Raw genomic sequence first — 113,581 nt, 5'->3', positions numbered from 1 at the left:
TCGCTCGGACATCCTCCCGCACCCGCCGCAACTCGAGAATCTCTTCCATTGATTTGGACACGTCGTCTTCCGCGGGTTCCACCACGCTGTTAACTTACACTGACCCTTCGCTACGATCGTGACTTGATGTCTTATCCCTCAGGATCCAGGTTCATTCTGGCGGGTGTTGTCTTGCTGCTGGCCGTCGGCTGGATCGGTCTCATCGAATGGGGAGTTTCGGCTGGACTCATTCATCACGGGGTGAAGATCGGCCGTGTTGATCTGTCCGGCCTCTCTTTTGACGAGGCCGCAGGGGTACTCGCGCAGGAGGGGCGGGTTATCAGAAACCAGTGGCTCCGTGTCCAGGTTCCGCCGGCGGAACCCGCCTGCTTCAAAGTAAAACACTTAGGGTGGGTGGCCCATCCAGCTCTCGCAGCGAAGGCCGCGATGGCTGTGGGACGCTCTGGATCCCCCATCAACCGAGTACAGCAACGACTGAAAGCATGGACTGGAGGCGTGCAGCTCGAGTGGCCGGGGTCCGTATCCATCACCAAACTTGCGCAGCGGCTACCTTCTGCCGCCGGGAACGTGGCGGGCGATCCCGAGGCACTTGCACAAGCCGTGGAGCGGTTCATCGAAGCAGGGACCGCTCCAGCGCCTCATGACGTGAGGGTAGTTGTGAGGGGAAACCCACGCGCTGCACGCGGCCTGTGCTAGACGCAGCTCAGTCGCCACCCTTCCGACCCGGCCGGTGGCGTCGTCGCGGGTAGAGTTCGTTCGCTGGCGGGCTTGCCGCTCAAGTAATCAGGCTGGCCAACCCTCCAGCGAATCATCGTTAACTAGGGCTGTGGGCACAGTTCGCTGTTATCGATTATCCGGTCAGTGCCGTCGAAGATGTTGTCGTCGCGGCGGACGTACCTCTCCGCATCGCCGTCCGGAAAGTTGTACCAGCGGTCATTGCCGTCGTTGTCCGCCATGTCGATACCGTCGTTGCCCGGGCCGTCGCAGAGGTAGTCCGTGTCGTAGAGCGTCGTGTCGGTCACCGTGTCGTCATTCTTGTTCCCGTCGATTTTGTCGTTGCCTGCCCCTCCGTACAGCTCGTCGAGACCTTCGTTCCCGACCACCGAGTCGCCCCCGCCCTCGCTGCGGAACCAGTCCGCTCCCATCAGGCCCTTCATCGCCTCGCCTCCGCTCTCGGTGCCAGTGCAGTCGTCGTCCCCGTTTGTGCCGGTGATGTCATTGCCAGAGTGGGTGCAATCTTGATGAGGATTGTGGCCTCGCGCGACACTGATCATGCCAACCACGACCACTGCGCCGGCGACCAGAAGAGCTAGATAGTTTTTCCTGAGGGTCACGTTTTACCTCCAGTCTCGAACCGCCACATGGTGGCGCCATAGGTTGAAGTGAGTTCTTCAGTGAGGTGCGATTGAGCCCGGAACGGGACTCAACGTTCTCAAGAATGTTGCGGCGCTTTACGTGCAGATCACGTCTGCGGTCGCCGCATCGGGGACAGGTTCAAGAATGCCGAAGTCCACGTGCGTACCAGCTCTCATCGCCTCGTGCTCAGGTACGGGGATCGTCACGTCCTGTCCGGTATAGACGCGCTCTCCCTTGCTGTTGAACACTTCGATATGACACGTCCGCGATTCGGCGCGTTGCGTCGCGAGAGGTCCCGTCCACACGTCACCCGTCATCACAGCAAGAGTGCCTGCTTCATAGGAAGGCTCACCGATCTCCATGAAGGGAAACACGAAGCGAGGCGGCTCGGGCTCCGGACGCTCTCGATAAGCGTAAACCTGGTCCTTCGCGCTTTCACTTGCTGGACCTTCAATGCGCGTTACAGCCAGCTGGTCGTTGCGCATCTCAACTTGAATATTTCCTCGATCGAAGGCGAGTGTCCAGCTGTCGCCTGTATGTTCGATTCCGAGGTAGTCGTAATGATCCGCCCCCTCGTCCATCAGCCCCGCGTAGCCAATGGCCCTCAGAGCGAAGGAAGCCACTCGGTGATTCGGTACCTGTTCCCCCACGGCGGCCTCAACATCCCACGTAGACCATGACAACGCCGCGGACGCAACGGATACGAGAATCGCGGCTCCGACCACAACGCGCAAGGTTCTCCCCATCGTGCTCGCCCCCTTCTCTCACTCGCGAGGTCGGGTTGACTCTACTAGAAGGTTAACTGGTGTTACAAGCGCCCGCTCCGAGCGTGACTTGGGCCGATCTACGACTCTGCGGATTGAGCTTCGTCTCCCTCTCCCCAGAACCGCAGTGAACGGCGTCGAGAGTCGAACACGTGACTGCCTCAGTCACATGTCGACTCCTGACGGAAGGCAGCCGGGATAGCGCAGGACAGGAACTGCTGGTTAAGGTATCGAGGATGCCACTGAATCGCGCTGCGCTCGGCTCCCGACTGCGAGCACTGCGGGTCGAAAAGGGGCTGACCCAGCAGGAGATCGCTCATCCGAAGTACACCCATGCCTACGTCAGCACGATCGAAGCCGGGCGCCGGAGACCATCCGATGCGGCTCTTCGGCACTTCGCCCAGAAGCTGGGCGTGCACCCCGAGGAGCTACAGACCGGCCGCCCCGCCACCCTATTGCCAGAGCTGGATGTGAAGTTGCAGAACGCGCGGGTGGCCGTATCGAAGAGCCGCCTCGACGAAGCCACCACTGCGTTCGAGGACATCAAGAGGAGAGCTCGGCGGTATGGCCTCAGGGACTATGAGGCGCGCGCGGAGCAAGGGCTGGCTCTGGTCGCGGAGCGGAGTAGCGATATCGATGACGCGCTCCAGAGGTACCAACGCGCTAAACAACTACTCGCCCGGGAGCCCTTGCACCTTCAAGCTGACGCAGTGGCAGGAGAAGCGCGCTGCTATCACATCCAGGGAGAGAAGACCCACGCGATCTACCTGCTTGAGACCTTCCTGCACAATCTGAAGAAGGAGGGGCTTGAGGATCCGGACGCTCTAATCCGCATCCGCACGACGCTGGTGATCACGTACCGGGAGGCGGGGTACCACCGGCAGGCGGCGGAAGTAGCCGAGTTGGCCCTTGCGCTGGAATCCCGCGTAAAGAACCCCGCCAGGCTTGGACAAATGCACAACATGGTGGCGCGCTCGCTGCTCGACACCGGACAAATCAGCCGCGCAGAGGAGTCACTGCGAAAGGCCGCACACTTCTACGAACTTGCCGACCTAGAGCTTGAGTTGGGCCGCGCCCGGTTGGCCCGAGGAATCCTCCTCAAAGAACGCGGTCGACTATCTCAGGCAAGGAAAGAGCTTTCGGCAGCGCTCAGCGTCTTCGTCGGAGTGAGCTCGATCGATGAGGCCAGAGCGAACAATGAGCTCTCGGCCGTAGAGCGGCAGAGCGGGAATCCGGATGCAGCACTACTGCTAGCTAGCGCGGCGATTTCCATTGGCCGCGACGCGAACGTGGCAGAGCTAGCTCGATCACACCGCGAGAGAGGGCTCGCTCTCGCCGGTAGAGACCTTCGCAGCGCACGAGCGTCACTTGAGGAAGCTATAGAACTCTTCACTCGAGCCGAGGAGCGCGTCGAAGCAGCGCTTACACATGCCTACCTAGGCGACCTACTTGCCCCGCGTAATCAGAAACAGGCGATGACCGCGTACCGTCGAGGGTTAGCGATCTTCGAAAGCCAACGCGCAAGCAGCTGACTTCACAAAGCGGTGATGACACCACTGGGCGAGTTGAGCTCTTCATCCATGGCTCGCCGCGCAGTTCGCTATGAAAAGAATGTCCCCGAACCACCGTGCTCTGTAGATAACGGGCATCGAGACCGGGTGGACGTCCAGCACGTCCCCTAGTCGGTCGCAGGTAACTGGCCCTACGTGATGGAGCGATGTTGATGATTCAGCGGATTCGCGCTGCTCGAACCTCGGAGGGACTTCGGCGTTGTTCAACCGGGTCAGTCGGTTTCGCACCTGACTTTGACCTCACCACCCCGGCAGCTATCCACACCTGTCCCCCCGTCTACACGGTCGGTCCCGCCGCTGCCCCTGAGGACATCGTCCCCCGCCATGCCGGAGAGGAGGTTCGATCCGCCATCTCCAATGATTTTGTCGGGGCCATCCGATGCCATCACGTTCTCAACTGATGAGATCGAATCATTGTCCGAAGCCCCCGACGACGTCCCCAGCTTGAGGTTGATGGTCTCCCCCAAATTGCTCCCGAAAAACGTCAGAGTGTCGCGACCGCGTCTTCCGGAAAACACGTCGTCGCCAGGCCCGTTATTGAGCAGATCGCTCCCACGGCCGCCACGATAGACATCCGTTCCTTCGTACCCTTCCAGGTCGTCATTCCCGAATCCTCCGTAGAGTTCGTCATCCCCACTATCCGTTGGCGGTCCCGGGCTCGATAACAAGCCCATCATCGACCAGCTCATCACCAGGCCGCCAAAGGAGCGGTCGCTTCCTGCGTTTCCTCCAAGTAGATCGTTACCTCCGTTGCCGCAGATCACGTCGTCGCCCCCCGCGCCTTCTATCACGTCGTCGCCTTCGAGCGCGACTATGACATCAGGAAGTGGCGTACCGAGCAGTTCATCATCCCCGTCAGTGCCGGCAATGGTGGCGGGAGCACCGGCGCAGTAATAAGGCGGACCCGGCTGACGCACGTAGAACGATGTTGTGTCCTCCCCCGACCTCCGCCGAAGCCTCCCCCCACCGGTGGAGCACGGACCGGCGAGGCTCCTTCTCAGCAATCGCCGCCTCCAGTCGCCGATCACGCGCTCTATAGCAGGGCCGGTGCCGACCGCAAGGGCGCTCCGTTCCTCCCTCCGGTCCGGTACTCGCGTCTCTGCGAGATGACCCAAGGGTCACCCTTGTCACTCGACCCCTAAGGCCCTGCTTCCGGCCGCTTAACGGCGACTGGAAGGAGACGGTGATGGCGGGAACGAAGAAGGATCTCGATCGGGACGCAGACCTTCTCAGGTCATCGTTCGACATCTCGTCACGGCTGCTCTCGACGGAAGAGGTCGCTCGGATCCTCGTGGTTCCGGTCAGCACCCTCTACGGTTGGCGCTACAAGGGTACGGGACCGACGGCCTATCGAGTCGGTAAGCACCTCCGCTACCGGCTGGCCGACATCCTCGACTGGCTCGAACACAAGGCGACGTAAGAGATCCCCTTCGCGCGGTCCAGCGAAGAACTCAAGTCAGGCCAGGGCCAGGTCGACGACAATCGCATGGCTGACGATGACTTCGTCTGGGCCGTCAAGGCTGAAGGACATCTCGTTAGTAATAAGGCTGGCGCCAGCGCCCGGCGACAGGCTGAAGAGCTACGTGAGGCGGAGCCTGTTCGAACGCGGCTTGCGCGAATCCTGAAGGTTCACACGTACGAACGCGCATACCGTCTGGGCGCTGTCGGTGAAGAAACGGTCGGCGCACGTCTTAGGAAGTTGGATCCTGCCAATTGGCTAGTACTGCACGACATCACCTGAATGAGCGCGGCACTAACCTCGATCATCTGGTCATTGGCCCTCCGGGTGTCTTTTCCTTAAACACCAAACATCATCCGAAAGCCAAGATTATCGTGACGGAGCGAAGCTTCCGGGTAAACGGACACAGGCAGAACTATCTGCCGGTGGCGGCCAGCGAAGCCGCGAAGGTAGGGCGTGTTCTCGAAGCAGCGACCGAGCAGCCTGTTCCTGTACACCCTGTGATCGTGGTGATGGGGGCGCAGCTCGAGATCCGCTCAGCTCCCTCCGACGTGCACGTCGTCCGACGCCGCGACCTCCCAAAATGGTTCCTGCGTCGCCCTCCTGAGCTTCCAGAGGACCGATTGCGGAACTTGATGCGCGTGGCGGGGCGTCCGTCCACCTGGAGGCCTTCGGCAAGCGTCAGCGAGCCGGCCCTGTCACTGAAGCCTTGGAGCCGACATCGACTTAAGCGCCTTTACGTGAACGACCGAGACGGCAAGTCACTTGGCTACCGCGACGAGGTCACCGGGGAAATCCATGCCAACGATCCATCGGACCTGGAAAGGCTGACTGCGGCACTAGCCGATCGGTCATTGAAGTAGTTGCTTCGAGCGGTCCGCAAAAAGTCCGCGAGACGACGAAAAACAACCATTGATAACAAGCAAGAACAGTCGACGAAATCGCAGGTCAACGCACGTTTTTCGACAAATGCCCTGGTCACGAGTTCATCGCCGGAGAGACTGACGATCTCTTGGATGAAAGCCTGGGCAACCGCTAGACGCTCATGCCTTATCGAGCCCCAACGCTCCTCGTGGGTGCCTGGGTGCAGCATCGGCCGGTCGAATCGCTGTGTCCGTTCTTGTCCACCTTCAATGTAGGTGACGATGATCTCGACGCTGTAGATCGGTGCTTCGTTACCGTTAGTGAAGGTCGTCTGAACGAACCCGCCGCCGATCCTGGCGGCTGGAAGCACCGACTTTCATGGCAGCGTCCTGGCGCCTCTGCTTGAACTCTCGCCTCAGAGCGAGAAGGGTCAGCCCGAAACCGCACAATGTGACGGCCGCCATCGCCCAGTCCGGGACCGTTCCCCACTGCAGCTCTGCCACGAGCAGGCCTAGAACTAGTCGCGGCCGGATCCAGTCACGACCCCTGGCTGAAAACACCGACGTAGAGGCGCCATGGCTGAGAACGCAGTCACGCGGATTTTGCGGTTGAGGAGAAAAACCCCCCTGTATAGGATCAAGGCACAGAAGCGGACATGGCGGACGAAGGGGGCGAGGCCACGTGGGAATCGAGTTTGTAAACAAGGTTCCGTTGGAAGCGTCACGTTCCTCGGGAGATGTCCAGTCGTACATCACGGTGACTAACAGCACCGATACAACGCTGGAGAGAGGACGGAGTATTTTCATCAACTCTCACGGAGGCCAAGTCCGCGTGAAACTAGACGAGGACTTCGATCCCGGAGATCAGATTGTTTATCGGCCGCAGCCGTTCGAGCCTTCGGGGGGCGGGTCCGTAGAGGCTTGGTACAACGAGTACCACCCGCTCGCCGACGATTTGGCTGAAGTTTTTGCAAAGAAGATGGGGGAGAGCAAGCGATTGCCAAAGCGACCGCCGCCGACCTAGCGAGGCACATCAGCCTGGTGGTCGCCGCGGCGCCGCAGGTGACTACGCTCGCGTCCGCGACTCGGTCGTCGTCACCGCAGACTCCAGCACCGGTCGTGGGAGGCGCAGGACGGCGCGAAACGCTCGGGTGTTGAGATCCGGGTCGACGAAGTAGGACCCTCTCTGAGGTGGGCGAGCGGGGCTCTACGCGGCGAAACCATCACAGAGCTAGCGTGGGCGAAGGGACATCCTGGTGACGAGCGGTGCGGCGTTCTTTCATGGCGCCGAGCGTGGCGTTGACTCCACTCATCGAGAGTCTCTTCAACGATCCTCCTCCGGTCGGGATCGGCGAACGAGCAAGTAACGGGGAACTCGCGGCCGTCGTGACGCGATTCTCGTGTGCCGACGCTGCCGGGAAGGCGGGAACCACTCCTATCCAGGGGCAGCTTTGCACTGCTCACGTCGTTGTCGAAAATCACGGCAACTTGGCCGTAAGAGCCGAACCGTATGCCGACCTGCGAGTAGCAGGCGGAGATGAGGTCTACCCCGTTATCGAGCACACGGGCAGAGCCTATTCCCTCATCATCTTTCCGGACGATGCTGCCCGGCCTACATCAGCACGATTTATCCGCCGTCTGCCAGGCGCTCGAGGTCCGCCGCTGACCCGGACGGACCTCTACTTCCTCGTCAGTGTCCACCCGACGCGTGCGCAGATTTCTCGTACTGCTGAGGTCGCTCTCTCGGGATCGAGTGGTGGATTAACCCACCACAACCACTCACCGTCAGCGGCTGTCACTAGAAGGTTCCGCGTCAGCGGCATCTCAGCTATCGAAACAGGCGTGGAACTTAGTGCATGAGCCAAATCAGAGATATATTCGGCGTCACCCGGTACGCCGCGGCTGATTCCGAGTAGCCCACGTTGAAATGCCTCGTCCGACGTGACGCGGTCGAGCAGGTCGACGCTGTAGCGCTCGACAAAGGCGACGGCATAGCGGCGACCATTCAGCTGATGCTGGCCCGCGGCTAGCTCTCGGCGAAGGAGTGACCAGCGTTGAGGCGCCTCCTCGACGAGAGTCACGTAGTCGGTGATGATCCGGATGCTGCGCTGCTTCAACTCGCACCTCCTTGCTCGGCGGCTTTCCGAGCCGGAGGCACAAGCGCCGTCTCACAGCGGACGCGTCAAGGGCACGCCGAAGGCGCGGCGAGGCTTCAGGAGCGAAGCGGTAACCGACCCGCCTTGACGCGGAAGCGTGCGGCGCTAGGAGGGAAGACAAAGCCGCCGAGCAGGGGAGAGAAAGAAGAGCGCGGCGTTGGTGTCCGGCGCAGCGTCCATAGGTCACGATCAGGCGACGCAGCCGCAGCCGGACGATTCGTCCGATGACATTGAAAGAGCAGAGCAATCGCGGGCTCCTCGATCATGGTCTGGACCCGCCGAAGGAAGATCATGAGGTCGGTTGGTTCCACAGCGGCGGCCCGCCCGCGGCCGCCGCTGTGAGTCGTACGTTCAGTGCCAGATGTCAGTGACGACTACCACAGAGGCTTGTCTTCCCGACAGTAGCTCTCACGGGTGTAAACACTCTCAACGTCGTGGATCTCGTTCACCTGGTGCGCATTGCTCTCGCAGCTGTACAGGACGTCGCTTCCGTCACCGCCCCAGATAACGTCGGAACCCGCGCCATCCCAAATCCAATCGGCACCCCAGCCTGCGTAAATCACGTCGCGAGCACCCTTGCCGGCTATGTAGTCGCCTCCCGCGTAGCCGTAGAGCGTGTCTTCGGCATCGCCTCCACAGATCCGGTTGTTCAGCTCGTTGCCCTTCAGCGTGTCGGCGCCATCAAGCCCGTGAACCTTGGTCGCGGTGTGGGGTAGCGAGCCATCCAGATTGGTTCGAGTCCTAGCCATCTGGCAAGGTGTGTGCATGCCTCACCCGCCCCGTCGTTCCTACGCCAAGATCTCCAAGCCAGCGGGGGCAGCCTATGAACTCCTCTTAACTCACGTCTCGGCCGAGGGTGCCTCCGCCGAGTCCCTTGAAGAGGCTCTCGACGAGCGCGGGCGACAAGAGGTAAAGGTGTTTGAAGCTCCGGCCCGCGGCTTCTGGGAACCTCCGGCCCTGGCGGACGCCAAGAACTGGATCAAGGGCCAACAATTTGGTCGGGACCTCTCAGCGAAGGCTCAGGTTGGCTACCGGTTAAAGGCGACACCGGGCCAGTGGGTGCGTTGGGCCAGTGCGTCGGCCGCGGCGACGTCGTCGCCGAAGGGAGGAGCCCTAGCGGGGGTCCTCCTGCTTCCTTTCCTGAATGGCTGAGCGGAACTGTCCGCGACGAGCTCCCCGCGATCAGCCACGGACTACTCTCCACACGCCTCGCGGGGTGAGCTGAAGGCTCAACATCTGACCCTGAATAAACGACAGCGACCCAAGGCCCTGAAACAGCTTCTCAGTTCATTTCGGCAGTGGCAGGTCCCGAGAGGTCCGATTCCGTCACAGCCTGCTGACGCGCACCGGATTGAGGGGCTTATCGCTGCCAAGTCTCTGTGCCACCCAAATCCCCACTTCCAGCAGGCCCTCGAGTAACAGATAGACGAGCAGAGTGGCCCCAACAGCGACGACGGAAGCAGGCAGCACGAGAAGGCTGTAGCCGGCGATAGCGGCGAACCAATAGAGGCGCCCCCACAGCACGGACGCGACCGAGGGAGCCACCGCCACGGCGATGATGGGCAGCGTAGCCACCAGAGGAACCCGCGGAAGGTCGACCGCCGCCGCGAACAGATCGTAACCAACCAATAGGTGGACGAGCAGCCACATGACCAGGAAGATGCGCACCAGGGGTCGCTGCAGATACGTCCCAAGTCCGACGGCGCACCACATCAGCCACCTGCGCACGAACGGGACCTGTGTCTGCTCCATCGTGTCCCGAAAGACGCTGTCCGCCGCTTCGCGCTCCTCCCAGCTCGTCCCCGGTTCGATCAAGTGGTCGTGTAGCAACGCGGGCAGCGAATGTCTGCCGTACCTGGGCACCAGCCAAGTCAACAGTGACGGGACGGAAGCGAGGTCCGTCACGTTCCCGCGCGGCACCTCGATGGGATCAGAGGCGGGCTTGACGAAACGGAAGGATTCCTCCAGAAAGAACGTCTCGGCGTCGGCCTGACGCAGGAGGACATCCGCGTCGCAGTCAGACCACTTCTTCTTGAACGGGAGGGTCTTGGGTGACTGGAGATCCCCGACGAGGCGTTGGTACAACCATCCCACCGCCTCGTCTAAAACCTCCGTCTTGGACCGATCCGCTCGGCGAGCGATCTCGGCCAGCTGAAGTCCTGCCTTATCTCCGATCTCAATAGAAGGCATGATGCTCCTCCCCCATCATCATTGAATCGCCCAACCGCTCCTAACTGGAGTCAACGGTGTCTTTTCGTGGGCCAAGTCAGCCATCCCCCATCGAGGCCCCCTGCCTTCAGAGGGACCGACAAGCTCTACGAGCACACACCTCGAGACCGGCAACCCTTGGACCCTCAATTCACGGTGTCTGTGGGCTCTCCACGAGGCTTAGGCGGGCACTTCTGAATCCTCGGTCCGAGCTCGCAGCAGCGGCCTCCAACCCGCCAGGTCCACAGCAGCCGGGATCAGCTCCACGGAGAATGCCGGCGCTCCCGGCGTGCACTGTCGGCAACGCCGCTCGATGCCAGACTGCACCAAGCGAACGCACTTGAAGTGTTCTTGGCCACGTGCGTCTATGGCACTGACACACACCTCGCACTCCACGTCTTGGCCCATCTCGGTCTCAATGCAGAGGCGGCGTCCGTCGAGCTGGTAGAGGAGCGGACCCGTGTTGGACTCGACGTCGCCCTCGCCTTCGGTAATGACCTCGCCGCAGAGGCACCACTGGTAGTCGACCGGGAAGGGAAGCAGGCTAGGGATCGCCTCGACCATCCCGCACCACCGTGCCGGATTGACCCGACAGTAGGAACAGTCGGGGGTGATGTACTCGTCGACCTCACCCCGCTCCAGAACCGACCAGTGGGTAGTCAGCTCCAGGCGAGGGACCGGGGTGTCGTAGGTCACCCACTCCAGCTGGAGATCTCCGGACAGCGACCTCCACGCACGCGCCTTGGCCAGGCGTCCCTCGTCGGTTCGCATGCCGACCACGAGCTGCGGTTGGTCGAACCAGCCGAAGACATCGGTCGAGAACGGAACCGCCGACGGGGGCAAGCTGCTCGTCGACAAGGCCATTCGAGAGATCCCTACCGGGGACAGACTCCCATAGGAGATCCCCGTCACCGTCATGCGAGCCGACATGCGCGTCGACAGGCCGCGCGCCGGATCCCACACGAGGTCGACGCCAGACTCAGACGCCGGATGGATCGACCCGTCGTCCAGGTCGACGGCGAAAGCGCCACCGGACGCGTGTGCGCCTTGGTGGTGGACCGGCACCGACAGCGAGCGGACTACGGAACCACGCAGCTCCATGTCGTCGAGCACGACGCTGGTCAGGGTAAGGGCTCCTCCGATGGGGCCCAGCGGCACCGGCGGGATCGCTCCAAGCGAGCCCCCGATGCCAGTACCGACGAGGTTGTTGGCGATCCCTTCGGCCACGGCCTCGACTATGGCCAGGACGATGGCCGCGACGATGACGCCGGCGATCCCGCCGAACACCGCTCCCAGTCCCAACGAAGCCAGCCACACCCACCACTCTAGGTCGACGTCGGTGTCAACGCTGGGAGTGGTTGCGGTCACCGTGATGGCGCCGCCTGCCAGCCCGATGTCGATGAAGAAGTTGAAGTTCGAAACCGCCGACCACCCCGTGCCGGAGTCAGTGGCTCGGCCGTCGACCCGGATGCGATTGCCCTCCACGCGCGCGTCCAGCTGCGTGAGCGTGCCTCGGCCCCCGGGTGCCGGCACAGAACGGTTCAGACGTAGAGGGGTATCGAAGTCACTCGTCGGGCGTCCGAGAGCGGTAGCGACCCGAGGCCGCATGACCCGTGCGAGCAGCCAGAAGTTGCTCATCATGACGACCGAGGGGGCCCCGGCGGAGATGAAGCTGGTGGTGATGCCGTTGATGTTGCCCCCCGAATCGTTAGCCATCCGGATCCCGAACGCGAGGCAATCACGATCTGCGGCGGTGGCGTCGTTGATGGTCGTGACGTCGATGTCGAAGATGGTGGTCGGGTCAGTGTCGTCGGTCACCGGGATGGGCGGAGTCAGGTCGATACGTCCCAGGCTCGCTTGGAGCTCGGTCAGCACCACCGAGGCCATCATGGCCTCGGCTTGAGCGATCGTCATGCCCGCGGCGGTAAGCGCAGGCTCGAGCATGGCCTCCGAGGCCGCGTCCAGGTCCACGGTTACATCCGGGGCCCCCGCGTTGAAGTCCATGGTGGCGACCTGGGCGCTGCCTTGGGTGACCATGTCGACGGTATCGACGATCATGATCGTCCCGCCGAGGGGAGCGAAGGAGGCGTTGGTGGGGGCGGTCACGTCGAGCTGCGAGTTCGTGAACGGAACGGTCAGTCCTAGTCGCGGCCGAGGACGGTCGATGTCCGCGACGGGTGTCGCGAAATTGAGCGACGCGGTCCCTCGCACGTTCCCGTTGTCTATCGGGAAGGTCAGCGAGGTCGGGAACATCCCCCCCGCCAGGAAGGCGGTCGCGATCTGGGCATTGAGCTCTGCCTCGGAGATCTGGACGAGCATGTCGAAGTTGGCGGTGCGGTCTTGTGCCATCTGGGCCCCCTAACCCTCGAAGTGAAGATCAGCAGCAACCGGCATCGCGAACCGTGCCGGGCCTAGTCGGTCGGCGGTCGCGGCCGACCCTGCCCTTGGGGGCAGCCTCGATGGAGACCTCGGTCACGTTCACACCGGGCGGGACGATGCGTCCGTCCGCGGCTTCAAGCTGCGCGCGCCACAGGGCCTTTTGCTCGGCGCGAGACAGCTCCACGCCGGACTGCTCGAGCGCTCCCACAGGGTCTTCGAGGAAGCGGCGGCCATTGGCCTCGTCTTTGCCCAGCCAATCGATCACCTTTTTGTCGGCTTCTCGCAGTTTCTCGGCAAGGCCCTCAGGAAACCGAATCTGTACTGCCACGGCGGGGTCAGACCCATGGCGGGGCTGACACCCCAGGGCCTCTGGAGACAGAGTGATGTCACGTGAAGGAACGAGCCGGATGTTGACCTTGGCCTCGACGGCTTGGTCGATCCTCGCGGTGACCTTCGAGTTGGACTCGGTTGACGACCGACGGGAGGCCTTACCCCGCGACCCCTCGTCCCTGTAGCGGTCTTCCAACGCAACGCTCCTTCCGTCTACGTGCGAACCGAATGTTCGCGACCGTTCGGAAGGCCCCTCCGCCAGCCCCCTAGCGATTTGTAACCATTGGCTATACTTTTTGTCAATATCTTGTTCAGTAACCACCGGATAGGGAGGCTCACGATGGCAAGACCGAACTACCGTCGCAGGAACGACAAGGATTCCTGGCACTTCTGCACGAACTGCACGAACTGGCCGACGATCGACTATGAGACCTCGAACACCAAGCCGACCAGCGGCGAGTTCTGCAACCAGTGCCTGAGCAAAGAGCGCAACGGGGAATGCAACTAGCCAGCGGCAGAGGGGGGCGACATGGCCACCGTAGGGATGGGCAAGCTCGCACCGGGGTACAACCTTCAGCCCGGCGAGGTTCTCCGATGGATCTGGAACAACGCTCCTTCTGATCGTGCTGGAGCTTCACAGTGCAGCCCTACGTGGTCAAGACTTCGTCGGGAAGCACCGCCTGGGCAGAGATCGTCCGCCTCTCGCAGTTCGTCCGCATGCATCCTGCGCCCGAACGAGAGCTCCATGTAGAGGTGAAGAACGTGGGAGGCCAGACGATCAACTACGACCTTCTGATGAGCAGCGTCAGGGAATAGGGGGATCGATGAGCTTCTTCGTGGTGCAACACGACGCGGGAGAGGTGCGCTCGGTCGGAATACCGTACGAATCCCTTCGAGAAACCGTGCGCCTCGAGGCTACGGAAGGATGGAATGTGGCGGCCCTCCCGGATGCCGAGCTAGATGAGATCGCACCGGAGCTCCGGCAGGGCGCGTCCGGTGCTCCCCCTCCGAGGCATGACGAAGCTGCTCGCTCGCTCCGGGGACCTCAGCCGGGCTCTCAGGGACCGCGAGCGGTACCAGGCACGCCGGCGGAGCGAGCGCTTCCCTGAATGAACCCCTACCCAGCGCGGGCCATCGTCGTCGTCCATGGCATCGGAGAGCAGCGGCGGGCAAATGCACTCGACGCGCTCGTTCGGGGCCTCAAGCGGTGCGGAGCTTCTGGCGGTGAGCTCGTCCAGGAACCGAAAGAGTTCGGTGAGCCCCTAGGCCAAGAGGCGATCCGGGTTCACCGCGATGGCGTGAGCGCGGATGTGTACGAGATCTTCTGGGCACCACACAGCGCGCGCAAAACCTCGGCGATGTCCGTGCTTTGGTGGCTTCTGCGCACCACCTTCATCCCCGCTAGCAAGTTCTGCAAGCCTTCGGCCAAGACGCTGTGGGATGCAACCTCGGCCGCGCTCTGGCTGATGATACTGGCCGTCGTGGCGGTTCTGGCGCTTACGAGCCTCGGCAACCTGTCAGCGCAGGTGAATTGCCAGGTAGACCCTGAGGTCGAATGCGAGGTGCCCGTCGATCAACGCAGCGTCACCGGACCGAAGGTTACCTGGGGAGGCTTCGGTCAGGTCTCCGCGATCTTCGAGGCCATCGCAACATCTCTGACGTCCAACGACGAGCCCCTCAAGAACCTGACGCCGGAGCACGCGGCAGAGGTCCTTAAGCTGGTCCCCTGGAGGTACTGGTTGCTGCTGCTGGCGATCGGATTCCTGGTGGCGCAAGCGGTCTTCCGAGTCACGCAGATCATCACCGCTCTGGTTCAGGGATCAGCTCGCTACGCCGCGAACCGACTCGGGTGGCAGCTTCTGCTCTTGCTCGCCCTCGTGGCGGGATTGGGCCTGCTCGTCCAGCTGATAGCCCCACTCATGACCGCCTTCCTGATCGTGTTCTTGACCGTCACAGGGTTGCTGCGCTCGGCGGCCCGATTCCTCGCCGAGTCACTGGGAGACGTCCAGATCTACTCCGAGCGCGACGAGAATAAGGAGCACTACACCGCGCGCGAAGCGATCCTTGCGGAGGCCGACAAGACCTTCCACCTGCTGGCACGACGGGGATACTCCAGCATCGTGGTCGTGGGGCATAGCCTCGGTTCCGTGATCGCGTTGACGGCGTTCGATCGACTCCGTTGGCGCATCCCGTCGCTGATCTCCCGGATCGAGGTGTTCGTCACTCTCGGAACAGCCCTGGAGAAGGTGCGCTACTTCCTAGAGCGGCGAAAGGAGGTCGACGAGGACGCCTCCCAGCGCCTGATCGAACCCACTCAGAAGCTAGCGGAGCAGATCGCGTGGCTGAACCTGTGGTACGCCAACGACGTCGTCGCGAACCCGATCACGACCTTCAACCCCCCGGAACAATCTGTGAAGAACTACAGGCACCATGAGATCCCACCGACCTCCCAGTTGCGACAGGAAGCCAAAGAAAATTTCGTGGTCAACATCGATCATGGGTATCCGGTCATGCCTGTGCCTTTGGTGTGGACGCACAGTCGCTACTGGGGCGACCACAAGGTGATGGAATTGATAACCGACTTGGCCTTGCCCACCACCGCCTCGTGAATAGCGCACACGCGGCCGGAGACGCAGGTTGGTGAGCGCTCCGAGGAACGGGTCGCGCTGCATGAAGCGGCCCACATCTGGGCTGAACCTGCGCGCCCCCATGTCGAGGCTGTCGGAGCCGGTGTCGTAACGCTTGGCCGTGTAGCGGAAGCTGTTGAGCGGATCCTTGTTGCCTGTGGCTCCGCTGCTCTCTTCGGAGTCGGTGGTCAGAGCCTTGTCTTCTTCGCCGTAGGCGTCGTAGCCGTAGGTCGCCTTGACCGACGGCGCGGAGGCTCCCCCGTCGTCGACCAACATGCTGACCGAGCCGTGCACGTCGTAGGCGTAGAGATAGTCCTGCGGCGTGGTGGTGCCCACCTTCTTGTCCTGCATGGCGATGCGGTTGCCGTAGACGTCGTAGGAGTAGGTCTTGGATGAGGATTGCGCGTCGCCCGTGATCTCCTCGCCGGCGACCAGCTTGGTGAGCCTATGTAGGAGAAGGTCGTGGTCTTGGCCTTGGGCGTCGCGTTGAGACCGTGCTTCTCGGTCTGCTCCCAGACCCGGTCGAGAGCGTCGTAGACGTAGCTCGCCTCGTCGGTCTTGACATTGTTGGAGGTGTCGTAGCCGGCGAACGTCCTCATCCGGTCGAGGTAGTCGTAGTCGTAGTCCTTGACCAGGTTGGTCGCACCCGCGGAGTCGCACGATCCCGAGTAGCCGCTCGTTTGGCGCGCGGGATCTTCCTCAAGGAGAGAGGCCGACTCACTCAAGCACGTAAAGAGCTGACGACCGCGCTCGACGTCTTCGGCTCGCTGAGTCCCATAGACGAGGCACGGGCCTGCAACGAGTTGGCAGCAGTCGAGAGGGCAGCAGGAAACATCGATGAGGCATTAGAGCTTGTCGAGCGAGGGATCAGCGCGGCGGGTGATAGCGATCTCGGAGAGTTCGCTCGTTCGAAGCGCGAGCAGGGATTAGCGCTGAGCCAACGGGACGCTCGTGGTGCCCGGAAGTCATTAGAGGAAGCGATCGACATCTTTACGCGCGCGGAGGAACGGGTTGAAGCAGCGTTAACACACGCGTACCTCGGTGACCTTCTCGCAGCGCGCAACCAGAAACAGGCGCTGACGGAGTACCGGAAAGGCTTGGCACTCTTCGAGGTGCGTGCTTAGAAGAGAGATTCCCCGGCCCTACAACCTCCGGGCTTCCCCACCACGACGTTCCTTCAGTAGCCACGCCCGCTCGGACCGGGGTTGTGCCGCGGCCGCACTGAAACTCCTGCCACGCCAGCTAGCCGAGACGCGTCAAGGTGGATTCCCCCAGATGGCGTCCCGAACCTCGTCCGTCGATTCGATCCACCAGTCCTCCAGGGAGCGCTCCGGTCGGGGATCTCGAGACAGAATCACGCGAAGAGCGTCACGAGCCGATGCTTCATCTACGATGCCATAGCCGCCCCTCAGGAAGCCGGCGATCGGCAATGCCGGGACCGCATTCGGATCGTCCGGATCCGGCATAGCTGTCTCGGCCGGAACAGCCGTCGCCTGAATAGCGTCTTCCAGCTCCTTTCGGTCCAACACCCCGTCTCTCAGGGGACCCCGATTCGTACGTTCGCCCACTGCAAGACCGCGTCCGTGAGGACCCTCCACATGATCCCCAAGACGGTCTCTCACGTCGGCCAAGGTCTTCGCGATGAGTCCACACACCGCTGGTGCGGCAGCACTGGTGCCACTAAACGTCACCGTCTTGGTCATCGACGAATTCGACGCGGCGGGTCTTCCAGAAAGACCGAGGACGTCATTTGGGTATGACGTGTAGTAGTGCTCCCCTCGAGTGGTTTCGGAAGCGGCTCCCACGTTCACATTCCATGAGGGACCCTGCGAGTCCTGATAGATGTACGGTGACGCGAAGTTCCCACTCGCGAAGCAGACGATCTTTCCCGAAGAAACCGCGGCTCGTGACGCATCCGCGGCCTCTCCACCTACGGGCCCAGGGGGGAAGAGAGTTCCCCAGGAATTGGTGATCACGTCGATCCACGGTTGCCGCGACGCCCACTTCAGCCCTTCGACGAGACCAGTAACGGAGACCAACAAGACATCCCCAGTACCGGGCCCGGAGAAGCGGCCCGCTGCTATAGAGGCCGATGCCGTGCCGTGGCCGTTGATATCGTATCCGCGTCGAGCAGAATCCTCTCCCGCGAAATCGATGAATCCGACGATGTTAGTTCCCGGGATCCAATAAAGCCGCCCCGACCGCACTTCACTCCAGCTCGAAGCATCCTTCTTCATAGCGACCTCGAAAGAAGGGGATCGCAAAGCGAGGTTCATAGCCGAAGCCTCGCCTGGGTAACCCTCGATGTAGGAGCCGGGATGAACGTCCAGCCCAGGGCGCCGGAAGTCCCTGTGATAGGGATTGATCCCACTGTCGACGACGGCAATGACCGTGTAGGAACGCTGGCGCTTAGCGACGACCGTACCCTCAGAAGCGGCAGCGGCCGTTGTCGACGCGCCCACTATCCATGCAATGAGAATCGTCAGTGTCAGATGCCTTAGCCCGACGTGGGTACGTGCCAATCTGAAACCCGTGTCCAGCCTGACGGAAGGTTTCGTCAAGCCTTCCGTGGTCGAGAGTGTTCGAAGGTAGCGGTTACCTCACCGGCCGTAGCAGCGGCTGGGGTCCCGTCTTCACAGGGACCCGCATAGATGAAGACGCGAACCTCGATAAAGGGTTTGATGCGCAAGGGCTTCTTCGTTGCTCCACAAACCGAATGACGCAGCGCGTCCTCTTCCTCAGTGCTGACGTTGCTGTCGCCGAGGAATTGCACTACATCTGCCGCCACCGGCTGCCCGGTCAGGTCCTTTATATCTATCGAAAGGAAGCGCTCGGGACCACCGTGGAAATCGACACTTCCGATCCGCGTACCCGACACAGAGCCACCTATCACTCCGGCTACCCCGCCTGGCGCGTCGTATCGTCCTGTCTCTACCCTCGGCCTCGCTCCTGCCGCGGCCCCGGAGGACAAGGAGCCAGAAAGCACGAGGAGCCCCAAAATCATTCCGATGGTCCTCTTCGGCATAGTAGCCACCTCCTCCTGATGCACCTGCGGGTGCCCGGGCCCACTTTGGCGATCCTTAACTACTCTTGTGACACATTCGCTCTTACTGGGTTATTTCCTTCCCGAGAATTCGAACCGGGTGCCGGCCAAGGGTTGGCCCGCACATGCCTGAGACATGAACCGAGGTCCCGCCCCCAGGTTGGGACGAGACCCCGGTTCCTTGATCAGCTAGTGCTCTCGGCTTTAGGGCTCGTCAGACGAGCGGGCAGTACACATACCCAGAGCCGAAGTAGGCGTAGGGGCCGTATTGGTTGAACCCGGCGCCAAAACCGGGGGTCGTGACGTAACACGAACTGCTTCCGACCTCTAGAGAGGGGACATCCACTCCGGGATCCTGGGGCTCCACTTCATTAGCTTGAGCCGTCCCCGGAACAACGAGTACTGCTGCCAATAGGCTCGCAGCCAACCCAATGCGAAGTCGCACGCCTTACCTCCCCGTCCGTTTCACCCGGTCTGGGTGAGCGTAAGGGATATATAACACATTATGTTGCACGTAGTCACACACAGAGTTTCAAACCGTCATTTACCCAGAGATACCGATCGGACAAGAGTGACGCACCTAGATGCCTTCATTCGCCTTCCACCAACAGCTCCTGCCGGTGTCCGACCGAACGTACGACTCCCGGCGTCGGTGCGAAACCGAGCTGATCGTCTGATCGCAGCAATGAAAGATGCGTTTCTGCCGTGCGTGGGCGGCCGGGGACAGTTCGAGGAACAGCCACTTCTGACCCGATTCTGAGGAACTTTCCACAGCGACCACCCATTGCGGTTTATGGAGCGCCCTCACCATGCAGGACCTCCCCCTGGTTGGGGGCGCGGTCGCGGCTGATTTCCTGCAGACCCTGAGAGGTGAATTCTAGGAGTTGGGCTTGCGCGCTCCACCGAAATGATCTTCTTCCACGCAATTCACGCGAAGACACTGACACTCGCAGTTGCTTGCCGGCCGCCACTGGCGGACTTTCTAGGCGCTGGCGTGACCCATCCTCTAATACCGCCGCCGCCCACCCAGAGGAAGATCCCTCTAACGCAATGACGACTCGCTCAGAACCATCAATTGTTGTCAGCGACAAACCAACTACAAGAAGACGGTCCTCTCGCTCGTTTTGAGGGATCCTCCCAGCGAAGACGGTCGTGATGTCGAGCTGTTCGCGCGCTTGATTCAGCTCTATCCGCACGATATCGCTATACGAGGGGCTCCTACCGGCGCCCTGCCGGTCGTTGGCGGCGTCGTCAGCTTCGGAGCGAAATTCCTGACCCGTTTCCTTGGCTGCTTCGTCGCCTCCCGTGGATCCCTTATCTCCAGACCCCTTTGGTTCCTCCGCTCTCACTGACTTGCGTTCCTCCGCTGCGATCGAGTCTCGAAGAGAGGGCGAACCGCGCTTCTCGGCCTCGGGCTCCGCCTGAGAGGGAGGTTGTTCCTTGCGCGCAGAATCGTTGGTAGCCAGCGACCCATTCGGTACGGAGCACGACGCTAAAACAGATAGGCAAACCGCGGCCGTACAGAACTTCACCATCCGGCACAGCCGCTTCTCCGTCAGCAACAGCCTCATGTGGAGCATATGGAATCCTGGATAGGCATTATCGTGTCCGCGCCTGTGTTGGTGAACATAGCTTCACGCTCTGGGCCGTCAACTGCATGGAGCGGTTCATGGCTGGTGCATCTCGCACCAGACACGCTGACGCCGGTCGGGGCCGATGAATGAGAGTAGCTCTTTTTCGACATCGTCCATGACACTCTGCAAAATAAATCTGGGCGAAGAACCACAATGACCGTGGAGGCCCGCGCACCGCCGGGGCCTCCACGACCTCACGCCGTTGTCAGCAGGCCTTCCAGCCGAGAACCTCGATGCTGCAGACGTCGCCGACCGGAGCAGCAACTGCGATCGCCGGAGACGCTCCCGCTAGGAGCAGCCCTGCCGCCAAAGAAACGAGTAATCTGCGGATCATTCCCTCACCCCCTTCCAATGAGCTACATGACACTTGGGTTACAGTTCGTAAAGAGAGACTTAACACCTGTCTGAAGGGACCTCTTTTTTGCGCGTGAACGAAAGCGAACGAAGCGGCGTGAGTGAAGTTGCGGTTGACTGGACCGACGTTGGCGGCCGGATCAAACGCCTGAGGCGCGAGCGACACCTGTCTCAGGCAGAACTCGGCGCACCTGTTATCTCGGCCTCATATCTGAGCCTCATCGAGTCCGGCACCCGGCGACCGACCCAGAAGGTGCTGGCCCACGTGGCGAACCGGCTCGGGGTTGAGCCAGACGAGCTCGTGACGGGGCGGTCGCGCAAGGATCAGATTGCGGCCGAGTTCGCCCTTCAAGAGGCGCGCGAGGCGATCCGGGTCGGTGACGACGCCAGAGCGGAGCTCCTGGCGAAGGATGCAGCGGAGAAGGCGAACCTCTTCGGCCTCACGAGAGTGCAGGCAAGGGCGTGCGAGATCTTGGGCGGCATCGAGGAAGGCCGCAACCGGATCGACACGGCGCTCCAGCTGTACGCGGAGGCCGAACGCCTATGGGGGAGCCACCCTCCGCACCTCGCCTTTCAGGCCATGGCGGGCGTCGCCCGGTGCCATCAGGGACTCGGAAATCCCCGCCTCGCGGTCCACATCTTGGAGACCTACCTGCTGGAACTAGATTGGCAGGGAGTGCCCGATCCCACCGCGACCATGCGCACCCAAGCCGCGCTCGTCAACTGTTATTCCGCCCTCGGGCTCAAAGATAAGGCGGCAAAGGCAGCCGAGGAAGCTCAAGCACTGGCACCACGGGTGAGCGACGCCGAGCAGCTCGCCTGCATGAACATGAATGTCGCGCGTTCGCTCTACGAACAGGGGCGGATGGACGACGCGTTGGACGCGCTGCGGCGCGCCGAGGAATCCTACCTGACCATCGGCTGGGAGCTCGACGCGGCCAGCGCGAAGCTCAACCGAGGCATCGTGCGAATCGACAAGGGCGATGCTCACGGAGCGCGAGCGGACCTCACCGACGCGCTCCTGGCGTTCAAGGCGGCCGATCACCCCGCCGATGTGGCTAGGACGCTCAACGAGCTCGGACGTCTGGAGCGGGTCTCCGGGAACAGCTCGCAGGCCGAGGACCTCCTGCGCGAGGCGCAGCCGTATCTGAAAGGCGGCGACTTCACCGAGCGAGCGCTCAATCTCAGGGAGCTCGGGTTATGCATCAAAGAGCGCGACCCCACCGAAGCGAAAGGCCATCTCAGGCGGGCCATCGACCTCTACGTGCTGGCCGGCGCGGGCACGGACGCCGCGTCGACGTACAAGCTGTTAGGCGATCTGCACGCGGCCGTGGGTGAGGTCCACGAGAGCGCGGCCGCCTATCGCGCGGGTATCGAGGCGATCGAGCAATGAAAAGGGGTCCTCGCGTGGCTAACCGGCGATCGGGCGGCAGAATCACGCCGCGGCGGCCTCGTCGGGGCCGGTAACCCTCGTAATACGTAGAGTCTGCCTCGTGCTGTAAGGAGAGCGAGATGCCGGTCGACGATCATCTGTACAGCACCGTCGACGAGTGCCCGACACCGGGCTGCTCTGGAACGGCAACGTTCGACTGGTACGAGGAATGTGCGGGATCTGATGTCGTGAAGCGACGGCTCACAGGGGTCGTTTGCGACGCTGATTGTTTCGCCGACAATCCCGGTCTGGCGAACGCGGCAGCTGAAGAACACGCGAGCCGGCGAAACATAGGGTGAGATCTGTGGTGGCTCCTACTGCGGGGTCAAGCGTTGGAGACCTTCTGCACGTATTCAGACGAACCTATCTGCAACGACCCGCAGCGCGACCGCAACGGACCTAGGGCAGCCTAGCGATGTAAGGCAACTACGTTCGCAAGGTCAGGGCAGATGGGCTACATGTCAAACATCAGGCGGACCAAGAGAGTCAACGATCAGGCGACGTTGACAGGGGGCACTTCGCGAGTAGAGCGGAGCGCCCAGGAACGCGATCGGCGATATCCGAGCGACGGCGTCGAGCCAGCACCTTGTCTGAGGTCGTCTTGACGGCCTCAGCATCTTCGTGCTCATCGTGTGGGGTCCTCGCTCGAGTGCGTGCCAGCGTGCTACTGGAGTTCGGGTCGAGCCGGCGCAACAGATTGCATCTCGACAGTTTAGCGGTGTCCGATCAGATGGAACCGCAACTACTGAATCGCGTCTCGAACCCACTCCCAGGCGGTAGCGCAGCCAGCCGGAGGATCTCGCTGCTCTACGGGCTTTTTTACCGCGACCAGACGCTCGAAAATTGCTCCCGGTCCAAACACTCTCGCTCCGCGACGCTGAACCGTGGGATTCTGCAGTTAACCCAGAAGGTCAGGTGAAAGAAGCGAGGCGGCGCACCAGGGCGGAGAGTATGCCCGTTCCGGCCCGGCCGTCGAACCCCAGGAACATCGGCGACGAGTTCAGCTCCAGGAAGCGCAGGGTGCCGCGTGCGTCCTCGCGCAGGTCCATGCCGGTCCACCTGAGGCCTAGGGCGTCAGCGGCCGTGAGACAGCCGGCAAGGACATGATCCGGGAGCGTCGTCTGTTCGACCACCTCTTCGTTCTGCCGAAAGTCCAAGGCGTCGGACGTGATTCGCAAAGACGCGATCACTTCACCATCGAGGCAGTAGACGCGGAAGTTGTCTCCTTCGAGGAGTTGTTGGAAAGTGACCGGGGCTCCTCGCAGCGTTCGCAGACGTTCGTCGGTCAGGTCTTCGGGGCGCAGCTCCTTCGTCGCCGCTCCTCCGGCGACCGGCTTGTAGGCGATCCGTCCGCCGTCCGCGAACCGCCGCACTTCGACGGGATCGTTGGTCCACAGGGTGCGCGGTACGGGAAGCCCCGCCTGCTCGAGCACCGCGAGCTGGAAAGGTTTCGCCAGCCGCCACTCCGGCGACGGCGGGTTGTACACCGGGACGCCCAGCTCCGCCCACCGAGCCAGCAACGAGAACAGCACCTGTGCCTTCTCGCGCAGAGCAACGAGAGTGCGCCGCCAGTGCTGCTCCATCTCGTCGGCGACATCGACGCCGGGTGACAGCGCGCTCGAATAGACGTCGCGGATGTAGACGGCGGCCGGGCGCGCTAGTGACCGACCCTCCACCTCGATCGCGTCGAGGCGATCGCGCAGCGATATCCGGTAGGCGCCCGGGAACTTCAGCGTGTCCACGACGACGACCTCGGCCCCCCTGTCCTCCAACGCGCTCGCGACCGCCGCGATGTGCGCGTCCTGAGGCGCCCCGATCAGCGCGATCGGCTGCGTCATGGCGACACGTCCGCTCTTCGGGTCAACGCGATCGGGTGCGTCATACCGACACCTCCGGATCGCGGCGACGCGGGAGCAGGTGGTCGTGCTGGTTCAACAACGTCACCAGGTGCGCGACAGGGCCGCGGAACGGCAGTGAATTGACGAACACGGCGGGCGTCCCCTCCACGTGGCGATCGGCGAAGGCCTCGGCTGCTCGCGTCATACGCGTCGCCTCCGCCGCGACCTCACTTAGCCGTTCGAGCGGAACCTGCAACCGCGAGGCGAGGCGGGCGACGGGATCGTCGGTCAGTAGATCGCGGAAACTCTCTTTCGCGGCGTCATACGCGGCAACCATCGCTTCGGGGCCACCCGCCAGTCCCGCCGCTATCACCGCCTCGCACATACGTCGTTCGCCGTCGGTTGGAGCTTTCGGCGGGACCGCTACGAACAGGCGGATCTGCCGGTTCGGCACCAGTGATCTGATCTCACGCACCACGGGCCCGCACTGCTTGCACGAGGGATGTATGAACACCACGAGTTCGTCGGAGGCCGACGACCGATCGAGGCGCACCCCTACATCGGCTCCCTCGAGGTCCGTTGGTTCTTCCGTCGCCAGCTGAGCTAACGACGCGAAGGGCGATCGCGACATGCGTCGGTACGTCTGCGAAAGGCGCGCTAGCGAGCGGGAGGTCTTCAGGTACGGGATCGCGAAGAACAGCAGGAGCAAGAAGAACATGGCCAGCAGCATCAGAGGGGCGAGCATGCGCGAGGGTGACGGTGGGCGTTGGGTCAGATACGACCAAGCCACGACAGCCGATGTGATGTTCACCGCATGCACGGCCACACAGAGAATGCATATCCGCCGCATCAACACCTGGGTCCCGATCAGCCCGACCGCCACCGGAATCGAGAAGATGAACACGACGCCTGCCGCGGCTACGGCGTCGGGCGCGCCGGGGACCGACGCCGCCATTAGCAGGAGGAGGATCGCGCCGTAAAAGGCGCTGCCGAGCTCGCTCAGCGGGAACCCCAGGAAGTTCGCGAAGCGCGACGTCAACACGCTTTCGCAATCCACGAAGCGGCCTCGGCGGCAGAGCCCGGGCGAGAAGGGACCGGCGTAGTCGGAGATCGCGACCGTCATCAACGCCGTGACGGCCAGACCTGCGGCAGACAAGACCGCGAGCGCGCCGGCGGTCACGCGCGCTGCTGGCGGCTGCGCCAGGATCGTGGCGGCAAGCAGCCCAACAGCAAGGGCGACGAAGAGACCTTGGACGAAGCGAGCCGCGGGGTCACCCACTACGGCCGGAGGACGCGGCCGGCCCGAGAGGCTGGCGGCGAGGTTTCGGCGCAGCCCGGGATTGCCGGACACCTCCGTCTCCTTCGGCTCGCCGACGATGACGATGACGCCGGACCAATGCGACAAGAAGACGTCTCGATGCATCCTCTGGCTGCCGTTGACGCTGTCCCACACCTGGAAGGAGTCACCCTCCGCGCGCTCGAGCACACCGAAACCGCCTCCCCACGAGCTGTTGAAGTGCACGACCGCCGGCAGTGGCACAGTCGCGAGTCCCGACTCGCCGGTCTTCGCCGGCGTCAGAATCATCCCGAGCATCCGGCCGACGTCAATCAACGCCAACAGAGAAGACGGCCGAGGGTGCGTGGCTATCGCGTGGCTGATCTGTGCGGAGGGATGCGACAACTTCAGGTGGCTCGCAACGCGAGATAGAGCCGCGTCCGGGCCGTCGGCCGGGATCGTGCGTGCGCTCACGTTGCAGGCAACCTACGCTTAAACGAACACGCCGCCCCGAAGGGCGGCGCGTTCAAGCATGGATGCTGCGGGCGTTTCCTACAGACAGCAGTCGTCCCAGATCAGCTCCTCGCAGCACGCCTGAGTGGTGTCCAGCGTGGCTTCTGCGGAGGCCTCCGGTGCGCCGCCTTGGACCTCGACGAGCTCTTCGATGAACAGCTCGCGGATGGAGTCCTCGTTCATTCGTCCCCTCTCTCGCTGCCGAGCTACGGGTGGCGGAGGTGCTAACAGTCGGGGCCCTCCTCACCACACGCGTAGGTCGTCTGGAGGTTGTCGTCGATGAACTCTTTGATCTTGTTGTTGCCGCCGGTGACCTCTTCGAGCTCCTCGATGAACAGCTCGCGGATCGGCTCTGTCTCGTTGCTCATTCCTTGCCTCCTGGAGTCGGCGTTAACCGTCGGCGCAGCAGCCGTCGGGGCCCTCTTCGCAGCAGGCATGCGTGGTGTTGCCGCCGAGCTTGTCGATCAGCTCCTCGACGGGGCCGCCACCGTGCACCTCGGCCAACTCCTCGATGAAGAGCTCACGGATCTGGGATGTTGCCTCGCTCATTCGTCCTCCTCGGTCTACCGCTAGCCACGGGATTGTGCCGCTTCGTCTGGTTCCTTGCAACCCGCAAGTACCCGGACGCTCGGCACTAGTTCGAGGTCGGTAGCCTGAACTCCTTCCCGAGGAGGTGACGTGGCGAAAGAGGACCGGGCGGACCGCGCTGAATCGACGATCTTCAGGCCGGAGGCGCTCCAGCACCGGGCCCGGCAGAGCGGGCCCGGTGCTGTCGTTCGCGTTGCGCCACCTTGGACGACCGCCGCCTTCTACGTGCTGGTCTTGGTGTTCCTCGCTGCGCTCGTCGCGGTCACCACGATCGAGATCGAGCGTTACGCAAGGGGGCCCGTCGGCAGCGATGAAGAGGGCAGAGTCGTCGTGCTGGTTCCGGCCGCCGCCGCCGGCGACGTCGCTGCCGGACAGCGAGTCGACCTGGGCGGGTCGTCGGCGCAGGTGGTCTCATCCGGCGAGTCCGCGATCCAACCGCCGCAGGTGAGAACGCGCTACGGCGTCGATGTCGCGACCGCCTCGGTCGCGGTCATCACATCGGCGGAAACATCCTCTACCACCAGTGGCAGCGGCCGCATCCTCGTCGAGCGCGAGCCGGTGATCGTCTCTCTCGTGCCGGGTCTCAGCTCCCTGTTCGGGGACGGCGATGCATAAGCGGATCCCTTACTACCAGCAGCTAGAGGTGAGTGACTGCGGCGCGGCGTGCCTCGCCATGACGCTTGCTTACCACGGACGCACTGTCACTCCCGAAGAGGTCAGGCGCGCCACGAGGACATCCCGAGGGGGAGTCAACGCGGCCGCGATCCTCGAAGCGGCTCGTTCGTACGGGATGGAAGCCCGCGGCGTGAGTGTCGATCTCGACGGGCTGTCATACCTACAGCGCGGAGCGATCCTGCACTGGGAGTTCAACCATTTCGTGGTGTTCGACCGCGTGACCAGGGGCGGTGTCGAGGTGCTGGACCCCGCCGTCGGCAGGATCCGCGTTCCCTTGGATCGATTCTCGAAGTCGTTCACCGGCGTCGCGATCGAGCTGCGGCCGGGAGACGCCTTCGATCCCGGACACGGCCGTGCCAGTGGAGCCTGGCGCTACGTCAAGCCACTGCTGAGTCAGTCGCGCGTGTTGTGGAAAGTCTTTGTGACATCGCTGCTGATCCAGCTGTTCGCGCTGGCTACGCCGATCCTGATGGGGGTCGTGGTGGATCGCGTAGTTCCATTCGGCGACAGAACGCTGCTCTTCGTTGTCGCCTCTGGACTGCTCGTCATGGTGTTGTTCCACATGTTCTCGACGTTCGTCCGCGGGCATCTGTTGCTGGCGGTGCGGGCGCATCTGGACACGGTCTTGTCGTCCAGCTTCATCGGCCATCTCGTGAAGCTGCCGTATCGCTTCTTCCTTCAGCGTTCGACCGGTGATCTAATGACGCGGCTCAACTCGAACGTGACGGTGCGAGAGATCTTGACGACCGGCACGATCTCATCGCTGCTCGACGGAATCCTCGTCACGGGATACCTCGTCCTGATATTCGCTCAGAGCCCGCCGATGGGTGCGGTCGTTCTGGTGCTGGGCGCGCTGCAGATGTCCATCCCGCTGCTCGCGCACCGGTCCATCCAGCGACTGATGGCGGAGAACCTCCAAGCGCAGGCGCGATCACAGGGTTACCTCGCCCAGTTGGTCGCCGGGATCGAAACGCTGAAGGCGGTGGGCGCCGAAGCGCGCGCGGTGTCGCAATGGTCGAACCTGTTCGTGGACGAGGTGAACGCATCGGTGGCACGGGGCCGAATGAACACGATCATCGAGACCCTCACCACCGCGCTGCGCGTTCTATCTCCGGTGGTGGTCTTGGTAGTCGGAACCCTCGGTGTCTTGAACGGGAACCTCAGCCTCGGAACGATGCTGGCTCTGACCGCGCTCGCGACTGGGTTCCTAACGCCGCTCTCGAACCTCGTGATCAATGGGTTGCAGATGCAGGTGCTCGGCAGCTACATGGAGCGCATCAACGACGTCCTCGATGCGGCACCAGAGCAGAACCCGGAGGATGTGGAGCCCGCCGGACAACTCACCGGCCGGATCACGCTCGAGAGCGTCTCCTTCAGGTATGGCGACGACGAGCCGGACGTCGTCAAGGACGTGTCGTTGGAGATACAGCCCGGGACGACGATCGGGATAGTCGGGAGGTCGGGGTCGGGCAAGTCCACGCTCGCGCACCTCGTGCTCGGCCTCTATCCGCCAACCTCGGGGGCCGTGCTCTACGACGGGCGGAACCTGAGAAAACTGGAAGCGGGATCCGTGCGGGGGCAGCTCGGTATCGTGCCTCAGACCTCTTTCTTGTTCGGGACCAGCATCCGCGCCAACATCGCGCTGACGAAGCCGGACGCGTCGCTCGACGAAATCGAGGCGGCGGCCCGGTTGGCCTGCATCCACGATGACATAGCCCTGATGCCTCTCGGATACGACACCATAGTCGCGGACGGCGGGTCGTCGCTTTCGGGAGGGCAGCGCCAAAGGATCGCCCTCGCCCGGGCGCTGGTTCACGAACCCGCGATCCTGTTGCTCGACGAAGCCACCAGCTCGTTGGACTCCGTCACGGAGGCGCAGATCTACGCGAACCTCGAGGACCTCCCGTCTACCCGGATCGTGATCGCGCATCGGATCAGCACGATCGCTCGCTCCGATGTGATCTTGGTCATGGACGACGGCCGCTTCGTCGAGCGCGGCTCCCACGAGGATCTGATGGCGCTCCGTGGCCGCTACTACGAGCTAGCGCGCTCGCAGAACAGGCAATCCGCCGCTACGTGACCGACGGCGACACGGGCGAGGTTGCGCTCTTCCTGCAATCTGGCTCGTCAGGGAGCAAACCCGCCCGAGGGAGGGTCTCTGATTCAGATCCTCGTTCCCATCGGAAAAAAGTCCGCAAAAAGTCCGCGAGCGAACCGAAAACAACCACAAGGAACCATGAATGACCATGAAAGAAAACGCAGGTCAGAGGCCGTTTTTAACCAAAGGAGCAGGTCGGGAGATCGATAGCTATCGCATTCCTAAACCTGGTGTCGCAGGTTCGAATCCTGCCGGGGGCACGAGCACGGGCGGTGAGACTTCACAGTGTCGTGCTCCGGGTGATGCTTGACACTCCGGCAACCACCTGAGCGCAGGCTCATCGGGAGTAACGCAAAACTCACCCAAGGCCGCTGAGTCATCACTCTTAGACCTGAGTGAAGCTCTCCAAGCTGGGCGCCCAGCCCTCGGCCGTCTCAAGTTCCCCGCGGAGGCGACGGATCATCTGCTCGTAAGCGTGAGCCTCGCTCAAGCCGAGGACTAGCTCACCCTCTCCCGCTGGCCCGGCGATCGACACCGCGAAGACCTTGATGTGCCCGTCGGGAAAGCGGAACTTCTCGCGATCGGTGAAGAAGACGCTCCAGTCGGAGGGGAGTTCTGCCTCCAGCGCAGAGCGCGCCGCAACGACCTCGGGGTTCTCCTCGTCCCAGACCATCCCGGTGGAGTTCTTCTCCTTTCTCTCGGGCGGACCCAACGGAACTGCCCAGCTCTCGGTCTTCTCCAACTCTCCGCGCATCAGACGCGTAAGTTGCCGATAGGCATTTACCTCGCCTACCGCGACGACAAGCGCTTTCTCTCCCGCGGGGCTGTAGGCGGAGATGCCGTAGGTCACGACCTTCCCGGCGGGCACCCAGAACGACTCGGGATCGACGACATGAATCTCCCAGCCGGGCGGCAGCGCGTTCTCGGCCTCCGTCTTCGCGACCTCTAGCTCGGGGTCGAGTTTCCGTTTCCAAAAGGGCATGGGACCTCCTAAATCCTCGCAAGGAGATCGAGACCGGCGGCGGTCCTCAACCCTCTGCATCCAGCAGCCCGCTTATTCATCCGCCCTCCCCGTAGGTCTCCCGCAGAGAGCCTACGGGGCTTTGAGTACCGACCTACATGGCTCACCTAGTCGTTTTCTCATAGCGCCTTCGTGCAGGCGAAGACTAGTGACAGTGGTCGTCTACCGGCTCGTCGCTTGCAGCGTGAGCATCAGGCTGTTCCTGCTCGTCGTGTTCGAGTCCATCTGCGGAATGCCCTCCAGCCTTGCCGTGGTTAACGAACGCGTCGATCAGCGCTTGGTTCGACTTTTCCTTCTCAGTTAACTGCTCCTCCGCGTGAGGCGCGATGTCGCAGGTCACCGGTTGGACCGCTACCGCCGTGGTGGCGAGCGTGGACATCAGAAGGGCGCCCACGATCACCGTGTGCGCTCGCCGTGGCACCCAAGACGTCCGCCGGGTGGATGTGCGGCTCAGCAGAGGGAGCATTGCGCCAAGCGTCAGCAACTCGAACATCGTCGCCAACGAGTCCGGCCGGTTCACCGGCTCAGGTGTTCCCGCGTCTGGTCCGAAAGGCATCCCGGCGGTGCGGGAGATCGCCCACACCCCGATCAAAGCCAGGGAGGTACCGATTACGCCGATGATCAGCTTCCTCGGAGGTGGCGTGCTGAAGGAGCGAACGAGACCGCGAACGTCTCGCGCCCCCCAATTCATGCCGCGGGTGAGCGCTACCGCGAGCCCAACCTGGGCGAGGGCGGATGCGATGAAGAACAACCCGGCCACGTTCCATTCGGCGAGGTGGATTCGTATCTGTGCCGTGTGGATCGCTCCGGCGGCACCAGGAAGGCGATCGCCGCTATCCGAGCAAGCGCGCGCCGAGCGAGCACCTTGTCTGACGCGGGGTCTTGAGGGCCTCGGCCTCGCATGTTCGTGCTCATCCTGTGGTCCTCGCTCAAGCTGTGTTGTGCACCCGGTTGTGGAGGGTTCGTGCTCAAGCGGGTCACCAGATTGGGCCCCTGCCCAGTCGTGGGGAACTAAACGCCGCCGGCTCGGACCTGCAGTGAAGGAGGACGCGGCAGGCTGCGCGAACAAGCAGATTGTTGGCGCCTCTAGGAATCTCTTACCGCAACTAGACGCTCGACAACTGCTCCCGGTCCAACACGCTCCCGTTGGGTGACGGTGAACCCGTGGGCCTTTACCTGCTCGAGTGGGCGCCGAGTCATGTGCTCGCCCTCGATCCTCATGGAGAAGAACTCGATGAGCTTCTGAAGCCACAGCACCGGCTTGACCGAGCTGCGGATGTGATCCACGAGAACCAGCTGGCCTCCCGGGCGGAGGACTCTTTTCATCTCGCCGACGGCTCGATGAGGATCGGGGATGTTGCATAGGGAATAGGTGCAAACGACGGTGTCGAAGGAGGCGTCGACAAAGGGAAGATGATGCGCGTCTGCCTCCCGGAGATCGACCACGCGCTCTATCTCATGCGCCCGCTGCTTGGCGATCTCCAGCATCTCAGGGCTCAGGTCGATCGCGGTCAAGCGGACATCCGCGTCATAGAGCCGGAGGTTCAGCCCGGTCCCGACAGCGACTTCGAGCGTCTCGCCTTTCGCTTGCGCGCACGCCCATGCCCGATGCTCGCTCCCGAATACACGTCGCTCGAAGAACCCGATCGATCGGTCGTACTTAGGGGCTCGCCTCGCCCACGCTCGGCGCCTCTTATCGTTCCGTCTGTCGAGGTCGGAAGCGTTTGCTTGCATCAGCGAGCCACCTCTTGTTCCGGTGGCCGCTGCAGTGTCCCTGCTGTGACGGTGAATACTCCCGCTGCGGCTGCAACGTTCGCAACCGCGAGACCGACGTGCGTCCAGTCAACCTCGTGGTGATTCAGATGTTGAACGAAATGGAGCACGGCGAGCACCAGATAGATAACGTTCGACCACAGAGTGACCCGATAACCGATGCGTTCGATACCGACTGGTCCCGCTGGTCGCAACGCGATTGCCGCGGTGGCGATGACGAGCAGCGTCCCGAGCCATACGAGCCAGTGTGCCGTGACCTGGTCCTGCGCTGTCTCGAACTCTGGATGCGCTCGATGCCACTGGAGGTCTAGGAGACGGCCACCGATCTGCACGCCGAAGGCTCCCCACAGCACTGCGAAAACCCGTCGTGGCGACGACATCTCTCCTCCCATGGCGCTCAACATAGACCTAGAGCGCTGCCGGTTAGCCAGGCCATCCGCTAGAGTGACCCCTACATGAAGAGGTTTTTGGTTGTAGCGCTCGTATTGCTTTTGCTCGTCGTCGGGCTTCCGCTGGCGATGGGCATGGGCATGGATATGAGTGGCGACTGTCCTGCGTGCGCTCCCGACGCGCCCATCTCTCTTGCGATGTGCCTGGCGATCCTCTCCCTGTTCGCCCTGGCGCTCGGCCTCAGCTCCAGCAAGATCTCTCTCCCCAGTGAGTCCGACATGCCGTCGGTGTCCCTGGCATCTCTGTTCCGACCTCCCCGCACCGTCTAGGCAGCCGCGCGCGCCCTAAATGGGCGCTACCTGACCTAGACCGAGGAGGTTCCACACGATGGAATGGCTTTGGCTCGCGCTACCTGGATTGGCCTGCGCAGCCATGATGCTCTTTGTATGTGTCCCGATGATGTTCGGGAAGAAGCACGGTTGCGACTCTGAGACCGCGACCAAACAAGAGGTAACCGCACTGCGCCAAGAGATCGCAGCTCTGCGGGCTGGCACCGGATCGGGAGTAGGCCGTACGACGGTATCGACGCCCGAGCAGCAGCCGTCAATCCTTGCGGAGTCGCGCAGGTGAGCCGGGCGGAGAAGGCTCGTGTCGCTAACGATGACATCCGCCGCGATGTGGGTGTCGGCGACGAGATAGAGCTGTCGGTCTCGGGCATGACCTGCGCATCCTGCGCAGCACGCGTCGAACGGACGCTGTCACGCCACCCAGGCGTGGAAGAAGCGCGCGTCAACTTCGCCGCGAACCGCGCCTATGTCACCTACCGACCCCAGTCGGTAAGCGTCGGCGAGCTCGAGGAGGCGGTCGCGAAGGTTGGCTACCACGTGGCTCCCGCGTCTGCCGAAGACGTCGAGGCCGAGGAGCTTCACGATCGCGACCAGAAGCTGTGGTGGCGATTGGTGCTCATCAGCTGGCCTCTCGGGCTGATCGTGTTCGCGCTCAGCTTGTTCGCGATGCATGAGCCGTGGGCACGCTGGACCTCTTTCGCGCTCACGGTGCCGGTTCAGTTCTACGCCGGCTGGCCGTTCATCCGCACAGCGTTGGAACGAGCGCGCACCTTCACGGCGAACATGGACACGCTGATCGCGATAGGAACCCTTGCCGCCTTCTTCTACTCGACGTATGAGCTCTTCGCCGGTGGTGATCTCTACTTCGACACGGCAGCTCTGATCGTCGCCTTCATCATCCTGGGCCGCTACTTCGAAGCCCGGGCCAAGGGTCGCGCCTCGAGCGCGATCAAGAAGCTGCTCGAGCTCGGCGCCAAGGAGGCGCGCGTTGTCGTCGATGGCGAGGAGCGGATGGTCCCCGTCGAGCAGGTGCAGGTCGGCGATGTCGTGCGCGTCCGGCCGGGCGAGAAGATCCCGGTCGACGGGGAGGTCATCACCGGCTACTCGGCTGTCGACGAGTCGATGCTGACGGGAGAGTCGGTGCCGGTCGAGAAGAAGGAGGGCGACCAGGTCGCCGCGGCGACGGTGAACTCCAACGGTGTTCTGACCGTCACTGCGACAGCCGTAGGGAGCGACACGGCGCTCTCACAGATCGTGCGTCTGGTCGAAGAAGCCCAGGGCAGTAAGGCGCCGGTTCAACGCCTCGCGGATCGCATCTCTGGGATCTTCGTCCCCGTCGTCCTTGTGATCGCAGTGTTGACGTTCGCAGCATGGATCGTTGCGACAGGTGATGCGCGTGCGGGGCTCGTCGCTGCGGTCGCGGTCTTGATCATCGCGTGTCCCTGCGCACTTGGTCTCGCCACCCCGACCGCGATCATGGTCGGGACGGGACGCGGCGCAGACATGGGTGTTCTCATCAAGGGCGGCGAGGTGCTGGAAGGCTCGCGCCGCATCCAAACGGTCGTGTTGGACAAGACCGGAACCCTCACCCAGGGCCGCATGACCCTCACCGACGTCGTGGCTGGCGACGCAGTCCAAGACGAGCTGCTTCTCGAGAGGACGGCAGCGGCCGAGTCGGGTTCAGAACACCCCATCGGTCAAGCGATCGTCGCGGGAGCTCGCGAGCGGGGTTTGAGCTGGAACGATCCCAGCGGCTTCTCGTCGGTTACGGGTCACGGTGTGCGGGCGGAGCTCGACGGCGACGTCGTCTTCGTCGGTCGTCGCAAGCTGATGTACGAGCAGGGACTCGAGCTCCCTGAGTTGCTGGAGCAAGCGGCGCTGGCGCTGGAGGAGAGTGGTCGCACCGCTGTGTTCGCCGGCTGGGCCGGATCGGTTCGCGGTGTGCTCGGCGTCGCCGACGTCCTCAAGGACAACGCCCGCGAGGTCGTGAGGCAGATGCACGACATGGGATTAGAGGTCGCCATGATCACCGGTGACAACGGCCGGACCGCAGAAGCGATCGCGACCGAGGTCGGGATCCAGCGCGTCCTGGCGGAGGTCCTCCCCGAGGACAAGGTCACGGAGATCAAGCGCCTGCAAGCCGAAGGCAAGGTCGTCGCCATGGTCGGCGACGGGATCAACGACGCGCCTGCGCTCGTGCAGGCTGACCTCGGCATCGCGATCGGGACCGGCACGGACGTGGCGATCGAGTCGTCGGACATCACGCTGATGTCGGGCGACCTGCAGGGGGTGGTGACCTCTATCCAGCTGGCGCGCCAGACGCTTCGCACCATCTACCAGAACCTCGGGTGGGCCTTCGGTTACAACACCGCTGCGATCCCGCTCGCCGCACTCGGACTTCTGAATCCGATCATCGCCGGCGCGGCGATGGCGTTCTCGTCGGTCAGCGTGGTGACGAACTCGCTGCGACTGCGCAGGTTCGGAAAGAACGGTCGCGGTCAACTTTCCCTCGACGCGGCACCGGTGAGCGCTCATGCCTAAGACCAGGCGCAGAGCGCCCAAACAGCGTTTCAAGGCTCAGTCGTCGCCAGAGCTGGACGCAGCACGGCGTGAGCGCCGCGCGCGGACAAAGCGGTTCGACGAGCTCGTGGCCGCGCGCGAGAAGAGGCAACGTCGTGTCGTCGCAGCTTCCCTGGTGGGCATCGCCGCGCTGGTCGTGCTCAGCGCGCTGTTCTCTCCGGGGGTGCCCTCGGATGCCGGAAGGGTCAACCTTGTTCTGGTGGCGGTGACCGGGATCACGGCCGGCGGATTGTCGTGTCTCGCCGTCCAAGGCGGGCTTCTCGCGACGGCAGTGACACAGCGCGAGGGCGATGATTTCGATGAGGTCCGACAGCGTTATGTGTCGGGCGAGAGCGACGAACCCGGGTTCCCACGCCACGACGGGAAACCGGTCCTGTGGTTCCTCGCCTCCAAGACGATCTCGTACACGCTGTTGGGAGCGGGTCTGGGGGCGCTTGGAACCTTGATCCAACCGAGCCCGGTGACGCGCGGGTTCTTCCAGATATTCACCGCTCTGTTCATGCTCGCTACCGCTCTTCACCTGTTAAGGGTGCATCCGATCTTCCGGCATGTTGTCTTGCAGCCACCAGCGTTCATAACGCGCAGGATCCGCAAGGAAGCAAAGAGCGGGAGCGCTTTCGCGCCCGCAACCCTTGGCGCGATGACGGTGTTGCTCCCGTGCGGGGTGACGCAAGCGATGATGGTCCTCGCGATCAACTCGGCCAACCCTGGACTAGGTGCGGCGATCCTTTTCACGTTCACGATGGCGACCGCGCCGCTGTTCTTCTTGCTTGGATACTTCGCGACGAAGCTTGGCGACATCATGCAGAGTCGCTTCACCAAGCTCGCCGCGGTCGCTATCGCCGCGATCGCTCTACTCACGCTGGAGAGTGGTCTTCGTTTGGCTGATTCGCCCGTCACCTTCGCGTCGGTGAAGGACTCGCTCTTCGCGCCGGACGAAGCCGTGGCGGCTGTCATGGGCAACAACGGCGTACAGGAAGTCCGGATCGAGGCGGGCGCCGGCGGTTACTCGCCAGGCCTCGTCAGCATCGCTGCCGGCAAGCCGGCGCGCCTCACGTTCGTGGATGCCGGAGGCGGGTGCACGTTGTCGCTGGTGTTCCAAGACCAGCTGTACCCGATCAGTGGCGAAGAGACGATCGAGCTTCCTCCCCAGGAACCTGGTGAGATCCGTTACAGCTGTGCGATGGGGATGTACGGCGGAACGATCGCAGTGGTCGATGACAAAGGAGGTACTGCTTGACCAAGCAACGACTCGCGATCAAAGGGATGCACTGCGGTAGCTGCGCGATGAACATCGACGAGGAGCTCGAGGAGCTCGACGGTGTCAATGAGGCGAAGACCTCCTATCGCAAACAAGCTACGGAGGTCGTGTTCGACGAGACCCGCACGAACCTAGATGTCATCCAGGACGCGATCCGACGTCTGGGTTACGAGCCGGTGCCGAGCTAGCGGCGGTCAACAAGCACACCAGAGACGACTACATGAAGGGGGAATGACTATGGAATGGCTCTGGGCTGCGGTCCCCGCGCTCGCATGCGGAGCGATGATGGTCGTGATGTTCGTACCGATGTTCATGAACCGAAAAGCCAACAACACTGGCGACGCAGTCTCGAAGGAGGATGTCGCGGCTTTGCGCGTAGAGGTCGCTCGCCTGCGCGCCGCACAGGTGCTGGAGTCGAAGCCGGAGGAGGCGACCCGTGGCTAAGACCGCCTCGCCGCCACGCCCGAGCGGATCGAAGGGCAAGTCCCGTCCGCAGACAAACCGCAGACGAGGTGCCCCACAGCCGTGGTACCAGCGCGTCGGCGCGACGGGTTGGTTCGTGATGGCCGCGTTGGTCGCGATCGCCGCCTTTGCGTTACTGCAGCGCGAACCCGCAGTCCCCGAGGGCCCGCAGTCGCTACCTGTCGTGGGTGCCGACCTTCACTCGCTAGTGGTCGATCCCGAGGACCCGAAGCGCCTCTTCATCGGCAGCCACCAAGGCGTGTCCGTATCGACCGACAGGGGCGAGACGTGGGAGGTGATCGAGAGCCTCAATGGTGCCGACGCCATGGGGTGGGCGTTCACCGACGACGCCATCTACGTCGGCGGCCATCCCGGGCTGTCGGTGTCGACCGACAACGGCAAGACGTTCGAGATGCGCAACGACGGCTTGCCAAACACCGACATCCATGCGCTCGGTGCGGGAGACGGTGTCGTCTACGCCGCGTCACCGGGCGCAGGGTTCATGGCGTCGACAGACGGTGGGAACACGTGGGAGGTCCGCAACGAGCAGGTCGGCGGAGCCTTCATGGGCAAGATCCTGGTCGACCCCGACGACCCAGACCACATAGTCGCCCCCGACATGCGGGCGGGCGCGGCCGAGAGCACCGACGGCGGCAAGACGTGGGATGCGCTCGGCGGACTCCAGGGAGCGGCGTGGGTGACGTGGGATCCGACCGATACCGCCGACATCATCGTCGTCTCGACCGGAGCGGCGCAGCGGTCCACCGACGGCGGCGCGACCTGGGATGCCGTCGAGATCCCCGCCGGTGCGTCGATGATCGAGTTCTCTCCAGACGACCCAGAGACGCTGTATGCGGCGGTCCACGAAGACCTGGAGGCGCGCGTCTGGATCAGCACTGACGATTCCCAGACGTGGGAGCAGCTATGAGTTCCGACGCACGCGGGCGCCAAACGACTAAACCCCAGTGGCAGACGCGTCTTGGCTGGACGGTCACAGCGATAGGCCGCTCGTGCTCTTCGTCGGCGGCAACCTCGGGGCGCGGATCGGCTTCGAGTTCCTGCCGTTTGACCCACACCATGTGTATGCGCAGCTCGGCGGCGCGCTTGTCGCCATCGTCGGCGTCATGTGGGCCATCAACGATGACAGGAGGTGACAGAGATGGAGTGTGCCTGTGACATGAGCGGCGGCATGTGGTGGATGATGGTTCTACCCGTCGTCGTGCTCGCGGTGTTGACGGTCGTTGGCGTCCTGGTGGTACGGGCGCTGTGGGATCGCTTCGGAGGCCGAAGCTCCGGGAGCAGCGGAGCGCTTTCGCTGCTGGAGGATCGCTACGCGCGCGGCGAGATCGATCAAGAGGAGTTCGCCTCCCGAAGACGCGATCTCGTAGAGACCGGCGGCTGACGACGCGAGTGGTCTAGTGGATGCCGTTTGGGAAGCATTGACAACCGGCGCGGGCCTGTTCTGGCGCGCCTTCTGGGCGCTCGCACTCGGTTATGCGGTGTCCGCTTCGATCCAGGTGTTCCTTTCGCGCGGTGAGGCTGCCAAATACCTAGGGGACGCGAAGCCTAAGAAGATCGGACTCGCGATGTTGCTCGGGTTCGCCTCGTCGTCGTGTTCGTTCGCGGCGCTGTCCGCTACGCGCAGCATCTGGGCGAAGGGCGCACACCTGATCGCCGCTCTGGCATTCATGTTTGCGTCCACGAACCTGGCGATCGAGGTTGCGGCTCTGGCGTTCATCTTCCTCGGATGGCAATTCGCGGTTTCTCTCTTTCTGGGCGCGCCGATCATCGTCGCGGTAATGGCAGCCCTCGTTCGCGTAACGAGACCCGATGCGCTCTCTCAGCAGGCACTGGAGCGCGCTCAAGAGATGACGGCAGACCAAGACGAGGCCTCTGATGATCTGCCGGACAACTGGCGCGAGCGGCTGACGACCGCGCCAGCATGGCAGCGGGTGGGACGCGCCTACGTGATGGAGTGGGGGATGGTGTGGAAGGAGCTATTGATCGGCTTCACGATCGCCGGAGTCATCGCGGCCCTGGTCCCTGCGTCCTTCTTCAAGGCGATCTTCCCGACGGATATGGCACCGTGGTTACTCGTGCCGCTCCATGCGCTCCTCGCGCCGCTCCTCGCGTTCCTCACCTTCATCGGTTCGATGGGCAACGGCCCCCTCGCCGCGATCCTGTTCCAGAACGGCGTCGTGTTCGGCGGCATCATGGCTTTCCTCTACTCCGACTTCCTGGTTCCGCCGTCGCTCAAGATCAACGCGAACTACTACGGGTGGCGCTTCGCCCTCTACCTGGGATTCGTTTTCGCTATTGCCGCCACTGCGACGGGTGTCGCGATCCACGCTCTGTTCGCACTGGTGGGTCTCCTTCCCGAATCGGCGAAAAATCTCAAGGAGCTAGCCGCGTTCGGCGTCGACTACACGTTGTTCCTAAATCTGTTCGCTGTAGCGATCTCGCTCGGCCTCGTCTCGGTGTCACGCCGGCACACACCCGAATCGCACGCATCATCACCAGCGACGGCGTGACGACGCAGCCGAATCAGTATGAAGTGCTCGTCGTCGGAGCGGGTCAGTCTGGCCTCGCCATCGGCTACCACCTCAAGCGTTTGGGAATCGATTTCGTGCTTCTCGATGCGGCACCTGACATCGGACACGTCTGGCGCCACCGCTGGGATTCGCTGAGGCTGTTTACCTCTGCCCGATACAGCTCGCTGCCGGGTTCGCCGTTTCTGGGCGATCCGGATCGCTATCCGACCAAGGATGAAGTCGCGGACTATCTGCGCGACTACGCGAGGCGCTATGAGCTACCGACCCGTCTGAACGAACGCGTCGAGCGGGTCGGGGCTAGTGGCGACGGTTACAGCGTCACTACCCGCCGGTGTAGCTATGACGCGAGAAGCGTCGTCATCGCTGTCGGCGGGCGGCACGTGCCCGTGGAGCCGCCGTTCGCGGCTGAACTCAGCCACGAGATGCTCCAGCTTCACAGTGGTCGTTATCAGCGTCCCGATCAGCTCCCGCAAGGCACAGTCGCCGTCATAGGTAGCGGTGATTCCGGCCGCCAGATCGCGCAAGAGCTCGCAGAATCGGGCCGCCGTGTAATTGTGTCGCGAGGAGCCTGGCGGCTGCGGTTGCCGCAACGCCTGCTTGGCCGAGACATCTTCTACTGGCTCGACAAGATGAGCGTACTCAGCGTTCCGGCCGAGGCTCCAAGGGTGCGTTGGGTACGTCGCCATGAACCTGTCGTCGCCGCGACATTCCGCTCGTTGCGACGCAAAGGCGTTCGGGTGGTCGGCAGGGCAATCGGCGCCGCTGGTGCCACGATTACGTTCGAGGGCGGTCATCAGGAGCGGCCGGCTGCGGTTGTCTGGTGTACCGGGTTCAGATCCGAATTCTCGTGGGTGGATCTGCCGGTTTTCGATCACGCGGGCCACCCTGCGCAGGAAGCCGGAATCACTGCGTTGCCCGGGCTTTACTTTCTGGGCGTGCCATGGCAGCGCGTCACAGGTTCTGCGCTCATTGGCTGGGTCGGCAAGGACGCGGCGATCCTCGCCGACCACATAGCTCTGAGGAAGCCGAAGGATTCTGGCGGCTGAACCTGGTCGGCGGCCTGCGATTCCCCAGCATCGTTGACAGAGTTCCGGCTGACCTTGCACGGTGGGTGCATGAGGGAGAACCATCACAGGGGGCCGATATGGCTGTAGCCGTGGAGCAGCGGCTCCATAAGAGAGCTCTTCGCCTGGAGTACTTCACCATCACCTGGAACGTCATCGAAGCCGTCGTAGCGATCGGCGCGGGCGTCGTCGCCGGCTCCATAGCGCTGGTGGGATTCGGCTTCGACTCCTCGATCGAGGGTGTCGCAGCATCAGTGGTGATCTGGCAGCTACGAGGTGCAGAGAACGAGGAGCGGGAGCAACGTGCCCTGAGCTTCATCGCCATCACCTTCTTCATCCTTGCGGCCTACGTGGTGTTCGAGTCGGTCCGTGATCTGGCTAGCCGCGCGCATCCGGAGACCTCTGTGATCGGCATCGTCGTCGCGACGGCTTCGATCATCGTCATGCCAACGCTCGGATTCGCGAAGAAGCGGGTGGCTGACAAGATGGGGAGCGCCGTACTCCGCGCCGACGCTGCGGAGACCTTCCTATGCTCATGGCTCTCGGTGATCCTGCTCGGCGGCCTGATCCTCAATGCCACCGTGGGGTGGTGGTGGGCCGACCCGGTCGCGGCGCTAGGGATCGCAGGCCTAGCGCTTCGAGAAGGACTCGAGGCATGGTCCGGCAACTACGACAAGGACTGAGGCGTCCGAAGGCGAGTCGAACTGGGCGTGAAGCAGCGCTGTCGGCTAACCAGCCGCTGTGTAGTCCCTGAAGCCGAAGGTCTGCTCCTTTGCGTCGGTAGCAGCGTCTCGCGCGCGTTGCAGATCCGACGCCACATCCAGCCCCTGCTCAGCCTCGTGTAGAACCTCATCGATGCTGACGTCCAGCGCCTCGTGGTGGTGAGGAGGTGCCAGCGACTTCAGCTCCCCGAGCGCACGCAACAGCCTCAGTACGACCATCACGTCGCCGCGGCCGTAGTGCCCCACCTGCTGAACCATGATCGCCAGGTACTCCCGGAGCGTCGCGTACGGGAGCATCACCCGGTCGACACCGTCATCGTCGGTCACGGTTCTAGAGCCCAGCCGGCGAGTCAAGAGCTCTCGGTAGACCACCGTGAGGTGGTGAATCGTGGAAACCGCGGTGTTCGGGTCGTTCACCCCGGGCGACAGAGCACGAACAGCGATGTCGACGAGCTGCCGGATCCCGAAGGCCACGTCTTGATCCATGCTGCGCTCGCGTCCGATCTGCACAGAATCGCGGACCGCATCGGCGACAGTCTCATCCCCCTCCGCGGAGCCGGAACGTTGCCACATCCACGCTACTGCGGCACCTTCCAGCACGTGATCGCCCACCGACGGACGAAACGCGACGACCAGATCGCGCTCCTCCAGCAGTCGCAAGAGGCTCTGCGGCCCAAAGCTTTGGACGAAGCCGCTCTTGGGTGACTTCACCTCGACCGCGCCGTCCGGAATCACATCCCGCGCCTTTTCCTCGTTCTCCGGGCCCGCCTGCTCACGATGAACCGTCCGGACGGTGGCGAGGTTCTCGTCCAGAACCTCATCCAGGATGAAGTCCACACGCACGGCCTGTGTCACATGGTGGATGAAGAACACGAACGCGATCAGGCTGGCCGATACGAACCCCGGGACCGCCAGGAACGCGAGCTGCGGCGCCCAATCAGCTCCACCACGTCCCGACGCAGACTGGATGTTCTGCAGCACGAGGTAGCTGTAAACAAAGGTCGCTAGGAAGGTGCCCAACACGATCTGCGTTCCCAGGTCGCGCAGGAAGCTCCTCAACGCGCGAGGCGAATAGTTACCAGCAGTGATCTGCAAGGCGACGACCGTCAGCGAGAACACGACCGATGTGACCGTGATTACCGAGGCACCTACTACCTGAAGAACGGGCACTGCCGCCTCCGCCGACACGGGAAGGAGCAAACCGCGCAGCGGAAGGTTCGGCGCCGGCGCCTCTTTTGTCGCCAGCAGAGCGGCGAGCCCCGCCGCAGCGGCCACCATCAATCCAGGGATCAGCCACAACGACTCACGCAAACGCTCGACGGCCGCGGCAGCCTTCAGCCTCGGCCTAGCCACGCCCGCCACCCCTGTCCGGTGTCATGTTCGCCTTCCTACCCCAACCGTTCGCCCCGGTTGGTGTCACCTACAACAACGAAGACATCGACGCTAGGACAGGAGCAGCAAAGACCTCAACAGAGGCAGCCTGAGGCTGGATGCGCTTGTGGACAAGCGCGGACGCCGACCGCTCCCGGGCCGCGGATCGCCTTGGCACGAGGAGCCCGAAGCAAGCGTGGTTCATCCTCGGTGCGGACGCCGAACCAGGCTGTCGCGGACTCCACTGCCGTCGCGTGGTTGGGCAGGTACGTCGTAGACGCCCGCCGCCGCGTCGTCAACAGCCGTAGCCGAGATGGGTGACGTCGGTGCAGGGGCGAAGTCGGCAGGCGAGATCCTCACCGGTCCAGCCACTCGTATGCGACCGAGGTCGCGATCGCGTACACCGCGTGGTGGAACCAGTCGATGCTGACCTCCTTGGAGCCCCACTTCGTCGCCGGAGGAGCAACATTCAGCGCGGGAAGCATGACCAGCTCCGTTCCCCACACTGCAGCGAGATGAGCGGCTGCTGCTGCTGGACCGGCAAGTCCCGCATAACCGATCACTCCGCGTGCCGCTCCCCAGCCGGTGCCATAACCGAAGTGCACCATCGTCGAGAACCGTTCCTTGGCGTCGTCGTCCGTTGGCTCCACGCCAAGCAGCTTTCCCGCCGCGTCCGCCGGAGCCGAGCTACCCTCGCGGCCCCTTAGTTTCATCTCGATCGTGCTCGACAGGGTCATGACTACGGTGCCGAACGCGCCGGCGAACAACCCTCTCCCGATCGAACCCGCGAGCGTTGCGATTCCGTTCACAAATCCTCCTTCGGATCCGTCACATCTAGTGACAGTGCTCGGGCTGCGACGCCGACCACGACGGCCAACAGCGACATACGGCAGCTCCCCCGTTCCGGTAGGACGCGCACCACTTCAGCCCCCTCCCGCTCGCGACGGAATGCATATCGGTGCACGATACGCTTACCCGAATATGCCGCCACTATGCCTGTCGCCCAACCGCAACGAAGCCTCGGCCTCTCTTGAAGCGGTTCGACATCGACCCGTACGGCCGGACGATACCCGTCATAGCTAATGGGCCTTCTGGTCTTCGCCCTGGTCCTCTTGGTGGCCGTGTTGGTGTCAGAGCTCGCGCACCGCAGCGTGCTCTCCACCGCAGTTGTCTTCTTGGTAGCAGGTTTTGTCGCAGGTACCGGAGTGACCGACCTCATCGATGTCACGCCCGACGCACCAGCCGTTCGCCAGCTGGCAGAGGTCGCTCTTTTCGCGGTTCTGTTCACAGACGGGATGCGGGTCGGGATTCGAGATCTCGCTTCTGCGTGGCGGCTTCCTGGTCGAGCTCTCTTCTTCGGGATGCCACTGACGCTCGTAGTCACGGCCTTGCTGGCGCATCTCATCGCCGGCCTCGGTTGGCTCGAGTCTTTCCTGATAGGAGCTGTTCTGAGCCCCACGGACCCCGTGTTCGCGGCGGCGATCGTTGGCCGCACCGGAGTCCCCAAACGCCTTCGCCACCTACTGAACGTCGAGAGCGGCTTGAACGACGGATTGGCGCTGCCGGTCGTGATCGTGCTGCTCGCACTGTTGGACAGAGAACCCGTGGACGCAATAGAGCTCGTTTTGGAGCTGGTCTACGGCATCGTGGTGGGCATCGCGGTCCCATGGATAGCTCTCCGGCTCGAGAAGACGCGATACCTCTCACCCGAGCCAGGACTCGCTGCACTGCTTCCGGTCGCTATAGGACTCGCCGTCTTCGCGATCAGTTCCATCACTCATGCAAACCTCTTCCTGGCGGCTTTCTTCGCCGGAATGACAGTCGAAACAGTGAATCCCGCCTTCACGAAAGCGTTCCAACAATTCGGACACCTGATCTCGGAGATCTTGAAGCTCGCAGCGATACTCGTGTTCGCAGCTCTTATCTCGCCCGCTTTCCTCGCAGAGATCAGTGTCGCCGGGTACGTCTTCGCAGTGCTGACTCTGCTGCTCGCAAGACCGGTATCTATCGGGATCGCGCTTTTGGGGGCGCGCATCCGGCCCAAGGAGTGGGCGGCGGCGGCCTGGTTCGGACCGAAAGGGTTTGCCTCTGTCGTGTACGGCTTACTGGTCGCCCGCTCAGGTGTGACCACCGCGGACGAGATGTTCCACCTCATCGCGATAGTCGTGGCGGGCTCCATCCTGCTGCACTCCTCGACGGATGTCGTGGTTGCCAGACAGTTCTCGGACCTGGAAGACGTGGCGCCACTGGAGAGTTGATCCCATCGGGGATGATGCCGTTTTGCGGTTGCGGCGAGGCGCAAAGGGTATATCGCCGTACGACTATCTGATGAGCGCCAGAGGCAGACGGAACCTCTCACTTATCCTGTGCTCGGGGGAGAATAGGTGGAGAAGATGCCGACAGCAGTGAAGCTCGATGACGACGATTACTGGCGTCTGCTCGAGTTCCGCACCGCGATCAGGAAGTTCCTCAAGTACAGCAAGACGCAAGCGGGGAAGGTAGGTCTTACGCCAACACAGCATCAACTCCTGCTGGCCATCCGTGGAAGCCGCAACAAGGGCGGCCCAAGCATCGGTGACATCGCCGACTGTCTTCTGATCAAGCATCACAGCGCGGTAGAGCTGATCGACCGGGCAGAGGCCGCCGGCCTGGTCGAACGTCGTGCAGACCCGGAGGACCAACGGGTGGTTCGTCTGAAGCTCACGCGTAAGGGGGTGTCAAAGCTCGAGCGGATCAGCGCAGCGAACCTGTCTGAGATTGGTCGTTTGGGGCCTGCGTTCCAAGATGTCTGGCAAGCCATCGAACGCGGAGCTCGTTGACCCGCTCAGGTTGCGCGACGGCTCGCCCACGCTAGAGCCGCGTAGTTTCCCGCCGAGTATTCATCCGCGCCTTCACCGGTGCGTGCCACTCCCCGTAAAGGCGCGAGATCAGCTGTCGGCTGAGGTTTCGCTCGCGAGCGATCTCAGAGATGCTCATTCCCTCGTCGTCGACCATGATTCCGATGCTGAAGCGGCTAACTCGTCGACTCGCCAGCACGTACTCGTGAAGTGTCGGCTTCCAGACATTCTGTTGTCGAGCCCGGGTTCGTGTGGGCACACTGCCACTGTCCGCTGTGTACAGGAGAAGGAGAGTTGATGCGTCCCGGGGCACGATCGTTCCTTACGCAACCCGCGCGAATCCGCGGCGGGGCCGCGGCAGCCGTAGCGGCCTTATCGCTACTCAGTGCGGCATGTGGTGACGGAGAGACCCGCTTCGATCCAGAGAAGGAGCGAGATTTCAAGCCCGGCACACTTGAGTCACCACGGGAAGAAGCGAACTGACGCCGATCTTGAACCGCCGCCTGAGATGACGGTAAGCCCCCCTCTCGCTGTTCTTAGGCTCCAGGTCTTTCTTCCAGTTCGATCCGCGTGACCGAACGCCCGTTCCGCGTCACGACCACCGCCGTCACCTCGTCCCCGGGTTCGCGTCTCCGCAGGAAGGAGACGAAGTCCTCAGGAGTCGCGATGGGGATGCCATCCAGCGACACGATCACGTCGCCCGGCTCGATATCCGCCTCATCTGCGGGACCGTTCGGAACCACGTCCAGAACGACTACGCCCTCGTCCGTCGGGACTTGTAGCTGCGCCGACATCTCCTCGGTCACCGCTGCGGGTGAGATACCGAAGAAGGGGTGCTCCGTCTCTCCGTCGGCAATCAGGTCCTCCACCACCTCTAGAACCGTTGCACTCGGGATAGCGAATCCGATGGATACCGCCGACGCCTGCGGTGGGATGTAGGCGACGTTGATCCCCACGACTTCGGCGTCGGCGTTGACGAGAGGTCCACCGGAGTTTCCTGGAGAGATCGCGGCATCGGTTTGGATCAAGTCGACCAGCGACTGTGTCTCCGCTGCGGATCCCGGAATCGCCCGTTGTAAGCCGGAGATGACGCCAGCCGTGACGGTGTTCTCGAACCCAAGCGGCGTCCCGATCGCCACCGCGAGTTCACCTACCTCTGGGAGATCTTCTTCAAAAACGGCCGCGGGAAGCTCGCTCCTTTCGGTCTTTACGACGGCGAGATCGACGACTTCATCCGCAGCGACGACATCAGCCTCCTGTCGGTGCCCGTCGGCGAAGGCAACCGTGACGGTCTCAGCGCTCCCGACCACATGCTCGTTCGTGACGATCGTTCCGTCTTCTCCCCAGATGACTCCGCTTCCCTGGCCGTCCTCGGTGAGGATCGCGACGACGGACGGGGAAACGGTGTCGACAAGGTCCGGGATGGTGGCAAATACACCGTCAGGTCCAGCCTCCGCGGCCCGCGCGACCGATTCAGGTTGGCTACCAGCGGTCCCGCTGGTGCAGCCACCGAGCGCCAGAAGCGCAGCCGCTAGGGCTGCGACAGGTGCGCGTAGCGAGCTCAATACCGATGCGCCCATGCGGCGCTGCTACCGCGCCGGAAGCTGGATCAGGTGAGCCCGCTCGAGGCGACGCTGTGCCTCATCTGCCACCCGCTCCTCTGCCACGACGTCGAAGCGAGCCGCCTTAACGCTGCTGGTAGACGAAAAGTCGCGATGCCCCCCGCTCAAGGCATACGTGAACAAACCTACGACCGCTCCCGAGATCGCTCCGAATACGGCGCCCCAGATGGCGACGACGATCGCGGAAGCTAGAGGATCTACGAGACTGAAGAACCCGAGAAGGAAGCCGATCGCGGCACCGACCAGAGCGCCGCTGGACAGCCCTTGCATCAACGAGCTGACGTAGCCGCGTCGTCCTGTCACCTGCTCTACGACTCGGACGTCGTGCGCCACGATCGACAGGTGCTCGACCGGGAACCGCTCGTCGGCGAGTGCGTCGACGGCGCGCTGGGCGCGGTCATAGCTTGGAAACGATGCAACAACGCGAGTATCGGACGAGCTCTGCTCGCGCTCTACCGTCGACCTGTTCCACATAGTGTCCTCCTCGTCTGGATCCGCTGCGATCGCGTTACCCACCCAGGTCCGACAGAGACTGCGAAGTGTCGACAAGCGCACGTTGTGCGACGTCCTGGGCGCCGACGGGACTCCGCCGAACGACGTTGGAGCCCTCCGCGAGGAGGCGGAGCCGGGGCAGATCGTGTAGCCGGACGCTGCCGTAGCCAATCGTGACCAGGCCGTCGCATGCCAAGCGTTTCAGCGTCTTGTTCAACGAGGTCCGCTGCACTCCCAGCATCTGCGCTGCCGTTTGTTGCGGCAGCCGGAGGACTCCGTCAACGCTCTCCTCGAGCAGTAATCGCGCTAGCCGCTGCTCGAGCGTCCCACCCAGGATCTCCAGGATCCGCGTGCGACTGTCACACAACCTCGACGCGAGACTGCAGAGCCAGGCCAGCGTCAGTGATGGACAGGTCGTCACCACTCGCCGGTAAGAATCCGCGGGTAAGAACCAAACCTCGGCTCTCTCTAAGCAGCGCGCCGTCAGCGGCGACTGGGTGTTCGTGAGGACATACAGATCACCGGCTATGTCTCCTTCACGCAACAGAGCAGCGACCCTGCGCCTTCCGCTGGTTCGATCAGAGATCTCGATACACCCTGAGCGGATCATCCAGATCCCGGTCGGCACTCTTCCTGCCTCGTACAGAACCGTCCCAGGTTCCAGCTCCACCGCGTGCATCGCCTGCGTCAGTTGCGCCACATCCACTGGTGATACAGCAAGCGAGCTATCTGCCGTCAGCGCACGCGCGACGGAGGCTGGGCCTGGGCGCGGGAGTCGGCGACCGGGCGGGATTCCGTATGTCGCCAACCTCCGAGCTCTACTGCCGTCTCTGACCTTGGTCTTCATGAGCAACATCCTATCGTGTTACGATACTCGTTGTTTCTTGCCCAAACCCGTGGCGGGCTACACCTGCGATCGGAGTGGATTCTGCGCAATGGAGGCCCAGATGGAATCTCTCAGCATCACGATCTGGCACCGGGGACCGACGTCGTACGTCATCATTGAGGGAGATCTCGATGCGGCAACCGCATCTAGGCTCCAGGATGCCGCTGAGATGGTGCTTGAGACGCGCCCCCGCACGCTTCACCTGGACTGCCGGAAGGTCGCGAAACTCACGGCGTCGGGAGTGAATGCACTTTTAACCGTTGCGGCTCAGGCGCGGCTCCGACGGGCGCAGATGAAGCTCCAGCTCAACGAGCGCTCCCGTCGCATCGCAGCAGCTTTGTGCGGCGACGAGCTGGTGCCCTGGACGGGCCCCCGCGGTCCGGCACGGCCGTCGCCGCACTCGTTCCTGACGGGTGCAGCCACTCCACGTTGATGATTCCCCAGAGCCGGTCGTAGCCACAGAAAACGTGTTTTCTCTATGTGTAAAGCTGCTTGTATCCGGATACGAAGATGGGTTTCGCGCTCAAGCCCTTGGGGGACAGTCGATTGATGGACATCGTCGGATCCGCGGGCAGCACCTGAACCACCGCGCTGATCTAAGCGTCGCCGCGAGGCGTCTTCGTTGGGTCTCGGTGCTCGAGACGGTCTCTTTCCTCGGGCTGTTGGTGATGATGATCACCGGCAACGAGATGGGTGTCTCCATCCTCGGGATGATCCATGGGCTGTTGTTCCTGGCCTACGCAGCCCTGGTCGTGACGGACAGGGAGGTATTCGATTGGTCATGGGGGTTCGTCGCGCTAGCGATCCTCACCGGGCCGGTCGGTGCCATCGTGGTTCTCGAGAGACTGCGCCACGTGAAAGCCACTCCTGCAGGAACGAATCCTGCAGGAACGAAAACGTCCTAACCCACCGCGCCTATTAACCGTCGACGGAGCCAGCACGTCGCAGGAGGGGCAGCGCGCTTCAGGCGGTGGGATGAATATCGGCCTCCCGGCTTCGGCTGCTATCAGTTACAGCGGCCTGCTCAACGAGCGAAGGAGTACCCGAAGGGTCATGGTCACCTCATCCACCCTCCGCTGGGATCCTCACTTCATCGCCGACAGAAGTGCCTCGCAGGCTTCCGCACAACGCCGGCATTCCTCGGCGCAGATCCGGCAGTGGTCGTGGTGATCCATGTGGCTCTCACACTCCTGAGCGCACGCTCGACAGATCTCCAGACACGCCTGCAGCTGCGTCTTCGAGGTGGGCGCGTCGTACTCCGTCTGGCGCGTCAGAACCCGTCCCGTCGCGTCGCAGATGTCGGCACAGTCGAGGTTGAGCCGGATGCACTTCCGGAGCTCCGCCACCATCTCTTCCGAGAGGCACGCATCGGCGCAACTAGTACACGTACGCGAGCAGCTGTAGCAAGCATCGATGCATCTCGCCAGCACGTCCCGATCGACGTGGCCCGGCCAGGGACGGGTTTGCAGCATGTCTGCCGCGGTGGTCGACATTCGCTTCCCCTTTCGGAGTCAGGTTCAGTCCGTCATACCCGCCTATCGTACCCCGATATAGTTGCTGAAGAAGACTCAGCACAAACCAGGAGCCAGAACTGAAGAGATCGATGACGACGGACCGCCCGCCTACCGCTCCTCCGAGGGCCGCGTCAACCGGGATGCGCCGCCTCCTCTGGATCAGGCTTCGATGAAGCCGTCGTACGCCGATATAACTACGTGATGCAGACTGGGTGCCGAATGTTCGATCGATGAGCGAGTTCATCGAGCTCCTCGTCGACAACGAGAGCGCCGCGGGACGTCTCGCGACGACCGCAGCGATCATCGGCGTCGCCGCTCTTCTATCGACAGTTGTTGGTCGGCTGCTGATACGTAACGAGGACGACTCCTACGCTCGTTACTACAAGCGGAAGATCAGCAGATACGTCTTCGCCTTCCTCGCAGTCGTCGCCATCGGCGTCACGTGGCGGGCGTTTGCGGGTCAGGCTGGGGTGGTTCTCGGTCTGATGGCAGCGGGGGTTGCCTTCGCGATGCAGGAGGTGATCGGCGCACTGGCGGGGTGGTTCAACATCATGTCTGGACGCATCTTCCGCGTGGGTGACCGGATCGACATGGGTGGCGTACGAGGCGACGTCATCGACATCACGCCGCTCCGCACGAAGATCCTCGAGATGGGCACGGCTTCGTCCTCTGCACTGAGCGGCCCCAGCGATCCCGGTGACTGGGTGAAGGGACGTCAGTACACAGGGCGCATCGTGTCGGTCTCCAACAAGAAGACCTTCACGGAGCCGGTGTTCAATTATTCCGCGGTCTTCGAGTTCATCTGGGAGGAGATCACGTTCCCGATCCCGTACCGGGATGACTGGCGACGAGCGGAAGAGGTCCTCCGCCGAGAGATTGAAGCGACCCACACGCCGGAGGCCGAGCAAGCGATGCGTCATATGGAGGAGCGGTACCCCGTGCCTCGAGCAGAGGTGGAGCCCCGGGTGTTCGTCCGCGCCACAGACAACTGGATGGAGATCTCGGGCCGCTTCGTCGTTCCGGTGCGCACCTCGCGGCGGGTCAAGGACGAGGTGACGCGGAAGGTGATGGACGCGCTGGACGAAGCGGGCATCACGATCGCCTCTCAGACGATCGACGCGACCATCAGACAGAGCGGCGGTTCCTCGACTAGTTAGCGCGGTCTGCCGCGCCGGCGCCGTCTGTCCGTGGCGACTGCAACCGTAAGCAGAGAAAGCGTGCGCGCGGCGTAGTCAAAAAACAGCGTCGGGGTAGGAGGAGCCGCGCGGACTTTCTCTAATGCTTCGGGTCATGGACGCAGCTCCGCGCAGGATCTCGGTTGACGACTCGCACGACCTGAGGGACGCGCTGGCGATCACGAAGGGATGGCTGGAGGTCCTATTCCGCCGCTGGCCCGACATGCCCGAGCAAGAGCGGTTCCAATGCGTCGCCGCGGCGCTCCACGGCGCGCATCAGATGTGTTTCCACCTCCAGCTGATGGACGGCATACAGATCGACCTCGCCGAGAAGCCGGAGCTGAAGATGGCCGAAGAGTTCTGGAGGCTGGCGGAGCAGCAAGGGAGCTAGACAAGCTCAGCCCGCGACGACGTAGCCCGATGACTCGATCGCCCGCACCACGCCCGTCCGGTCCACCACCGCGTCGTCGAACTCGACGTCCACCACTTTTCGGTCCACGTCGACGGCCGCGCCCAAAACCCCCGGCACCGATTCGAGCGCTTTCTCGATCGTGGCCCTGCAGTGACCACACGACACGTCGGGGACGTTGAACCTCTCTTTCACAGCACCAGGCTAACCTCTGGACCATGCGGATAGGGATGGTCGGCCTCGGCAAGATGGGCGCGAACATGACCCTCCGTCTCCTCCGCGGCGGACATGAAGTCGTCGCGTACGACGTCAACCCGCAAGCCGTGGAGGGCGCTGCCGCGCAGGGCGCCGTCGCGGCCTCCTCTATGGACCAGATGGTCTCCAAGCTCGAGTCGCCTCGAGTCGTGTGGGTGATGGTTCCCGCGGGTGCGACCACACAGGCGACGATCGACGGTCTGTCACGCATCCTCAGACCGGGCGACATCATCATCGACGGCGGTAACTCTCGCTACACCGACACGGTCACCCGCGCCTCGTCGCTGTTCGCCAAGGGCCTCTCGCTCGTCGATGCGGGCACCTCGGGTGGCATCTGGGGCCTCGAAGAGGGCTACTGCCTGATGGTCGGGGCGGACGCGGAGGAGTTCGCGCGGCTGGAGCCCCTATTCGAGACGCTGGCGCCCGACGGCGGCTACGCGCGTGTGGGGCCGCCGGGAGCCGGACACTTCGTGAAGATGGTTCACAACGGGATCGAGTACGGGCTCATGCAGGCTTACGGCGAAGGTTTCGAGTTGATGAAGGCGAGCCCTTTCGAGCTGGATCTGCCGGAGATAGCGGAGCTGTGGAGACACGGCAGCGTCGTCAGGTCGTGGCTCCTCGACCTCCTGGCTTCAGCGCTGGCCGACGATCCGCGGCTCGAAAGGCTGACCGACTACGTCGAGGACTCCGGAGAGGGGAGATGGGCTCTGGGCGAGGCGATCGACCGCGCAGTGCCGGCGCCTGCTCTCGCGACTGCGCTCTTCGCGCGGTTCGCATCACGCCAGGAGGAGTCGTTCTCGATGAAGGTGCTTGCTGCGCTTCGGAAGGAGTTCGGGGGCCACGCGGTCAGGCCACCGGAACAACAGTGACGCAAACGACGATCGCGCCCGAACGGGTCGATGAGCGCGACACAGAAGACGTCGTCGATCCAGACAGGCCCTGGCTCGTGATCGTCTGGAACGACCCGATAAACCTCATGTCATACGTGACATGGGTATTCCAGAAGTTGTTCGGTTACCCACTGGCGAAGGCGACCAAGCTCATGCTGGAAGTGCATCATGAGGGACGTTCGGTGGTTTCGAGCGGGCCGCGCGAGAAAGCGGAGCTGGATTGCTACCGGCTCCACGCGCACGGGCTGTGGGCAACGATGACGAGAAGCGACTGAGCGTGCCGGAACTAGAGAGACACGGAGACCGGCTGCATCTGCAACTGGACCAGCAAGAGACGGGGATCCTGCGGGAGTTGTTGAAGGAGCTGAGGATGCTCCTGGAGGCGGACATTCCCGCAGACGACGAGGTGCTGCAGCGTCTGTTCCCGCGTGCTCACCAGGACGATGCCGAAGAGGAGGCATATCGCGAACTGATGGGCAACGACCTGCGTACCGTGAAGCTAGAGGCACTGCATGTAGTGGAAGAAGGCGTTGGCGCGAAGGGTGCAGCCGATCTCACGCTGTCACAGGACGAAGTGGAGTCGTGGCTCAGGTTGCTCAACGACATCCGGCTGGCGATCGGCACACGACTCGAAGTAGACGACGAGAAGATGGGACGGGCGTACGACCCGGCCGACCCCGAGGCGCCGGCGTTGGCGGTGCTGCACTGGCTGGGGTGGCTGCAGGGATCGATGCTGGAAGAGATGAGTACTTGAGAAAGGAACAGAGATGCTGCAACCAGGAGACGAGGCTCCTTCGTTCGAGCTTCAGGACGGCGACGGCAAGACGTGGAAGCTGGCGGACTTGAAGGGCCGAAAGGTGATCCTCTACTTCTACCCGGCAGACGACACGCCCGGCTGCACGGCGGAATCGTGCGACTTCCGCGATGCATCTCCGGACCTCTCCGAAGCCGGCTACATGATCTTCGGCATCAGCCCGCAGGACGCCTCGTCGCATCAGAGGTTCGCTCGGAAGTACGACCTCAACTTTCCTCTTCTCATCGATGAGGACCTTTCCACCGCCCGCGCGTACGGCGCGTTCAAGGAGCTCGGGAACTACAAAGACATCCCCATACGCATCAAGCGGTCGACGTTCGTGATCGATGAAGACGGTCGCATCGCGGTCGCGGAATACGGCGTGAAGGCACAGGGACACGTAGACGCGCTGCGCGCGAGGCTCGCCGTCTAGAGGTTCTCTCTCAGGAAGGCGATGTCGTCTTCGATCCCGGGCCGCGGCGTCTCGCAGATCACGGGCACCTTTCCCGCGGCGCGTACCATCTCGAGCAGGACCTGAGTATCGATGTGACCGTCCGCGAAGTTCGTGTGCCGGTCGGCGCCGCTCCCGGCCTTGTCCCGAGAGCTATTTGCGTGAACGACGTCGATCCGTCCGGTCGCGTCCAGAACGCGCTTGACCACGTCATCGAGATCTTCGCCCGCAGCATGCGCATGACAGGTGTCGAAACAGAACCCCACGTCGAAGCCGTCCAGGTGCTCCCACAGAGCCGCGATCGTGTCGACGTGGCGGGTCATCGCATTCGTGCCACCGGCGGTGTTCTCGATCAACACGGGTACGTCGCTCTCCAGCCGCTCGAAGACAGTTCTCCACCGGATGAAGCCCTCTTCCACGCCATCTTCGGCATGTCCGCCGTGGACGATGACTCCCGCGGCCCCCACGAACCCCGCGGCATCCAACGTTTGATCGAGGATCTTCCGAGACGGGATCCGCACCCGGTTGTTGGGCGACGCAACGTTGATGAGATAAGGGGCGTGCACGTACACTGGGAACCCCGACGCTTTCAACACCTCTGCGTCCGGCCTCGGCGGCGGCTTCTTCCAAGATTGCGGCGGCCCGACGAACAGCTGAATGCATTCGGCGCCGACCGCCGCGGCCTCCGCGAGGGGATCGGCATCCGGTACGTGCGCTCCGATCATCACCCGGACAAGCTACCGAACCCGGGCGGTTGCCCTCACACCCGCTGTTGGAGCAAGATGCGCCGATGAAGCTACTGCGAGACGTCGCCGTACGGCACCTGCTCACCGTGGACCCACACGCGACCCTGCGGCGGGCGGCCAAGATGATGACGGAGCGCGGGGTCGGGTGCGCAGTTGTGATCGAGAACGAGAAGGTGGCTGGGATCGTCACCGAGCGCGACATCCTGAGAGCGATAGCGAGCGATCAACGTATGGACGAGACACAGGTAGCGGAGATCATGACGCGCGAGGTCGTCAGTGGGACCCCCGGCTGGGACATCGTCCGTGCCGCGAAAGCGATGACGGACGGCGGCTTCCGCCACCTCTTGGTGATGGAGATGGAAGACCCCGTCGGGATCGTGTCGCTTCGCGACCTGCTGGACAACATGGCCGCGATGGTTCAGCGAGACGCGCCCTCGGCCTGATCGCGCAACCGGTCCAACAAGCTCGTCTGCATCTTCTTGAGCCTCCATCGCAGGAGCGTTGACAGGAGCCTGCCGGCAACCCCGCCCGGAAGCTCCGCATCCATCCGCCGCGTGACGATAGATCCGCGGCCGCTGGGGGCGACCCGGTAGCTGATCCGCATCTGAACGCCTACGATCACGTCCTCTTCGAAGACGTCGTCGCGGACCGTGGAGGCGATGCTGCGTCCCGTCACGTCGAACCCGAGGAGCCGAGCTGCTCCGTCGACCACCGATCCCTCGGTGAGGCGCTCCGGCCCGTCGGTGGACAGGATCTCGGATTGCCAGTGGGGCCACGTCCCCGGGCTCAAGATCGTCTCCATCATCACGTCGGACGGCGCAGAGGAAGCGGCCGACGACTCCATCTCGAACCTCTTGATCCGGTGCGTTCGCGGCATCACCTCAAAGTAACCTGAAGGGCGGCCGCCGCTATCCTCGCTCCATGCGCTCCCCGAGACTCGCTATCGCCGCGGGCAACAAGCTCGGCACAGAGGCCGCGATCAACGTGGCGCGCGCCGGCGGCAACGGCATCGACGCGTGCTTGGCCGCCGCGATCATGGGCTGGGTGGCGGAGCCGTTCTTCACCTCGATCGGCGGGTCGGGCTTCATAACGATCCGTACGCCCGCAGACGAGGTGGAGGTGATCGACGGCAACAACGCGATGCCGCTCACGACCCCCTCCGAGCCCGGCCAAGGGATCAAGCGGATATTCCTGCCGGACTACGCCGACGGCATCTACATGGGCATCGGGGGAGGGTCTGTCGCGGTGCCGGGGGTGCTCGCGGCGATCCGGACCGCGTGGGAACGGCACGGGAAGATCGAGTGGGAGGCGCTGTTCGCCGACGCGATCCGCGCCGCCCGCGACGGGTTCCCCTTCCCCCGTACCTCCGACTACTACCTCTCCTGCACGTGGGAGACGATCTGGTCGAAGTATCCGGCCGCGCGCGCCATGTTCGGGCCCGACGATGAGCCGTTGCGTGAAGGTGACACCTTCGCGCAACCTGAGCTGGCGGAGTCCCTCGAATTGATAGCGACGAAGGGCCCCGACGTCTTCTACCAAGGCGACCTTGCGCGCGACATGGCCGAGGCGATGGCCGCGGACGGCGGATTCATGACCGTCGACGACCTGACCGCGTACGTCGCCGAGATCCGCAGCCCGATCTCGACCGAAGCTTTCGGGTGGACGGTGTCGTCGAACCCGCCGCCGGCGGTGGGTGGAGCGGTGCTGATCCACATGCTGGCGCTGTTGCAGAACGCGGACCTGTCGGATGAGGTCGAGCGCCTGCGGGCGATCGTCGAGGCGCAACGGGCGGCGGTCGGATATCGCAAGGAGCGGTATCAGGACCCCGACGGCGTAGCGGCCGCGTTCACCGAGGCGCTGAAGGAGCTGCAGCTCCGCTCGCAGCGCTCCGGCGATACCACCCACATGTCGGCAGCCGACAGTGATGGCTACGTCTGCTCGCTGACGGAATCGAACGGTTATGGCGCGGGCCTCATCGTCCGTGGCATGTTGCTCAACAACACGCTAGGCGAGGAGGAGCTGAACCCGCTCGGGGCGCACCGGCTGCCGCCGGGATCGCGGACGCACTCGAACATGACCCCGACGATCGCGCGCGGCGACGGGATCACCTTGGGGCTCGGTTCGCCTGGAGCCGACAGGATCGTCGGCTCCATCGCACAGACCTTCATCAGGATCGCCGTCGAGGGCGCCTCGATCCAGGAGGCGGTCACCGCGCCGCGTGCGCACCTGGATCCGCGGCCCGAGGGCGAGAAGCTGTGTTACGAGCCGGGGTTGCCGGGAGACCAGCTCGGCTACAGCCCCCGTCCCTACGACGAGTTGCATATGTACTTCGGCGCGGTCCAAACCGTCGCCGTGAGAGACGACGGAAGCCTGGAGGCGGCGCACGATCCCCGGAGGTCGGGAGGAAGCGCACTAGTCTGACGCGTCGTCACACGGCGAAGCGGATGTTCAACACATCGCCCTCTTGCACCACGTAGTCCTTACCTTCGACACGCAGCACGCCCTTCGCCTTCGCGTTGTCCCACCTCCCCGCCGCGACCAGGTCGTCGTACGAGACGACCTCTGCCCGGATGAAGCCGCGCTCCAGGTCGGAGTGGATGGCGCCGGCCGCCTCCGGAGCCTTTGCCCCCCGCCGCACCTCCCAGGCGCGGGTCTCGTCCTCTCCCGTCGTGAGGAACGTGATCAGGTCGAGCGCCCTGTAACAAGCGGCGATGACGCGATCCAGTCCCGGCTCCTCGATCCCGAAGCCGGTCAGCAGCTCCGCGGCCTCGGCGGGCTCCATGCCCGCGACCTCTGCCTCCAGCGCCGCACTGAGGGCGATCGCGTCGTCCGGGAACCCCGGCGGCAGCTCGGCGCCCTCTTCCACGTTCACCACCACGATCCACGGCTTCAGCGTCAAAGGCCCGTAGCCGCGCAGGATCTTGCGGTCGTCGCGGTCGAAGTCCCCGTCCCGCAGCGGCTTCTCCGCGTCGACGAGCGCGTGAGCCCGCTCGAGCACGTCCACCTCCGCCTGTGCCTCTCCCTTGCCCTTCGCCTTCTTGCGCGCCTTCTCGAGCCCGCTCTCGATACTGGCGAGGTCGGCGAGCACCAGCTCGGCCTCCAGCGACGAGAGCTCGCCTGGGGGATCGGCATCAGAACCGAAGGCGCGCACGACCATGCACAGCGCGTCGGTCTGGCGGAACTCGGCGATCCCCTGCGCGGTCAGCCCGCCCGGCACGTCGACGAAGCGAACCTTCGCGGGGACGACCTTCTTCGATGCCTCCTGGCCTGCCAGCACATCGAGACGTGTGTCCGGGACATCTACGACCGCCTGGTTCGACCGTCCCCCAGCCGCCCCCGACCGCGTGAGCGCGGTGAAGAGGGTGGACTTCCCGGAATAGGGCATCCCGACGATGCCGACGTCTTTCACGGCTGCGAGGGTAGCGGCCGCGGCAAGCGCGAGCAGATAGCTTGCTGCGCATGGACACGGGATTGCGCGGCCGCGGCGTGTTGGTCACCGGCGGAGCAGGTGGCATCGGGAGCGCCATCGTCCGCACGTTCGCGGCCGAGGGCGCCCGCGTCGGCGTCCACTACCGCTCCAGTGGCGACAGAGCCGACAGGCTCGCCGCCGAGACCGGCGGTGTCGCGCTGCGAGCAGACCTGACCGTCGAAGCCGAAGCCGACGAGCTGGTTCCCGCGGCGATCCGAGATCTAGGTCGTCTGGACGTTCTGGTGGCGAACGCCGGCGCGTGGCCGTCGGAGGACCAGCCCGTGTGGGACATGTCGCTCGAGCGCTGGCGCCGGACGATCGCGGCCAACCTCGACAGCGTCTTTCTGAGTTGCCGCGCCTTTCTCCGCCACGTCTCGGATACCGGCACGGGGAACATCGTCATCATCTCGTCGACCGCGGGGCTGATAGGCGAGGCAGGACACGCCGACTACGCGGCGGCGAAGGGTGCGCTGGCGAGCGGCTTCTTGAAGAGCCTGAAGAACGAGGTAACGCGCGTCGCGCCGCGCGGGCGCGCTAACGTCGTGTGCCCGGGGTGGACCGAGACCGAGATGGCGCGCGACGCGCTGCAGCAGGAGGGCTTCGTCGAGCGGATCACGCGCACGATGCCGCTGCGTAAGGTCGGCCGGGCGGAAGATGTCGCGCGGGTGGTGGTCGCGCTCGCCTCGGATGAGATCTCCGGTCACGTCACGGGCCAGGTGGTCACGGTCGCGGGAGGCATGGAGGGCCGCGTCCTCCACGAGGACTAGAGGCCTACAGGATGCTGGCGCCCAGCGCGCTCGCGACCAGCTCCACCGCGAGGATCCCGGTCTCGTCTGCATGGTCCAGAACGGGGTTCACCTCCACGACCTCGACCGACGTCAGCACTTTTGCCTCTGCGATCAGCTCCATCGCGAGGTGCGCCTCCCGATACGAGAAACCGCCGCGGACGGGGGTCCCAACGCCGGGCGCGATCTCGGGGTCGCAGACGTCGACGTCCAGCGAGAGGTGCACGAAGGAGTCTCCGGCGACGCTGTCGACCGCCTCATGCATGACGTCCGGCAGGCCACGCCGGTCGACATCGGACATCGTGAACACGTGAAGCCCCAGCTCGCTCACCAGCTGCTTCTCGCCGGGATCCAGGGCCCGCACCCCCACCAGCGCAACGCGGCGCGTGTCCACCCAGGGTGCGTCCCTCATGCCGTCAAGCGAAAAGCCGCACTTGCCGAGGGCCGCGGCAAGCGGCATCCCGTGGACGTTCCCCGATGGCGAATTCTCGGGCGTGTTCAGGTCGCCATGAGCGTCCACCCAGATCACGCCCCCCGGGCCCTTAACCGAATGCAAACCGGCGAGCGTTCCCATCGCGATGGAATGGTCGCCTCCCAGCACCACCGGAAGCTCTTCCTGCTGCGCCACCTCGGCCACCCGCCGAGCGATCTGCGAGCAGGACGCCAGGATCGCGGGGAGGAAGCGAGCGTGTTCGTCGCTCTCCGAGGCAACCTCCGGAAGCTCCGCGGTCACATTGCCGCGGTCGTTCACATCGAAGCCCAGCCTCTCCAGCCGTTCCTGCAGTCCGGAGTAGCGGATGGCGCTCGGCCCCATGTCCACGCCGCGGCGCGAGGAGCCGAGGTCCAGTGGAGCGCCGATGATCGCGACCCTGTTGTTATCCATGCCACGATGGTTGCATGGACGGAGAGATGGAGCGACCCGTCGCTATCGTCACCGGAGCATCTGCCGGCATCGGCGCTGCGACCGCGGAGCGTTTGGCCAGCGAGGGTTTCGAGGTCATCCTGGGGGCGCGGCGACTCGACAAGCTCGAAGAGGTGGCGGAGCGCAGCGGCGGGCGCGCCCTGCGCCTCGATGTCTCCGACGCCTCGTCGGTAGAGGCATTCGCCGCTGAGATCGAACGCGCGAACCTTCTCGTGAACAACGCGGGGCTAGCGGTGGGCGTGAACCGGCTCGCGGAGCTATCGGACGAAGCGGCGGAGACGATGTGGGGGACCAATGTCTTGGGACTGCTGCGCGTCACGCGCGCTCTGCTCCCTAAGCTCGAGGACTCCGGCAACGGCCACATCGTGAACGTCGGTTCCGTTGCCGGCCGCGAGGTGTATCCGGGCGGAGGCGGCTACACCGCGACCAAGCACGCGGTGCGCGCGATCACCCAAACGCTCCGCCTGGAGCTGGTCGGCAGGCCCGTCCGCATCACGGAGGTCGCTCCCGGGCTGGTGGAGACGGAGTTCTCCCTCGTCCGCTTCGCCAACGACCGCACCCAGGCGGCGAAGCCATACGAGGGGATAGAGGCGCTTACGGCGGAAGACGTCGCCGACTGCATCGCCTGGGCCGCCACCCGGCCCCCCCACGTGAACATCGACGAGATCGTCGTCAAACCGCGCGCTCAGGCGAGCGCGACGGTCGTCGCCAGAGAGCGCTAGGCGAGTCTCCGGTCCTGATCGTCGTGTTCGTAAGGCGGGTCGGGGTCGACCGGGGCCGGGTTCTTGAGCGACAGGTAGACCGTCACTCCGAGCGTGACCACGATGATCGCGAGCGACATCCAGATGGGCACCGAGAGATGGTGGTCGTGACAGAACGTCGTCTCGCCCTCACAGCTCACCGCGGTCCCCAACATCTTCAGCCCGACGAACCCGAGCACGATAGCCAGGCCGTACTTCAGGAGATGGAACCGGTCCATGAACCCTGCGAGCAAGAAGTAGAGCGCCCGCAGCCCGAGGATGGCGAAGACGTTCGACGTCAGGACGATGAAGGGGTCTGTGGTGATCCCGAATATCGCAGGGATCGAGTCGATGGCAAAGATGATGTCGGTCAACTCGATGAACAGGAGAACGATGAAGAGCGGGGTCGCTAGACGCTTGCCGTTCTCCACCGTGAAGAGCTTCTGACCGTCGAACTTCGTCGTCGTCGGGATCCGCTTCTGTGCGAACTTCAATACAGGGTTGTCTTCCGGATGGACCTCCTCGGTCCCCCGGGCGATCCTGATCGCGGTGTAGATCAGGAACGCGCCGAACACGTAGATGACCCATTCGAAGTTACTGATGAGCGCAACGCCGAGCGCGATGAAGATGCCTCGAAAGATCATCGCGCCCAAGATCCCGTAGAAGAGGACCTGGTGTTGGTACGCGAGCGGAACGCGGAAGTAACTGAAGATCAAGACGAAGACGAACATGTTGTCGACTGACAGCGAGTACTCGATCAGGTAGCCGGCGAAGTACTCCGCAGCGGTCCCACCGCCCTTCCAGAAGTAGACGATGATCCCGAAGACGATCGCGAGCCCGACCCAGACCCCGACCCAGATGCCCGACTCGCGCGTGGTCGGCTCGTGCTGCTCTGCGTGGAAGAACTTGAGGTCGATGACCAACATCGCGATCACGAATCCGATGAAGCCCGCGTACAAGTACCAGGGTTCCAAACTTTCCTCCTAGAGCTGCTCCCCCATCCCATAAGGTGCGCTTCCCGCGCCTAGAGGGGGCTAGATCAGATGCAGACCGTGAGGATAGTGCTAGTCGCGCTGCTGGCGGTCTTGACCGCTTGCTCGGACGATGGGCTCTCCAAGGAGGAGTTCATCGCTCAGGCGGACGCGATCTGTGAGGCCGCAGACGAGAAAACTCGCGAGCTGGAGCCGCCGAAGTCGCCGGACGCTCTAACGGAGTTCGTGGTCGAGGCCCAGGAGATCACGGCACAGTTGCTGAGCGATCTTCGGGAGTTGCAGCCGCCGGAGGAGGATCGCGCGGTCATCGACACGATGCTCTCGAAGATCGAAGAGGCGATGTCGTACCTGCCGCAGATCCGCGACGCCGCTCAGAAACGGGATCTGCAGGAGGTGAGCCGCCTGGGCGAGGAGCTTCAGGCCGCGGCGTCTGAGGCGAACGAGACGGCTCGGGAGTACGGGCTCGAGCGCTGTGGCCGGGCCCAACCCGCTGCCGCTCCTTGAGCGAACCCGCACCCACCGGATCGGGACGTTCCGATCTTGTCGGGATCGGTCTCGCGATCCTCGGAGCCGTCGCCTTCGGGACGCTGGCGATCTTCGCGAAGCAGGCGTACGCCGCCGGCGCCCAAGCGATCCCGCTGCTGGCGCTGCGCTTCACCGTCACCTCGGTGCTGTTGGTCGCCCTCCACGCGGTCACACGCAGGCCGATGTGGCTCGGAGGACGCCGGACCTCCCGGTTGCTCCTGCTCGGCGGCATCGGCTACGGCCTGGAGTCGGCGCTGTTCTTCCTGGCGCTCGAGCGCGCTCCCGCCTCGGTCGTCGGGCTCGTCTTCTACAGCTACCCGATCTGGACGACGCTGCTCGCGATCGCGCTGAGGCTCGAGAGGTTCGAGCGGAGGCTGGCTCTGGCCCTCGCGGTGGGGGCGACCGGCGTGGCATCGATCTTCTCCTTGACGTCGACCCCATTGGTCGGGCCTCTCCTCGCGCTGGGAGCCGCGGTCGTGGTCGCGATCTTCTACATCGGAGCACAGCTCCTCAGCAGCGGGACCCCGCCAGCGACGGCCGCTACCTGGACGGCGATCGGTGCCGCCTTGTCGCTGGCCGCGGTCACGTCTGCGCTGCGCGTGGGCCTGCCCTCCGAGGCGCTCGTCCCCGCAGTGGGTCTGGGCGTCGCCACCGCGATCGCCTTCATCAGCACCTACGCCGCGATCGCTCGCATCGGGTCTTCACGCACCTCGATCGCGAACATGATGGAGCTGGTCACCACGATCGCGCTCGCCACGATCCTGCTGGCTGAGGAACTAACTCTCAGGCTGGTGATCGGGGCAACGCTGGTCTTGCTCGCGATCCCGATCCTCGCCTCGAAGAAGCGAGAGGCGCTGCCGGCGGCCGACGCGGCGTAGCCCTCAGCTCCCCAGGATCGCCTCGATCTCGTCCAGGTCCTTCTCCGAGAGCTCGACGGAACCGGCGGCGGCGTTGTCCTTCACGTGATGCGGAGACCGCGATCCCGCGATCGCTCCCGTCACACCTTCCTGGTGGAAGACCCACGCCAGCGCGAGCTGCGCAAGCGTGATGCCGAGGCGGTCCGCGACGGGCTTCAACTCCTGGGTCTTCGCGATGTTGCGCTCGAACTTGCTCGGAGCGAACAGCTTGTCGTAGTAGCTGATGCCGTGACCGCCGCCGCGCCAGTCACTCTGGTCGAACGTCGTCTCCTCGGTGAAGGTCCCGGTGAGGAGGCCGTACGCGAGGGGGCCGTAGGCGATCACGCCGGTGCCGTTCTCCTTGCAGAACGGAAAGAGGTCGTTGCGTCCCTGCTGATGCAACATCGAGAAGTGCGGTTGCAGGGAGTCGACGTGACGGATCTGCTCGCACCTCTCGATCAGGGTTCGATCGAAGTTAGAGACACCGATGTAGCGGACGAGGCCGTCGTCGACCAACTGCGCCATCGCGCCCCAGGTCTCCTCGACGTCGAAGGAAGAGGCGGGCCAGTGGATCTGGTAGAGGTCGATCCAGTCGCGCCCCAGCCGGCGCAGACTGCCTTCGGCCCCCGCGCGCACCTCGTCCGCGCGGTAGCCGCTGCCCGCGTTCTTGGAGGCCACCTTCGTGAAGACCATCACGTCGTCGCGCCCCTTCAGCGCCTCGCCGACGAGTTGCTCGGAGCGGCCGCCGCCGTAGACCTCGGCGGTGTCGACCCAGTTGATGCCTGCGTCCACGCCGGTGCGGATCGCTTCGATCGTCCGCTCGTCGGGAACCTCCGGTCCCCACGCGTTCCCGCCGGCCTCCCAGGTGCCGAATCCGACGGCGGATATCTCCGGCCCCTGCGAGCCCAGCTTGGTCATCCTCATGCTCGTCCTCCGTCCGTGATCGTGTCTCTGCCCTTTGCGTGGTCCCACGACGCGAAACGAACCGCGGTCAGAACCAGGTTCACCCTCTTCAGCGCTTGACGCTCGATGTTGGCGAGCGGAGCGTCCTCCAGCGCTATCCCCGTCCGAGGCAAGAAGTAGCGCTCGTAGATCGCTTTACCAAGCTCCAGCACCCGCTCCGGCGCTCGCTCGATACGTGCCGTCCCGGAGATGAGCACACCGCGCAGGTCCGCGTACGGCTCGCCGTGCTCGACGAGCACCGACGCCTCGGCGCGCCGCTCGACGTTGCGCGCCTTCTGGCTCTTGCCGTAGACCCACATGTGCAGCTCCAGAGGTTCGCTCAGCTCCGGGATGTAGAAGATCCCCACCGAGTGCGGAAACCCCTGCGGGCCGATGGTGGAGAGGACGCCTGTGTGCGGCTCTCGGATGAAGGCCCTGATGTCCTGCATCGACATCGATAGCTCTGGCCGCGGTGACATCGAGCCCACCCTAAGTTGGCCGCGGCCGCTGCTAGCCTCCCGTCGTGTCCCGGAGACTCCCAGCCATCCTCCTCGTCGTCGCGGTGCTGGCCGGCACCGGGATCTTCTTCCTCAACCGACTCAACGCAGATCCCTCGCCGGCGCAAGACCTGAGCGCCGCGCCGCGCACCTTTGACTCCAACGACTGGCTGCAGCGCGCCTGTGCGCTGCCGAAGGACGAACTGGTGCGTCTATGGCGGGGGCACCACCCGGTGCACTCGGAAGACGTGACGATCGTGCCGCTCGCGCCGAACTACTCGGGGTCGTTCGGCGTCACGAGCCACTCTGGGCCGTGGGACTACCTGCAGAACGTGCCCCTCGTCCTGTATGGGCCCGGGAACATCCGGCCCGCCGGCGTGCTCGACGAGTACGCAGCCGTGATCGACATCTATCCGACGGTCGGCGCGCTCACCGGCATCGAGCTTCCCCGTCGCGAGGGGCGGGAGCTTCGGGTTGTCGAAGGAGGCGCTTCGCCCAAGCTGATCGTCACCCTGGTCTGGGACGGGGTCGGGCGAAACGTGCTGGCGCGGTGGCCGGACCGGTGGCCGCACCTGGCGCGGCTCGAGCAACAAGGCGCTTCTTTCCTGCGGGCATCCGTCGGGTCGTCGCCGTCGATCACCCCCGCGACGCACGCCAGCATGGGAACCGGTGTCTTCCCCGTCGACCATGGCGTCACCGCGATCGAGTTCCGCGACGAGGACGGAACCGTCCGCGGGGTGTTCGGCAACCGAGACCCGAGCGATCTGGAGGTTTCCACCTTCGGCGACGAGGTGGACCGGGCGCTGGGGAACGAGCCGATCGTCGGGATGCTCGCGTGGAAGTCATGGCACATGGGGATGCTCGGCCACGGCTCCGCGTTGCCGGGCGGGGACGCCGACCAGCTGGCCCTGATCGGCTCCGACCATCGCATCACCGGCAACCCCGACTTCTACAGCACCCCCGGTTACCTCGAGGAGTTCCCGGGCCTGGAGGACCGGGCCGAGGAGCTGGATCGGCTCGACGGCCAGGCGGACGGGAAGTGGCGAGGCCACGAGGTGCTCGAGCAACACGACAACCCGGCGTGGGTCGAATGGCAAACAGACGCGGTGATCGAGATGCTCGACCGCGAGGGCTACGGCACCGACGAGGCCGTCGACCTCTTCTTCATCAACTACAAGCCGACCGACATCGTGGCGCACCAGCACAACATGGACTCACCCGAGATGGGAGACACGCTGGAGGCACAAGACGCAGCGTTGGGGCGCCTGGTCGAGTTCTTGGATCGAAAGGTGAAGGACTACGTGATCGTCCTCACGTCCGACCACGGGAACACACCGCCGCCGACGCGGTCGGGAGCGTGGCCGGTGCTGCAAGGACAGCTCCAGGAAGACATCGACGCCCACTTCGAAGCGCCGGAAGGGAAGTCGTTGGTGCGAAAGACGAGTGCCGCCGGCCCGTTCCTGAACCACCAGGTAGCCCGACACTTGGGAGTGGACGCGGCCGATGTGGCCGAGTTCCTGAACTCCTACCGGCTGCGGGATAACTACGGCGAGCCGGAGCTACCGGAGGACTACCGTGACCGAGGCGACGAGAACATCCTCGCGGCCGCGTTCCCGAGTGACGGCGTCGAACGCGTGATGAAGTGCGCGTTCGGAACGCCGCGGCCACCCCAGGACGTCGAGGCTTAGACGCGGACGGCCTTGGATAAGGTGCGGCCATGAAGCTCGGGCTCGTCCTAGGCGGCGGTGGTCTCGTGGGCATGGGCTACCACGCTGGGGCTCTGCAGGCTCTGGACGACCTCGGTTTCGACGTGGGGGCCGCGGATCTGATGGTCGGCACCAGCGCAGGCTCGGTGATGGCCGCCTACATGGCCGCGGGCTGGAAGCCCACGGACTTCTTCGAGTACGCCCACGGCCGCCACCCCGACGTCCAGAAGGACCCAGAGGACCCGAAGGAGCAGATGCGCCGGGTGTTCACGCCGCTGTCCAAATCTCCTGCCGACAGGGTACGGAGAAGCATCGGCTCTGCGTACGCGGTCGCTTCTTCGCGCGGCTACGTCAAACGGCTCGGCGGGGGCCAGCCGGGGCGAAACCTGCAACGGGCGTTCCCTGCGGGCCTGTACTCGACCGAAGAGACGCGGCGACGGCTCCGCGAGGACCTGCCGTTGGAGTGGCCGGAGCGCAGCCTCTATCTGTGCGCGGTCGACCTCTATACCGGCGAACGCGTCGCGTTCGGTCATCCCGCCGCCCCCGAGGCAACCCTCCCCGACGCCGTCCTTGCCTCCACCTCGATACCCGGGGTCTTTCCGCCGGTGAAGATCGGCGACCGCCGTTACGTCGACGGCGGCGTCAGCAGCGCCACCTCGCTCGACCTCGCCACCGACCACGGCTGCGAACTCATCCTGTGTATCGCTCCGCTCGGATACAGGAGCGACGGGATGACCACCGCGCGCGACCCGAAGATGTGGGCGCCGATGTTCGTGCGGTCTCTGTTCGCGCGCTCGCTTCGGCGGGAGGTGCTGTCGGCGCGCGAACGCGGCTCCGAGGTCTTGGTGGTGCGGCCCTGGGTGAGCAACCTCAAGATGCACGGGACGAACTCGATGCGACAGTTCGACCGAGTCGCGCTGGCGGACAACGCGCGCGAGGGAACGATCCGGCTGCTGGAAGAGAACGCGGACCATCCCGTCGCACGCGGATGGAAGCGCAAGTCGTCGCGGAAGAAGGCGGGGTGATGAGCGCTCTCACCGATGGCTTGAACCAGCTAAAGGACATGGCGAACCCGCGCGTGATGAGAACGTTGCGCGAGGCCGGAGCCGTGAGCCCCAAGGCGCCACTTGCGATCGCCAAGGCGTTTCCGTGGCTCGTCGGGCGGGGTCCGTCGATGGGGATCGTGGCGCAGATGAATGCCGTGACGCTGGGGCACAAGATCGCGATCTTCGACAGGAACGGCTCGCTGACCTGGAAGGAGGTCGACCTCCGCGCGAACCAGGTGGCGAACGCGCTCACGGAGCTCGGCATCCGCGGCAACGACCGGATCGCCCTATTGCTGCGAAACGGAGGCGAGCTGGTAACGGTGACGTTGGGGGCGCAGAAGCTAGGCATCGTCGCTTGTCCACTCAACACGTGGGCGAAGCCGAAGGAGTTGAAGACGACGCTCGAACAATCGCGCGCCTCCGCGTTGATCTACGACACGGCTCACTCGGAGCAGGTGGCGAAGTGTGACCTCAGCGCGCTGACGCACCTGTTCATCGGTGACCCGGAGCGAGCGGCCGAAGGGTCCAGATCGCTGGAGGAGGTCCTGGCGGAAAGCTCGGATCGCCCGCCGTCTCCCTTCACCCGCGACCGCGGCTCCGCGAAGATCGTGATCCATACCTCCGGAACCACCGGCACACCCAAGGGCGCACAGCGCAACGCTTCCGCCGCCGGGATGGGAGCACTCGCGAACCTGATCGCGGTGGTGCCCTATCGCCGCGACGACATCGTGTTGTGCCCGGCCCCTATGTTCCATTCGTTCGGCCTCGCCACCTTCGCCGTCTCCTCTGCCCTGGGCGCGACGATGGTGCTTCCGGAGAGGTTCGATCCGGAGGAATCCCTGCAGCTGATCGAGCAGCACCGGGCCACCGCGGCCTCGTTCGTCCCGGTGATGATCAAGCGCATCGTCTCCCTGCCGGAAGAGGTCCGCGCGCGCTACGACCTCTCGACCTTGCGCGTCGTGCTCGCGAGCGGGTCCGCCATCTCGCCAGAGCTGCGTGCCGCGGCGCGAGAGACGTTCGGCGACCTGCTGTACGACCTGTACGGGTCAACCGAGATCGGGTGGGTGACGATCGCGACACCCGAGGACATGAAGGCGAAGCCGAACACGGTCGGGAAGCCCGTTCCGGGCATCGAGATCGCGGTCTTCTCCCCCCAAGGCGACAGGCTCCCCGCGGGGCAGACGGGGGAGCTCTTCATCAAGAGCGACATCTTGTTCGAGGGCTACACGTCCGGAGAGACGAAGGACGAGCGCGACGGATACATGTCGATCGGCGACGTGGGGCATCTTGACGACGACGGCCACCTCTTCATCGAGGGTCGCGCCGACGACATGGTGATCGTCGGTGGCGAGAACATCTACCCGATCGAGATCGAAGCGCTGATCGAGTCGATCGACGGTGTCGACGAGGCCGCGGTGCTGGGCGTCGCGGATGAGGAGTACGGCGAGGTCCTCGCGGCCTTCGTCGTTGGCTCGGCGTCGCCCGACGAGATCACGAAGGTCTGTAAGCAGGAGCTCGCATCGTTCAAGGTCCCGCGGCGGATAGAGAAGGTGCCCGAGCTGCCGCGCACCAGCACGGGCAAGGTCATCAAGCGCGAGCTCCTGAACAACCTCGGCGGCGCGGACCCGCTGGAGTAGGTGCTCCAGCGCGGACCCGCTGGAGTAGGTGCTCCAGCGCGGACCCGCTGGAGTAGCGGCTCGGGCGCAGGCACCGGAGTAAAGCGCGGCCGGCGCGGCCGTAAGGTAGCGCCCATGCCTACGTTCAACCTCGATGGCTTCAAGATCTCCTACGAGCAGCGCGGGCGTAAACAAGGGGCGGCCGAACGTCCGATCGTTCTGATCCACGGACTACTGCTTCCTAGGAACCACCACTACCCGCTTGCAGACGCCCTGGCCGAGCGCGGGAACCGCGTGATCCTGATCGACCTGTTGGGCCACGGCGCGAGCGACCGGCCTCCGCACTCCCGCTACTACTCGATGGAGATCTTCGCCCGGCAGGTTGTGGCGCTCCTCGACCGCCTCGGCCTCGAGGAGGCGGTCATCGGCGGCACCTCGTTGGGGGCGAACGTGACCCTAGAGGTGGCCGCGTACGCGCCGCAGCGCACCAGAGCGATGTTCATCGAGATGCCCGTGCTCGAGCGGGCCGCGCCTGCCGCCGCATCGATCTTCCTGCCGCTCACGATCGCGTTCGCGGAGGCCACCCAACCGATCCGGATCGCGGCTCGACTGTTCCGCGCTATCCCCCGCAACTTCGGCGTCTACGGGAACGTCTTGCTCGACGTTCTGAGCGCCGACCCTCTGGCTTCCGCGGCCGTGTTGCACGGACTTCTCACAGGCCGCCTGGCTCCACATCCGGATGAGCGCTCCAAGCTCGATCAACCGGCTTTGATCATCGCCCACGACCGGGACATCCTGCACCCGTTCTCCGACGCAAGAGCTCTCTCGCGCGAGCTACCGAATGCCGAGCTGGTGCACGCGAACTCCTTCTTCGAGCTCCGCTTCCCGCCGAACCGGCTGTCTGATCTCCTCGCGGATTTCCTCGACGGGGTGTGGCTGTGACGCGCCGGACAACGCCCGATCCCTGCGTCGTAGTCATCTTCGGGGCGTCTGGCGACCTGGCGAGCAAGAAGCTGCTACCTGCGCTCCACAACCTGCAGGTGGAAGGACTGATCCCGGATGCGACCGCGCTCCTCGGCACCGCACGCACCGAGTTCAGCGACGAGCAGTTCGCGGCCGACACCCGGAGAGACCTCGAGGAGAACTCGCGGATCAAACCAACAGACGAGTCGTGGGAGACCTTCGCGTCCGACATCTTCTATGTCCCGGGCGACATCGACGACCCCGGGCTTTACGCACAGCTCAAGACGAAGCTCGAGGAGATCGACGAGCACTGCGGAACCGGCGGGAACAGGGTCTGGTACCTGTCGACGTATCCGGGGATGTTCTCCACGATCGCCGACGGGCTCGGCAAGCACGGTTTGCTCGATACGCGCGGCTGGCACCGCCTCGTGGTGGAGAAGCCGTTCGGCGAGGACCTCCAGTCCGCGCGCGAGCTGAACGCGGACCTCCGGCGCTCGTTCTCCGAGGACCAGATCTTTCGCATCGACCACTACCTCGGGAAGGAGACGGTTCAGAACCTCCTCGTGTTCCGCTTCGCGAACGCGATCTTCGAGCCGATCTGGAACCGGCGCTACGTCGACAGCGTCCAGATCACGTTCGCGGAAGACTTCGGCGTCGGCACGAGAGGCAAGTTCTACGAGCAGACCGGAGCTCTTCGCGACGTCGCGCAGAACCACCTGATGCAGCTGTTCTCGCTGGTCGGGATGGAGCCTCCCGTCGCATGGGATGCAGACGCGATCCGCGACGAGAAGGTCCAGGTCCTGAAAGCGGTTCGAAGGTGGACGCCCGAGGAGTGCGGCGAGGTCGCGGTGCGAGGGCAGTACGCCGGCTACCGCGACGCCGACGGGGTAGACCAGCACTCGGCGACCGAGACCTACATCGCTATGAAGCTCAGGGTCGACAACTGGCGCTGGGAGGGCGTTCCCTTCTATCTCCGCACCGGCAAGTGCATGGCCGAAACGCTCACTGAGATCGCGATCCAGTTCCAGCGCGTGCCACACCTGTTGTTCGCGAAGACGGCGGTCGAAGAGCTCGAACCCAACGTCCTCGTGATCCGGATCAAACCGGACGAGGGGATCTCTCTCACCTTCGGGACGAAGGTTCCGGGCCCGGAGGTCGAGGTGCGCACGGTGGACATGGAGTTCGACTACGAGAGCGACTTCGGCTCCGGCAGCGCGGAGGCGTACGAGCGGCTGTTGCTGGAATGCATGCTCGGCGAGGCGACGTTGTTCACCCGCTCCGACGAGATCGAGCAAGCCTGGGAGATCGTCGATCCGATCCGGGAGCACTGGGCGCAGGGAGGCCGCCCCGCCACGTACCAGCCCGGGAGCTGGGGGCCGCGCTCCGCGGACGAGCTGCTGACGCGCGACGGCCGCTCCTGGAGAAGAGGGTGACGCAGCTCGGGGTCGAGGTCTTCCCCACCGCGTCCTATGCCGCGGATGCGGCCGAGGCGATCGCACGCGCGCTGCCGGGTGAGGGCTCGCTCGTCCTCACCGGCGGAACCACGGCGGCGCGGATCTACAGCCACCTTGCGCAGGTCGCTCCCGCTCACATAGCCAAGTTAGAGGTCCTGTTCTCAGACGAGCGCTCCGTTCCGCCGGAGCACGAGGAGAGCAACTTCAAGATGGCGAACGACCTCCTGCTGCAGCCGCGCGGTATCAGGACCGTCCACCGGATGCGCGGGGAGGACCCGCCCGCCAAGGCGGCGGCCGCGTACGGTCGGTCGATCGCGCCCGTGGTTCAGCGGGGGCTGGATCTCGTGCTCCTCGGCATGGGAGCGGACGCCCACATCGGCGCGATGTTCCCCGGCTCCCCCGCGCTGCACGAGTCCCAGCAGCTGTGCGCGGCGGTGGATCGCCCCGATGGGATGCAGGGCCTGACGCTCACTCCGCCGGCCATGCGCAGCGGACGCAAGGTCTTGCTGCTCGTCGCGGGAGAGGGCAAAGCCGCGACCGTGCGCCGGGTCATCCACGGTGACGAACCGGTAGAGCGCTGTCCGGCCCGCCTGCTGGCAGACCACTCGGACGCGACCTTCCTGCTGGACGAGGCCGCCGCCTCCGCCCTCTAGTCGCCGGAAGCTTGGCCGAGCGTCAGCGACGCGGCGACCACGTCAAGGATCCTCTTCTGGAACCGGACGACCTTCTTCGTTGCCGCAGGTGTTCGTGTACTCCTCCTCCGGCATCTGAACGACGTATTGCTGGAACGATCGAGACAGCGTCGCGAAAGTGTACTCGAGACCCTCGACGTCGAGGTTGCTGACGCAGTGCAGGTGCGTTCCCTTAGCGCCGACGGGGTCCGCGTAGAAGCCGTTCATCACGTCGTGCTCGGGATGTTTCCGCGATGAGGTGGGGTCTGCTCCCCCTTGGCTCCCGACATGCTGCAGGCCAAGGCAGTGCCCGTACTCCTGCGCGTTCACGTTGTACATGTCGGCGTAGGTGAAGCTCTGGATGAACATCTTCGAGTTGTTCACGACGCACGGCTCGGTGCGAAGGGCAAATCCCAGCACCGGTCCCTTGTTCTCATCGGTGACGACGAGGATGTCCGGCTTGGCTTGAGGTGGGATCTGATCGCGTCCGAGGACGTATACGTCGGCGCGAAAGGTTCTCTTGAGCCGCTTGGAGCCGAACATGCGGATACCGAGGTTCCATTCCTCGATCGAGTCCTCGACCGCTCGGAGGTAGCTGTTGAACGGCGTGGCCTCGTTGGGGTCTCCGCCGTTCAAGATCCCGTCTCCGTTCGCGATCTGGCCGTGGTTCGGAGGAACGATCACCACGGTGAGCCGCGACTTGGTCCACATGTCGAGGGCCGGCAGCTCGTAGAAGCCGTCTTCGTGGTCTGCCAGCGCCCCCTGCGCGAGCGGCGCCAACAGCACGAGGACCGACATCGCCGCCATCCAGAGCTTTCGCACGTGTCCCCCCAGGTCTGACGAACAGCATACGAGCCTCCGCCGGCGGCTCCGTTCCTCTATTCGTCCACATCGCCACCGCTCCTGCCGATGGGAGCAACCAACGTTGGCGTAGTCGATGGTCGGAAGGTAGCACTACGGGCGGGAGTGAGTCCGTAGAATCGCGTCGAAGTGTGTGAGCTGCGTAGGGCGACCCGTGGAGGCATCGCTGCGCTTGTCGCAGCGACCTTCGTCTTGTCAGCCGCGGGCACTGCTGTAGGCGAGACCGAGCGGTTGCCGTTCGCACGTAAGGACAGTCAACGGCGGGGACCCGCCGAGCGACCTTACGCCGCGATGGCCACGAGTCGTTCTGAGTTGCGGGACCTGTGGAACCACTTCAACCAGCGCGGAGACCTCCCGATCATTCGATTCAACCGCAACGTTGCGATCCTGGCGTCCCTAGGAGGTTCCGGGTCGTGCGGGGTGCGGTTGCACGACCTGCGTCTGAACCGCGTGAGGAAGGTAGTCGTTGCTCGGCTGTACGGGGTCGATCCAGGTGAAGGCGCTGGATGCACGGACGACTATGTCCTCTACACCTTTACCGTGGCCGTGAGCCGCGCTGATCTCGAGCCGCTAACGCCGGATGATCTGCGAGTGCGCAGACGGGAGATCGCAGACCCCGACCCCGGGTAGGCCCGGAGTTTCCGGAGAGTGACTGGGAGCGGTTGCTGCCGGCGCGATCGTGAGCAGCACCTTTCGTCCAGGCAACCGTCTCGGCGACGTGTTCGTCTGATGGCTGTGGAACGAGCGCTAGTGACCATGGTGGTCGTCATAGGTCTCGTCGCCGCCGGTTGCGCTTCTGGCCCCCCCAACCGTGACACGGCGCGTTCAGCGCCGACGTCCTCGCCCTCACCTTCTTCCGTCACCGACAGCCCAGACCCACGCGATCGGCCGCAACGGCCGCAGTCCCCGGCCTCGCCTGCGCCTCCTGTCCAGATCGGCCACTTGCCCCCCGCCGGCTTCGCGGTTGGTCACAGATCTAGCGTCATCCTCGTCGGGGTCCACGGCGACGAGCTCGAGCGCCTGCGCGGGTACCAGATCGCCGGCAATAGCGACAACAGTGGCGTGTGGTTGCAGCAGGCACGCCACTACTTCCGTCTCGATGCAGACCATGGAACGCTTGTGCCCGTGCGACGCTCCCTTGCACGAGAGCGCATCTACGGCGGGGGCTCGGAGCCGGACCTCCCGATCCCGCCGGGTGGCCGCTATCGCGGCATGACGGTCGGGAGATGGAACTACGTGATACCCGGACCCGCCGGCCGCACGCTCGCGCAGTGGTCGGGTGAGTGCGAGGTGCCCACCGCTTTCTGGGTGGAAGGCACGAAACCGGTGGTGTTGACGACGGGACAAGAGAAGCTCTCGGGACCCGCGTCGATCGCGCTGGGTTGGGGCAGTGACGGCAGCGCGTACGCGTACGTGGGAGAGGGGTACTGCGGGGGCCGAGGCAGCCCGCCCGGCATCTACGCCTTCACTGCACCGGCGCAGGCACGCTTGGTCTACAAGACTCCGCCCGGCGCATACGTGGACATGTGGTGACCTTCCTCCGTCGGGGACAACATTTACGGGTGGGAAATCGTCGTGAAACAACCCCGAAACACCCGCGTCGGATGGTCGCCCCAGACAGTCGACTTCCCTAACAGGTCGCAGGAAGGGGTGATCGGTGGACACGGGCGATACCGCTTGGGTTCTTGCGTCCACGGCGTTGGTGCTCTTCATGACGCCGGGGCTCGCGTTGTTCTACGGAGGCATGGTGAGGGCGAAGAACGTGCTGGGCACGCTGATGCACAGCGTCTTCGCGATGGGCCTGATGGCGATCCTGTGGGTGATAGTCGGCTACACGCTCGCGTTCGGCACCGACGTCGGCGGTTTGATCGGCGGGCTCGACTTCATCGGCTTCCGCGATGTCGGCGCGGAGGCTCATCCGGCGGGGCTTGGCGCGACCATCCCACACTCGTTGTTCGCGACCTTCCAGATGATGTTCGCGGTGATCACGCCCGCCCTCATCACGGGTGCGTTCGCGGAACGGATCAAGTTCTCCGGCTATGTCGCGTTCATGGCGGCGTGGCTTCTGCTCGTCTACGCGCCCGTCGCGCACTGGGTGTTCCACCCGGACGGCTGGCTGTTCAAGCTCGGCGCGCTGGACTTTGCGGGCGGCACGGTCGTCCACATCAACGCAGGTATAGCGGCGCTAGCCGTTGTGCTCGTCGTGGGGAAGCGGCGCGGGTTCGGCAAGGAGGCATTCGTCCCACACAACCTGACGATGACCGTCCTTGGCACCGGGATCCTGTGGTTCGGCTGGTTCGGGTTCAACGCAGGTAGCGCGCTGGGTGCGAACGGTCTCGCGGCTTCGGCATTCCTCGCCACGAACCTCGGAGCCGCGGCAGGTGCCCTGGGGTGGGCGCTGATGGAGTCCCGCAAGCAGCGCAAGGCGACGACGCTGGGCGTCGCGTCCGGCGCGGTCGCCGGGTTGGTCGCCATCACGCCGGCGGCAGGATTCGTGGAGCCGATGGGTGCGATCGCGATCGGGCTCGCCGGCGGGCTCGTGTGCTCATGGGCGGTCGGTCTGAAGTTCCGCCTCGGCTATGACGACTCGCTCGACGTCGTGGGCGTTCACCTGGTCGGCGGCATCGTCGGCTCCCTGTTGCTAGGGGTCTTCGGGACCGTGGCGGTCAACGAGCTCGGAGCCGACGGGGTCCTCGCCGGTGGCGGGCTCACGTTGATCGGCAAGCAGATCGTCGCGGTCTTAGCGACGCTCGCGTTCTCGTTCGTGGTCACCATGGGGATAGCCCGGGTGGTCGAGGCGACCGTCGGGCTGCGGGTCTCGGAGGAAGACGAGATCGCGGGCCTCGACCTCAGCCAGCACACGGAGGTCGGCTACGCGATCAACGAGACGGCGGGATCCTTCGCGCCTCGGGCCGATGCCGCTCCGGCTCATGCTCCGGCGGCCTCCCACGTGGCGGTGACGCAGGGAGGTGGCGCATGAAGCTGGTCGTCGCAGTCATCAAGCCCTTCAAGCTGGACGAGGTGAAGGACGCTCTGGAGTCGATCGGGATCCGCGGCATGACGGTCAGCGACGCCCGCGGGTTCGGGCGCCAGAAGGGCCACACCGAGATCTACCGGGGCGCGGAGTACCAGGTGGATTTCGTTCCCAAGACGCGCATCGAGATCGCGATCGACGACGACCAGGTCGACGATGCGGTCAAGGCGATCGTCACGAGTGCGCGCACCGACTCGATCGGCGACGGGAAGGTCTGGGTTCTGGGGGCCGAGCAGATCGTTCGCATCCGAACCGGCGAGAAGGGAACGGACGCGATCTAGGCGCCCGCTGAAGATGCTGGACACTCTTCGCGCCGTCCGCGGGCTACGGCTCGCGGACGGTGGCGCGCCGGCCCGGCACCGGGCATCACTACTAGACCAGGCGTTGGCCAGACTGACCGAGGATGTTCTAGGTCCGCATCCGACGATCGCGCTGGTGGCGACCGGCGGCTACGGCCGCGGGGACCTGTCACCGCATTCCGATGTGGATCTCCTGCTACTCGTGCGCAGCGCGCGCGAGGTCCCGGCCGCCACGGTACGAGGCCTTCTTTATCCGCTGTGGGACGCGGGGTTCGAGGTGGGGCACGCGGTGCGGACGCCCAAAGAGGGCGTTGAACGCGCTGGCTCCGATCTCGACGCGGCGACCGCGCTCCTCTCCAGCCGCTTCGTGGCGGGTGAACGGGATCTGTACGAAGAGCTCGTCGACCGGCGGCGGCGCTGGCTCGCTCATGACGCGAAGAGCCTGACCCGGCGCATCAACATCGCGACGCAACAGCGGCACGCGGCTGTGGAACGCGCGGGATGGGTGCTGGCGCCGCATCTCAAGGAGGACGCGGGCGGACTCAGGGACGTGCACCGTGCGTACTGGCTCAGCGCGCTCTCTGCCGAAGCCTCTCCGCCGGAGGCCTTGAAAGAGGCGGAAGATGTGCTGCTCGCGACGCGTGAAGCTCTCCACGCACACACGAACAGGCGGCAGGACCGCATCCACATCGACCTGCAGCCGGCGGTCGCGCGCGTCCTGGGGATCGAGGGTGACGATGCTCCGCGGATCTTGATGCACGAGCTTCACTCCGCTGCCCGTTTGGTCGAGCACCACAGCGCTCTGTTCGCACAAGAGCTCACGGCCCGGTTGCTCGGAGGGCCGAAGAGAAGCGGGTCGCGACGGGTGCTCGGCTCCTCGACCAGGCTCGACGACGGCACCCTGAAGCTGCACGACGCGACGCCGCCCTCGACCACGTCTGCGCTCGAGTTGCTCGCGCGCAGAGCTCACCTGAACAAGCCGGTCTCGCCACAGACGATCGGGGTACTTGCGACCACGTTCGCGGAAGCCCGTCCGCCGGAGTGGAAACCGGATACCCTCGCAGCCTTCCTCGACCTGCTGCGCGGCCCCCACGTCGTCGACGCGCTGGAGCTGATCGACCACACCGGCGGCTGGAGGGTGTTGATCCCGGAGTGGTTGCGCGTCAGAGCTCTTGCGCAACACGACCCGTATCACCGCTACACCGTGGACGCGCACCTGTTCGTCACCGTGGCCGAACTCGCGACCGTGGTCCGGGATGATCCCGTTGCGGCGCGCGCCGCCACCGAGGTGGGAGATCTGGACGACCTCCGGCTCGCCGCCCTGCTGCACGACATCGGCAAGGGCTCGGGCGAGGATCACTCCGTCGCAGGCGAGCGTCTCGCGCGAGCCGTCTGCGCGCGGATCGGCATGGATGCCGCGCGCACGGAGCGGGTCGCGCGGCTGGTGCGCCATCACCTGACGCTCGTCGACACCGCCACGCGCCGCGACCTGGACGACGGGGGCGTTATCGCTGCCGTGGCCGATGCGATCCCCAACCCCGACGACCTTCGTCTGCTCTACATCCTGACGGTGGCGGATGGCCGCGCCACCGGTCCCGACGGGTGGAGTGAGTGGAAAGCCGCCCTCGTCCGCGACCTCTACAAGAAGACGTTGATAGCCCTGGAAACGGGAGCTCTCCCGACCCGTAGCGACGTGCGCGCGAGGGCGGAGGAGGTAGAGGCGTTTGAGCCCGGACTCGCGGGACGGGCGCTGGACGTCCTGGAGACACTTCCACCGTCGTACGTCGCCTCGACACACCTCCTGGAGATGGTCGACGACCTTCGCCTGTTGCTGCAGCCACCCCGGCGTGGCGACATCCGCTACCGGGTGGACGAAGGGACCGAGCCCGGGCAATCCGCGCTGACGGTATGCATCACGGATCGTCCAGGCGCGCTCGCGCGCACCGCGGGGGTGCTGTCCCTACACCGGCTCTCGGTGCTTCGGGCGCAGGCGTTCTCCTCCACGCGAGGTCTCGCTCTGCAGAGGTTCGTCGTCGGCGGTGAGGTCGCCCGCGACTGGCGCGGCGTCGCGGCAGATCTCGAGGCCGCCTATTCCGGGCGACTCGCCCTGGAGGCGCGTCTGGAGCGGAAGATCCGCGAGTACGGCAGCGGCCCCGTGAAACCTCAGATACGGGTGTTGCAGGAGACGTCGGAACACTCGACCGTTATCGAGGTACGGAGCGGAGACGCGCTCGGGCTCCTGTACGGGATCGCGGCGGCGTTGGGGGACCTCGACCTCGACATCCATGTGGCGAAGATCGACACCTTGGGGAGCAGGGTGGTCGACGTCTTCTACGTCCGCGACGCCGCTGGTGCCAAGTTGGCGCCCGAGCAGGTCGCCGAAGTCAGACGTGCCGTCGCCCACAGGCTGGCTCGCCTTTACGGCGCCTGACCTGCTGCCAACCAGAGCAGGCGAATAAAGCAGCAGGTGAGGGGTAACAACCGACCCATGCCACATACAACCGAGCGGCAGGTCGCTGGTCGCTACGTCCTGCGCGACCAGTTGGGCAAGGGCGGGATGGGGACCGTGTGGCGCGCCACCGACAACGTCCTGAAACGCCAGGTCGCGATCAAAGAGGTGAAGCTTCCGCCGGCCCTCTCTGAGGACGACTCGAGCGCGATGAAGAACCGCGTCATGAGAGAGGCCCAGACCGCGGGGAGGCTCAGTCACCCGAACGCGGTGACGGTCTTCGACGTCGTAGAAGAAGGCGGCACCACGTTCATCGTGATGGAGCTCGTAGACGCGCCCAGCCTCGACGACCTCGTCAAGACACAAGGCGCGCTGGCGCCGGAGCGGGTGGCTTCGATCGGCCGGGACGTGCTGGACGCTCTCGAGGCGGCGCACGGGTACGGCATCACGCACCGCGACGTGAAGCCGGGCAACGTCATGATTACCCCAGAGGGACGAGCCAAGCTTGCGGACTTCGGCATCGCGTCTGTCAAAGGAGATCCGCGCCTCACCGCTACGGGGCTCCTACTGGGCTCTCCGTCGTTCATGGCTCCCGAGCAAGCGAGTCAGGACACCTCCGGCCCCGAGTCGGACCTCTGGGCGCTGGGCGCGACGCTGTATTACGCCGTCGAGGGGGAGGCGCCGTTCGATCGCGGCGCTGCGATCCCGACGCTGACCGCGGTGGTGCACGACGAGCCTCGTCCGATGACGAGAGCCGGAGCGCTCGCCCCCGTGATCGCGGCGCTGCTCTCGAAGAACCCAGCGGACCGTCCGGAGGCCGCGCGGCTGCGGACGCTGCTCCAACAGGTTGCCTCCGGGACCGAGACCGACACGGCACCCGACACAAGAGCCGCAACGGCGGTAGCCGCGGCCGCGGCGGCCACGATGGTCGACGAACGGAGCGGAGCGACCAGGCCGCGACCCCAACCGCAGCGCATCCATTCACGTCCCGCCCCTCGAACAGACCCTCGCAGCGATTCCCGCCCCTGGTTCGCCTGGCTCGCGGCTCTCGTGGTGCTGGGGCTGCTCGCCGCCTTTCTCATCCCGAAGCTGGGCGGTGGGGACGACGCCACCGAAGAACCAGCCGGTCAAGGCCGGCGCGGAGGCGCAGCGGCCGGTGCAAGGGAACCCGCCGAGGACACGGCCGAAGAGGTGGCCGCACCGGCAGACGAAGCCGACGACGCGGCCCCTGCGGACCCCCCGGCGGAGGCGACGACCACCTACGAGGACCCCGCGGTGGGTTATCAGATCTCGTATCCCAGCGGGTGGGATGTCGTCCCGCTCGATACGCGCACCGACTTCAAGGAAGCCGGCACCGGCAGGTACCTGAGGATCGACTACACCGAGACCCCCGGGCCCGACGCGTACGACCAGATAGAGCAGTCGGGAGAGCCGAGCTTCGCCTCGCGCCACCCGGACTACGAGCGGGTGCAGCTGACCGAGACCACCTTCGCCGGGACCGACAACGCCGCTCTGTGGGAGTACACGTACGAGGGCCAGCACGCCTACAACCTTCAGTTCGTCACGGCCGACGGCGAATACGGCTTCGCGCTGAACTTCCAGACACCCGAGGACCAGTGGGATGAGTCCCAGGACCTGTGGGAGAGCTTCAAAGCCTCATTCGTACTGCCATAGAGCGTAGAGCGACGAACTAGTCAGAAAGAGGCACCGGATCGCTCAAGCTATAGCCCGGTCCCGCCGAATACCTATGTAGCAACGAGAAGGTCCCGACGAAAAGGCAAACCTGTGGCAACGCAGGGGCGCAAAGCCAGGGGCCCCTCCCGGACGGAGGGGTAGCCCAGCTACCGAACTGGGAGGTTCGCTGTGTCTGTTTTCAAGCGGTGTCTCACCGCCTCGCTCGCCAGCCTCTTGCTGGCGACCCTGATCCCCGCCGGAACAGCCTCGGCTGCGTGCTACAGCCCCAACCGCGCCGAGCGGAAGTTCGCCAGCTTGATCAACATCGCCCGCACCAGCGTCGACAACCTGCGCCTCGACCCCGAGCTGTCCAAGGCGGCCAAGGTCCACACCCGCGAGATGGTGCGCGCGAACAGCCTGTACCACACGCCCTCTGACACGCTGCGCCGGCGGGTCACGAACTGGTCCACCCTTGGCGAGAACGTCGGCGTCGGCGGCGGAGTCGCCTCACTGCACGACGCGTTCATGAACTCGCCCGCCCACCGCGACAACGTCGTCTACCCCAGCTTCCGCCACGTCGGCGTCGGCGTCATCAAGAAAGACGGCCGGATGTGGGTGACCGTGATCTTCGAGGCCCGAAGCGACCCCGGCAGCCCCCTCTGCTAAGAGCGACCTAGAGGACCATCACACTCCCTGTCTCCCAGCAGGGCCATAGCAAGGCGAAAGACCCTCGACCTCCCAGCGGGGGTCTTTCGCGTAGCTCCCGCCGCCTCCCGCCCGGAACTACGGGTCGACGACGAAGCGCAGCTCTGGGCTCGGCGACCTCGGGTGATCGGCATCGCCGGGGAACCACGTAAGTGCGCGGTAGCTGCCGCCACTGGGTTGCGGCAAGACGTAGTCCACTCGGTACCCACTGGCGTCGTCGAGCGTCAGCTCCAGCTTGGACAGCAACGTGTAGGTGCCGTCTGGGTTCACCCGGCTGACCCGCAGAACCACAGGATGCCCGTCGTGCGACGGCCTGACGTTGCCGAACAGCGGCACAGACGTCGTTCCACTCGGGAACCGCGCCACACCGGTGACATCCGGCGTTCCGCCTTCCGTCTGCAGCGTCACCTCAGGCCGGACCTTGACGGCCGCGACGTCGCTGCTGGCGCCCCACGTCATGGTGTCTCCGTCGTAGATCGCCAACACCTTCGAGTTCTTCTTCGGGGTGATGGTCAGCGCGTACGAACCGTCTGCCGCCGTAACGGTGCTGGGTCCGGCCGTCCAGAGCCCGCCCGCCACCTTCACGTACGAACGGATCGCGCGCGCCGGCATCGGAGCGCCCGCTTCGTCCGTGAGCGCTCCTGTAAACGTGGCGCTCTCGCCGAAGCGGATCGCGGGCGCGGTCGGGGCCAGAGTCAGCTGCGTCGAAAGCTTCCCGGCCCCCATCGCGGCCTTCGTGTCTTTCCGGATGGCTGGCAACGCCGCGTACACGAAGTTGCCAGGACACTCGGTGTATCCGGCGTCGCGATGTCCAGCGATGTACGGGAGCTTCTTGCGGGTGCCCGTCTCGGGGTTGCTATAGGTATGCGTCCCCTGTGGATCGAGGTTGTGGCGGTCCGCCTCCCACGCGAGGAGCTCGGCAAGCGACCGGCGCGCCGCGGGCGGCAGCTCTACCTGCGAGTAGTTGCCCATGAGGCTGATACCGACGCTTCCGGAGTTGTAGCCGGAGACGTGCGCGCCGGTGACGACGCGGCCGTCGCGGCTCTCGGAATCGTGATGTTCGAAGGGTGCGTAGTTGCGCGCCCAGCGCCCTTCGAAGACCCTGCCGTCGGGCGAGATGACGAAGTTGTAGCCGATGTCACACCAGCCCTGGCGGACGGTGTGATACCAGTAGATCGCTCGCATCGTCGCCTTCGGGTGCGTGTCGAAGTTGCTGCCGGCGGTGTGATGGACGAAGAGCTGTTGGACCTTGTAGAAGGTCCTCGTACACCCACCGCTCGTGCTCTTCACGGACTCGTCGGCGCCCCATTCGGCTCGCGTGACGATGTCGGGCGTGCCCACACCCGCCTCTGCCAGCGCAGGAACCTGCTGGAGGTAGCGCTCGCCGTCGAGCGTGTTCAGGTAATCGAGGATCACCGGGCCCATCGACGCGCCTCCACGCTCGACGCCCTGCCACACGATCCCCAGCGCGCGATCGAGCGAGATCACCCCGCTGAAGTGCTGATCCCCGCGCTCTGCGTCGTGAGCCTGCGGAGCCCGCTGCCACTCGCCTCTGTGGCCACTCGCCGAGATCTCGCGGAAGCGCACGCCGGTCCCTTCATCTCCGACCCACGAAAAGCCGATGTGCGTGGCGGGGAAGTGGAAGGTCACCGCCTGGGGGGCTTGCGCCGGCAGACCGAGCGCCCGCGTGGCGGCCATCGTTCGAGGGATCGAGATCGTCCGCGCGGGGGCGGCGAGCGCGGGCACCAAGACCGCGGCGAACACCGCTATCACCACGACCACCTTCAACCACCGCTGCTCCGCCACCCGCATACAGCGACCTACGCTAGAACACTCCTCCACCACAAGGCACCCTTTCCCGCGCTTTTGTCCATTAGGTCGAACGAGCGCCCCCGTTCGTTGCTTGCGCCGCTTAAACACGTCCGGCCCCGGTCCCGGAGGCGAAACGTCGGGTCGAGGAGCGCTATTCCTCACCTGAACACTCCTATAGGAGTGCTATAAGGGTGACATGGATGAGACACGGTTGGCCCCGGCCGCCCCAGCCTCGCGCGCGGCCACCTACGCGGCACGGGTCACAGGCACCGCCTGGTGGTCCCTGCGGTTCCTCTCCGCCCTGTTCCTTTTCGTAGGGGCCCTGCAGGTGATGAAGATGGGTGCGGCGAGCCTGAGCGTCCTGAACAACGACGGTTTCCTCGTGAACAACGCCGCGTCCACGTTCGGCTTGGGCTGGGTCGGCGCGCTTTTCGTCCTCTCAGGTTCGCCCGTAGCTGCGTCGGCCCTCACGCTAGTCGCCGCTGGCTCCATATCCGATGCCGAGGGGTTCACGATGCTCACCGGCTCGCGCCTCGGAGCTGCCTTCGTCGTTCTCTTGGTGGCCGTGATCTACGCATTGCGAGGCGGTGAAGGAAAGCGCATGGCGCCCGTTTCGACCGCCGTAATCGCCCTCTCGGCGACCGCGCTCATCTACGTGCCCGGCGGCCTCCTCGGTTACACCCTGCTCCGTTGGCGTCCCTTCCGCAGCATCGATGTCCAGTTCCCGGCGCAGTTCACGGACCTGATCGACTTCATCTACGCCGATCTTCTGGCCAAGATCGAGAACCTCCCCGCCGCGCTCCTGTTCGTGGGTGGACTCGCCATTCTCCTCGTGGCATTCAAGCTGATCGACACCGTGGTGCCTGAGTTGAGCGACGAGACCATCGAAAGCTCCCGAATGTCCTGGCTGAAGAGCAAGTGGCCGATGTTCGGTCTGGGCAGCCTCGTCGCGCTCGTGGCGATGTCCGTTTCGGTGGCACTGGCGGTGCTGGTCCCGCTCGTCGCCAAGGGGTACGTCAAGAGGGAGAACATCCTTCCGTACATCATCGGGGCGAACATCACGACGCTCGGGGACACCCTTCTGGCCGCGTTCTTGTTGAACTCGCCCCCGTCCATCCGGATCGTCCTCGCGAGCATCCTCGGGACGACGATCGTCAGCTTGATCCTGCTCCAGTTCGCCTACCCGTCGGTGAAGTCTCAGGTATGGCGGTTCCAACGACAGGTCGTGGGCAGTAGAGCGCGTTTGGCGGCATTCACCGGAGCCCTCTTCCTGATCCCGGTCTCGATCATCGTCCTCGCAGGGATCACATGAGCAAGCGGGAAGGGACCGAGACGCAGGTCACCCTCAAGATCCCGAGGCCGCTGTACGAGCAGCTGAAGCAGGTGATCAGCGGCTCGGGCTTCCACTCCGTCACGGAGTTCGCGGTCTACGTGCTGCGAGACCTCGTCTCCCACCATGGCGGGACCGGCAAGGGCCCGATCGCGCCCCGCCAGGACGAGCCCGCCTCCGTCGACGTAGACCCTCTGTCGCCGGAGGAGATCGAGGCCATCCGGCAGCGTCTCCAGTCGCTGGGATATCTGTAGCCGCCTACTACTTGAGTAGTCGTCTTCAAGTACACTCCGGCCCCTATGGGGGGCAACTCAAACAGCGGGAACCTGGTCGAGTTCGACCACGTCAAGAAATCCTTCGGCTCGAACGTGGTGCTGGACGACATCAACCTGGACATCCGCCAGGGCGAAGCGATCGTGATCGCCGGGCCGTCTGGGTCGGGCAAGTCGACGATGCTGCGCTGCATCAACGGGCTGGAGACGGTGGATTCGGGCGACGTCCGATTCGACGGCCGGTCGGTCGCCAAAGCGGGCAAGTCGATATACGAGCTGCGCGCTGACATGGGGATGGTCTTCCAGTCGTTCAACCTGTTCCCTCACAAGACGGTGCTCCAGAACATCACCCTGGGTCCGACGGAGGTGAAGGGGGTCTCGGGCGAGGAGGCGAAGGAGCGTGGAGTAGCCCTGCTCGAGCGGGTCGGTATCCCCGAGAAAGCGGACGCGTATCCGGCGGATCTGTCCGGAGGACAACAGCAACGCGTAGCCATCGCGCGCGCCTTGGCGATGGAGCCGAAGCTGATGCTCTTCGACGAGCCGACCTCGGCGCTGGACCCTGAGATGATCCGGGAGGTCTTGGACGTCATGAGGGACCTGGCGAACTCCGGCATGACGATGGTCGTCGTCACGCACGAGATGGGGTTCGCGCGTGAGGTGTGCGACCGCATCATCTTCATCGACGAAGGAAAGATCGTCGAGGAAGGCCCGCCCGACGAGTTCTTCACCAACGCCCAGAGCCAGCGAGCGAAGGACTTCGTCGACAAGATCCTGCACCACTAAAGGGAGATAGAGAACCATGTTGAGTCACGGAGTCGTGGCTCAGAAAGGGGGAGGTTGAGTGCGCAGTATGGAGAGGTGGAAGTTGTTGATCGCGGTCCTCTCGTTGCTGGCGCTCGTCGGCGTCGCGTGTGGCGACGATGGCGGCACGGGCACCGGCGGTGACACGGGTGACACTGCAAGTCAGCCCGAGCACGAGGTAGAGGAGTTCCCGGCAGACACCACGATGGGCAAGATCCAGGAGAAGGGCGAGATCATCGTCGGAACGAAGTTCGACGTCCCGCTGTTCGGCTTCAAGAACCCGCAGACGGGTGACGTCGAAGGTTTCGACCCCGACATGGCGCAGATCATCGCGGACCACCTCGGCGTGGAGCTGAAGATCGAAGAAGCCATCTCGGACAACCGCATCCCGTTCCTGCAGGAAGGCACCGTCGACCTGGTGTTGTCGACGATGACGATCACCACGGACCGCGATGCAGAGATCGACTTCTCGCGTCCCTACTACATTGCCCACGGCCGGATCCTGACGGCGAAGGACTCGGGTATCGAGGGCGCCGAGGACACCGCGGGCAAGAAGGTGTGCACGGCGCTGGACTCGACGTACCAGACGGTGGTCCTGCCCGAGCAGATGCCGGACGCAGACCCGAAGATCGTCGACTCGTACTCCGAGTGCTTCGCGCTCCTGCAGAAGGGCCAGGTCGACGCGATGGTGACCGACGACGTGATCCTGGCCGGTTTCCTGCAGCAGGACCCCAGCCTCCACATCGTGGGCGAGGAGCTGACAACGGACCCGTACGGCGCCGGCGTTCAGGACAAGGACACCGAGTTCGCCGAGTTCGTTTCGGGTGTGATCGAGGGGACGTTCGAGGACGGCACGTGGCAGGAGCTCTACGACAAGTGGATCGGGAAGTACACGGGTCAAGAGGCCGAAGATCCCTCCACGCTAACGCTGGAGGACGCACTGGAGATCTACCCGTGCTCGGAGACCTGCTAGCCAGTTCCCAAGCCGCAACGACTGCATAAAGGAAGCTGAACGATGGGTGAATTCTGGGAGGTGTTCCAAAGGCACCTCCCAGAATTCCGCTCGGGCTTCTTCATCACGTGCCGGCTCGTCGCGATCTCGTTCGTGATCGCGATGGGTATGGGCACGATCATCGCTGCATTCCGGGTAGCGCCCGCCAAAGCGCTGCAGCGCATCGGGACCGTGTACGTGGAGTTCTTCCGGAACATCCCGCTGCTGGTTCTTATCTTCATCTTCTTCTTCGGGTTCCCGCAGGTCTTCAACATCGGTCCCTGGGTCGCGGGAACCCTCGCGCTGGGTCTCTACACCTCGGCCTACATCGCCGAGACGCTTCGGTCGGGGGTATTCGCCGTCGGCAAGGGGCAGATCGATGCGTCGTTGTCCTTAGGTCTCACCTACCGCCAGACCTTGCAGAAGGTCGTCCTCCCGCAGTCGTTCCGGACGGTGATCCCGCCGTTGGGGAACCTGATCATCGCCATGATCAAGAACTCCGCGATCCTGGGCGCGTCCGCACTCGCCATCCCCGACCTGCTGAAGACCGGGCGCATCACCGCAGCGCTGACCGCTAACGCCCACGCGTCCTTCTTCTGGGCCGCTCTGGGTTACCTGATCCTGACGGTGACCGCGACCTTCATAGTTCGCTACCTCGAGAAGCGTCTGGCGATCCGCCGGTGATGGACTACCTGTTCGCGCCCGACCGCTGGGAGTGGCTGTTCAGCGGCAACAGCTTCCGGTTCCTGCTGGACGGCCTCATCGTCAACATCGAGCTGGCGCTGATCGCGATGGCGCTGTCATTGACCATAGGGCTGCTGCTCGCGCTGGCGCGGATCGCCAAGAACCCAGTGATCAAGGGGCCGGCGGGGATCTGGATCGACGTCTGGCGCAACCTGCCTTTGATCTTCATCCTTCTCTACCTCGCGCTCAGCCTGCCGGCCTCGTGGAAGCAGGCATACCAAGACGTCGCTCCCACGTGGCTTCCCGAGGCGTTCCAGAACGGGCGCATCCTCGCTGCGATCATCGGGCTCACGCTCTACAACTCCGCCGTGATCGCCGAGATCATGCGCGCGGGCATCCAGTCGCTCGAGAGAGGGCAAGGTGAGGCGGCCTCTGCGTTGGGGCTCCCCTACTGGAAATCGATGCGCCTGATCATCCTTCCCCAAGGACTCCGTCGGATGGTCCCGGCGACGGTCTCGCAGCTGATCACGCTCAACAAAGACACGACGCTGATAAGCATCCTTTCGATCCAGGAGGTCATGCGCCACGGGCGGATCCTGGGAAGCTGCCTTCCCTTCACCTGCGGAGTCGAGGTCCCACTGCTTCAGGTGTTCCTCGTCGTGGGCACGATGTTCGCCATCTTGAACTACGGCCTGTCGAGGCTGTCCAAGCGGCTCGAGATCAAGCAGCGCCAGACGACCGGCATCGAGGTCGAAAGGGTGACGGGTCTGGAAGACCAGGTGGCGCTCGACACCGACACCAGGTAAGGCGTCGTCATGCCACCCCGCGTTTCATCGCTGTGCGTCCTCGTCATCCTGCTTACCGCGTGTGTGCCGCCCGAACCGGTGCTGGACCTCTCACGCCCCTATGACGAGGAGACCGTGATGGGCGAGATCCAAGCCCGCGGCCACCTCGTGATCGCGGTCGCAGACGACGCCTACCCGTTGGGCTATGTCGACCAGAACGACGAGGCGCAAGGCTTCACGGCCGAGCTCGGTCGCTACCTCGCCGACACCTTGGGGGTCGAGGCCCGCTTCATCACGGGATCGTCCACGCAGTTGTTGGAGCTGCCGGAAGAGGAACGGGCGGACGTGGCTTTCCCCGCGGTCCCGATCACGGAGGCGAGCGTCCGCAAACACCAGTTCACGGACCCCTACTACGTCTCCCACCAGCGACTTCTGACGCCGTTCGACGGAGCGCAGACGGTGGAGGAGCTATCGGGAAAGGTGTGCTCCTTCGCAGACGAGGAGACGCAGGTGAGCCTCGACGAACTGAACGAGGACCTCGATATCACTGCTGCCGACCCCTTGACGTGCCTGTCGATGTTGAAGAAGCGCCGTGTCGTGGCGGCCACAGGCTCGGACTTCCTGCTCGCCGGGTTGAGGCTGTCGTCTCCCCAGCGCTTCCAGGTTGTGGGAGACCAGCTGACGACGGAGGGCATCGGCGCCGTCATCGAGCGAGGGGCCGCGGCCTGGACGGACTACGTCAACGGCGTCTTCTTCCTTGCGGAGCAAGAGGGCGTGTGGCAGGACGCCTTCGACGACAGCATCGGCCTAGGGCTCGGCGTACAGGTAGACCCACCCGTCATCACCGCGGAGGAAGCGGCCGCTTTATATCCGTCGGACCTGTAGCCCGCTCGGCGGCCAAACCCGCTCTGGTCATAGAGCTTGGTGCATGAGATGGTCTTCCTATGACGGAAACAAGCGATCGCGCCAGGCGCGTTCTGATCGTGGACGACGACGAGGAGATACGCCACGTCTTGCGTCTGATGTGCGAGACCAACGACATGACGGTCGTAGGTGAAGCGGCGAACGGGGTCGAAGCGGTATCGATAGCACTCCGCGAGCAGCCTTCGATCGTGATCCTCGACTACATGATGCCGCGCCTCGACGGCGCCGGCACGGCGGAGCTGCTCAGGAGCATCTCGCCTGAATCCAAGATCGTCGCGTTCTCCGCGATGCTGGAGAAGCAACCGGAGTGGGCGGATGCCTATCTGAACAAGGAACGCGTAACGGAGCTCATGCCGTTGCTGCAAAGCTTCATCCGATAACCTCTCGCCCATGGCGAAAGACTCGAGCTTCGACGTCGTATCCGAGGTCGATCTGCAAGAGGTCCGCAACGCGGTGGACCAAGCGTCACGTGAGATCTCACAACGTTTCGACTTCAAGAACACGGGATCCGCTGTCGAGCTGACGGAGCAGGGAGATAAACCCACGATCGTCGTGCGGTCGAACACCGAGCAGAAGGTGAAGGACTGCGTGAAAGTGCTGGAAGAGAAGCTCGTGAAGCGGAAGATCGCGATCAAGGCGCTGGATCCCGGAAAGATCGAGCCGGCCGCGGGCGGAACATCGCGGCAGACGCTCACGATCAACCAAGGCATCTCAACCGAGAAGGCGAAGGAGATCGTGAAGTTCGTCAAGGACATGAAGACAAAGGCGCAGGCGTCGGTTCAAGGCGACCAGGTGCGAATCACCTCGAAGTCGCGCGACACTCTCCAGGAGATCATCGAGGCGCTGAAGTCGAACGACTTCGGCATCCCTCTGCAGTACACGAACTACCGGTAAACAGGCAGGACTTCCCGCCGACGCGGATAACCCCGCTGCAACTGGGTACCGCTGTCCCAGAGGCCGCGACACAAGGAGTCGACACATGCTCGCCGACAAATCCGTAGAAGACGTGTGCCCGGAGTGCGGCGAGACGATGGAGGTCGTCCGCGACTACGGGATGACGGGTCAGGCCCTCGAGTGCAACAGCTGTGGCTTCTCCAGGGAAGAGATCGAGCTACGCAAGACGACGCTCTCCAACCCCTAGCGCCGGTTTTGAGCGCGCGTGTGGTCGCTATACGACCATTCGAGCCCTCAGAACCTCGGCGCTAGCGGAGGTTCGAGAACACCGCGTCGATCGTGCCGGAGGAAGATGCCCCCGGGCATACACCGGATTCCGCCATGCCCGGACCCTCCCAGATGAAGACGAGTACCTCGACACCCGGCTTCACCTTGATCGGCTTATCGGTCTTTCCGCAGATGTCCACGGACTCGTCCGGCATGTTGTCGCCGTCGATGTCCTGGGTGATCGAGGCGAACACGAGGGCACCAGTGGAGTCGTTGATCGTCAGGCTGACGTACTTCTCACCCTGCGCCAACGGAAAGGGGATGCAGCCGATGGTGCCCCGTGCACAGAGGCCGGCTCCTGGGACACCGATCGCGGGCAGCTCGTAGGCGCCCGAGGCCTTGCGGGTGTTCTTCTTCGCCGGTCCCGCCCCTGCGTGAGGGAGCGCGACGGCGGCGATCAAAAGCACCACGCTCAACACAACCGTCATCGTCTTGCGCATGTCAGCCTTCCTTGAAGTCCTACGGAGGAGGATTAGGGGCCGGGCTCGCCGCTCCTGCCTGAGCTCATCAGCTCCAGCTGAAACAGCTCCTCCAGCTGGGCGATGGTCTCGGCCGGGTTTCGGTGCAGCACGGTGGTCATCCCAACCGTTTGGGCTGCGCGGAGATGACCCGGGTGGTCGTCGACGAACACGCACTCCTGCGGGCGGAGGTCCAGCTTCCCGGTTGTGAGCTCGAAGATGGCCGGGTCGGGCTTGCGCAGCCCTACCTCGCCGGAGATGACGACCACGTCGCAGACCTCCTCGAGGACCGCCCTCGGGTACAACTCGAGCCCCCAGGAGTTCGAGAGCAGGGCGGTCTTGACCCCCGCGGCTCTGGCTCTCCGCACCGCGTCGACCATCGCCTCTTCGATCTGGAGTCCACGGAAGAGGCGGCTCACCAGGCGCTCCGGGTCCACTTCTTTGCCGGTCGCCTGCGCCAGACGCTGCGCGAACGCCAACGCGAACTCCGCGTCTCCCATCTCGCCGCGCTCGAAACGAACCACCAGATCGTCGCCCTCCTCTGTATATGCGGCAAGCGCGACGCGGACCAGGTCCTGCAACTCGATCCCGTGCTCCTCGGAGAAACGCGCCATCGCGTCCTGCAGAGGCGTCGTCAGGACACCTCCGAAGTCGACGATCAGTGCCCGGTACGCGTTCATGCCGCCGCGACCTCGAGAGCCCGGCGGGCGAGCAACGGAACACCCTCCTCCATCTGGGCGAAAAAGGGGTCGTCGGTCATACCGCCTAGGTGGCGCGCATACGAGCCCTCCAACAGGATCGCAAGCTTCCAGATCGCCAGTACCTGATACCAGCTCAAGTTGTCGGTCGCGCGGCCCGTGGCGTCGCGATACCGCGTCACCAGGTCGCCGCGCCTCATGAAGCCCGGGAGCCGCGTGACGGCGGCGGTGCGGGCGAACAGGTCGTCGGTCGGATCCGATGGATCGATCCAGAACGAGGTCATCCACCCCAGATCCGCCAGCGGGTCACCGAGGGTGGACATCTCCCAGTCGAGGATCGCCAGCAATCGCGCCGGCGGAGTCGGGGCGAACATGACGTTGTCGAGCTTGTAATCGCCGTGAACGACGGTCGTCGGCGGCGACTCCGGCAGATTCTGCCGCAACCACTCCCCCACCTTCTCGAGTTCGGGCAAAGGTCTCGTGAACGGAAGGGTCAGCTCGAGTTGGCCCGTCCAGCGGCGCAGCTGGCGCTCGAGGTAGCCGGTCGGCTTCCCGAAGGAGTCGAGGCCGCAACTAGCGGGATCTACCGCGTGAAGCTCGACCAACGCGTCCACCAACTCCTCGCCGACGCGACGCCGATGTTCTTCGTCGAATCCCGCCGGAAGGCGATCGCGGATGACGATCCCCTGGACGCGCTCCATGAGATAGAAGGTCGCGCCGATGACGCTTTGGTCCTCACATAGACACAGCGGCTGCGGCACCCGCACCGGCGTCCCGTAGAGAGCCTGCATCACCCGGAACTCACGCGCCACGTCGTGCGCCGACGGCAAGAAAGCACCCAGTGGAGGACGTCTCAGCACCATCTCCTGAAGGCCACCCCTCAGGATGATGAAGGTCTCGTTGGAGTGGCCCGCTTGATGTCTCTGAACGACGAGGTCGGCCCTGCTGTGGAAGTGCTCGTTCAGATAGTCCGTGAGAGCTTGCTCGTCGACCAGCTGCGGAAGCTCAGGCACGTGATTTCTTCATGTAGGACCTCTGTGGGTTAAGTACGCTGCAGCGCAATGGCATCGCGGCGGACGACACTACTAAGCGGAGGTGTCGCCCTCGCCCTGCTCACGTCGTGCGCGCCCACGGCCGCCACCCCGCAAGGCCGCGAGATCAACGAGCTCTACGACATCTTCTTCTGGATAGCAGCGGCAGTCTTCGTCGTCACGGCGGGATTGATCGGCTGGAGCATCGTGCGCTACCGCGCGAAGCCGGGGGCCGAAGAGCTGCCCAAGCAACTCCAGCACAACCTCAAGCTCGAGATCACCTGGTTCGCGATCCCGCAGGCGATAGTGGTCGTGCTGTTCGCATTGTCGGCATTCACACTGGCCGACATCAACGAGCAGGTTCCGGAACCCGTTGCGGTGGTCGAGGTAGTCGGCTACCAGTGGGGGTGGCGGTTCACGTACGAGGGAACGAACGTGGAGGTGGTCGGGACGCCGCAGGAGCCGGCGGAGGTGGTCATGCCGACCGGCAACGTGGCCCTGCGTCTTACTTCGGCCGACGTGGTGCACGCTTTCTACATACCGAAGTTCCTGATGAAGAGAGACGCGATCCCGGGCCGGGTGACCCGGATGGACCTCGCACTGGAAGAGGGCACCTACGACGGAGCGTGCGCCGAGTTCTGCGGGCTGCTGCATCACCGGATGCCTTTTACGATCGAGGTCGTGACACCGGAGGAGTTCGAATCGTGGCTGAGCGACGCGAGCTCTGACATCTGATGGCTACGCTCGACCCCGCGCTGGCGCGGCCGACGGACCCTCCAACCGGCATCGTCGGTTGGCTGACGACCGTCGACCACAAGCGGATCGGGATCCTCTACCTGGTGACCGCGGTCGTCTTCTTCATCGCATCGGGGGTCCTCGCGCTTCTGATGCGCGCGGAGCTGGCACAACCCGGGCTGCAGATCATGGACGAGTCGACCTACAACCAGGCGTTCACCATCCACGGCACGGGAATGATGCTTCTCTTCGCGACGCCGCTCGTGGCGGGGTTCGCGAACTACTTCGTCCCTCTCCAGGTCGGGGCGCCCGACGTCGCATTCCCCCGGTTGAACGCGCTGACGTACTGGCTGTACGCGTTGGGGGGCCTCGTCGTCTTCTCCGGCTTCCTCACCGCGAGTGGCGCTGCGTCCTTCGGGTGGACCGGCTACGCGCCGCTGTCCGACTCGACCTACACTCCCGGCGCCGGCGTGGACCTCTGGATAATCGGCCTGATACTCGTCGGGACCTCGAGCATCCTGGGCGCCGTCAACCTCATGGCCACGATCTTCGGGATGCGCGCGCCGGGCATGACGATGTTCAGGCTCCCCATCTTCATCTGGAACATGATCGTGACGCTCGCGCTGATCATGTTCAGTTTCCCGGTGCTGACCGCGGCGCTCGCGGCTCTCTTCATCGACCGCAACTTCGGCGGCGGGTTCTTCGATCCGGCGCAAGGCGGCAACCCGATCCTGTGGCAGCACCTGTTCTGGTTCTTCGGGCACCCAGAGGTCTACGTCGTGATCTTGCCCTTCTTCGGGGTCGTGACGGAGATCATCCCGGTCTTCAGCCGGAAGCCGCTGTTCGGCTACCGCGGCTTCGTGTTCGCCACGCTGCTGATCGGTGCTTACAGCTTCACTGTGTGGGCGCACCACATGTTCACCACCGGCTCCGTGGACAACCCCTTCTTCAGCGCGATGACGATGCTCATCGCGGTCCCGACCGGCGTGAAGTTCTTCAGCTGGATCGCGACGATGTGGAGAGGACAGCTGAGGTTCCCGACGCCGATGCTGTTCACCATGGGATTCCTGTTCATGTTCTTGATCGGGGGGATCACCGGGATCTTCGTCGCATCGCCACCGATCGACTACGCCGTCCACGACACGTACTACGTCGTCGCGCACATGCACTACGTGCTGTTCGGAGGCACCGTCTTCGCGATGTTCGCCGCCCTCTATTACTGGATCCCGAAGATGAGCGGGCGCCTGATGGGCGAGAGGCTCGGGAAGCTCCACTTCTGGTTGATGTTGATCGGGTTCAACATCACGTTCTTCCCGATGCATCAGCTCGGCCTGGACGGTATGCAACGGCGGATCCCCGACTACGCCGCGGCCAGTGGGTTCGACACGATGAACCTGCTGTCGACGATCGGGTCCGCGATCCTGGCGCTGTCGATCCTGGTGTTCATCGCGAACTTCCTGGTCTCGATGAAGAGCGGCGATCCCGCAGGAGACGATCCCTGGCAGGGGAACACGCTGGAGTGGGCGACTAGCTCTCCCCCTCCGCACCACAACTTCAAGCGGCTTCCTCCGATCACCTCGGAGCGGCCCGTGTTCGACGCACGGCACGGGACCAACGATGGCTGAGGAGCTCCGGTTCTTCCTGCGGTCCGCCCTCTTCACGATCCTGATCGGAACGATCTACTGGTTCATCAGCTACGAAGAGGCGGGGTCGCTGCTGCTCGCGGGTGTTGTCGTGAGCTCGCTGTTCTTCTTCGGGATCGTCGCGGTGAGCGTACGCGCAACCCGTCGCGGCGGAAAGAACGTTCGGGCTCTGTTTGGCTTTGCCGACAGCCCGCACGACCGGCCACTGATGTTGGACGAGGACGTCTTCCCGACCGCTAGTGCGTGGCCCGTCGTCGCGTCCGTGGGGCTGGTACTGATCGGGCTCGGCCTGATCTACGGCGGTTGGCTCTGGATACCGGGAGCGGGTGTCGCGTTCGCCAGTGGATGGGGCTGGCTCAGCGAAACCGACTGAGGTTTCTCAGTCGAAGCCGCCTTCGGGGTTCCGCCTCACACGTACCTTTTCGCCGAGCGCCAGATGGGCCGAGGTCTGCAACTGAAGGCTCATGCGGTGCGCGATCAGGCCACCCAGCGCCGGCACGAGGAACACCGCTATGCGCAGCACGTTCGTCACGGCTTCCACCTGGACGTTGAACATGATCGCCATCACGTCATTACCGGCAGCGATCGTGAGTATCAAGAAGAACAGCAACGCGGCGGTGCCGATGCCGGTTCTGAAGGGCACGTCGCGGGGGCGGTTCAACAGGTGGTGCTCGTCGTGGTCGCCGGTGATGCGCGCCTCGATGAACGGCCACAGCGTCATGAGGCCGAACGCGATGCCGGGCACGACGACACCCGGTATGAACGGCGACGGGATCAATATGCCGAACAGGGTCAGGTCGAACGGCGGGAACAGACGCAGTGCCCCCTCCAGCCATCCGATGTACCAGTCGGGTTGAGCGGGGGCACTGACCACGGTTGGATCGAAAGGTCCGTAATCCCACACCGGGTTGATCTGGATCAGGCCGCCCATGAACGCGAGCACCGCGCCGGTCAGCAGCAAGAGACCCACCGACTTGAATGCCTGGCCCGGCCAAAAGGGCTTTCCCACGACGTTCTTCTCCGTCGCCTTGCCGCCGGCGAACTGCGCATGCTTCTGGCGCGCCAGGATCGCGAGGTGCACGCCGATCATCGCGATGATGATCCCCGGCAACAGCATGACGTGGAGCACGAAGAGCCTCGAGATGACTCCCTCCGCAGGGAACTCGCCGCCGAACGCGAGGAACGCGAGGTACGGCCCGACGAACGGGACGGAGATGAGAACGCTGTACGCGATGCGAAGACCCGTTCCCGAGAGAAGGTCGTCCGGCAGTGAATAACCGGTGAAGCCCATCGCCAGAGCCAGGATCAGCAGGACAACGCCGACGATCCAGTTCAGCTCGCGCGGCTTGCGGAAGGCGCCGGTGAAGAAGATCCGCATGGCGTGAACGATCACCGCCGCGACGAACACGAGCGCCGCCCAGTGATGGATCTGACGCATCACGAGGCCCGCCCGCACCTCGAAGCTGATGCGCATCACGGATTCGTAGGCCGCAGAGACTTCCTGTCCCTGCAGCGGTGCATATGGGCCTTCGTAGGTCACGGGAACCGAATCCGGGCGGTAGAACAGCGTGAGGAAGGTCCCCGTCGCTACCAGGATGACGAAGCAGAAGAGCGCGATCTCTCCCAGCAGGAACGACCAGTGGTCGGGGAACACCTTGCGCAGGCCCTTGCGGGCGAGCGCCGCCACGCCAAGCCGCTCGTCGAGCCACCGCAATACCTTCACGAGGCCCGGTCCTCGCCCTCGTCCTGTTGCAGGTTCCAGAACCCCGGTCCGACGGGCTCCGAGAAATCGCCGGTCGCGATCAGATAACCCTCCTCGTCGATGTCGATCGGGAGCTGAGGCAGCGGCCGGTCTGCGGGCCCGAAGTTCGGCACCGCGCCGATGAGGACGTCGAAGGTCGACTGGTGACACGGGCACAGGAGCTCGTGGCTCTCGGCCCGGTAGAGACCGACGGGGCAGCCGGCGTGGGTGCAGATCTTGGAGTAGCCGAGAACGCCCTCTGGCGCCCACTCCTGGCGCCCCTCGGGTAAACGAAGAGCCGCGGGGTCCACCTTGAGGAGAACGGTCTGCGCGTCGGCGGCCCCGACCCCTCCTTCCGGAAAAACGGTTTGCACCGTGCCCGGAAGGACCTCCTCTGCGCGCACCGGGTTGCCGTCAACGTCGACCAGTCGCTTCCCGGCCACCCACTGGGTTCTGAACAGGCTCTGGCCGGGACGAGGTCCTAGCGACAGCGCGGGGATGGCGAGCGCGGCCGCCAGCGTTCCCGAAGCCCCGATGAGCATCCGGACGAGCATGGAGCGCCGTGTGAGATCGGGGTCGTCCAGGACCTCGGCGGCGTCTTCCCGGGCCGCCGGAGACCCCAAGGGGCCGCGTTCCTCCGTCACGACGTCCTCGTGGAGGAGCCTCGTCGCCCACACCACGATCCCGGCGCCGAGTCCCCCGAGCGCGAGGCCGAGCAACACACCCTCCACCTGCGCGTCGCCCCCGGCGACGTAGACGGCTACGAGCCCGAGCGACGACAGGACGCTGAGGCCGAAGGCGATCGCCACGAGCCGCTCGGCCTTCATTGGGCGTCCTGGCGCGAAGCCCGCGCCTTGCTCCCGATGAGGTAGCAGAGGAGTCCTAGAGACAGCATCCCGAGGGCCCACCCCACGAACCCTTCGGGAACCGGACCGATACCGCCGATGTCTGCGCCTCCCGGAGCATCTCGCTCCTGCAGGTAAGCGATGTAGCGGGCGATCGCGTTCAGCTCGTGCTGGTCGAAGTCGAAGACGGGCATCTCGCCGGGTCCCGTGATGACGGCCTCCGCCACGTCGAGAGCGGCGGCCTGGTACAGACCCGGCGCGAGCGCGCCCACGCCCGCCGCGCCACCGTTGGCCGTCGCGCCGTGGCAGGCCGCGCAGTTGTCCACGAATAGCTGCTGGCCTGCGGCTACGTCTCCTGCCGCGGGGTCGACGAACGGGATATCGGGGCCGGACCCGAGGCTTCCCACGTACTCCACGAGAGCACCGATCTCCTCGGGTGAGAACGCCGGCGGTTTGCGCCTCGTCTGCTCGTTCACGTCGGCGAGCGGCATCCGTCCCGTACGCAGCTGGAAGTCCACCGCGGCTTCGCCGGAGCCTCGGATATCGGGGCCGTACTCCGAGCCGGAGCCGTCGACCGCGTGGCACGACGCGCAGGACTCGACGTAAAGCTGCTCGCCATCGGCTTCCTGAGCAAGAGCGGGCACCGAGCCGAGACACAAGACGGCCGCAACGGCAACAACACGCAGAGCAGCCACCACAGACGGACCCTACCCGCCCCCCTCGTTGTTGGGGGCTGTGGGCGCGCGTTAGGGGACTATCTTGCGCAGGCCGCGGTGGGCGAAGAGCCCCAGCACCACTGCCATTCCGGCCAGCGACACCAGGCCGGGCCACGTGCTCTCCCACCTCACGTCTCCGAGGAAGCCCTGGCGCGCCAGCTCGAGGACGTTCGTGATGGGGTTGAAGCGAGCCACGGCGTAGACCCAACCTGTCAACAGGTGCAGGGGCATCTGCGCGGTCGACAAGAAGAAGCCGAGGAACAGGGCCATCTGCATGAGCGGAGCGGCCTGTTGGCTCCGGGTGCGCAGCGCGAGCCCCACTGCCCACTGCCCCGCGATCAGCGCCATCCCGAGGCCGGCGACCGCGAGCGGCACGAGCGTCATAAACCCTCCCTTGAAGTGCGCGCCCGCGAGGAACCCCACGAGCGGCAATAGCACCAACGGGAAGAGCGCCCGGAGAACCGAGGCCACGAGTGGGCCGGCGAGCAACGCACCGCGCGGGGCGGGACTCATCACGAAACGATCGAAGAAGCCGTTCTCGAGGTCGCGCGCGACGGCCATCCCGGTCGTGACGCCCGCGAACGCGCAGCCCTGCAGCGTCGACATCGGAAGGATCCAGTCGATCATCTTCTCGGCCGGGAAACCGGGGACGGCGACAAGCCCGGAGAAGGCTCCGGCGAACGCGACCAGCAGGAAGACCGGCATCACCAGAGAGGGAACGAAGGTCGACGGGAACCGCGGGATCAACATCAAGCTACGTTGCGTGATCCCCCAGGTGACGTTCAGCGCTGACATGTCTGCCTCCTACGCCTTGTCCGCGAGCCGGACTCGCAGAGCACGGGCCGAGACCAGGATGCCGAGCACAAAGATGCCGCTCGCTATCGTGAGAGCCGTCGCGAACTCCGCTACGTCCCAGCCGCGGATCACGAGCGAACGCGCGCCCTCGATCATGTGGGACAACGGGTTGATGTCGGCCACGCTCTTGAACCACCCATCCATCAGCGAGCGGGGGAAGAACGCGCTCGACAGGAACAACGAGACGAAGATGAGCGGGAAGCTCCCCTGCACCACCTCGGTCGAGCCGCTCTTCAGTCCGATGGCAACCGAGATCGCACCGACGCCGGCGCCGGCGACGGCAGAGATGAGCGCGACCCCAAGCATGCCGGCGAAACCGCCCTCGACCTCCAGTCCGAAGGGTGTCGCGATCCCGAAGAACAAGAACGCCTGAACGAACGCGAGCAAGAAAGAGCCCGCCACGCGGCCAACGAGGATCGACATCCTCGAGACCGGAGTCGCGATCAGTCGATCGAAGAAGCCGCCCTCGATGTCCGTTGCCATGTCGGCGCCCGCCGCGATCGCCGCGAACAGCCCTCCTTGGATGATCGTGGTAGCGATCATGAATTGAAGGAAGGAATCCACCGTAGGGAAGCCCGGCAGCCGGATCGATTCCGCCAGAGCCGCAGAGTTCAACGCGAGGAAGATGAGCGGGAACGTGAGCGACGGGATGATCGCGATCGGCTGCCGAACCGTGTTCACGATCGAGCGTCGGCTGAAAGCCGCATAATGCGCCGCCGTTGCGCTCAAGCCGAGACCTCGGCCTGCTCTGCCACCGCCGCGGCTGTGTCGGCGCCCTCCAGACGACGCCCCGTCACCTGGTGGAACACGTCATCCAGCGTCGGGTTGTGGAGCTCCAGCCCGCTCACCTTGATCCCCGCCTCGTCCAGCGCCCGCACCACCGCGGGGACCTGCTCGGCCCCACCGGGCAGCCGCGTCGCGACGCTGCGCTCGGGAGCGGGCACGGCCTCACCGAACCTCAGCAGAACGGTCTCCGCGGCAAGCCCGTCGGCGGCCGAATCCAGCGCGACCTGCAACGTCGGATCGCCCACCTTCGCCTTCAGCTGCGCGGGAGTGCCCTCTGCCACGATCAACCCGTTGTCGATGATCGCGATACGCCCGGCGAGCTGATCTGCCTCCTCCATGTACTGCGTGGTCAGGAAGACGGTGGTTCCCTCGCGGTTCAAGGTGCGGACCTCGTCCCAGATCGCCTGCCGGCTGTTCGGGTCGAGCCCGGTCGTCGGCTCGTCCAGGAAAAGGACCTTGGGCTCGTGGATCAAAGACAGCGCGAGATCCAGGCGGCGGCGCATCCCGCCCGAGTAAGTGCCGACGCGGCGGTCGGCCGCGGCGGTGAGGCCGACGCGCTCCAGGAGCTGGTCACCCTTGCTCTTCGCGTCGGCCTTCGGGATCCCATGGAGCGTTGCCTGCAGGTTGATGAGCTCGCGTCCGGTCATCAACGGATCGATCGCTGCATCCTGGAGGGCAACGCCGATCGCCCGGCGGACGCGGTCGGCCTCCTTCACGACGTCGTGCCCGGCTACAGAAGCCGTCCCGTCGCTCGGCAGGAGGAGCGTGGTGAGCATCCTTACGGTGGTGGACTTACCGGCGCCGTTGGGGCCGAGGAAGCCGAAGATCTCTCCCTGTGCGATCCGTAGATCGATCCCGAAGACGGCGTCGATCTTCCCAAAACGACGCTTGAGACCGTGTGCCTGGATGGGGTGCTGGATGGTGCCGGCGCGCATTCTCCTCTTCCTAAGCTCCGGAGGGCTCGTGTGAGCCGAGGTATTCGCAGGTCGCCATGGTGGGCCGCGCCGACCATGGTTACGTCGTTAGTTGCGTCGTCAACCTTTGTATCGCACGGGTCTCGGGAGTGTCAACCGGGTACAAATCACCACATAGCGTCACCGAGCGGTGGCGGAGCGTTTCGACGCGTCCCCTCTGGGAAGGATGGCTGTAAGAGCTCGACCCGCCGCTGAAAGGGGGGGACGCAGATGGGACTCGTATGGACCGTGCTGGCCGTGATCGGCCTGATCGTCGTCCTGCAGATGATCTTCTAGATCTGCACGCTTTAAGGAGAACTCGGCCCCCGGAACACCCGGGGGCCGAACCTTTTTCCGCCCGGTATCGATCCCGCTCCTCCTCCAGTTCCCCCCCGATGCAGCGTTCGCGCGCGCTGCGACGTCTCTGTGGTCACCAGGGGTTACGCACCTCTAAGGTGTGGCCCTTCCAGTGAGGCAAGGAGTGGAACGTGGCGAAGACGTTCGCGGGGATCGTCGTCTGCTTCACCTTGCTCGCCCAGCTCCTTGTCGGTGCGTCGGGCGTGTCGAAGGCGCGCCCACCGGTGCCGCCCGCAGACGAGGAGCGCCCGAACATCCTCTTGTTCGTGACGGATGACCAGCGTGCGCAGGGGACGATGGCCGTCCTGCCCGCCGTGCGCAGGTGGTTCGGCGAGCAAGGCACCGAGTTCACCAACACGTATGCCACCACTCCGCTCTGCTGCCCCTCCCGCGCGTCCATCCTGACGGGGCGCTACCCGCACAATCACGGGGTTCGTCAGAACGGCCTCGATGCCGTCAAGCATCTGAACTTCGCCGGCACTCTTCCCGCGTACCTGCAGCGCGCCGGTTACCGCACCGCGATGTTCGGCAAGTACTTCAACAAGTGGCCGCGCGATCGCGCGCCACGACACTTCGATCGCTGGGCGATCAGCTCACACGCATATGAGAACGCCCGATTCGGCATCGGCGGCCGCGAGAAGGTCGTCCCTGGTTACGCCACGCACTTCATCTCGGACAGGGCGACGAACTTCGTCGAAGACGCGTCACGAGAGCGCGAGCCGTGGTTCCTCTACGTCGCGCCGCTCGCACCTCATGCACCGTTCACCCCGGAGCGCGCGTACAAGGACGCGCCGCTACCGGAACGGATACCTGATCCTTCAGAGGGCGAGGAGGACCTCAGCGACAAACCGCCTTGGGTCGCGAACCACCGCCTCGTCCCTCTCAAGAGGACCGAGTGGCGCTACCGGGGGCAGATGCGCACGTTGATGTCGGTGAACGACATGGTCGACCGGGTCATGACGAAGCTGGACGCCGTCGGCGAGGCGGAGAACACCCTCGCCATATTCATGTCCGACAACGGCTTTCTCTGGGGGGAGCATGGCCTTGGTAACAAGAGGCAGCCGTACCTCCCGTCTATCGAGGTGCCTCTTTTCGTGCGGTGGCCGCAACATTTCGCTGCCGGCGCGACGGACACGCGCCTCGCCGCCAACGTAGACATCACGCCGACGGTTCTCGAGGCCGCGGGAGTCTCGCGGAAGAAGCCGCTGGATGGGCTCTCTCTGCTGGCGGACGAGCAGAGACGCATGCTTTTCCTCGAGTACGAGAGCGACTTCGGGAGGCCGGGCCGGCTTCCGAGCTGGGCCGCCGTTCTCACGCATACCGAGCAGTACATCGAGTACTACTCGGAGTCGGGCGTCGAGGTGTTCCGCGAGTACTACGACCTGCTACGGGACCCTGCCCAACTCGTGAACCTGCTAGCTGACGCGGATGGGCTGAACGATCCACCCGCTCCCCTCCTGGATCTGTTCGAGCGGGCGGTGGAACGCGGGAAGCGTTGCCGCGGCCGATCCTGCACGATGTCGGGCGCACCCCTCTCACAGTGAGTCCGCCCGCAGGTCAAGGTGAAGTGCGGAACACCTCCGTGCACATGAGGCCATACGGGCCGTCGTAGATCCCGATCCCCACCTCGTCGAACTCCGAGCGCAAGATGTTGGCGCGGTGGTCCGGCGACGCGAGCAGACCTTCGTGCGCCTCCACAACGGATGGCGCGATCGCGAGGTTCTCTCCTGCGGCGGCGTAGCGGATGTTCGCCTTCCGCATGCGCTCGAAGGGGTCGCGGCCGGCAGCGTCGACGTGTGAGAAATAGCCCTCCTCGTACATATCCCGGGAGTGACCGCGCGCGACATCGGCGCACGCTTCACACCACCGAAGCGGCTCGAGGCCCTGAGCAACGCGTTCGTCGTTCATCAGCTCCAGCAACCGTCGTTCTGCGGCATGGTCCACGGCTAATCCTTCCGTAGCGGCCGTGAACCGGACGCTGTCCGTCGGAACGCTCTCGCGGAATCTGGTCTGCTGCCGAACCCACAACGTGAGAGCCCGAAGATCGTCGGAGCGCGCGATGAGGCCGTCGTAGAAGCTGGTGAAGGGAGACGAAGGCTCCGCGAGAACGCCCCCGCTCGCGGAGGTGATGACGGCCTCGGTGAATCCCGGCAGGTCGCGGTTCCCCGCGGAGACCGCGAGCATCCCGTAGAGGAACAACGACGCGATCGTGATTGCCCGGAAGGTCGCGATCACGACGCCGCCGCTCCCGTCGAGCCAGCGCGGGCCGGAGATCTGGATTCCTCTCGTCTTGCGGATCGCGATCACGACCACGACCAGTTCGACCACCGCGATCGTCGCGAGGAGGGCGATCAGCCGCGCGACGTTGAGCTGAAGCGCCGACACGCGCTCGAGCAGCGCTGCCAGCGGGCCAACCAACAGCGGCGCCACGAGGATGCCCGCAGCAAGACCGAGCAGCCCCGCCATCTCGCGCAGCGAGCCGTGCCGCCAGCCCCGATACAGCGCGAACAACAGGATGGTCGCGACCAGCGCATCTACGACCAGCCCGCGTTGCATCGAGCGTTTACTCGGGTGGAGAACCGATGTGCGGCGGCTGAAGCACCGCATTCAGCGAGCCGGAGCGAAAGCCGGCGAGGTCAAGGGTCACATAGCGGAACCCCAGCGCCCGGAGAGCGGGGAAGATCTCGTCCTGCAGCGCGGCAGCGCGAGGAACGTCTTCCACCGGCACCTCGATCCGAGCAAGGTCGCCGTGATCGCGCACGCGCAAGACGTCGAACCCGTGCGAGCGGACGATCTCCTCGGCTCGCTCGACGCGTCGCAGACCTTCGGCGGTAACGCGGACGCCGTAGGCGAAACGGGAAGCGAGACAGGGGGAGGAAGGCTTGTCGGCGGTGGGAAGACCCAGCGAGCCGGACAACTCGCGCACGTCCGCTTTGGACAGCTCCGCCTCGACCAGCGGTGCTCGTACACCGCGTTCGCGGGCAGCTCGCAGCCCCGGCCGGTAGTCGCCAAGGTCGTCGGTGTTGGTCCCCACCGCGATCTCAGCGTGCAGCGTGCGTGCCTTAGGTGCGAGGACCTCGAACAACTCGACTTTGCAGTGATAGCAGCGGTCCGAGTCGTTGCGCGCGTACTCCTCCTGCGACACCTCGCGGGTCCGGACGGTCTCGTGGTTCCACCCGAAGCGACGGGCGATCGAACGCGCCTCGTCCAACTCGCGGCGGGCAAGAGACGGTGACACTGCGGTTACGGCCCAGGCACGGTCGCCCAGCGCCTCGTGCGCGGAAGCCATCAGGAACGTGGAGTCGACGCCGCCCGAGTAGCCGATCAGCACCCTCTCCATGGTCTCCAGGACCCGATGGAGACGGTCGCGCTTGTCGATGAGGGAGGTATCCACCACGTCATCTTCTCAGGCAGCAGGTGGTGGTACAGCCTGGACGAATATCCTCCTCAGCCATGGACATGATCGAGCTCGCCCAGAGAGGCGACCGCCTCAACGAGTTCCTCAGCGACCCATCGCTGACGATGGCGTGCGTGATGCTGATCGTCGTGTCGATCATGTGGGTGGTGGTGTCACGCCTGATCGTGCGCAACCTGCGGAGGGCAGCTCTCCGCGGCGTGCGGAACGCGAGGGTCGACTCGATGCGCCCCGCCCGAGACATCTGGACGATGCCGCCGTGAGGAGCCGGACCAGGATCTAAGGCGTCGTAGTGGACGTCGGGCTCGGCGTGAGCGTCGGTGTAGCGCTCGTCGTCGGCAACGGCGAAGCGCGGCCCGGTATCGGCTCCGCCACGCCCATCCGATCGGGCACCTGGTCGATGCAGACGCGCGGGCAGTTCTTGCTGCTGAACAGCGTCTCTATCTGCCAGGTGTAGTCGAGCCGGTCCTTTCCGATCCGCATCGTCCGAAGCGGGATCCGGACCTTGATGCTGGACGCCGTCGGGTGCCACGCCGTCAGCGTTGCGACGTTGTAGTCGCGCCTCCTCTGCGGATCACGAAACAGGTTCGCCCTCATCCGGTACCCGTTCGACCACACCAGCGCGTAGTAGTCGTAGCGCGCGGTCCCGAAGGTGTCGAGCCGGACGAGGAAGTAGCCCCTGTCGAACACGCGCCCGACGGTCCAGTCGGTGAAGGTGATGACGTGCCAGGTCGGCCGCTCGGACCCCGATAGATCCACCCGCCGCACGTCGAGGAGGCCGCGGGTGTCGTTGCCGTCGGGAACGTCCAGGTGGCTCGCCGTCGCCAGCAGTGGGATCGCGACGGCCACAGCGCTGGCTGCGGCAGCCAGCCACAGGGATCTCTTCTGCATGGACGGCGAATCCTACGGGTCGTACCGGCCACCGCGGTCCGGCCGCATCGAGCCGACGCCGAAGGCTCGGATGCCGGTGCGGGCCCGGGAAGTTAGCCTCTTTGTCATGCCAAACGCGCAGCAACATCTCGCCGAGCTACTGCGGCGGATCGAGGGGAAGGACGCGCTGATCGGCGTGGTCGGGCTCGGCTACGTCGGCTTGCCCGTCGCGCTCACGTTCGCAGAGGCCGGTTTCCGCGTGGCCGGGATCGAGCTGCGTGAAGAGAAGGTCGAGACGATCAACAGCGGTGGTTCCCACCTCAGGGAGATCCCAAACGAGCGGGTGCAAACCGCCGTCTCGTCCGGTCGCTTCTCCGCGACCACGTCGTTCGGCCCCCTCAGCGACGCCGACGCCGTGATCGTGTGCGTCCCAACGCCTCTCGCGAAGGGGGCGCCGGACCTGTCGAACGTCGTGTTCGCAGGGGAGTCGCTCGGTCAGGTGATCAAGCCCGGGAGCCTCTTCGTGCTGGAGAGCACCACGTATCCCGGGACGACGGAGGAGCTGCTGCAACCGCTGCTCGAGGCCGGAGGTCTGAAGGCCGGCGAGGACTTCTTCCTAGCCTTCTCGCCCGAGAGGATCGATCCCGGTAACCCGGTCTACGACTTCGCCGACATCCCGAAGGTGGTCGGCGGGATGAACGAGGCTTCCACGCGAGCCGCGGCCGCTCTGTACGAGCAGGTCGTTCCGAAGGTCGTGACGGTGTCCGGCACCCGCGAGGCGGAGATGGCGAAGCTGATCGAGAACATCTACCGCCACATAAACATCGCGCTGGTGAACGAGCTCGCGCTGTACTCACACGAGATGGGGATCGACATCTGGGAGGCCATCGAGGCCGCTTCGACGAAGCCGTTCGGGTTCATGCCGTTCTGGCCGAGCCCCGGCTGGGGCGGTCACTGCATCCCGCTCGACCCCTCCTACCTCTCGTGGAAGGTGCGCCAGTACCGCGACCACGAGATCCGATTCGTCGAGTTGGCTCAGTCGATCAACTCCGAGATGCCGCGCTACGTGCTGGATCGCGTGGGGCAGCTCCTGAACGACAAAGACAAGTCGATCAGGGGCGCGAACGTCCTCTGCATCGGGGTCGCGTACAAGGGAGGTTCCGAGGACGTGCGTGAGTCGGCGGGGCTGCGCGTGATCTCGCTGCTGCAGAAACGAGGTGCGAGAGTCACCTACCACGACCCTCTCGTGCCGGAGGTGGAGGTTGGGGGAACCGCGCTCCAGTCCGTTCCGCTCGACGCAGAGATGTTGGCGGCTCAGGACGTCGTCGTGATCCTCATCCCACAGACCGGCGTGGACTGGCAGCTGGTGGAGGAGCAGGCGTCCACCATCTTCGACTGCTGCCGGGCGATCCGGCACCCCTCTGACAAGGTGAGCCGGCTCTAGGCTTCCTGCGCGACCGCGCTGCGGTACCAGTCCACGAAGCGCTGCACGCCTTCCTCCACCGACACCTCCGGGTCGTAGTCGAGCAACCGGCGCGCCCGGGAAACGTCCGCATGGGTGGACTTGATGTCTCCCTGCGGGATCGGGGCATCCTCGAAATGCGCGCTCTTGCCCACCGCTTTCTCGATCATCGCCACGAAGTCGCTGAGGCTCACGGGCTCCCCGCGTCCGAGGTTCACCACCTGGTATCCCGACGGCCGCAGCGCGGCCGCGACGACTCCCGACACGATGTCGGAGATGAAGGTCCAGTCGCGTGACATGTCCCCACCGTTGTTGAGCGGCACCGTCGTGCCGTTGTAGATGCTGTCGAGGACCTTGAACGCCATCATGTCGGGCCGTCCTCTCGGCCCGTACACGGTGAAGAAGCGCACGGCCGTGAAGTTCACGTCGTAGAGGTTGTGGTAGCTGTAGCCCATCAGTTCGGCCGCGCGTTTGGAGGCCGAGTACGGAACCATGGGGCGGTCGCACGGATCCGATTCGACGAACGGGATCTGTTCCGTCGCGCCGTATACGGACGAGGTGCTGGCGAACACGAAGTTCTTCGGTCCCCCCGACGTGACGAGGTTCTCCAAGAGGTTCCGGGTGCCGTCGAGGTTCACCGACCAGTACACGTCGGGATGGTCAATCGAGTTGCGCACCCCGGCCATCGCCGCCAGATGCACGACCGAATCGAACGTGCGGTCCGAGAAGAGGGCTGCGATCTCTCCTCGGTCGCGGATGTCTGTGCGATGGAAGTCGAAGGTCCCGGCGTGATCCGCGGCGTCGATCTCTTCGAGGTTCGCCTCCTTGCGCGCGACGTCGTAATAAGGGTCGAGGTTGTCTACCCCGACCACCGCGTGACCCTCTGCCAGCAACGCGTCCGCGACATGACTGCCGATGAAGCCCGCCGCACCCGTCAGCAGGAAGTTCAAAGCCAGGCCGTCCGGGCCCAGTCGATCGTCCGCTGGAGCCCGTCTTCCAGCGACACCTGTGGTTGCCACCCCAGCACCCGTCGGGCGAGCCCGATGTCGGGACACCTCACCTCGGGATCGTCCACAGGCCGTTCCATGTAGGTCACGTCCGCGCCGCTCCCGGCCAGCTTCGCGATCGTCTCGGCGAGCTTCAGGATCGTCACCTCGTGCGGGTTCCCGATGTTCATCGGACCGGTGTGATCGGAGTTGATGAAGCGCCAGAAGCCCTCGATCTCGTCGTCCACGTAGCAGAGCGATCGGGTCTGCGAGCCATCTCCGTGCACCGTTAGCTGCTCGCCCTTGAGGGCCTGGTCGATGAAGTTCGGCACCGCCCTGCCGTCACGACGCCGCATGCGTGATCCATAGGTGTTGAAGATACGAACGATGCGCACGTCGACACCGTGCTCGCGGTGGTACGCCATCGTCATCGCCTCGGCGAACCGCTTGCCCTCGTCGTACACGCCGCGCGGACCGACCGGGTTCACGTTTCCCCAGTAGGACTCGGGTTGCGGATGCACCAGCGGGTCTCCGTAAGCCTCGGACGTGGAGGTGAGGAAGAACTTCGCACCCTTGGCCTTCGCGAGGCCCAGCGCGTTCATGGTGCCGATCGAGTTGACCTTCATCGTGTGGATCGGGTGCTCGAAGTAATCCGGTGGCGACGCGGGCGACGCGAGGTGCATGACCCAGTCGACGGCGCCATCGACGTCGAGGTGCTCGATCACGTTCCGGTTCTCGAAGCTGAAGCTCAGGTGATCGGTCAGATGGGCGAGGTTGTCTTCCGCGCCCGTGATGAGGTTGTCGAAACACACGACCTCCCAGCCCTCTTTGATGAGGCGGTCGCAGAGATGGGAGCCGAGGAAGCCCGCGCCGCCGGTGACGAGCGCTCTAGGCAACGGGGGGGCGTCCGGTCGGGTAGTAGGTGAAGCCCAACTGCGCCATCTGCGCCGGCTCGAACACGTTCCGGCCGTCGACGATCACCGGATACGCCATGGCGTCTTTCACCCTGGCCAGGTCGATCGACCTGATCTCGTTCCATTCGGTGCACACAACCGCGCAATGCGCGCCCTCGAGAGCGTCGAAAACATCTGAGGCGACCTCGAGGTCAGGCACCTCGGCCTTGGCGGGGCCACCCGCTTCGGGATCCCAGCCCACCACGCGCGCACCCTCCGCCAGAAGACGCCGAGCGACCGCGAGAGCGGGCGCGAACCGGACGTCGTCGGTCTCCGGCTTGAACGCGAGGCCCAGCAGCGTCACCTTCTTGTCTTCGAGGTTCCAGAGCGCATCGGTCACCTTGTGAACAGCGGCGTCGACGGCTTGCTCGTTGATCCGCTCGACCTCCTTAAGGAGGGCGAAGTCGTACCCGAGCTTGTGCGCCAGACGCTCGAACGCCTGTAGGTCCTTGGGAAAGCAGTAGCCGCCGTATCCGAGACCCGCATTCAGGAAAGCGGGGCTGATGCGCGAGTCGGTCCCCATCACCTGCGCGATCGCCACCACGTCTGCTCCCGCCTTCTCGCACATCACCGCGAGCGCGTTCGCGTACGAGATCTTGAGGGCCAGGAACGCGTTGCACGCGTGCTTGGCGAGCTCCGCGGTCTGGATATCGGTCTCGATGAGGGGGATGCCCCGCGAGGTCAGGGGCTCGTACACCCGGCGCAGGACCTCGAAGGCCCAATCTGTTTCGGCACCGACCAGGATCCGCTCGGGGTTCAGGGAGTCCTCCACCGCCTTGCCCTCCCGCAGGAACTCCGGGTTCGAGGCGACCTCGATCTGGCCCTCTAGATCCGGGCGCTCGCGCGCCAGCGTGCGTTTCACCCGCACGGAAGTACCCGCGGGAACCGTGGACTTCTCGATGATCACCATCCGCCGGGTCGCGGCCCGAGCCGCCGAAGCGGCCGCCTTCTCGACCGCGACCAGGCTGGCCTCGCCGCTCGCTCGCGGCGGCGTTCCGACGCAGATGAACACGGCCTCTGCTCCGGGGGCGGCGCGTGAGATGTCAGAGGTGAACGACAGCCGGCCCGAATCCAGCTCCTGCTCGAGGAGGTCTTGCAGACCCGGCTCGTAGAAAGGGGAGCGCCGCTGCTCGAGAGAGGCGATCTTCTCGGGATCGGAGTCGACACCCACGACCTCGTGGCCGATGGCAGCCATCGTCGTGCAGATCACCAGCCCGATATGTCCGGTCCCGACAACCGCCAGCTTCATGAATCGTCGTCCTCCGGGGGGCCGAGTAGATCGTCGACTCGGACCACGAGGCCGGGCAGGGACATGGCCTCGATGGTTTCGCCCCGTCCCACGATCCGAGCGAGGCCGTAGCCCTCACTAAGGCGGTAGATGTGGACCAGGTCCACGTCTAGGTCCACGTACCAATACTCGGGAACACCGAAACGCTCGTAGAGCTCGCGTTTGCGGACCAGCTCGAGCTTGCGGGTCGATGGTGAAGAGATTTCGACCACGAGGTCGGGGGCGGAACGTACAAAGCGATCCCCTAGGCGGTCGAGGTGATCGCCGCGCACGAACAGCACGTCGGGCTCGACGACGTTCGTGTCCGTGAAGAAGACATCTGTGGGAGCCGGGAATACCTCTCCCCCCCGTTCCCGGCTGTAAGCGCCCAGCAGATACGTCAACGTTGCGACCACCCGCTGGTGTCTTATCCGGGGCGCGGCCGTCACGAACAGCTCGCCGTCGATGATCTCCCGCCGGAGGTTGTCCTCCGGGAAGGCCTGCAGGTCTGTGTAGGTAAAGAGCCGCCGCGGCTCGACCGCCATGTCTCACCTCCTGGTGTCATGGCGCCGGATGCTAGGCAGAGGGTACGACAAGCCTCAGGCTGGCCCGACTCTGCTGACGCGGCGAAGATGCGTTCCCGCGACCGCGCTTATCGACAGAGGCTTCTAAATGGGCGTCGGGGGACGGCGGCGTGCCCGACTCTGACCCTGATGACCGATAACCTGGGCCCCCAGATAAAGGAGCTCGATTGGACGGTTGGTGGGCGGTCTCGTACGTCACGCTGTGGATCTTGGTCCTGGTGCTGTGCCTCGTCGTCGTGGCCCTAGCTCGACAGATCGGCACGCTCCATATGCGCCTGGGACCACGAGGCGCGCTGGAGATGGACGACGAAGGACCTGCGCTCGGAGCACCGGCGATCAGCATCCCAACGCACGACATGACGGGGAGGCCTGTGGTCGTCGGCGCCGCCGATCAACTTCTGATGTTCGTGTCACCCGGGTGCTACGTGTGCGAGCAGGTCCTTCCCGCGGTCCCGGCCGTTGCTCACGCGGGGAAACTGACGCCATACGTCATCACGGATGTGGACGAGGAAGAGACGCGCCTGACCTTCAAGAACAAGCAACTGTCGGCTCCGGTCGTTCCCGGTATTGCGGTCGCGCAGGCGTACGAGGTGCCGGGGACGCCGTACGTGGTGGTGCTGGATAACTCCGGGACGGTCGCGGCGAAGGGAACGGTGAACAACCTCGAGCAGATCGAAGGCCTGATCGACACCGCGCACCGGCGCGCAACTGAAGGTCTGCATCCGGGGGTCCAGGCGAGTTGACCGAGGAGACCTTCACCGAACGCGCGTCGCGCGCCCTCGCCCAGCGGACGGGACGGCGCTCCTTCCTGGCGAAGGTGGGGTCCGGCTTCGTGGCGGTCGTGGGCGGTTCATTGGTTGGTGTTGCTTTGAGGCCCGAGAGGGCCGAGGCGTATCACATCTGTGGTCACACCTACACGACCGGCTCGTGCCCTCACCCGTACTCGCCGCACTCGCGCGTCGACAAGTACGGCTATCCGCTGCACCCGAAGCACGGCTACCCAGTCGACGACAAGGGCGACATCTACACGTCGCGCACGCAGCGCCGCCGCAAGATGTGCGAAGAGGTCGTGAAGAAGAGATACGACTTCGTGCGAGATCCGGCGCAGGGCGGCGGTTGGTCGCGCTGCTGTAATGGTCGCATCCGAACGATCTACGACTGCTGCGCCTACACGAACACGCGGATCAACGGAGACGCCGCCGTCACCGGCTACTGCTACAAGGGCAAGAAGGTCTTCTGCATCGGCTACCGGGACACCAACATCCGCTGCTAGCTCAACACCTACGGCGACACAACATCCGACGGTGTTCTGGAACTAGATCTTCAGCGCTTCACCCAGATCGATAGAGCCCTGTTAACCGTCACGTTCTTCGCGAGGTCCGTGGCTCTCAGCACGACGACGTAGCGTCCACTTCGCACCCGCTCGCCGTGACGGTTGCGGCCGCTCCAGACCAGAACCGCAGAACCCTCTTCCAAGAACCGATGCACCTTGAAGGCCCTAACGATGCGGCCACGCTTCTTGATCTTCACCCTCACGCGAGCGGCTTCCGCGACGCTGTAGCGGATCGCCGTGACATCCTGTTCCTTCAGGTGGAACGGGTTCGGATCGGCTTCGATCCCACTGAAGACGACGGCGGTGCGATCGACCTCGATGTACCCGGACACAGGCGCCATATCGTTACCTGCGACGTCTTGCCCCTCGATGCGCCATACGTACTCACCGTCCGGCACCACCCGTCCGGATGATGACCTCCCATCCCACTCCACATCGATCTCGTGGCCGACGCCAGTCCTGGTGAAGATCGGTCCGGAGTCGCTAGACGCACTCGCTCCCGCTGGAGTGATCGTGAAGCGCCACGTCGTGGTCTCGTCGAACGAACCATCCACGTGCACCGCGTCCAACCGCCCATCTCCGTTCGGAGAGATGATTGTGGTGTCGGCCGCGGCTTGGGCCGACGGAGGAGTCGTGTCTCCCGCGGGAGGGGGAGTCTCTCCGGGCGGCGGGGGAGTCTCTCCGGGCGGCGGGGGAGTCTCTCCGGGCGGCGGGGGAGTCTCTCCCGGTGGAGGGTTCGTGCTCCCTCCCGGCTGACCGTCGTCCACCGCATTCACCGTGACGGTGACGGTCCCGGTGTCACTGCCGCCGTTGCCGTCGGAGACGGTGTAGTCGAAAGAGTCGGTGCCCGAGAAGTTAGGGGCCGGGGTGTAGGTGCAGTCACCGCTCTCGCTGTCGCAGAGCACCGAGCCCGCGCCGGAGCCGGTGTAGGAGGAGATGTCGAGGTCGTCTCGGTCGATATCGCTGTCGTTGGCCAGCACGTTCACTGCAACCGAGGTGTCCTCGTCGGTCGAGGCAGCATCGTCGGAGACGACCGGAGCATCGTTGACCGCGGCGACGCTGATCGTCACCGTGGCGGTGTCGCTGTAGTCGTCATCGGAGATCGTGTAGGTGTAGCTGTCGCTGCCGTTGAAGTTCGTGACCGGGGTGTAGGTGCAGGTACCGCCCGCGGAGTCACACGTAACCCAGCCGTACGCCCCCTGCGTGAAGGCCGTAATGACCAGGTCGTCATCGTCTTCATCGGTGTCGGTGGCCACAACCACTGTCACCACCGCGTTGTCCTCCGACGTGGAGTCGGTGTCATCGACTGCATCGGGCCCGTCGTTGACCCGGTCGACAGTCATTGTCACCGTGCCTGTGTCCGATCCGCCGTTGCCGTCGGAGACCGTGTAGCCGAAGGAGTCGGTGCCCGAGAAGTTCGTGGGCGGGGTGTAGCTGCAGGAATCATTCGAGCACGAGAAGGTGCCGCCTTGATCGGTGGCGCCGGATCCCGAAGCAGTGAGGTTGTCGACCTCGTCGACATCGGTGTCGTTGTCGGTGACGTCGATCGACGTCGAAGTGTCCTCGTCGGTGGAGGCGGAGTCGTCGGCTGCGGTAGGCGCATCGTTGCCCGCGCTGACGGTGATCGAGTACGTGGCGACGTTGGAGCTCGCGGTGCCGTCGTTAGCCTTGAAGGTGAAGCTGTCGGGGCCGTTGTAGTTGGCGTCGGGCGTGTAGGTGAAGGTGCCGTCGCTGTTGAAAGTCAGCGAGCCGTGGCTGGGGTTGGAGGCTTTGCTGTAGGTGAGCGAGTCGGCTTCCTGATCGGAGCAGACGACCGAATCAGACAGTTGGAAGCCTTCCGGCGTCGTGCCGGACTCGTTCGAGCAGGTCGGGCCGTCATTGACCGGGTTGACGGTCACACTGACGGTGCCGGTGTCGGTCTCGGTGCCGTCGGAGACGGTGTAGTCGAAGGAGTCGCTGCCCGAGAAGTTGGCGGGAGGCGTGTAGGTGCAAGAGGTGCCCGAGCACGAGAAGGTGCCTCCCTCGGGAGTGGCGCCCGAGCCGGAAGCCG

The 113,581-nt window shown here is 64.5% G+C and carries 124 protein-coding genes, 1 pseudogene and 1 riboswitch (1 of these 126 cut by a window edge); of the genes and pseudogenes, 71 read left to right on the top strand and 54 right to left on the bottom strand.

Translation table 11 applies throughout. The features are described from left to right. The 3 genes from M3N53_12950 to M3N53_12940 all read right to left on the bottom strand — a co-directional run. A protein-coding gene (locus tag M3N53_12950; protein MDP9069237.1) for a hypothetical protein crosses the window boundary here: on the bottom strand, positions 1-85 show its 5' portion. It extends 83 nt beyond the left edge of the window; 85 of the gene's 168 nt are visible here — the first part of the coding sequence; its start codon is at positions 83-85; the stop codon falls past the left edge of the window. 733 nt (positions 86-818) lie between these two features. Next, positions 819-1,334 carry a hypothetical protein gene (locus tag M3N53_12945; GenBank protein ID MDP9069236.1) on the bottom strand — a complete coding sequence of 172 codons (516 nt, stop codon included), beginning with the start codon at positions 1,332-1,334 and terminating at the stop codon, positions 819-821. Positions 1,335-1,451: 117 nt separating this feature from the next. Beyond that, positions 1,452-1,937, bottom strand: coding sequence for a hypothetical protein (locus M3N53_12940; GenBank protein ID MDP9069235.1), 486 nt, complete (start codon positions 1,935-1,937; stop codon positions 1,452-1,454). Positions 1,938-2,533: 596 nt separating this feature from the next. Here M3N53_12940 and M3N53_12935 point away from each other — a divergent pair. Further along, a complete protein-coding gene (locus M3N53_12935; protein MDP9069234.1) occupies positions 2,534-3,652 on the top strand; it encodes a hypothetical protein in 1,119 nt (372 codons plus the stop codon). A gap of 251 nt (positions 3,653-3,903) precedes the next feature. Here the strand turns inward: M3N53_12935 and M3N53_12930 are convergent, their stop codons facing one another. Further along, a complete protein-coding gene (locus M3N53_12930; GenBank protein ID MDP9069233.1) occupies positions 3,904-4,806 on the bottom strand; it encodes a hypothetical protein in 903 nt (300 codons plus the stop codon). A gap of 71 nt (positions 4,807-4,877) precedes the next feature. Here M3N53_12930 and M3N53_12925 point away from each other — a divergent pair, with 71 nt between their 5' ends. Then, the gene (locus tag M3N53_12925) at positions 4,878-5,111 is read left to right on the top strand and encodes a helix-turn-helix domain-containing protein (GenBank protein MDP9069232.1); all 234 of its coding nucleotides are present in this window, start codon (positions 4,878-4,880) and stop codon (positions 5,109-5,111) included. Between the two features lie 808 nt (positions 5,112-5,919). Here the strand turns inward: M3N53_12925 and M3N53_12920 are convergent. Continuing rightward, positions 5,920-6,384: a hypothetical protein gene (locus M3N53_12920; protein ID MDP9069231.1), complete on the bottom strand. Its 465-nt coding sequence runs from the start codon at positions 6,382-6,384 to the stop codon at positions 5,920-5,922. A 311-nt stretch (positions 6,385-6,695) separates the two neighbouring features. On the opposite strand from M3N53_12920, the gene M3N53_12915 reads away from it, so the two are divergent. Next, entirely contained in the window at positions 6,696-7,037 is a 342-nt protein-coding gene (locus tag M3N53_12915) for a hypothetical protein (GenBank protein MDP9069230.1), read from the top strand. A gap of 78 nt (positions 7,038-7,115) precedes the next feature. Then, a pseudogene (locus M3N53_12910) lies at positions 7,116-7,214 on the top strand (single-stranded DNA-binding protein). A gap of 478 nt (positions 7,215-7,692) precedes the next feature. Here the strand turns inward: M3N53_12910 and M3N53_12905 are convergent. Together M3N53_12905 and M3N53_12900 are read right to left on the bottom strand one after the other, a co-directional pair. Beyond that, complete coding sequence (locus M3N53_12905; GenBank protein MDP9069229.1) at positions 7,693-8,130, bottom strand: hypothetical protein; 438 nt, start codon at positions 8,128-8,130, stop codon at positions 7,693-7,695. 413 nt (positions 8,131-8,543) lie between these two features. Next, positions 8,544-8,918 (bottom strand): hypothetical protein, encoded by a 375-nt coding sequence (locus M3N53_12900; GenBank protein MDP9069228.1) that lies wholly within the window; start codon positions 8,916-8,918, stop codon positions 8,544-8,546. Between the two features lie 16 nt (positions 8,919-8,934). Here M3N53_12900 and M3N53_12895 point away from each other — a divergent pair, with 16 nt between their 5' ends. Beyond that, the gene (locus M3N53_12895; GenBank protein ID MDP9069227.1) at positions 8,935-9,321 is read left to right on the top strand and encodes a hypothetical protein; all 387 of its coding nucleotides are present in this window, start codon (positions 8,935-8,937) and stop codon (positions 9,319-9,321) included. A 174-nt stretch (positions 9,322-9,495) separates the two neighbouring features. Here M3N53_12895 and M3N53_12890 read toward each other — a convergent pair whose 3' ends face one another. The 3 genes from M3N53_12890 to M3N53_12880 form a co-directional block, all read right to left on the bottom strand. Beyond that, positions 9,496-10,359, bottom strand: coding sequence for a DUF1353 domain-containing protein (locus M3N53_12890; GenBank protein ID MDP9069226.1), 864 nt, complete (start codon positions 10,357-10,359; stop codon positions 9,496-9,498). Positions 10,360-10,557: 198 nt separating this feature from the next. Next, complete coding sequence (locus M3N53_12885; GenBank protein ID MDP9069225.1) at positions 10,558-12,726, bottom strand: hypothetical protein; 2,169 nt, start codon at positions 12,724-12,726, stop codon at positions 10,558-10,560. 28 nt (positions 12,727-12,754) lie between these two features. Beyond that, positions 12,755-13,282, bottom strand: coding sequence for a hypothetical protein (locus M3N53_12880; protein ID MDP9069224.1), 528 nt, complete (start codon positions 13,280-13,282; stop codon positions 12,755-12,757). 144 nt (positions 13,283-13,426) lie between these two features. Between M3N53_12880 and M3N53_12875 the strand changes: the two genes are divergently transcribed. The 4 genes from M3N53_12875 to M3N53_12860 all read left to right on the top strand — a co-directional run bounded on the left by M3N53_12875 (position 13,427) and on the right by M3N53_12860 (position 16,837). After that, positions 13,427-13,594 (top strand): hypothetical protein, encoded by a 168-nt coding sequence (locus tag M3N53_12875; GenBank protein MDP9069223.1) that lies wholly within the window; start codon positions 13,427-13,429, stop codon positions 13,592-13,594. A 131-nt stretch (positions 13,595-13,725) separates the two neighbouring features. Further along, entirely contained in the window at positions 13,726-13,902 is a 177-nt protein-coding gene (locus M3N53_12870) for a hypothetical protein (GenBank protein MDP9069222.1), read from the top strand. Between the two features lie 293 nt (positions 13,903-14,195). Beyond that, the gene (locus M3N53_12865) at positions 14,196-15,695 is read left to right on the top strand and encodes a hypothetical protein (protein MDP9069221.1); all 1,500 of its coding nucleotides are present in this window, start codon (positions 14,196-14,198) and stop codon (positions 15,693-15,695) included. 512 nt (positions 15,696-16,207) lie between these two features. Further along, the gene (locus M3N53_12860) at positions 16,208-16,837 is read left to right on the top strand and encodes a hypothetical protein (protein ID MDP9069220.1); all 630 of its coding nucleotides are present in this window, start codon (positions 16,208-16,210) and stop codon (positions 16,835-16,837) included. Between the two features lie 132 nt (positions 16,838-16,969). On the opposite strand, the gene M3N53_12855 is transcribed toward M3N53_12860, so the two are convergent. Together M3N53_12855 and M3N53_12850 are read right to left on the bottom strand one after the other, a co-directional pair. Further along, positions 16,970-18,175, bottom strand: coding sequence for a S8/S53 family peptidase (locus M3N53_12855; GenBank protein MDP9069219.1), 1,206 nt, complete (start codon positions 18,173-18,175; stop codon positions 16,970-16,972). A gap of 95 nt (positions 18,176-18,270) precedes the next feature. Continuing rightward, positions 18,271-18,591, bottom strand: coding sequence for a hypothetical protein (locus M3N53_12850; GenBank protein ID MDP9069218.1), 321 nt, complete (start codon positions 18,589-18,591; stop codon positions 18,271-18,273). 2,250 nt (positions 18,592-20,841) lie between these two features. On the opposite strand from M3N53_12850, the gene M3N53_12845 reads away from it, so the two are divergent. Further along, complete coding sequence (locus M3N53_12845) at positions 20,842-22,137, top strand: helix-turn-helix domain-containing protein (protein MDP9069217.1); 1,296 nt, start codon at positions 20,842-20,844, stop codon at positions 22,135-22,137. A gap of 119 nt (positions 22,138-22,256) precedes the next feature. Next, on the top strand, positions 22,257-22,475 hold the full coding sequence (locus M3N53_12840; GenBank protein ID MDP9069216.1) for a hypothetical protein: 219 nt from the start codon (positions 22,257-22,259) through the stop codon (positions 22,473-22,475). 612 nt (positions 22,476-23,087) lie between these two features. Here M3N53_12840 and M3N53_12835 read toward each other — a convergent pair. The 5 genes from M3N53_12835 to M3N53_12815 form a co-directional block, all read right to left on the bottom strand. After that, positions 23,088-24,014, bottom strand: coding sequence for a hypothetical protein (locus M3N53_12835; protein ID MDP9069215.1), 927 nt, complete (start codon positions 24,012-24,014; stop codon positions 23,088-23,090). A gap of 40 nt (positions 24,015-24,054) precedes the next feature. After that, positions 24,055-25,764 (bottom strand): cysteine peptidase family C39 domain-containing protein, encoded by a 1,710-nt coding sequence (locus M3N53_12830; protein MDP9069214.1) that lies wholly within the window; start codon positions 25,762-25,764, stop codon positions 24,055-24,057. Between the two features lie 78 nt (positions 25,765-25,842). Beyond that, the gene (locus M3N53_12825; GenBank protein MDP9069213.1) at positions 25,843-25,986 is read right to left on the bottom strand and encodes a hypothetical protein; all 144 of its coding nucleotides are present in this window, start codon (positions 25,984-25,986) and stop codon (positions 25,843-25,845) included. Positions 25,987-26,027: 41 nt separating this feature from the next. Further along, on the bottom strand, positions 26,028-26,171 hold the full coding sequence (locus M3N53_12820) for a hypothetical protein (GenBank protein MDP9069212.1): 144 nt from the start codon (positions 26,169-26,171) through the stop codon (positions 26,028-26,030). A gap of 22 nt (positions 26,172-26,193) precedes the next feature. Then, a complete protein-coding gene (locus tag M3N53_12815) occupies positions 26,194-26,352 on the bottom strand; it encodes a hypothetical protein (GenBank protein MDP9069211.1) in 159 nt (52 codons plus the stop codon). A gap of 129 nt (positions 26,353-26,481) precedes the next feature. Between M3N53_12815 and M3N53_12810 the strand changes: the two genes are divergently transcribed. Together M3N53_12810 and M3N53_12805 are read left to right on the top strand one after the other, a co-directional pair. Beyond that, positions 26,482-27,006 (top strand): hypothetical protein, encoded by a 525-nt coding sequence (locus M3N53_12810; GenBank protein MDP9069210.1) that lies wholly within the window; start codon positions 26,482-26,484, stop codon positions 27,004-27,006. Further along, a complete protein-coding gene (locus tag M3N53_12805; protein ID MDP9069209.1) occupies positions 26,999-29,146 on the top strand; it encodes a peptidase domain-containing ABC transporter in 2,148 nt (715 codons plus the stop codon). The genes M3N53_12810 and M3N53_12805 overlap by 8 nt, the downstream gene beginning before the upstream one ends. A 403-nt stretch (positions 29,147-29,549) precedes the next feature. Here M3N53_12805 and M3N53_12800 read toward each other — a convergent pair whose 3' ends face one another. The 4 genes from M3N53_12800 to M3N53_12785 all read right to left on the bottom strand — a co-directional run bounded on the left by M3N53_12800 (position 29,550) and on the right by M3N53_12785 (position 32,350). Beyond that, positions 29,550-30,146 (bottom strand): hypothetical protein, encoded by a 597-nt coding sequence (locus M3N53_12800; protein MDP9069208.1) that lies wholly within the window; start codon positions 30,144-30,146, stop codon positions 29,550-29,552. 184 nt (positions 30,147-30,330) lie between these two features. Then, positions 30,331-30,936, bottom strand: coding sequence for a hypothetical protein (locus tag M3N53_12795; protein ID MDP9069207.1), 606 nt, complete (start codon positions 30,934-30,936; stop codon positions 30,331-30,333). Positions 30,937-31,271: 335 nt separating this feature from the next. Further along, positions 31,272-31,919 carry a class I SAM-dependent methyltransferase gene (locus M3N53_12790; protein MDP9069206.1) on the bottom strand — a complete coding sequence of 216 codons (648 nt, stop codon included), beginning with the start codon at positions 31,917-31,919 and terminating at the stop codon, positions 31,272-31,274. Then, positions 31,919-32,350, bottom strand: coding sequence for a hypothetical protein (locus M3N53_12785; protein MDP9069205.1), 432 nt, complete (start codon positions 32,348-32,350; stop codon positions 31,919-31,921). The genes M3N53_12790 and M3N53_12785 overlap by 1 nt, the downstream gene beginning before the upstream one ends. A 63-nt stretch (positions 32,351-32,413) precedes the next feature. On the opposite strand from M3N53_12785, the gene M3N53_12780 reads away from it, so the two are divergent. The 11 genes from M3N53_12780 to M3N53_12730 all read left to right on the top strand — a co-directional run bounded on the left by M3N53_12780 (position 32,414) and on the right by M3N53_12730 (position 41,297). Next, entirely contained in the window at positions 32,414-32,677 is a 264-nt protein-coding gene (locus tag M3N53_12780) for a hypothetical protein (protein MDP9069204.1), read from the top strand. A gap of 387 nt (positions 32,678-33,064) precedes the next feature. Further along, complete coding sequence (locus M3N53_12775; GenBank protein ID MDP9069203.1) at positions 33,065-35,236, top strand: heavy metal translocating P-type ATPase; 2,172 nt, start codon at positions 33,065-33,067, stop codon at positions 35,234-35,236. Next, positions 35,229-36,515 carry a sulfite exporter TauE/SafE family protein gene (locus tag M3N53_12770; GenBank protein MDP9069202.1) on the top strand — a complete coding sequence of 429 codons (1,287 nt, stop codon included), beginning with the start codon at positions 35,229-35,231 and terminating at the stop codon, positions 36,513-36,515. Before M3N53_12775 ends, M3N53_12770 begins: the two co-directional genes overlap by 8 nt. Continuing rightward, positions 36,512-36,724: a cation transporter gene (locus M3N53_12765; protein ID MDP9069201.1), complete on the top strand. Its 213-nt coding sequence runs from the start codon at positions 36,512-36,514 to the stop codon at positions 36,722-36,724. The genes M3N53_12770 and M3N53_12765 overlap by 4 nt, the downstream gene beginning before the upstream one ends. Positions 36,725-36,773: 49 nt before the next feature. Continuing rightward, positions 36,774-36,980: a hypothetical protein gene (locus M3N53_12760; protein ID MDP9069200.1), complete on the top strand. Its 207-nt coding sequence runs from the start codon at positions 36,774-36,776 to the stop codon at positions 36,978-36,980. After that, complete coding sequence (locus M3N53_12755) at positions 36,973-37,926, top strand: hypothetical protein (GenBank protein MDP9069199.1); 954 nt, start codon at positions 36,973-36,975, stop codon at positions 37,924-37,926. The genes M3N53_12760 and M3N53_12755 overlap by 8 nt, the downstream gene beginning before the upstream one ends. 37 nt (positions 37,927-37,963) lie before the next feature. Further along, the gene (locus M3N53_12750) at positions 37,964-38,152 is read left to right on the top strand and encodes a hypothetical protein (protein ID MDP9069198.1); all 189 of its coding nucleotides are present in this window, start codon (positions 37,964-37,966) and stop codon (positions 38,150-38,152) included. 5 nt (positions 38,153-38,157) lie between these two features. Further along, positions 38,158-38,400, top strand: coding sequence for an SHOCT domain-containing protein (locus M3N53_12745; protein MDP9069197.1), 243 nt, complete (start codon positions 38,158-38,160; stop codon positions 38,398-38,400). Positions 38,401-38,416: 16 nt separating this feature from the next. Next, positions 38,417-39,529, top strand: coding sequence for a permease (locus tag M3N53_12740; GenBank protein MDP9069196.1), 1,113 nt, complete (start codon positions 38,417-38,419; stop codon positions 39,527-39,529). Beyond that, on the top strand, positions 39,526-40,596 hold the full coding sequence (locus tag M3N53_12735; GenBank protein MDP9069195.1) for an NAD(P)/FAD-dependent oxidoreductase: 1,071 nt from the start codon (positions 39,526-39,528) through the stop codon (positions 40,594-40,596). Before M3N53_12740 ends, M3N53_12735 begins: the two co-directional genes overlap by 4 nt. Before the next feature lie 98 nt (positions 40,597-40,694). After that, on the top strand, positions 40,695-41,297 hold the full coding sequence (locus tag M3N53_12730) for a cation transporter (GenBank protein MDP9069194.1): 603 nt from the start codon (positions 40,695-40,697) through the stop codon (positions 41,295-41,297). 45 nt (positions 41,298-41,342) lie between these two features. Here M3N53_12730 and M3N53_12725 read toward each other — a convergent pair whose 3' ends face one another. After that, the gene (locus M3N53_12725; GenBank protein ID MDP9069193.1) at positions 41,343-42,689 is read right to left on the bottom strand and encodes a DUF2254 domain-containing protein; all 1,347 of its coding nucleotides are present in this window, start codon (positions 42,687-42,689) and stop codon (positions 41,343-41,345) included. Between the two features lie 374 nt (positions 42,690-43,063). Next, on the bottom strand, positions 43,064-43,516 hold the full coding sequence (locus M3N53_12720; GenBank protein MDP9069192.1) for a hypothetical protein: 453 nt from the start codon (positions 43,514-43,516) through the stop codon (positions 43,064-43,066). 273 nt (positions 43,517-43,789) lie between these two features. Between M3N53_12720 and M3N53_12715 the strand changes: the two genes are divergently transcribed. Both M3N53_12715 and M3N53_12710 read left to right on the top strand, forming a co-directional pair. Next, positions 43,790-44,965 (top strand): cation:proton antiporter, encoded by a 1,176-nt coding sequence (locus M3N53_12715; GenBank protein MDP9069191.1) that lies wholly within the window; start codon positions 43,790-43,792, stop codon positions 44,963-44,965. 135 nt (positions 44,966-45,100) lie between these two features. Continuing rightward, complete coding sequence (locus M3N53_12710) at positions 45,101-45,526, top strand: MarR family transcriptional regulator (GenBank protein MDP9069190.1); 426 nt, start codon at positions 45,101-45,103, stop codon at positions 45,524-45,526. A 554-nt stretch (positions 45,527-46,080) separates the two neighbouring features. Here M3N53_12710 and M3N53_12705 read toward each other — a convergent pair. The 3 genes from M3N53_12705 to M3N53_12695 are packed head-to-tail and all read right to left on the bottom strand — an operon-like array spanning position 46,081 to position 48,358. After that, on the bottom strand, positions 46,081-47,124 hold the full coding sequence (locus M3N53_12705; GenBank protein MDP9069189.1) for a trypsin-like peptidase domain-containing protein: 1,044 nt from the start codon (positions 47,122-47,124) through the stop codon (positions 46,081-46,083). Between the two features lie 9 nt (positions 47,125-47,133). Continuing rightward, positions 47,134-47,640 (bottom strand): glycine zipper family protein, encoded by a 507-nt coding sequence (locus M3N53_12700; GenBank protein MDP9069188.1) that lies wholly within the window; start codon positions 47,638-47,640, stop codon positions 47,134-47,136. A gap of 34 nt (positions 47,641-47,674) precedes the next feature. Beyond that, positions 47,675-48,358 carry a Crp/Fnr family transcriptional regulator gene (locus tag M3N53_12695; GenBank protein ID MDP9069187.1) on the bottom strand — a complete coding sequence of 228 codons (684 nt, stop codon included), beginning with the start codon at positions 48,356-48,358 and terminating at the stop codon, positions 47,675-47,677. A gap of 247 nt (positions 48,359-48,605) precedes the next feature. On the opposite strand from M3N53_12695, the gene M3N53_12690 reads away from it, so the two are divergent. Together M3N53_12690 and M3N53_12685 are read left to right on the top strand one after the other, a co-directional pair. Next, positions 48,606-48,977 (top strand): STAS domain-containing protein, encoded by a 372-nt coding sequence (locus tag M3N53_12690; protein ID MDP9069186.1) that lies wholly within the window; start codon positions 48,606-48,608, stop codon positions 48,975-48,977. Between the two features lie 199 nt (positions 48,978-49,176). After that, on the top strand, positions 49,177-49,449 hold the full coding sequence (locus tag M3N53_12685; GenBank protein MDP9069185.1) for a DUF3817 domain-containing protein: 273 nt from the start codon (positions 49,177-49,179) through the stop codon (positions 49,447-49,449). A gap of 180 nt (positions 49,450-49,629) precedes the next feature. On the opposite strand, the gene M3N53_12680 is transcribed toward M3N53_12685, so the two are convergent. Then, positions 49,630-50,037 (bottom strand): four-helix bundle copper-binding protein, encoded by a 408-nt coding sequence (locus tag M3N53_12680; GenBank protein MDP9069184.1) that lies wholly within the window; start codon positions 50,035-50,037, stop codon positions 49,630-49,632. Positions 50,038-50,288: 251 nt separating this feature from the next. Here M3N53_12680 and M3N53_12675 point away from each other — a divergent pair, with 251 nt between their 5' ends. Both M3N53_12675 and M3N53_12670 read left to right on the top strand, forming a co-directional pair. Beyond that, the gene (locus tag M3N53_12675; GenBank protein ID MDP9069183.1) at positions 50,289-51,215 is read left to right on the top strand and encodes a mechanosensitive ion channel family protein; all 927 of its coding nucleotides are present in this window, start codon (positions 50,289-50,291) and stop codon (positions 51,213-51,215) included. A gap of 133 nt (positions 51,216-51,348) precedes the next feature. Beyond that, positions 51,349-51,624, top strand: coding sequence for a hypothetical protein (locus tag M3N53_12670; GenBank protein ID MDP9069182.1), 276 nt, complete (start codon positions 51,349-51,351; stop codon positions 51,622-51,624). Positions 51,625-51,630: 6 nt separating this feature from the next. Here M3N53_12670 and M3N53_12665 read toward each other — a convergent pair whose 3' ends face one another. Next, on the bottom strand, positions 51,631-51,837 hold the full coding sequence (locus M3N53_12665) for a heavy-metal-associated domain-containing protein (GenBank protein ID MDP9069181.1): 207 nt from the start codon (positions 51,835-51,837) through the stop codon (positions 51,631-51,633). Positions 51,838-51,860: 23 nt separating this feature from the next. On the opposite strand from M3N53_12665, the gene gnd reads away from it, so the two are divergent. The 4 genes from gnd to M3N53_12645 are packed head-to-tail and all read left to right on the top strand — an operon-like array spanning position 51,861 to position 54,013. Continuing rightward, complete coding sequence (gnd, locus tag M3N53_12660; GenBank protein MDP9069180.1) at positions 51,861-52,766, top strand: decarboxylating 6-phosphogluconate dehydrogenase; 906 nt, start codon at positions 51,861-51,863, stop codon at positions 52,764-52,766. A gap of 11 nt (positions 52,767-52,777) precedes the next feature. After that, complete coding sequence (gene clpS / locus M3N53_12655) at positions 52,778-53,062, top strand: ATP-dependent Clp protease adapter ClpS (protein ID MDP9069179.1); 285 nt, start codon at positions 52,778-52,780, stop codon at positions 53,060-53,062. Positions 53,063-53,064: 2 nt separating this feature from the next. Then, on the top strand, positions 53,065-53,541 hold the full coding sequence (locus M3N53_12650; protein ID MDP9069178.1) for a DUF2017 domain-containing protein: 477 nt from the start codon (positions 53,065-53,067) through the stop codon (positions 53,539-53,541). A 13-nt stretch (positions 53,542-53,554) separates the two neighbouring features. Beyond that, positions 53,555-54,013 carry a peroxiredoxin gene (locus tag M3N53_12645; GenBank protein ID MDP9069177.1) on the top strand — a complete coding sequence of 153 codons (459 nt, stop codon included), beginning with the start codon at positions 53,555-53,557 and terminating at the stop codon, positions 54,011-54,013. Here the strand turns inward: M3N53_12645 and M3N53_12640 are convergent. Continuing rightward, positions 54,010-54,759 carry a deoxyribonuclease IV gene (locus M3N53_12640; protein MDP9069176.1) on the bottom strand — a complete coding sequence of 250 codons (750 nt, stop codon included), beginning with the start codon at positions 54,757-54,759 and terminating at the stop codon, positions 54,010-54,012. The genes M3N53_12645 and M3N53_12640 overlap by 4 nt on opposite strands. Before the next feature lie 62 nt (positions 54,760-54,821). On the opposite strand from M3N53_12640, the gene M3N53_12635 reads away from it, so the two are divergent. Beyond that, complete coding sequence (locus M3N53_12635; GenBank protein MDP9069175.1) at positions 54,822-55,220, top strand: CBS domain-containing protein; 399 nt, start codon at positions 54,822-54,824, stop codon at positions 55,218-55,220. Here M3N53_12635 and M3N53_12630 read toward each other — a convergent pair. Further along, positions 55,196-55,654, bottom strand: coding sequence for an SRPBCC family protein (locus tag M3N53_12630; protein ID MDP9069174.1), 459 nt, complete (start codon positions 55,652-55,654; stop codon positions 55,196-55,198). The two genes, M3N53_12635 and M3N53_12630, sit on opposite strands and share 25 nt — an antisense overlap. Before the next feature lie 44 nt (positions 55,655-55,698). On the opposite strand from M3N53_12630, the gene M3N53_12625 reads away from it, so the two are divergent. Then, on the top strand, positions 55,699-57,198 hold the full coding sequence (locus M3N53_12625) for a gamma-glutamyltransferase (GenBank protein ID MDP9069173.1): 1,500 nt from the start codon (positions 55,699-55,701) through the stop codon (positions 57,196-57,198). Between the two features lie 7 nt (positions 57,199-57,205). On the opposite strand, the gene M3N53_12620 is transcribed toward M3N53_12625, so the two are convergent. Beyond that, a complete protein-coding gene (locus M3N53_12620) occupies positions 57,206-58,186 on the bottom strand; it encodes a YchF family ATPase (protein MDP9069172.1) in 981 nt (326 codons plus the stop codon). A 50-nt stretch (positions 58,187-58,236) separates the two neighbouring features. Here M3N53_12620 and M3N53_12615 point away from each other — a divergent pair, with 50 nt between their 5' ends. Beyond that, positions 58,237-59,013 carry an SDR family oxidoreductase gene (locus M3N53_12615; GenBank protein MDP9069171.1) on the top strand — a complete coding sequence of 259 codons (777 nt, stop codon included), beginning with the start codon at positions 58,237-58,239 and terminating at the stop codon, positions 59,011-59,013. A gap of 4 nt (positions 59,014-59,017) precedes the next feature. Here M3N53_12615 and rocF read toward each other — a convergent pair whose 3' ends face one another. Next, on the bottom strand, positions 59,018-59,914 hold the full coding sequence (rocF, locus tag M3N53_12610) for an arginase (GenBank protein ID MDP9069170.1): 897 nt from the start codon (positions 59,912-59,914) through the stop codon (positions 59,018-59,020). A 14-nt stretch (positions 59,915-59,928) separates the two neighbouring features. Between rocF and M3N53_12605 the strand changes: the two genes are divergently transcribed. Next, positions 59,929-60,675: an SDR family NAD(P)-dependent oxidoreductase gene (locus M3N53_12605; GenBank protein ID MDP9069169.1), complete on the top strand. Its 747-nt coding sequence runs from the start codon at positions 59,929-59,931 to the stop codon at positions 60,673-60,675. Here M3N53_12605 and M3N53_12600 read toward each other — a convergent pair. Continuing rightward, entirely contained in the window at positions 60,672-61,667 is a 996-nt protein-coding gene (locus M3N53_12600; protein ID MDP9069168.1) for a TerC family protein, read from the bottom strand. The genes M3N53_12605 and M3N53_12600 overlap by 4 nt on opposite strands. 78 nt (positions 61,668-61,745) lie before the next feature. Here M3N53_12600 and M3N53_12595 point away from each other — a divergent pair, with 78 nt between their 5' ends. Continuing rightward, positions 61,746-62,189, top strand: coding sequence for a hypothetical protein (locus M3N53_12595; GenBank protein MDP9069167.1), 444 nt, complete (start codon positions 61,746-61,748; stop codon positions 62,187-62,189). Continuing rightward, the gene (locus M3N53_12590) at positions 62,186-63,088 is read left to right on the top strand and encodes a DMT family transporter (protein MDP9069166.1); all 903 of its coding nucleotides are present in this window, start codon (positions 62,186-62,188) and stop codon (positions 63,086-63,088) included. The genes M3N53_12595 and M3N53_12590 overlap by 4 nt, the downstream gene beginning before the upstream one ends. A gap of 3 nt (positions 63,089-63,091) precedes the next feature. Here M3N53_12590 and M3N53_12585 read toward each other — a convergent pair whose 3' ends face one another. After that, positions 63,092-64,030 (bottom strand): aldo/keto reductase, encoded by a 939-nt coding sequence (locus tag M3N53_12585; GenBank protein MDP9069165.1) that lies wholly within the window; start codon positions 64,028-64,030, stop codon positions 63,092-63,094. Beyond that, entirely contained in the window at positions 64,027-64,527 is a 501-nt protein-coding gene (locus tag M3N53_12580; protein MDP9069164.1) for a pyridoxamine 5'-phosphate oxidase family protein, read from the bottom strand. Before M3N53_12580 ends, M3N53_12585 begins: the two co-directional genes overlap by 4 nt. Positions 64,528-64,571: 44 nt before the next feature. Here M3N53_12580 and M3N53_12575 point away from each other — a divergent pair, with 44 nt between their 5' ends. From M3N53_12575 to pgl, 6 genes are all read left to right on the top strand, one after another. Beyond that, positions 64,572-66,233, top strand: a complete 1,662-nt coding sequence (locus tag M3N53_12575) for an alkaline phosphatase family protein (protein MDP9069163.1) — start codon at positions 64,572-64,574, stop codon at positions 66,231-66,233. A gap of 29 nt (positions 66,234-66,262) precedes the next feature. After that, the gene (locus tag M3N53_12570) at positions 66,263-67,276 is read left to right on the top strand and encodes a patatin-like phospholipase family protein (GenBank protein ID MDP9069162.1); all 1,014 of its coding nucleotides are present in this window, start codon (positions 66,263-66,265) and stop codon (positions 67,274-67,276) included. Beyond that, a complete protein-coding gene (locus tag M3N53_12565; GenBank protein MDP9069161.1) occupies positions 67,276-68,934 on the top strand; it encodes an AMP-binding protein in 1,659 nt (552 codons plus the stop codon). Before M3N53_12570 ends, M3N53_12565 begins: the two co-directional genes overlap by 1 nt. Before the next feature lie 114 nt (positions 68,935-69,048). Then, positions 69,049-69,855, top strand: coding sequence for an alpha/beta fold hydrolase (locus M3N53_12560; protein MDP9069160.1), 807 nt, complete (start codon positions 69,049-69,051; stop codon positions 69,853-69,855). Further along, positions 69,846-71,309: a glucose-6-phosphate dehydrogenase gene (gene zwf / locus M3N53_12555; protein ID MDP9069159.1), complete on the top strand. Its 1,464-nt coding sequence runs from the start codon at positions 69,846-69,848 to the stop codon at positions 71,307-71,309. Before M3N53_12560 ends, zwf begins: the two co-directional genes overlap by 10 nt. Continuing rightward, positions 71,306-71,983 (top strand): 6-phosphogluconolactonase, encoded by a 678-nt coding sequence (gene pgl, locus M3N53_12550; GenBank protein ID MDP9069158.1) that lies wholly within the window; start codon positions 71,306-71,308, stop codon positions 71,981-71,983. Before zwf ends, pgl begins: the two co-directional genes overlap by 4 nt. Positions 71,984-72,025: 42 nt before the next feature. Here the strand turns inward: pgl and M3N53_12545 are convergent, their stop codons facing one another. Beyond that, a complete protein-coding gene (locus tag M3N53_12545) occupies positions 72,026-72,823 on the bottom strand; it encodes a hypothetical protein (protein MDP9069157.1) in 798 nt (265 codons plus the stop codon). A gap of 330 nt (positions 72,824-73,153) precedes the next feature. Here M3N53_12545 and M3N53_12540 point away from each other — a divergent pair, with 330 nt between their 5' ends. The 7 genes from M3N53_12540 (at position 73,154) to M3N53_12510 (ending at position 80,984) form a co-directional block, all read left to right on the top strand. Continuing rightward, positions 73,154-73,492 carry a hypothetical protein gene (locus M3N53_12540; protein MDP9069156.1) on the top strand — a complete coding sequence of 113 codons (339 nt, stop codon included), beginning with the start codon at positions 73,154-73,156 and terminating at the stop codon, positions 73,490-73,492. 312 nt (positions 73,493-73,804) lie between these two features. Next, entirely contained in the window at positions 73,805-74,395 is a 591-nt protein-coding gene (locus tag M3N53_12535) for a hypothetical protein (protein MDP9069155.1), read from the top strand. 178 nt (positions 74,396-74,573) lie between these two features. Beyond that, a complete protein-coding gene (locus tag M3N53_12530) occupies positions 74,574-75,842 on the top strand; it encodes an ammonium transporter (protein MDP9069154.1) in 1,269 nt (422 codons plus the stop codon). After that, entirely contained in the window at positions 75,839-76,177 is a 339-nt protein-coding gene (locus M3N53_12525; GenBank protein MDP9069153.1) for a P-II family nitrogen regulator, read from the top strand. Before M3N53_12530 ends, M3N53_12525 begins: the two co-directional genes overlap by 4 nt. Positions 76,178-76,280: 103 nt before the next feature. Next, on the top strand, positions 76,281-78,626 hold the full coding sequence (gene glnD, locus M3N53_12520) for a [protein-PII] uridylyltransferase (protein ID MDP9069152.1): 2,346 nt from the start codon (positions 76,281-76,283) through the stop codon (positions 78,624-78,626). Between the two features lie 57 nt (positions 78,627-78,683). Further along, positions 78,684-80,318: a serine/threonine protein kinase gene (locus M3N53_12515; GenBank protein MDP9069151.1), complete on the top strand. Its 1,635-nt coding sequence runs from the start codon at positions 78,684-78,686 to the stop codon at positions 80,316-80,318. 92 nt (positions 80,319-80,410) lie between these two features. Then, a riboswitch (cyclic di-GMP riboswitch) is annotated at positions 80,411-80,493 on the top strand. A gap of 14 nt (positions 80,494-80,507) precedes the next feature. Continuing rightward, the gene (locus M3N53_12510) at positions 80,508-80,984 is read left to right on the top strand and encodes a CAP domain-containing protein (GenBank protein MDP9069150.1); all 477 of its coding nucleotides are present in this window, start codon (positions 80,508-80,510) and stop codon (positions 80,982-80,984) included. A 117-nt stretch (positions 80,985-81,101) separates the two neighbouring features. On the opposite strand, the gene M3N53_12505 is transcribed toward M3N53_12510, so the two are convergent. Further along, on the bottom strand, positions 81,102-82,835 hold the full coding sequence (locus M3N53_12505) for an N-acetylmuramoyl-L-alanine amidase (protein ID MDP9069149.1): 1,734 nt from the start codon (positions 82,833-82,835) through the stop codon (positions 81,102-81,104). 196 nt (positions 82,836-83,031) lie between these two features. Here M3N53_12505 and M3N53_12500 point away from each other — a divergent pair, with 196 nt between their 5' ends. From M3N53_12500 to M3N53_12455, 10 genes are all read left to right on the top strand, one after another. Further along, complete coding sequence (locus M3N53_12500; protein MDP9069148.1) at positions 83,032-84,147, top strand: hypothetical protein; 1,116 nt, start codon at positions 83,032-83,034, stop codon at positions 84,145-84,147. After that, entirely contained in the window at positions 84,144-84,419 is a 276-nt protein-coding gene (locus tag M3N53_12495; protein MDP9069147.1) for a CopG family transcriptional regulator, read from the top strand. Before M3N53_12500 ends, M3N53_12495 begins: the two co-directional genes overlap by 4 nt. 72 nt (positions 84,420-84,491) lie before the next feature. Next, entirely contained in the window at positions 84,492-85,220 is a 729-nt protein-coding gene (locus M3N53_12490) for an amino acid ABC transporter ATP-binding protein (protein MDP9069146.1), read from the top strand. Positions 85,221-85,287: 67 nt separating this feature from the next. Continuing rightward, entirely contained in the window at positions 85,288-86,211 is a 924-nt protein-coding gene (locus tag M3N53_12485) for a glutamate ABC transporter substrate-binding protein (GenBank protein ID MDP9069145.1), read from the top strand. A 42-nt stretch (positions 86,212-86,253) separates the two neighbouring features. Beyond that, positions 86,254-86,913, top strand: a complete 660-nt coding sequence (locus M3N53_12480; GenBank protein ID MDP9069144.1) for an amino acid ABC transporter permease — start codon at positions 86,254-86,256, stop codon at positions 86,911-86,913. Beyond that, positions 86,913-87,719: an amino acid ABC transporter permease gene (locus M3N53_12475; protein ID MDP9069143.1), complete on the top strand. Its 807-nt coding sequence runs from the start codon at positions 86,913-86,915 to the stop codon at positions 87,717-87,719. The genes M3N53_12480 and M3N53_12475 overlap by 1 nt, the downstream gene beginning before the upstream one ends. 9 nt (positions 87,720-87,728) lie before the next feature. Further along, a complete protein-coding gene (locus M3N53_12470; GenBank protein MDP9069142.1) occupies positions 87,729-88,583 on the top strand; it encodes a transporter substrate-binding domain-containing protein in 855 nt (284 codons plus the stop codon). 59 nt (positions 88,584-88,642) lie between these two features. Then, positions 88,643-89,002, top strand: coding sequence for a response regulator transcription factor (locus tag M3N53_12465; protein ID MDP9069141.1), 360 nt, complete (start codon positions 88,643-88,645; stop codon positions 89,000-89,002). A 10-nt stretch (positions 89,003-89,012) separates the two neighbouring features. Beyond that, positions 89,013-89,516 carry a YajQ family cyclic di-GMP-binding protein gene (locus tag M3N53_12460; protein MDP9069140.1) on the top strand — a complete coding sequence of 168 codons (504 nt, stop codon included), beginning with the start codon at positions 89,013-89,015 and terminating at the stop codon, positions 89,514-89,516. An 85-nt stretch (positions 89,517-89,601) separates the two neighbouring features. Continuing rightward, positions 89,602-89,763, top strand: a complete 162-nt coding sequence (locus tag M3N53_12455; GenBank protein ID MDP9069139.1) for a hypothetical protein — start codon at positions 89,602-89,604, stop codon at positions 89,761-89,763. A 61-nt stretch (positions 89,764-89,824) separates the two neighbouring features. Here the strand turns inward: M3N53_12455 and M3N53_12450 are convergent, their stop codons facing one another. The 3 genes from M3N53_12450 to M3N53_12440 are packed head-to-tail and all read right to left on the bottom strand — an operon-like array spanning position 89,825 to position 92,012. Next, positions 89,825-90,283: a hypothetical protein gene (locus tag M3N53_12450; GenBank protein ID MDP9069138.1), complete on the bottom strand. Its 459-nt coding sequence runs from the start codon at positions 90,281-90,283 to the stop codon at positions 89,825-89,827. Positions 90,284-90,315: 32 nt separating this feature from the next. Then, positions 90,316-90,981: an HAD family phosphatase gene (locus M3N53_12445; GenBank protein MDP9069137.1), complete on the bottom strand. Its 666-nt coding sequence runs from the start codon at positions 90,979-90,981 to the stop codon at positions 90,316-90,318. After that, complete coding sequence (locus M3N53_12440; protein ID MDP9069136.1) at positions 90,978-92,012, bottom strand: phosphotransferase family protein; 1,035 nt, start codon at positions 92,010-92,012, stop codon at positions 90,978-90,980. The genes M3N53_12445 and M3N53_12440 overlap by 4 nt, the downstream gene beginning before the upstream one ends. Before the next feature lie 48 nt (positions 92,013-92,060). Here M3N53_12440 and coxB point away from each other — a divergent pair, with 48 nt between their 5' ends. The 3 genes from coxB to M3N53_12425 are packed head-to-tail and all read left to right on the top strand — an operon-like array spanning position 92,061 to position 94,781. After that, positions 92,061-92,765, top strand: a complete 705-nt coding sequence (gene coxB, locus M3N53_12435) for a cytochrome c oxidase subunit II (protein ID MDP9069135.1) — start codon at positions 92,061-92,063, stop codon at positions 92,763-92,765. Next, on the top strand, positions 92,765-94,390 hold the full coding sequence (gene ctaD, locus M3N53_12430) for a cytochrome c oxidase subunit I (protein ID MDP9069134.1): 1,626 nt from the start codon (positions 92,765-92,767) through the stop codon (positions 94,388-94,390). The genes coxB and ctaD overlap by 1 nt, the downstream gene beginning before the upstream one ends. Next, positions 94,383-94,781, top strand: a complete 399-nt coding sequence (locus tag M3N53_12425; GenBank protein MDP9069133.1) for a cytochrome c oxidase subunit 4 — start codon at positions 94,383-94,385, stop codon at positions 94,779-94,781. Before ctaD ends, M3N53_12425 begins: the two co-directional genes overlap by 8 nt. A gap of 6 nt (positions 94,782-94,787) precedes the next feature. Here M3N53_12425 and M3N53_12420 read toward each other — a convergent pair whose 3' ends face one another. The 6 genes from M3N53_12420 to M3N53_12395 are packed head-to-tail and all read right to left on the bottom strand — an operon-like array spanning position 94,788 to position 100,286. Further along, a complete protein-coding gene (locus M3N53_12420; GenBank protein MDP9069132.1) occupies positions 94,788-96,131 on the bottom strand; it encodes a cytochrome bc complex cytochrome b subunit in 1,344 nt (447 codons plus the stop codon). Further along, positions 96,128-96,976, bottom strand: coding sequence for a Rieske (2Fe-2S) protein (locus M3N53_12415; protein ID MDP9069131.1), 849 nt, complete (start codon positions 96,974-96,976; stop codon positions 96,128-96,130). Before M3N53_12415 ends, M3N53_12420 begins: the two co-directional genes overlap by 4 nt. Further along, positions 96,973-97,689 (bottom strand): c-type cytochrome, encoded by a 717-nt coding sequence (locus M3N53_12410; protein MDP9069130.1) that lies wholly within the window; start codon positions 97,687-97,689, stop codon positions 96,973-96,975. The genes M3N53_12415 and M3N53_12410 overlap by 4 nt, the downstream gene beginning before the upstream one ends. Before the next feature lie 51 nt (positions 97,690-97,740). Continuing rightward, positions 97,741-98,505 (bottom strand): ABC transporter permease, encoded by a 765-nt coding sequence (locus tag M3N53_12405; protein ID MDP9069129.1) that lies wholly within the window; start codon positions 98,503-98,505, stop codon positions 97,741-97,743. Positions 98,506-98,514: 9 nt separating this feature from the next. Then, complete coding sequence (locus M3N53_12400; protein MDP9069128.1) at positions 98,515-99,246, bottom strand: ABC transporter permease; 732 nt, start codon at positions 99,244-99,246, stop codon at positions 98,515-98,517. 44 nt (positions 99,247-99,290) lie between these two features. Beyond that, a complete protein-coding gene (locus M3N53_12395) occupies positions 99,291-100,286 on the bottom strand; it encodes an ATP-binding cassette domain-containing protein (protein ID MDP9069127.1) in 996 nt (331 codons plus the stop codon). Between the two features lie 506 nt (positions 100,287-100,792). Here M3N53_12395 and M3N53_12390 point away from each other — a divergent pair. Then, positions 100,793-102,205, top strand: coding sequence for a sulfatase (locus tag M3N53_12390; protein ID MDP9069126.1), 1,413 nt, complete (start codon positions 100,793-100,795; stop codon positions 102,203-102,205). A gap of 13 nt (positions 102,206-102,218) precedes the next feature. On the opposite strand, the gene M3N53_12385 is transcribed toward M3N53_12390, so the two are convergent. After that, positions 102,219-103,217 (bottom strand): CvpA family protein, encoded by a 999-nt coding sequence (locus tag M3N53_12385; protein ID MDP9069125.1) that lies wholly within the window; start codon positions 103,215-103,217, stop codon positions 102,219-102,221. Between the two features lie 7 nt (positions 103,218-103,224). Next, positions 103,225-104,055, bottom strand: a complete 831-nt coding sequence (gene larE, locus M3N53_12380) for an ATP-dependent sacrificial sulfur transferase LarE (GenBank protein ID MDP9069124.1) — start codon at positions 104,053-104,055, stop codon at positions 103,225-103,227. Positions 104,056-104,114: 59 nt separating this feature from the next. On the opposite strand from larE, the gene M3N53_12375 reads away from it, so the two are divergent. Continuing rightward, on the top strand, positions 104,115-104,339 hold the full coding sequence (locus M3N53_12375; protein MDP9069123.1) for a hypothetical protein: 225 nt from the start codon (positions 104,115-104,117) through the stop codon (positions 104,337-104,339). Positions 104,340-104,355: 16 nt separating this feature from the next. Here the strand turns inward: M3N53_12375 and M3N53_12370 are convergent, their stop codons facing one another. Continuing rightward, positions 104,356-104,967, bottom strand: a complete 612-nt coding sequence (locus M3N53_12370; GenBank protein MDP9069122.1) for a hypothetical protein — start codon at positions 104,965-104,967, stop codon at positions 104,356-104,358. Positions 104,968-105,073: 106 nt separating this feature from the next. Here M3N53_12370 and M3N53_12365 point away from each other — a divergent pair, with 106 nt between their 5' ends. Then, a complete protein-coding gene (locus tag M3N53_12365; protein ID MDP9069121.1) occupies positions 105,074-106,390 on the top strand; it encodes a nucleotide sugar dehydrogenase in 1,317 nt (438 codons plus the stop codon). On the opposite strand, the gene M3N53_12360 is transcribed toward M3N53_12365, so the two are convergent. From M3N53_12360 to M3N53_12345, 4 genes are read right to left on the bottom strand one after another with little or no spacing between them, the layout of a single operon-like run. After that, complete coding sequence (locus tag M3N53_12360; GenBank protein MDP9069120.1) at positions 106,387-107,427, bottom strand: GDP-mannose 4,6-dehydratase; 1,041 nt, start codon at positions 107,425-107,427, stop codon at positions 106,387-106,389. The genes M3N53_12365 and M3N53_12360 overlap by 4 nt on opposite strands. Beyond that, positions 107,355-108,290, bottom strand: coding sequence for an SDR family oxidoreductase (locus M3N53_12355; protein ID MDP9069119.1), 936 nt, complete (start codon positions 108,288-108,290; stop codon positions 107,355-107,357). The genes M3N53_12360 and M3N53_12355 overlap by 73 nt, the downstream gene beginning before the upstream one ends. Further along, positions 108,283-109,596, bottom strand: coding sequence for a UDP-glucose/GDP-mannose dehydrogenase family protein (locus M3N53_12350; GenBank protein ID MDP9069118.1), 1,314 nt, complete (start codon positions 109,594-109,596; stop codon positions 108,283-108,285). The genes M3N53_12355 and M3N53_12350 overlap by 8 nt, the downstream gene beginning before the upstream one ends. Next, on the bottom strand, positions 109,593-110,159 hold the full coding sequence (locus tag M3N53_12345; protein MDP9069117.1) for a Uma2 family endonuclease: 567 nt from the start codon (positions 110,157-110,159) through the stop codon (positions 109,593-109,595). The genes M3N53_12350 and M3N53_12345 overlap by 4 nt, the downstream gene beginning before the upstream one ends. A gap of 206 nt (positions 110,160-110,365) precedes the next feature. Between M3N53_12345 and M3N53_12340 the strand changes: the two genes are divergently transcribed. Both M3N53_12340 and M3N53_12335 read left to right on the top strand, forming a co-directional pair. After that, complete coding sequence (locus M3N53_12340) at positions 110,366-110,941, top strand: hypothetical protein (GenBank protein ID MDP9069116.1); 576 nt, start codon at positions 110,366-110,368, stop codon at positions 110,939-110,941. Then, complete coding sequence (locus tag M3N53_12335; GenBank protein MDP9069115.1) at positions 110,938-111,471, top strand: hypothetical protein; 534 nt, start codon at positions 110,938-110,940, stop codon at positions 111,469-111,471. Before M3N53_12340 ends, M3N53_12335 begins: the two co-directional genes overlap by 4 nt. Before the next feature lie 50 nt (positions 111,472-111,521). Here M3N53_12335 and M3N53_12330 read toward each other — a convergent pair. After that, on the bottom strand, positions 111,522-113,581 hold a 2,060-nt coding region (locus M3N53_12330; GenBank protein MDP9069114.1), incomplete at its 5' end, for a cadherin-like domain-containing protein.

The sequence above is a fragment of the Actinomycetota bacterium genome (genome assembly GCA_030776625.1).
Classification (GTDB): domain Bacteria; phylum Actinomycetota; class CADDZG01; order CADDZG01; family WHSQ01; genus MB1-2.
The sequence above is the reverse complement of the archived record's forward strand: the minus strand, read 5'-3'. Positions and strand labels throughout refer to the sequence as shown.

Coding starts and splice junctions, on each gene's coding strand:
- M3N53_12530 (MDP9069154.1), top strand. CDS start 74,574: ATGACGCCGGGGCTCGCGTTGTTCTACGGAGGCATGGTGAGGGCGAAG.
- rocF (MDP9069170.1), bottom strand. CDS start 59,914: ATGGATAACAACAGGGTCGCGATCATCGGCGCTCCACTGGACCTCGGC.
- M3N53_12370 (MDP9069122.1), bottom strand. CDS start 104,967: ATGCAGAAGAGATCCCTGTGGCTGGCTGCCGCAGCCAGCGCTGTGGCC.
- M3N53_12570 (MDP9069162.1), top strand. CDS start 66,263: ATGAAGCTCGGGCTCGTCCTAGGCGGCGGTGGTCTCGTGGGCATGGGC.
- M3N53_12345 (MDP9069117.1), bottom strand. CDS start 110,159: ATGGCGGTCGAGCCGCGGCGGCTCTTTACCTACACAGACCTGCAGGCC.
- M3N53_12900 (MDP9069228.1), bottom strand. CDS start 8,918: ATGGCTAGGACTCGAACCAATCTGGATGGCTCGCTACCCCACACCGCG.
- M3N53_12925 (MDP9069232.1), top strand. CDS start 4,878: ATGGCGGGAACGAAGAAGGATCTCGATCGGGACGCAGACCTTCTCAGG.
- M3N53_12625 (MDP9069173.1), top strand. CDS start 55,699: ATGCGCTCCCCGAGACTCGCTATCGCCGCGGGCAACAAGCTCGGCACA.
- M3N53_12615 (MDP9069171.1), top strand. CDS start 58,237: ATGGACACGGGATTGCGCGGCCGCGGCGTGTTGGTCACCGGCGGAGCA.
- M3N53_12635 (MDP9069175.1), top strand. CDS start 54,822: ATGAAGCTACTGCGAGACGTCGCCGTACGGCACCTGCTCACCGTGGAC.
- M3N53_12715 (MDP9069191.1), top strand. CDS start 43,790: ATGGGCCTTCTGGTCTTCGCCCTGGTCCTCTTGGTGGCCGTGTTGGTG.
- M3N53_12745 (MDP9069197.1), top strand. CDS start 38,158: ATGGAGTGTGCCTGTGACATGAGCGGCGGCATGTGGTGGATGATGGTT.
- M3N53_12630 (MDP9069174.1), bottom strand. CDS start 55,654: ATGCCGCGAACGCACCGGATCAAGAGGTTCGAGATGGAGTCGTCGGCC.
- M3N53_12760 (MDP9069200.1), top strand. CDS start 36,774: ATGGAATGGCTCTGGGCTGCGGTCCCCGCGCTCGCATGCGGAGCGATG.
- M3N53_12580 (MDP9069164.1), bottom strand. CDS start 64,527: ATGTCACCGCGGCCAGAGCTATCGATGTCGATGCAGGACATCAGGGCC.
- M3N53_12730 (MDP9069194.1), top strand. CDS start 40,695: ATGGCTGTAGCCGTGGAGCAGCGGCTCCATAAGAGAGCTCTTCGCCTG.
- M3N53_12940 (MDP9069235.1), bottom strand. CDS start 1,937: ATGGACGAGGGGGCGGATCATTACGACTACCTCGGAATCGAACATACA.
- M3N53_12350 (MDP9069118.1), bottom strand. CDS start 109,596: ATGAAGCTGGCGGTTGTCGGGACCGGACATATCGGGCTGGTGATCTGC.
- M3N53_12825 (MDP9069213.1), bottom strand. CDS start 25,986: ATGAACGAGGACTCCATCCGCGAGCTGTTCATCGAAGAGCTCGTCGAG.
- M3N53_12700 (MDP9069188.1), bottom strand. CDS start 47,640: ATGTGGAACAGGTCGACGGTAGAGCGCGAGCAGAGCTCGTCCGATACT.
- M3N53_12445 (MDP9069137.1), bottom strand. CDS start 90,981: ATGAACGCGTACCGGGCACTGATCGTCGACTTCGGAGGTGTCCTGACG.
- M3N53_12710 (MDP9069190.1), top strand. CDS start 45,101: ATGCCGACAGCAGTGAAGCTCGATGACGACGATTACTGGCGTCTGCTC.
- M3N53_12500 (MDP9069148.1), top strand. CDS start 83,032: ATGGATGAGACACGGTTGGCCCCGGCCGCCCCAGCCTCGCGCGCGGCC.
- M3N53_12470 (MDP9069142.1), top strand. CDS start 87,729: ATGCCACCCCGCGTTTCATCGCTGTGCGTCCTCGTCATCCTGCTTACC.
- M3N53_12805 (MDP9069209.1), top strand. CDS start 26,999: ATGCATAAGCGGATCCCTTACTACCAGCAGCTAGAGGTGAGTGACTGC.
- ctaD (MDP9069134.1), top strand. CDS start 92,765: ATGGCTACGCTCGACCCCGCGCTGGCGCGGCCGACGGACCCTCCAACC.
- M3N53_12705 (MDP9069189.1), bottom strand. CDS start 47,124: ATGGGCGCATCGGTATTGAGCTCGCTACGCGCACCTGTCGCAGCCCTA.
- M3N53_12800 (MDP9069208.1), bottom strand. CDS start 30,146: ATGCCCTTTTGGAAACGGAAACTCGACCCCGAGCTAGAGGTCGCGAAG.
- M3N53_12645 (MDP9069177.1), top strand. CDS start 53,555: ATGCTGCAACCAGGAGACGAGGCTCCTTCGTTCGAGCTTCAGGACGGC.
- M3N53_12525 (MDP9069153.1), top strand. CDS start 75,839: ATGAAGCTGGTCGTCGCAGTCATCAAGCCCTTCAAGCTGGACGAGGTG.
- M3N53_12885 (MDP9069225.1), bottom strand. CDS start 12,726: ATGGCACAAGACCGCACCGCCAACTTCGACATGCTCGTCCAGATCTCC.
- M3N53_12690 (MDP9069186.1), top strand. CDS start 48,606: ATGGAATCTCTCAGCATCACGATCTGGCACCGGGGACCGACGTCGTAC.
- M3N53_12780 (MDP9069204.1), top strand. CDS start 32,414: ATGAAGAGGTTTTTGGTTGTAGCGCTCGTATTGCTTTTGCTCGTCGTC.
- M3N53_12790 (MDP9069206.1), bottom strand. CDS start 31,919: ATGCAAGCAAACGCTTCCGACCTCGACAGACGGAACGATAAGAGGCGC.
- M3N53_12815 (MDP9069211.1), bottom strand. CDS start 26,352: ATGAGCGAGGCAACATCCCAGATCCGTGAGCTCTTCATCGAGGAGTTG.
- M3N53_12475 (MDP9069143.1), top strand. CDS start 86,913: ATGGACTACCTGTTCGCGCCCGACCGCTGGGAGTGGCTGTTCAGCGGC.
- M3N53_12565 (MDP9069161.1), top strand. CDS start 67,276: ATGAGCGCTCTCACCGATGGCTTGAACCAGCTAAAGGACATGGCGAAC.
- M3N53_12540 (MDP9069156.1), top strand. CDS start 73,154: ATGGCCACGAGTCGTTCTGAGTTGCGGGACCTGTGGAACCACTTCAAC.
- M3N53_12485 (MDP9069145.1), top strand. CDS start 85,288: ATGGAGAGGTGGAAGTTGTTGATCGCGGTCCTCTCGTTGCTGGCGCTC.
- M3N53_12375 (MDP9069123.1), top strand. CDS start 104,115: ATGGACATGATCGAGCTCGCCCAGAGAGGCGACCGCCTCAACGAGTTC.
- M3N53_12895 (MDP9069227.1), top strand. CDS start 8,935: ATGCCTCACCCGCCCCGTCGTTCCTACGCCAAGATCTCCAAGCCAGCG.
- M3N53_12585 (MDP9069165.1), bottom strand. CDS start 64,030: ATGAGGATGACCAAGCTGGGCTCGCAGGGGCCGGAGATATCCGCCGTC.
- M3N53_12415 (MDP9069131.1), bottom strand. CDS start 96,976: ATGAAGGCCGAGCGGCTCGTGGCGATCGCCTTCGGCCTCAGCGTCCTG.
- M3N53_12785 (MDP9069205.1), bottom strand. CDS start 32,350: ATGGGAGGAGAGATGTCGTCGCCACGACGGGTTTTCGCAGTGCTGTGG.
- M3N53_12395 (MDP9069127.1), bottom strand. CDS start 100,286: ATGCGCGCCGGCACCATCCAGCACCCCATCCAGGCACACGGTCTCAAG.
- M3N53_12840 (MDP9069216.1), top strand. CDS start 22,257: ATGCCGGTCGACGATCATCTGTACAGCACCGTCGACGAGTGCCCGACA.
- M3N53_12515 (MDP9069151.1), top strand. CDS start 78,684: ATGCCACATACAACCGAGCGGCAGGTCGCTGGTCGCTACGTCCTGCGC.
- M3N53_12835 (MDP9069215.1), bottom strand. CDS start 24,014: ATGACGCAGCCGATCGCGCTGATCGGGGCGCCTCAGGACGCGCACATC.
- M3N53_12605 (MDP9069169.1), top strand. CDS start 59,929: ATGGACGGAGAGATGGAGCGACCCGTCGCTATCGTCACCGGAGCATCT.
- M3N53_12865 (MDP9069221.1), top strand. CDS start 14,196: ATGAACCCCTACCCAGCGCGGGCCATCGTCGTCGTCCATGGCATCGGA.
- M3N53_12385 (MDP9069125.1), bottom strand. CDS start 103,217: ATGCAACGCGGGCTGGTCGTAGATGCGCTGGTCGCGACCATCCTGTTG.
- M3N53_12505 (MDP9069149.1), bottom strand. CDS start 82,835: ATGCGGGTGGCGGAGCAGCGGTGGTTGAAGGTGGTCGTGGTGATAGCG.
- M3N53_12680 (MDP9069184.1), bottom strand. CDS start 50,037: ATGTCGACCACCGCGGCAGACATGCTGCAAACCCGTCCCTGGCCGGGC.
- gnd (MDP9069180.1), top strand. CDS start 51,861: ATGCGGATAGGGATGGTCGGCCTCGGCAAGATGGGCGCGAACATGACC.
- M3N53_12450 (MDP9069138.1), bottom strand. CDS start 90,283: ATGCGCAAGACGATGACGGTTGTGTTGAGCGTGGTGCTTTTGATCGCC.
- M3N53_12770 (MDP9069202.1), top strand. CDS start 35,229: ATGCCTAAGACCAGGCGCAGAGCGCCCAAACAGCGTTTCAAGGCTCAG.
- M3N53_12455 (MDP9069139.1), top strand. CDS start 89,602: ATGCTCGCCGACAAATCCGTAGAAGACGTGTGCCCGGAGTGCGGCGAG.
- M3N53_12480 (MDP9069144.1), top strand. CDS start 86,254: ATGGGTGAATTCTGGGAGGTGTTCCAAAGGCACCTCCCAGAATTCCGC.
- M3N53_12775 (MDP9069203.1), top strand. CDS start 33,065: ATGACCTGCGCATCCTGCGCAGCACGCGTCGAACGGACGCTGTCACGC.
- M3N53_12670 (MDP9069182.1), top strand. CDS start 51,349: ATGGACGCAGCTCCGCGCAGGATCTCGGTTGACGACTCGCACGACCTG.
- M3N53_12890 (MDP9069226.1), bottom strand. CDS start 10,359: ATGCCTTCTATTGAGATCGGAGATAAGGCAGGACTTCAGCTGGCCGAG.
- M3N53_12560 (MDP9069160.1), top strand. CDS start 69,049: ATGCCTACGTTCAACCTCGATGGCTTCAAGATCTCCTACGAGCAGCGC.
- M3N53_12460 (MDP9069140.1), top strand. CDS start 89,013: ATGGCGAAAGACTCGAGCTTCGACGTCGTATCCGAGGTCGATCTGCAA.
- M3N53_12875 (MDP9069223.1), top strand. CDS start 13,427: ATGGCAAGACCGAACTACCGTCGCAGGAACGACAAGGATTCCTGGCAC.
- M3N53_12425 (MDP9069133.1), top strand. CDS start 94,383: ATGGCTGAGGAGCTCCGGTTCTTCCTGCGGTCCGCCCTCTTCACGATC.
- M3N53_12465 (MDP9069141.1), top strand. CDS start 88,643: ATGACGGAAACAAGCGATCGCGCCAGGCGCGTTCTGATCGTGGACGAC.
- M3N53_12675 (MDP9069183.1), top strand. CDS start 50,289: ATGAGCGAGTTCATCGAGCTCCTCGTCGACAACGAGAGCGCCGCGGGA.
- M3N53_12820 (MDP9069212.1), bottom strand. CDS start 26,171: ATGAGCAACGAGACAGAGCCGATCCGCGAGCTGTTCATCGAGGAGCTC.
- M3N53_12495 (MDP9069147.1), top strand. CDS start 84,144: ATGAGCAAGCGGGAAGGGACCGAGACGCAGGTCACCCTCAAGATCCCG.
- M3N53_12365 (MDP9069121.1), top strand. CDS start 105,074: ATGCCAAACGCGCAGCAACATCTCGCCGAGCTACTGCGGCGGATCGAG.
- coxB (MDP9069135.1), top strand. CDS start 92,061: ATGGCATCGCGGCGGACGACACTACTAAGCGGAGGTGTCGCCCTCGCC.
- M3N53_12405 (MDP9069129.1), bottom strand. CDS start 98,505: ATGTCAGCGCTGAACGTCACCTGGGGGATCACGCAACGTAGCTTGATG.